91 protein-coding genes and 2 pseudogenes (1 of these 93 running past the window's edge) are annotated in these 115,343 nt (G+C 70.7%); 43 read left to right on the top strand and 50 right to left on the bottom strand.

Annotated features, from left to right (window positions below; translation table 11 throughout):
• A protein-coding gene (locus tag ACFWBN_RS16875) for a gluconolaconase (protein WP_385177173.1) crosses the window boundary here: on the top strand, positions 1 to 266 show its end. It extends 784 nt beyond the left edge of the window; the window shows 266 of its 1,050 coding nt (coding positions 785-1,050); the start codon falls outside the window, past its left edge; it ends in the stop codon at positions 264 to 266.
• A gap of 18 nt (positions 267 to 284) precedes the next feature.
• On the top strand, positions 285 to 1,442 hold the full coding sequence (locus ACFWBN_RS16870; protein ID WP_385177171.1) for a hypothetical protein: 1,158 nt from the start codon (positions 285 to 287) through the stop codon (positions 1,440 to 1,442).
• Between the two features lie 12 nt (positions 1,443 to 1,454).
• Here the strand turns inward: ACFWBN_RS16870 and ACFWBN_RS16865 are convergent, their stop codons facing one another.
• Genes ACFWBN_RS16865 through ACFWBN_RS16855 form a run of 3 tightly spaced genes read right to left on the bottom strand, consistent with a single transcriptional unit; the run spans position 1,455 to position 4,185 of the window.
• On the bottom strand, positions 1,455 to 2,345 hold the full coding sequence (locus ACFWBN_RS16865) for an arginase family protein (protein WP_385177169.1): 891 nt from the start codon (positions 2,343 to 2,345) through the stop codon (positions 1,455 to 1,457).
• A gap of 35 nt (positions 2,346 to 2,380) precedes the next feature.
• The gene (locus ACFWBN_RS16860) at positions 2,381 to 3,193 is read right to left on the bottom strand and encodes an ABC transporter permease (RefSeq protein ID WP_385177167.1); all 813 of its coding nucleotides are present in this window, start codon (positions 3,191 to 3,193) and stop codon (positions 2,381 to 2,383) included.
• Positions 3,190 to 4,185, bottom strand: coding sequence for an ATP-binding cassette domain-containing protein (locus ACFWBN_RS16855; RefSeq protein ID WP_385177165.1), 996 nt, complete (start codon positions 4,183 to 4,185; stop codon positions 3,190 to 3,192). Before ACFWBN_RS16855 ends, ACFWBN_RS16860 begins: the two co-directional genes overlap by 4 nt.
• 210 nt (positions 4,186 to 4,395) lie before the next feature.
• On the opposite strand from ACFWBN_RS16855, the gene ACFWBN_RS16850 reads away from it, so the two are divergent.
• The 3 genes from ACFWBN_RS16850 (at position 4,396) to ACFWBN_RS16840 (ending at position 7,704) form a co-directional block, all read left to right on the top strand.
• Positions 4,396 to 5,871 (top strand): CehA/McbA family metallohydrolase, encoded by a 1,476-nt coding sequence (locus ACFWBN_RS16850; protein WP_385177162.1) that lies wholly within the window; start codon positions 4,396 to 4,398, stop codon positions 5,869 to 5,871.
• Between the two features lie 137 nt (positions 5,872 to 6,008).
• Positions 6,009 to 6,653, top strand: coding sequence for a PE-PGRS family protein (locus ACFWBN_RS16845; protein ID WP_385177160.1), 645 nt, complete (start codon positions 6,009 to 6,011; stop codon positions 6,651 to 6,653).
• 145 nt (positions 6,654 to 6,798) lie between these two features.
• Positions 6,799 to 7,704 carry a hypothetical protein gene (locus ACFWBN_RS16840; protein WP_385177158.1) on the top strand — a complete coding sequence of 302 codons (906 nt, stop codon included), beginning with the start codon at positions 6,799 to 6,801 and terminating at the stop codon, positions 7,702 to 7,704.
• 64 nt (positions 7,705 to 7,768) lie between these two features.
• Here the strand turns inward: ACFWBN_RS16840 and ACFWBN_RS16835 are convergent, their stop codons facing one another.
• A complete protein-coding gene (locus tag ACFWBN_RS16835) occupies positions 7,769 to 8,644 on the bottom strand; it encodes a class I SAM-dependent methyltransferase (RefSeq protein WP_385177156.1) in 876 nt (291 codons plus the stop codon).
• Positions 8,645 to 9,126: 482 nt separating this feature from the next.
• Here ACFWBN_RS16835 and ACFWBN_RS16830 point away from each other — a divergent pair, with 482 nt between their 5' ends.
• The gene (locus tag ACFWBN_RS16830; protein WP_385177154.1) at positions 9,127 to 9,285 is read left to right on the top strand and encodes a hypothetical protein; all 159 of its coding nucleotides are present in this window, start codon (positions 9,127 to 9,129) and stop codon (positions 9,283 to 9,285) included.
• A gap of 85 nt (positions 9,286 to 9,370) precedes the next feature.
• On the opposite strand, the gene ACFWBN_RS16825 is transcribed toward ACFWBN_RS16830, so the two are convergent.
• A complete protein-coding gene (locus ACFWBN_RS16825) occupies positions 9,371 to 9,928 on the bottom strand; it encodes a pyridoxamine 5'-phosphate oxidase family protein (RefSeq protein WP_385177152.1) in 558 nt (185 codons plus the stop codon).
• Positions 9,929 to 10,171: 243 nt separating this feature from the next.
• On the opposite strand from ACFWBN_RS16825, the gene ACFWBN_RS16820 reads away from it, so the two are divergent.
• The 3 genes from ACFWBN_RS16820 (at position 10,172) to ACFWBN_RS16810 (ending at position 12,134) form a co-directional block, all read left to right on the top strand.
• Positions 10,172 to 10,999 carry a helix-turn-helix domain-containing protein gene (locus tag ACFWBN_RS16820; protein ID WP_385177150.1) on the top strand — a complete coding sequence of 276 codons (828 nt, stop codon included), beginning with the start codon at positions 10,172 to 10,174 and terminating at the stop codon, positions 10,997 to 10,999.
• Positions 11,000 to 11,102: 103 nt separating this feature from the next.
• Positions 11,103 to 11,393 carry a hypothetical protein gene (locus tag ACFWBN_RS16815; protein ID WP_385177148.1) on the top strand — a complete coding sequence of 97 codons (291 nt, stop codon included), beginning with the start codon at positions 11,103 to 11,105 and terminating at the stop codon, positions 11,391 to 11,393.
• A gap of 324 nt (positions 11,394 to 11,717) precedes the next feature.
• Positions 11,718 to 12,134 carry a hypothetical protein gene (locus ACFWBN_RS16810; RefSeq protein WP_385177146.1) on the top strand — a complete coding sequence of 139 codons (417 nt, stop codon included), beginning with the start codon at positions 11,718 to 11,720 and terminating at the stop codon, positions 12,132 to 12,134.
• 42 nt (positions 12,135 to 12,176) lie between these two features.
• Here ACFWBN_RS16810 and ACFWBN_RS16805 read toward each other — a convergent pair whose 3' ends face one another.
• The gene (locus ACFWBN_RS16805; RefSeq protein WP_385177144.1) at positions 12,177 to 13,283 is read right to left on the bottom strand and encodes a substrate-binding domain-containing protein; all 1,107 of its coding nucleotides are present in this window, start codon (positions 13,281 to 13,283) and stop codon (positions 12,177 to 12,179) included.
• A 289-nt stretch (positions 13,284 to 13,572) separates the two neighbouring features.
• Here ACFWBN_RS16805 and ACFWBN_RS16800 point away from each other — a divergent pair, with 289 nt between their 5' ends.
• The 6 genes from ACFWBN_RS16800 to ACFWBN_RS16775 all read left to right on the top strand — a co-directional run bounded on the left by ACFWBN_RS16800 (position 13,573) and on the right by ACFWBN_RS16775 (position 22,265).
• Positions 13,573 to 14,853 (top strand): ClC family H(+)/Cl(-) exchange transporter, encoded by a 1,281-nt coding sequence (locus tag ACFWBN_RS16800; RefSeq protein ID WP_385177142.1) that lies wholly within the window; start codon positions 13,573 to 13,575, stop codon positions 14,851 to 14,853.
• A 149-nt stretch (positions 14,854 to 15,002) separates the two neighbouring features.
• Positions 15,003 to 16,487: an aldehyde dehydrogenase family protein gene (locus tag ACFWBN_RS16795; RefSeq protein ID WP_385177140.1), complete on the top strand. Its 1,485-nt coding sequence runs from the start codon at positions 15,003 to 15,005 to the stop codon at positions 16,485 to 16,487.
• A 14-nt stretch (positions 16,488 to 16,501) separates the two neighbouring features.
• Positions 16,502 to 18,058, top strand: a complete 1,557-nt coding sequence (locus ACFWBN_RS16790; protein WP_385177137.1) for a GMC family oxidoreductase — start codon at positions 16,502 to 16,504, stop codon at positions 18,056 to 18,058.
• Positions 18,055 to 19,149, top strand: coding sequence for a glycine betaine/L-proline ABC transporter ATP-binding protein (locus tag ACFWBN_RS16785; protein WP_385177135.1), 1,095 nt, complete (start codon positions 18,055 to 18,057; stop codon positions 19,147 to 19,149). Before ACFWBN_RS16790 ends, ACFWBN_RS16785 begins: the two co-directional genes overlap by 4 nt.
• A gap of 52 nt (positions 19,150 to 19,201) precedes the next feature.
• Positions 19,202 to 21,268, top strand: a complete 2,067-nt coding sequence (locus ACFWBN_RS16780) for an ABC transporter permease subunit (protein WP_385177133.1) — start codon at positions 19,202 to 19,204, stop codon at positions 21,266 to 21,268.
• 1 nt (position 21,269) lies between these two features.
• Positions 21,270 to 22,265, top strand: a complete 996-nt coding sequence (locus tag ACFWBN_RS16775) for an ABC transporter substrate-binding protein (RefSeq protein WP_385177131.1) — start codon at positions 21,270 to 21,272, stop codon at positions 22,263 to 22,265.
• A 98-nt stretch (positions 22,266 to 22,363) separates the two neighbouring features.
• Here ACFWBN_RS16775 and ACFWBN_RS16770 read toward each other — a convergent pair whose 3' ends face one another.
• Positions 22,364 to 23,578: a S8 family serine peptidase gene (locus ACFWBN_RS16770; protein WP_385177128.1), complete on the bottom strand. Its 1,215-nt coding sequence runs from the start codon at positions 23,576 to 23,578 to the stop codon at positions 22,364 to 22,366.
• Positions 23,579 to 23,909: 331 nt separating this feature from the next.
• Between ACFWBN_RS16770 and ACFWBN_RS16765 the strand changes: the two genes are divergently transcribed.
• On the top strand, positions 23,910 to 24,233 hold the full coding sequence (locus ACFWBN_RS16765) for a putative quinol monooxygenase (protein ID WP_385177126.1): 324 nt from the start codon (positions 23,910 to 23,912) through the stop codon (positions 24,231 to 24,233).
• A gap of 68 nt (positions 24,234 to 24,301) precedes the next feature.
• Here the strand turns inward: ACFWBN_RS16765 and ACFWBN_RS16760 are convergent, their stop codons facing one another.
• From ACFWBN_RS16760 to ACFWBN_RS16745, 4 genes are all read right to left on the bottom strand, one after another.
• Positions 24,302 to 25,612 carry a tachylectin-related carbohydrate-binding protein gene (locus ACFWBN_RS16760; RefSeq protein WP_385177124.1) on the bottom strand — a complete coding sequence of 437 codons (1,311 nt, stop codon included), beginning with the start codon at positions 25,610 to 25,612 and terminating at the stop codon, positions 24,302 to 24,304.
• Positions 25,613 to 25,723: 111 nt separating this feature from the next.
• Positions 25,724 to 26,929: a peptidase S1 and S6 gene (locus ACFWBN_RS16755; RefSeq protein WP_385177122.1), complete on the bottom strand. Its 1,206-nt coding sequence runs from the start codon at positions 26,927 to 26,929 to the stop codon at positions 25,724 to 25,726.
• A 56-nt stretch (positions 26,930 to 26,985) separates the two neighbouring features.
• The gene (locus tag ACFWBN_RS16750) at positions 26,986 to 27,204 is read right to left on the bottom strand and encodes a hypothetical protein (RefSeq protein ID WP_385177120.1); all 219 of its coding nucleotides are present in this window, start codon (positions 27,202 to 27,204) and stop codon (positions 26,986 to 26,988) included.
• 62 nt (positions 27,205 to 27,266) lie between these two features.
• Positions 27,267 to 27,452 (bottom strand): hypothetical protein, encoded by a 186-nt coding sequence (locus ACFWBN_RS16745; RefSeq protein ID WP_385177117.1) that lies wholly within the window; start codon positions 27,450 to 27,452, stop codon positions 27,267 to 27,269.
• A gap of 267 nt (positions 27,453 to 27,719) precedes the next feature.
• Between ACFWBN_RS16745 and ACFWBN_RS16740 the strand changes: the two genes are divergently transcribed.
• Positions 27,720 to 28,706 (top strand): LuxR C-terminal-related transcriptional regulator, encoded by a 987-nt coding sequence (locus tag ACFWBN_RS16740; RefSeq protein ID WP_385177115.1) that lies wholly within the window; start codon positions 27,720 to 27,722, stop codon positions 28,704 to 28,706.
• 85 nt (positions 28,707 to 28,791) lie between these two features.
• Here ACFWBN_RS16740 and ACFWBN_RS16735 read toward each other — a convergent pair whose 3' ends face one another.
• The 4 genes from ACFWBN_RS16735 to ACFWBN_RS16720 all read right to left on the bottom strand — a co-directional run bounded on the left by ACFWBN_RS16735 (position 28,792) and on the right by ACFWBN_RS16720 (position 33,086).
• Entirely contained in the window at positions 28,792 to 30,582 is a 1,791-nt protein-coding gene (locus ACFWBN_RS16735) for a DNRLRE domain-containing protein (protein ID WP_385177113.1), read from the bottom strand.
• Between the two features lie 126 nt (positions 30,583 to 30,708).
• A complete protein-coding gene (locus tag ACFWBN_RS16730; protein WP_385177110.1) occupies positions 30,709 to 31,170 on the bottom strand; it encodes a flavodoxin family protein in 462 nt (153 codons plus the stop codon).
• A 123-nt stretch (positions 31,171 to 31,293) separates the two neighbouring features.
• Positions 31,294 to 32,373: an RICIN domain-containing protein gene (locus ACFWBN_RS16725; protein WP_385177107.1), complete on the bottom strand. Its 1,080-nt coding sequence runs from the start codon at positions 32,371 to 32,373 to the stop codon at positions 31,294 to 31,296.
• An 86-nt stretch (positions 32,374 to 32,459) separates the two neighbouring features.
• The gene (locus ACFWBN_RS16720) at positions 32,460 to 33,086 is read right to left on the bottom strand and encodes a TetR/AcrR family transcriptional regulator (RefSeq protein ID WP_385177105.1); all 627 of its coding nucleotides are present in this window, start codon (positions 33,084 to 33,086) and stop codon (positions 32,460 to 32,462) included.
• A gap of 125 nt (positions 33,087 to 33,211) precedes the next feature.
• On the opposite strand from ACFWBN_RS16720, the gene ACFWBN_RS16715 reads away from it, so the two are divergent.
• Complete coding sequence (locus ACFWBN_RS16715) at positions 33,212 to 34,675, top strand: amidase (RefSeq protein WP_385177103.1); 1,464 nt, start codon at positions 33,212 to 33,214, stop codon at positions 34,673 to 34,675.
• A gap of 191 nt (positions 34,676 to 34,866) precedes the next feature.
• Positions 34,867 to 35,121, top strand: a complete 255-nt coding sequence (locus ACFWBN_RS16710; protein WP_385177101.1) for a hypothetical protein — start codon at positions 34,867 to 34,869, stop codon at positions 35,119 to 35,121.
• 55 nt (positions 35,122 to 35,176) lie between these two features.
• Here ACFWBN_RS16710 and araD read toward each other — a convergent pair whose 3' ends face one another.
• The gene (araD, locus tag ACFWBN_RS16705) at positions 35,177 to 35,896 is read right to left on the bottom strand and encodes an L-ribulose-5-phosphate 4-epimerase AraD (RefSeq protein ID WP_385177098.1); all 720 of its coding nucleotides are present in this window, start codon (positions 35,894 to 35,896) and stop codon (positions 35,177 to 35,179) included.
• 329 nt (positions 35,897 to 36,225) lie between these two features.
• Here araD and ACFWBN_RS16700 point away from each other — a divergent pair, with 329 nt between their 5' ends.
• Positions 36,226 to 37,248, top strand: coding sequence for a LacI family DNA-binding transcriptional regulator (locus tag ACFWBN_RS16700; RefSeq protein ID WP_385177322.1), 1,023 nt, complete (start codon positions 36,226 to 36,228; stop codon positions 37,246 to 37,248).
• 83 nt (positions 37,249 to 37,331) lie between these two features.
• On the opposite strand, the gene yjfF is transcribed toward ACFWBN_RS16700, so the two are convergent.
• The 4 genes from yjfF to ACFWBN_RS16680 form a co-directional block, all read right to left on the bottom strand.
• Positions 37,332 to 38,354: a galactofuranose ABC transporter, permease protein YjfF gene (gene yjfF, locus ACFWBN_RS16695; RefSeq protein WP_385177096.1), complete on the bottom strand. Its 1,023-nt coding sequence runs from the start codon at positions 38,352 to 38,354 to the stop codon at positions 37,332 to 37,334.
• Positions 38,351 to 39,451, bottom strand: coding sequence for an ABC transporter permease (locus ACFWBN_RS16690; RefSeq protein WP_385177094.1), 1,101 nt, complete (start codon positions 39,449 to 39,451; stop codon positions 38,351 to 38,353). Before ACFWBN_RS16690 ends, yjfF begins: the two co-directional genes overlap by 4 nt.
• Complete coding sequence (locus ACFWBN_RS16685; protein WP_385177092.1) at positions 39,448 to 41,007, bottom strand: sugar ABC transporter ATP-binding protein; 1,560 nt, start codon at positions 41,005 to 41,007, stop codon at positions 39,448 to 39,450. The genes ACFWBN_RS16690 and ACFWBN_RS16685 overlap by 4 nt, the downstream gene beginning before the upstream one ends.
• Positions 41,008 to 41,110: 103 nt before the next feature.
• Positions 41,111 to 42,109 carry an ABC transporter substrate-binding protein gene (locus ACFWBN_RS16680; RefSeq protein WP_385177090.1) on the bottom strand — a complete coding sequence of 333 codons (999 nt, stop codon included), beginning with the start codon at positions 42,107 to 42,109 and terminating at the stop codon, positions 41,111 to 41,113.
• A gap of 235 nt (positions 42,110 to 42,344) precedes the next feature.
• Here ACFWBN_RS16680 and ACFWBN_RS16675 point away from each other — a divergent pair, with 235 nt between their 5' ends.
• From ACFWBN_RS16675 to ACFWBN_RS16665, 3 genes are all read left to right on the top strand, one after another.
• Positions 42,345 to 44,039: a ribulokinase gene (locus ACFWBN_RS16675; protein WP_385177088.1), complete on the top strand. Its 1,695-nt coding sequence runs from the start codon at positions 42,345 to 42,347 to the stop codon at positions 44,037 to 44,039.
• Between the two features lie 80 nt (positions 44,040 to 44,119).
• Positions 44,120 to 45,631 carry an L-arabinose isomerase gene (gene araA / locus ACFWBN_RS16670; protein WP_385177086.1) on the top strand — a complete coding sequence of 504 codons (1,512 nt, stop codon included), beginning with the start codon at positions 44,120 to 44,122 and terminating at the stop codon, positions 45,629 to 45,631.
• Between the two features lie 179 nt (positions 45,632 to 45,810).
• Positions 45,811 to 48,246: a SpoIIE family protein phosphatase gene (locus ACFWBN_RS16665; protein WP_385177320.1), complete on the top strand. Its 2,436-nt coding sequence runs from the start codon at positions 45,811 to 45,813 to the stop codon at positions 48,244 to 48,246.
• A gap of 28 nt (positions 48,247 to 48,274) precedes the next feature.
• Here ACFWBN_RS16665 and ACFWBN_RS16660 read toward each other — a convergent pair whose 3' ends face one another.
• Positions 48,275 to 49,759: an RICIN domain-containing protein gene (locus ACFWBN_RS16660; protein ID WP_385177318.1), complete on the bottom strand. Its 1,485-nt coding sequence runs from the start codon at positions 49,757 to 49,759 to the stop codon at positions 48,275 to 48,277.
• Between the two features lie 130 nt (positions 49,760 to 49,889).
• Positions 49,890 to 52,121 (bottom strand): alpha-L-fucosidase, encoded by a 2,232-nt coding sequence (locus ACFWBN_RS16655; RefSeq protein ID WP_385177084.1) that lies wholly within the window; start codon positions 52,119 to 52,121, stop codon positions 49,890 to 49,892.
• 281 nt (positions 52,122 to 52,402) lie between these two features.
• On the opposite strand from ACFWBN_RS16655, the gene ACFWBN_RS16650 reads away from it, so the two are divergent.
• Entirely contained in the window at positions 52,403 to 53,125 is a 723-nt protein-coding gene (locus tag ACFWBN_RS16650) for a FadR/GntR family transcriptional regulator (RefSeq protein WP_385177082.1), read from the top strand.
• A 33-nt stretch (positions 53,126 to 53,158) separates the two neighbouring features.
• Here ACFWBN_RS16650 and ACFWBN_RS16645 read toward each other — a convergent pair whose 3' ends face one another.
• Entirely contained in the window at positions 53,159 to 55,024 is a 1,866-nt protein-coding gene (locus ACFWBN_RS16645; protein ID WP_385177080.1) for an alpha-L-fucosidase, read from the bottom strand.
• A gap of 598 nt (positions 55,025 to 55,622) precedes the next feature.
• Between ACFWBN_RS16645 and ACFWBN_RS16640 the strand changes: the two genes are divergently transcribed.
• From ACFWBN_RS16640 to ACFWBN_RS16615, 6 genes are all read left to right on the top strand, one after another.
• Complete coding sequence (locus ACFWBN_RS16640; protein ID WP_385177316.1) at positions 55,623 to 57,080, top strand: non-reducing end alpha-L-arabinofuranosidase family hydrolase; 1,458 nt, start codon at positions 55,623 to 55,625, stop codon at positions 57,078 to 57,080.
• Between the two features lie 247 nt (positions 57,081 to 57,327).
• Positions 57,328 to 59,313 carry a beta-galactosidase gene (locus ACFWBN_RS16635; RefSeq protein WP_385177078.1) on the top strand — a complete coding sequence of 662 codons (1,986 nt, stop codon included), beginning with the start codon at positions 57,328 to 57,330 and terminating at the stop codon, positions 59,311 to 59,313.
• Positions 59,314 to 59,329: 16 nt separating this feature from the next.
• The gene (locus ACFWBN_RS16630; protein ID WP_385177076.1) at positions 59,330 to 61,465 is read left to right on the top strand and encodes an alpha-galactosidase; all 2,136 of its coding nucleotides are present in this window, start codon (positions 59,330 to 59,332) and stop codon (positions 61,463 to 61,465) included.
• Between the two features lie 44 nt (positions 61,466 to 61,509).
• Positions 61,510 to 63,024, top strand: coding sequence for a glycoside hydrolase family 43 protein (locus tag ACFWBN_RS16625; RefSeq protein ID WP_385177074.1), 1,515 nt, complete (start codon positions 61,510 to 61,512; stop codon positions 63,022 to 63,024).
• Between the two features lie 46 nt (positions 63,025 to 63,070).
• The gene (locus ACFWBN_RS16620) at positions 63,071 to 64,825 is read left to right on the top strand and encodes a cellulase family glycosylhydrolase (RefSeq protein WP_385177072.1); all 1,755 of its coding nucleotides are present in this window, start codon (positions 63,071 to 63,073) and stop codon (positions 64,823 to 64,825) included.
• 182 nt (positions 64,826 to 65,007) lie between these two features.
• A complete protein-coding gene (locus ACFWBN_RS16615; protein ID WP_385177069.1) occupies positions 65,008 to 66,024 on the top strand; it encodes a LacI family DNA-binding transcriptional regulator in 1,017 nt (338 codons plus the stop codon).
• 87 nt (positions 66,025 to 66,111) lie between these two features.
• On the opposite strand, the gene ACFWBN_RS16610 is transcribed toward ACFWBN_RS16615, so the two are convergent.
• From ACFWBN_RS16610 to ACFWBN_RS16590, 5 genes are all read right to left on the bottom strand, one after another.
• On the bottom strand, positions 66,112 to 66,828 hold the full coding sequence (locus tag ACFWBN_RS16610; protein WP_385177067.1) for a hypothetical protein: 717 nt from the start codon (positions 66,826 to 66,828) through the stop codon (positions 66,112 to 66,114).
• Between the two features lie 126 nt (positions 66,829 to 66,954).
• Positions 66,955 to 68,940, bottom strand: a complete 1,986-nt coding sequence (locus tag ACFWBN_RS16605) for a beta-galactosidase (protein WP_385177065.1) — start codon at positions 68,938 to 68,940, stop codon at positions 66,955 to 66,957.
• 42 nt (positions 68,941 to 68,982) lie between these two features.
• Positions 68,983 to 69,909, bottom strand: a complete 927-nt coding sequence (locus ACFWBN_RS16600; RefSeq protein ID WP_385177063.1) for a carbohydrate ABC transporter permease — start codon at positions 69,907 to 69,909, stop codon at positions 68,983 to 68,985.
• Complete coding sequence (locus ACFWBN_RS16595) at positions 69,906 to 70,964, bottom strand: ABC transporter permease (protein WP_385177061.1); 1,059 nt, start codon at positions 70,962 to 70,964, stop codon at positions 69,906 to 69,908. The genes ACFWBN_RS16600 and ACFWBN_RS16595 overlap by 4 nt, the downstream gene beginning before the upstream one ends.
• Entirely contained in the window at positions 70,964 to 72,646 is a 1,683-nt protein-coding gene (locus ACFWBN_RS16590; protein ID WP_385177059.1) for an extracellular solute-binding protein, read from the bottom strand. Before ACFWBN_RS16590 ends, ACFWBN_RS16595 begins: the two co-directional genes overlap by 1 nt.
• Positions 72,647 to 72,978: 332 nt before the next feature.
• On the opposite strand from ACFWBN_RS16590, the gene ACFWBN_RS16585 reads away from it, so the two are divergent.
• Positions 72,979 to 75,801, top strand: coding sequence for a glycoside hydrolase family 3 C-terminal domain-containing protein (locus tag ACFWBN_RS16585; RefSeq protein ID WP_385177057.1), 2,823 nt, complete (start codon positions 72,979 to 72,981; stop codon positions 75,799 to 75,801).
• Between the two features lie 73 nt (positions 75,802 to 75,874).
• On the opposite strand, the gene ACFWBN_RS16580 is transcribed toward ACFWBN_RS16585, so the two are convergent.
• The 10 genes from ACFWBN_RS16580 to ACFWBN_RS16535 all read right to left on the bottom strand — a co-directional run bounded on the left by ACFWBN_RS16580 (position 75,875) and on the right by ACFWBN_RS16535 (position 85,867).
• On the bottom strand, positions 75,875 to 77,671 hold the full coding sequence (locus tag ACFWBN_RS16580; protein ID WP_385177055.1) for an alpha-L-fucosidase: 1,797 nt from the start codon (positions 77,669 to 77,671) through the stop codon (positions 75,875 to 75,877).
• 104 nt (positions 77,672 to 77,775) lie between these two features.
• Positions 77,776 to 78,411 carry a lactate utilization protein C gene (locus tag ACFWBN_RS16575; RefSeq protein ID WP_385177053.1) on the bottom strand — a complete coding sequence of 212 codons (636 nt, stop codon included), beginning with the start codon at positions 78,409 to 78,411 and terminating at the stop codon, positions 77,776 to 77,778.
• Positions 78,408 to 79,922, bottom strand: a complete 1,515-nt coding sequence (locus tag ACFWBN_RS16570) for a LutB/LldF family L-lactate oxidation iron-sulfur protein (protein ID WP_385177050.1) — start codon at positions 79,920 to 79,922, stop codon at positions 78,408 to 78,410. The genes ACFWBN_RS16575 and ACFWBN_RS16570 overlap by 4 nt, the downstream gene beginning before the upstream one ends.
• Positions 79,919 to 80,659, bottom strand: a complete 741-nt coding sequence (locus ACFWBN_RS16565; protein WP_385177048.1) for a (Fe-S)-binding protein — start codon at positions 80,657 to 80,659, stop codon at positions 79,919 to 79,921. Before ACFWBN_RS16565 ends, ACFWBN_RS16570 begins: the two co-directional genes overlap by 4 nt.
• Positions 80,650 to 81,558 (bottom strand): amidohydrolase family protein, encoded by a 909-nt coding sequence (locus ACFWBN_RS16560; protein ID WP_385177314.1) that lies wholly within the window; start codon positions 81,556 to 81,558, stop codon positions 80,650 to 80,652. Before ACFWBN_RS16560 ends, ACFWBN_RS16565 begins: the two co-directional genes overlap by 10 nt.
• Positions 81,555 to 81,866 (bottom strand): L-rhamnose mutarotase, encoded by a 312-nt coding sequence (locus ACFWBN_RS16555; protein ID WP_385177046.1) that lies wholly within the window; start codon positions 81,864 to 81,866, stop codon positions 81,555 to 81,557. Before ACFWBN_RS16555 ends, ACFWBN_RS16560 begins: the two co-directional genes overlap by 4 nt.
• Positions 81,863 to 82,897 carry an aldo/keto reductase gene (locus ACFWBN_RS16550; protein ID WP_385177044.1) on the bottom strand — a complete coding sequence of 345 codons (1,035 nt, stop codon included), beginning with the start codon at positions 82,895 to 82,897 and terminating at the stop codon, positions 81,863 to 81,865. The genes ACFWBN_RS16555 and ACFWBN_RS16550 overlap by 4 nt, the downstream gene beginning before the upstream one ends.
• The gene (locus ACFWBN_RS16545) at positions 82,894 to 83,667 is read right to left on the bottom strand and encodes an SDR family NAD(P)-dependent oxidoreductase (RefSeq protein ID WP_385177041.1); all 774 of its coding nucleotides are present in this window, start codon (positions 83,665 to 83,667) and stop codon (positions 82,894 to 82,896) included. The genes ACFWBN_RS16550 and ACFWBN_RS16545 overlap by 4 nt, the downstream gene beginning before the upstream one ends.
• Entirely contained in the window at positions 83,664 to 85,001 is a 1,338-nt protein-coding gene (locus ACFWBN_RS16540; RefSeq protein ID WP_385177039.1) for an L-fuconate dehydratase, read from the bottom strand. The genes ACFWBN_RS16545 and ACFWBN_RS16540 overlap by 4 nt, the downstream gene beginning before the upstream one ends.
• A 14-nt stretch (positions 85,002 to 85,015) precedes the next feature.
• Positions 85,016 to 85,867 (bottom strand): fumarylacetoacetate hydrolase family protein, encoded by an 852-nt coding sequence (locus ACFWBN_RS16535; protein WP_385177037.1) that lies wholly within the window; start codon positions 85,865 to 85,867, stop codon positions 85,016 to 85,018.
• Positions 85,868 to 86,394: 527 nt separating this feature from the next.
• Between ACFWBN_RS16535 and ACFWBN_RS16530 the strand changes: the two genes are divergently transcribed.
• The 4 genes from ACFWBN_RS16530 to ACFWBN_RS16515 all read left to right on the top strand — a co-directional run bounded on the left by ACFWBN_RS16530 (position 86,395) and on the right by ACFWBN_RS16515 (position 91,043).
• Positions 86,395 to 87,444: a sugar ABC transporter substrate-binding protein gene (locus ACFWBN_RS16530; RefSeq protein WP_385177035.1), complete on the top strand. Its 1,050-nt coding sequence runs from the start codon at positions 86,395 to 86,397 to the stop codon at positions 87,442 to 87,444.
• Positions 87,445 to 87,582: 138 nt separating this feature from the next.
• Complete coding sequence (locus ACFWBN_RS16525) at positions 87,583 to 89,208, top strand: sugar ABC transporter ATP-binding protein (protein ID WP_385177033.1); 1,626 nt, start codon at positions 87,583 to 87,585, stop codon at positions 89,206 to 89,208.
• A 2-nt stretch (positions 89,209 to 89,210) separates the two neighbouring features.
• Positions 89,211 to 90,254 carry an ABC transporter permease gene (locus ACFWBN_RS16520; RefSeq protein ID WP_385177031.1) on the top strand — a complete coding sequence of 348 codons (1,044 nt, stop codon included), beginning with the start codon at positions 89,211 to 89,213 and terminating at the stop codon, positions 90,252 to 90,254.
• Positions 90,255 to 90,341: 87 nt separating this feature from the next.
• Positions 90,342 to 91,043: a FadR/GntR family transcriptional regulator gene (locus tag ACFWBN_RS16515; protein WP_385177028.1), complete on the top strand. Its 702-nt coding sequence runs from the start codon at positions 90,342 to 90,344 to the stop codon at positions 91,041 to 91,043.
• Between the two features lie 21 nt (positions 91,044 to 91,064).
• Here the strand turns inward: ACFWBN_RS16515 and ACFWBN_RS16510 are convergent, their stop codons facing one another.
• Entirely contained in the window at positions 91,065 to 92,276 is a 1,212-nt protein-coding gene (locus ACFWBN_RS16510) for an ROK family protein (RefSeq protein ID WP_385177026.1), read from the bottom strand.
• A gap of 13 nt (positions 92,277 to 92,289) precedes the next feature.
• Positions 92,290 to 93,720, bottom strand: a complete 1,431-nt coding sequence (xylB, locus tag ACFWBN_RS16505) for a xylulokinase (RefSeq protein ID WP_385177023.1) — start codon at positions 93,718 to 93,720, stop codon at positions 92,290 to 92,292.
• A gap of 93 nt (positions 93,721 to 93,813) precedes the next feature.
• Between xylB and xylA the strand changes: the two genes are divergently transcribed.
• The gene (xylA, locus tag ACFWBN_RS16500) at positions 93,814 to 94,986 is read left to right on the top strand and encodes a xylose isomerase (protein WP_385177021.1); all 1,173 of its coding nucleotides are present in this window, start codon (positions 93,814 to 93,816) and stop codon (positions 94,984 to 94,986) included.
• A 78-nt stretch (positions 94,987 to 95,064) separates the two neighbouring features.
• Here xylA and yicI read toward each other — a convergent pair whose 3' ends face one another.
• The 7 genes and pseudogenes from yicI to ACFWBN_RS16465 all read right to left on the bottom strand — a co-directional run bounded on the left by yicI (position 95,065) and on the right by ACFWBN_RS16465 (position 105,983).
• Positions 95,065 to 97,347, bottom strand: coding sequence for an alpha-xylosidase (gene yicI, locus ACFWBN_RS16495; RefSeq protein ID WP_385177019.1), 2,283 nt, complete (start codon positions 97,345 to 97,347; stop codon positions 95,065 to 95,067).
• Positions 97,344 to 98,744, bottom strand: a complete 1,401-nt coding sequence (locus ACFWBN_RS16490; protein WP_385177016.1) for a GH1 family beta-glucosidase — start codon at positions 98,742 to 98,744, stop codon at positions 97,344 to 97,346. The genes yicI and ACFWBN_RS16490 overlap by 4 nt, the downstream gene beginning before the upstream one ends.
• A gap of 113 nt (positions 98,745 to 98,857) precedes the next feature.
• A complete protein-coding gene (locus ACFWBN_RS16485) occupies positions 98,858 to 99,841 on the bottom strand; it encodes an acetylxylan esterase (RefSeq protein WP_385177014.1) in 984 nt (327 codons plus the stop codon).
• A gap of 136 nt (positions 99,842 to 99,977) precedes the next feature.
• Positions 99,978 to 102,828, bottom strand: a pseudogene (locus ACFWBN_RS16480) (glycoside hydrolase family 3 C-terminal domain-containing protein).
• A 230-nt stretch (positions 102,829 to 103,058) separates the two neighbouring features.
• On the bottom strand, positions 103,059 to 104,108 hold the full coding sequence (locus ACFWBN_RS16475) for an aldose epimerase family protein (protein ID WP_385177012.1): 1,050 nt from the start codon (positions 104,106 to 104,108) through the stop codon (positions 103,059 to 103,061).
• 112 nt (positions 104,109 to 104,220) lie between these two features.
• Positions 104,221 to 104,693 (bottom strand): annotated as a pseudogene (locus ACFWBN_RS16470) (FGGY-family carbohydrate kinase); the annotation flags it as partial.
• Between the two features lie 300 nt (positions 104,694 to 104,993).
• Positions 104,994 to 105,983: a LacI family DNA-binding transcriptional regulator gene (locus tag ACFWBN_RS16465; RefSeq protein ID WP_385177312.1), complete on the bottom strand. Its 990-nt coding sequence runs from the start codon at positions 105,981 to 105,983 to the stop codon at positions 104,994 to 104,996.
• Between the two features lie 441 nt (positions 105,984 to 106,424).
• Here ACFWBN_RS16465 and chvE point away from each other — a divergent pair, with 441 nt between their 5' ends.
• The 3 genes from chvE (at position 106,425) to mmsB (ending at position 110,408) form a co-directional block, all read left to right on the top strand.
• The gene (gene chvE, locus ACFWBN_RS16460; RefSeq protein ID WP_385177010.1) at positions 106,425 to 107,519 is read left to right on the top strand and encodes a multiple monosaccharide ABC transporter substrate-binding protein; all 1,095 of its coding nucleotides are present in this window, start codon (positions 106,425 to 106,427) and stop codon (positions 107,517 to 107,519) included.
• Between the two features lie 102 nt (positions 107,520 to 107,621).
• Positions 107,622 to 109,169 (top strand): multiple monosaccharide ABC transporter ATP-binding protein, encoded by a 1,548-nt coding sequence (gene mmsA / locus ACFWBN_RS16455; RefSeq protein ID WP_385177008.1) that lies wholly within the window; start codon positions 107,622 to 107,624, stop codon positions 109,167 to 109,169.
• A gap of 3 nt (positions 109,170 to 109,172) precedes the next feature.
• Positions 109,173 to 110,408, top strand: a complete 1,236-nt coding sequence (mmsB, locus tag ACFWBN_RS16450; protein ID WP_385177006.1) for a multiple monosaccharide ABC transporter permease — start codon at positions 109,173 to 109,175, stop codon at positions 110,406 to 110,408.
• A gap of 72 nt (positions 110,409 to 110,480) precedes the next feature.
• Here mmsB and ACFWBN_RS16445 read toward each other — a convergent pair whose 3' ends face one another.
• On the bottom strand, positions 110,481 to 110,828 hold the full coding sequence (locus tag ACFWBN_RS16445; protein WP_385177004.1) for a hypothetical protein: 348 nt from the start codon (positions 110,826 to 110,828) through the stop codon (positions 110,481 to 110,483).
• On the bottom strand, positions 110,825 to 111,640 hold the full coding sequence (locus tag ACFWBN_RS16440) for a phytanoyl-CoA dioxygenase family protein (RefSeq protein ID WP_385177002.1): 816 nt from the start codon (positions 111,638 to 111,640) through the stop codon (positions 110,825 to 110,827). Before ACFWBN_RS16440 ends, ACFWBN_RS16445 begins: the two co-directional genes overlap by 4 nt.
• A gap of 152 nt (positions 111,641 to 111,792) precedes the next feature.
• Between ACFWBN_RS16440 and ACFWBN_RS16435 the strand changes: the two genes are divergently transcribed.
• The 4 genes from ACFWBN_RS16435 to ACFWBN_RS16420 all read left to right on the top strand — a co-directional run bounded on the left by ACFWBN_RS16435 (position 111,793) and on the right by ACFWBN_RS16420 (position 115,068).
• Positions 111,793 to 112,698 carry a helix-turn-helix transcriptional regulator gene (locus ACFWBN_RS16435; RefSeq protein ID WP_385177310.1) on the top strand — a complete coding sequence of 302 codons (906 nt, stop codon included), beginning with the start codon at positions 111,793 to 111,795 and terminating at the stop codon, positions 112,696 to 112,698.
• Between the two features lie 10 nt (positions 112,699 to 112,708).
• Entirely contained in the window at positions 112,709 to 113,602 is an 894-nt protein-coding gene (locus ACFWBN_RS16430; protein ID WP_385177000.1) for an expansin EXLX1 family cellulose-binding protein, read from the top strand.
• Between the two features lie 87 nt (positions 113,603 to 113,689).
• Entirely contained in the window at positions 113,690 to 114,265 is a 576-nt protein-coding gene (locus ACFWBN_RS16425) for a SigE family RNA polymerase sigma factor (protein ID WP_385176998.1), read from the top strand.
• Positions 114,262 to 115,068, top strand: coding sequence for a hypothetical protein (locus tag ACFWBN_RS16420; RefSeq protein ID WP_385176996.1), 807 nt, complete (start codon positions 114,262 to 114,264; stop codon positions 115,066 to 115,068). Before ACFWBN_RS16425 ends, ACFWBN_RS16420 begins: the two co-directional genes overlap by 4 nt.
• 51 nt (positions 115,069 to 115,119) lie before the next feature.
• Here the strand turns inward: ACFWBN_RS16420 and ACFWBN_RS16415 are convergent.
• Positions 115,120 to 115,343: hypothetical protein (locus ACFWBN_RS16415; RefSeq protein ID WP_385176994.1), on the bottom strand; the 224-nt coding region annotated here is incomplete at its 5' end.

The raw sequence follows: 115,343 nt of genomic DNA, 5'->3' as shown, positions 1-115,343 counted from the left end.
CCTTCGGCGGCTGGGTCGCCTTGTACTATCCCGAGCCGGTGCCGGTCAAGGAGACTCCCCCGCAGGCCGCCGACCCGAAGTACTCCCGGGTCATCGTGTGGAAACTCGGCGAGGCGTCCTTTAATTCCGGCCATTTCGACCTGGCCGACGAAGGAAAGCGGTCCTTGCAGAAGGGGACGGCCGAAATCGTTGCTGTCCGTACCGGAGAACACCGGGTTTTCCAGCCGGAAGTACTCGACTACCAGAACCAGAAGCAGCCCCTCTAGGGGTCGGGAGGGAAACCCATGTCCTTCAAGAACATATTCGACAACGGCGGAGACGAAGCCGGTTCCGCCGACAAGTCCGCTCAGGCACTCAACGAAGACACTCCGGGAGCCGGTGACGTCTCGGAGGCCGTGCGCAAGCTGGAGAGCGAGCGCGACCCGTGGCTCGTGCGCCAGACCGCGCACGGGGCGTTCGACGTCATGGGCTTCCTGGGTCCGCTCTTCCAGAACGCCCAGGGCGCGGCCGCCGCCCAGCGCCAGGTCTCCGAGGACCCCGGTGCGGCGTCCGACATGGCCTCGGCGACCACGAAGGCGTTCGGACCGCCGAAGGTGAGCATCAGCAGCGACGACATGCCGAAGCTCGAAGACCTGTCGAAGCTCATCGGCAACAGGAGGGGCCACACCCTCATCGCGACGGGTCTGGGATCGTCCGAAGGCCTGGCCGTCGACCCGTCGCTGAACACGGCGTACGTCGCCGACCGGGGCGGCCAGAAGCTGACCGCGGTGAAGCTCGACACCGGCGCCCAGCGCGTGGCCGCGAGCACCCTGGGCGACATCGGCGATGTGCGGGTGGACGGCCAGGGCACGGCCTACACCACCGACTACAGCGGCGGGCGCCTGCTCGCGGTGGACCTCTCCGCCGGCTCCTCCCGCAAGATCGCCGACGTACCGGGCGCGTACGGCGTCGCGCTCGACGCGGCGGGCAAGGCCTACGTCGCCAGCTGGCACGACGGGCAGTTGACCGCCGTGGACCTGCAGGGCGGACAGAAGCACACGACCGCCACCGGTCTGGGGGCGGGCATCGCCGGCGTGGCGCTGGACGGGCGGGGCAAGGCGTACATCGGCCAGAAGGACGGCAGCGGCAAGCTCTACGAGGTCGACCTCGCCGACGGCACCCACCGCGTCGTGACCAGCCTCCTCGGGGCGAGCACCCTCCGCGTGGCCCTCGACGGCGCCGGCCGGGCCTACGCCACCGACCACGTGAACGGGCGCCTGTACGAGATCACCCTCGCGGACGGCGCGCAGCGCGTGGTGGCCACCGGCCTGGGGACGTGCACGGGCCTCGCGCTGGACACCGTCAACGGCTGGATCTACGTCAGCAACACCGAAGGCCGGCTCTGGCAGATCGACCAACGTGCCGCCCAAGCCCTGGGCGGCGTCGGCAAGGTCGCACCCTAGGGGGTGTCGGGCTCAGTGGTCCGTCCGCGCTGACAGCCCTCGGCGCAGGCATGTGGTGAGTCGGGCCGCGATGCTTCCGCCGGGATCGAGGCGGGGGTTGAAGATGGTGACGTCGAGGCCGAGGGCACGTTCGTCGGCCAGTGCCGTCGACAGCACCGTCTCCAGTTCCGACCAGGTCAGCCCGCCGGGGATGCGGTAGTCCACGGCGGGCATGATCGCGTCGTCCAGGACGTCGACGTCGAGGTGGACCCAGTAACCGGCGCATTCGCCGTCCGTGAGCCGGCGGACCGCCTCGCGTGCGGCCGGGCCTGCGCCGGCCGCACGCACGCCGTCGAGGTCGACGGCATGGAGTCGTGGCGGCAGCGGTTGCATCCCCGCCTCGGCGGACTCGGCGGCGTCGCGGAAGCCGAAGGCGACGACGTCCTCGTCGCGGAGCAGTGGTCCGCGGCCTTCGAGGTCGGTGAGCAGCCGGGGGCCGCGGCCCGCGGCCAGGGCGAGTTCCATCGACGCCGCCTCGCCGGTCGGCTCCGCCGACGGCTGGTAGAAGTCGGTGTGGCCGTCGAGGAACAGCAGCCCGTGGCGTCCGCGGCGGCGCAGAGCGAGGAGGTTGCCGAGCAGGATGCTGCAGTCGCCCCCGAGGACCACGGGGAAGCGGCCGGCTTCTAGTGCGTCGCCGACCGCGTCGGCCAGCCGGACGGAGTACCGCGCGATGGCCACGGGGTTGAGGATCCCGGTTTCGGCGTCCCGGCGCGGGTCGTAGGCCGGCGGTTCGACCCGGCCGGCGCGCACCGCCCCGGGGTGGTCCAGCAGACCGGCCTCGAACAGGGCCGTCGGCAGGTCCTGTACGCCGGCCGGGCGCAGCCCGAGTACGGACGGTGCTTCGATGATCGCCGGGTCGCGCACGTGTCAGCCCCTTCGGCTCCGGGTCGGGTACGGGCTCAGCGGTCCTGGGACCGGTACGCGCGCATCGCCAGCGGCATGAAGACGGCCGCGATGCCCGCCGCCCAGACCAGGGACCAAAGGATCGGCCGGCCCGCGGGGGTGCCGAGCAGGAGTCCGCGGAACGCGTCCGACAGGTGCGTGACGGGGTTGACCTCCACCCATGCCTGGAGCCAGCCGGGCATGGTGTCGACCTCGGCGAAGGCACTGCTGGTGAAGGTGATCGGGAAGATGAACGTGAAGGCGTAGACCTGCACCTTCTCCACGTCCCCGGCCACCATCCCGATGAGTACCGCCGTCCACGAGACGGCGGCGGCGAAGGTCAGCAGCAGCACGGTGGCGCCGAGGAATCCCCCGATGCCTCCGGTGATCTCGAAGCCCAGCAGCATGCCCAGCGCGATCATGAGGATCATGGCCCAGAGCTGTTTGGCGAGGTCGGCGGTTATGCGTCCGAAGAGCGGCGCCGAGCGGGCGATGGGCAGGCTCCGCAGCCGGTCGAAGACCCCCTTCGTGAGGTCGGAGTTCAATGACATGGCGGTGTACATGCTCATGAAGAGGGTGTTCTGGACGATGATCCCCGCGAGCGCGTACTGGAGGTATTCACGGGGAGAACCCGCCATCTGCCCACCGAAGACATAGGTGAAGAGGAACACGAACATGATCGGCGTGATGCTGTAGTCGACGAGTTCCAGGGGGTTGTGTTTCACCGAGACCAGGCTGCGCCACGCCATGGTGGCGGTTTGCCGCATGGCCGCCAGGGGGCGCACACCGCCGCCGCGGCCCAGGCCTTCGATGAGCGTCGTGGACGTCATGACGGGCTCCCCGCCTTCACCTGCCGGTCGTCGGCCTCCGCGTCCGCCTCGGCGCTGTTCGGCGCCGCGCGGTGTCCGGTCAGCACCATGAACACCTCGTCGAGGGACGAGCGCCGCAGGGTGAGTTCACCGACTTCGATGCCCGCCTGGTCCAGTCGGCGCACCACGTTCGGCATGAGCGCCGGATCGTTGACGGGCGCGGTGATCCCGTCGCTTTCGATCTTGGTCTGTGGCCCGGCCGCCTCCGTGATCAGCGCGTGCGACGCGCCGAGATCGGCCGTGCGGGCGGGGCGCATTTCCAGTACCTGTCCGCCGACCTGCGACTTCAGCTCGTCGGGGGTGCCGTCGGCGATCACCGTGCCCTTGTCGATCACCACGATGTTGTCGGCGAGCCGGTCGGCCTCGTCCAGGTACTGCGTGGTCAGCAGGGTGGTCATGCCTTCCGCGACCAGGACGCGCAGCATGTCCCAGACCTCGCCGCGGCTGTGTGGATCGAGTCCGGTGGTCGGCTCGTCGAGGAAGAGGATCCGCGGTCGGCCGACCAGGCTGGCGGCGAGGTCGAGACGCCGCCTCATGCCCCCCGAGTACGCCTTGGCGGCCCGGCCCGCCGCGTCGGTCAGATGAAACCGGTCGAGCAGGTCGGCCGCGCGGGCCCGGGCGTCGCCGCGGGTCATGCCGAGCAGCCGGCCGATCATCAGCAGGTTCTCCGTACCGGTCAGGTTCTCGTCGACGGCGGCGTACTGTCCCGTGAGCCCGATCAGGGAACGGACGCGCCCCGCCTCCCGCACGACGTCATGGCCGCCGACCTCCGCCCGCCCGCCGTCCGGGAGCAGGAGAGTGGCGAAGATGCGGACCGCGGTGGTCTTCCCGGCGCCATTGGGACCCAGCAGGCCGCACACGGTCCCTGCCGGAACCTGAAGATCCACCCCGGCCAGCGCGCGCGTCTCCTTGAACCGCTTGGCCAGGCCTTCGGCTTGGATCGCGTGCTTCATGGGATCACCTCGTATCCACGCGGGGAGCGGCGTCGGTCCTCTCAACTGTGACCCATGCCACTGACAGCCCGCCTGCCGGAGGGAGGGAACTGCCCGCTCCCGTCGCCGAAGGGAGCGAGCGCACATGACTCACGGCTGCCCGGGGATGACAATGCGTGGCAGTGGGCGGGGTTCACGCCCGATTCACCTCACCCGGTCACCCTGGGCGCCATGGTCCTCAGTCGACGAGCACTGCTCGCACAGGCAACCGCGGCCACCACCGCCGCCACTTCCTCCGTCTCGGCCCCGGCCGCCGCCGCGGAGCCGACCACCACCACCACGACGTTGCGCGGCACCATCCCGCCGGGCGCCCCGGACTTCGTGTACGTCCCGCTGGAGGTCCCCCCGGGCATACGCGAGTTACGCGTCTCCTACCGCTACGAGAAGCCGCCCACGCCGCCCGGAACCCCGGGCAACGCCCTCGACATAGGGCTGTTCGACCAGCGGGGCACCGCGCTCGGCGGCCGGGGCTTCCGCGGCTGGTCGGGCGGCGCCCGCAGCGAGTTCTTCCTCCGCGGCGACGACGCCACCCCCGGCTATCTGCCCGGCCCGCTGGAACCCGGCCGCTGGAACCTCGCGCTCGGCCCGTACACCGTGGCCCCGCAGGGCCTGCCGTACGAGATCACCGCCACCTTCGTCCACGGCGAGGCTGCCCCGACCGCCCCCGCGGCCTATCCGCCCGAGCGGGTCCCGGGCCGCGGCCGCGCCTGGTACCGGGGGGACTGCCACATACACTCCGTGCACTCCGACGGCCGCCGCACCCCGGCCGAGATCACCGGCCTCGCCCGCGCCGCCGGCCTGGACTTCGTCAACACCTCCGAGCACAACACCCACAGCTCCCACACCGCCTGGGCGGCCGCCGCCGCCCAGGGCCTGCTCGTGCTCACCGGGGAGGAGGTCACCACCCGTACCGGCCACGTCCTCGCCGTCGGCACCGATCCGGGCACCTTCGTCGACTGGCGCTACCGGGCCCGCGACGACCGCTTCGGGCGCTTCGCCCGCGCCGTCCGGCAGGCGGGCGGCCTCGTCGTACCCGCCCACCCGCACGCCACCTGCATCGGCTGCGCCTGGAAGTTCGGCTTCGGCGAGGCCGACGCCGTGGAGGTGTGGAACGGCGCCTGGACCCCCGACGACGAGGTGTCCCTCGCCTCCTGGGACGCCACCCTGCGCGGCGCCGACGGCGACCGCTGGCTCCCGGCCCTGGCCCACAGCGACTACCACCGCGACCCCGACCGGATAGGCGGCCCGCAGACCGTGGTCCTCGCCGACGACCTGTCGCGCAGGGCGATCCTGGCCGGCCTGCGCGCCGGCCGCGCCTACGCCGCGGAGTCCTCCGCGGTCTCCCTGGAGTTCACCGCCGTCACCGGGCGCGGCGCACACGCGGGCATCGGAGAACGGCTGCGGGTCGCCGATCCGGCCGCGGAGGTCCTCGTACGGCTGTCGGTGACCGGCGCCGAGGGCTGCGACCTGCGGCTGGTCACCGACCAGGGCCTCGCCTTGACGGCTCCGGCGGCGACGTCCCTGGAGTGGCGTACGACGGCCGCCCGGACCGCGTACGTCCGCGCGGAGGTACGCCACCCGGCCCAGGCCGCGCCCCTGCCCGGCGCGCCGGCCGCCTTCACCAACCCCATCTGGCTGAGCACCTGACGGAGCGGACGGCGGACGGCTCGGCCTGTTGGAGCAGCTCCGGTGGGCGGGGTGCGGGCCCGCTCGTAGCGTGAGTGGGGCACCTTCTACGGAACCGGGAAGACCCCAGAAAGACACCTCAGGAAAGAGACCTCACCATGGCGGACACTGACGCGATTGCCGAGACGGCCTCCGAGGACGGCACCGGGGTGGTCGGTCTGGGGGTGACCGGGGTCGCCGGGTACGCCCGGCCGGCGACCCGGGACGTGGCCAAGGAGCAGGAGGTGCGCGCGGGCGTCCTCGGCATCGGGGACGAGACCACGCACTCCCCCGGAGTGGCCGGTGTCGGTGAGATCGGCGTGGACGGTTTCGGGTCCGAGTGCGGTGTGCGCGGCCGCAGCCAACAGACGGGGGTGCGGGGCGAGTCCCTCTTCAACGAAGCGGTCCTCGGGGTGTCGAAGGCGACCGGTGTGGGTGTCATGGGGATGAGCAAGGACGGCAACGGCGTGCGGGCGGAGAGCGAGACCGATGCCGGGCTCATGGCCACCTCCCACAAGGATGTGGGCGGGGTCTTCTTCTCCCTGGAGGCCGCGCAGGTCGAACTGACCCCCCGGCCCGCCGACACCCGCTTCGCGGACTCCCCGCCACGGCTGCCCGGGGCGGGCCGGCTCGGGCAGCTCATCGCCCTGAGCGATGCCGATGCGACCTGCCGCCTCTACCTGTGCGTGGAGGCCGGGGAGGGAACTCCGGCCAGGTGGGCGCCGGTCCAGCTGGGAGACCCGGTGGACGGGCAGGCCTCCTAGGGCTTGCGGGCGGGAGGTGCAGGGGGGCGTCCTTCGAACGGGCGGTTCACCGGGCGCGCGGGCGGCGTGGCGAGTGTCGGTCCACCCGGTGGCGGTGGGTCGTGGGGTTGAGTGGCCGGGCCGTCCCTACTTCCGAGGAGCTGCCATGGCCGTCCAGGAACTTCCTCCCGCCGGCACGATCCTGCTCTGCGACTCCCAAGCCTTCGGCTGTTCCGGTGCGGTGTTCCGCGTCGATCCGGTGACCGGTGAGTCGCGGATGTTCGCCATGGGCGGTGACCTCCAAGGGGCGACCGGGCTCGCCGTGGAGGCCGGCGGCAGCGTCCTGATCAGCAAGGACCGGCTCTTCCCGGGGACCGGCGCACTGCTGCGGCTGTCCGCGGGGACCGGGTCGCAGACCGAGGTGTCCTCCGGCCGGAAGTTCACCGCCCCGGTCGATGTCGCCGTCGAGGCCGACGGGCAGATCCTGATCGCCGACAGCTTCGCCGCCGGGTTCGGGGCCGTGATCCGGGTCCATCCCGCCACGGGTGACCAGACCGTGGTGTCCGTGGGCACGGGGGAAGGCGATACTCCGCCGAGGCCGGTGAAGCTGTGCACGGCTCCGGACGGCACGATTCTCGTCGTCGAGCAGGCCATGGCGGGCGGTATGGACCTCTCGGCCCGTGTGGTTCGCATCGACCCGGCCACCGGGGCCCGTACGACGGTCACCTCGGGCGGCGAGCTGCGCAGCCCGATCGGGGTGGCGGTCGACGGTGGGGGCGGCATCCTGGTGGCCGACGCCAATGCCTTCGCCGGCTTCGGTGGTGGGGTGATCAAGGTGGATCCGGTGAGCGGGGCGCAGACCACGGTGGCCTCCGGTGGCGGATTCGCCGCCCCTCAGGCGTTGGCGATCGAGGCCGACGGCAGCCTCCTGATCACCGACAACGAGGCCTTGAACGGCGTGGGCACCCTGTTTCGGGTGAACCCGGTGACCGGGGCGCAGCAGGTGGTCGCTTCGGGTGGGGACTTCAGGCGCCTGACCGGCGTGGCGGTCGTACCGGCGGCCTCGGGCTGAGTGCTCGGGCGGCGTTCACGGAGATCACCGCTCACCTACCGGAGCACCGGGCCGAAGGCGAGCGTCACGTGGCCGGCCGCTCCGCTGGGCGCTCCGCCGACTGACCCGCCTGCGACGCGCCCTTGCGGCCCCAGGCCGTGAGCATGCCGGGCGACAGCCCGGTGCACTGCGGGGAATCCAGGTAGCGAACGGCCTCGTCGATCTGCGCGTCGTCGACGAGGCCCGTTCCCACCATGGCCTCCCGGGCCCGGTCCCAGGTCTCGGCCCAGAACCCGCTGATCGCGCTGCCCGGTTCGAGCGGCGGTACGTGGATCTCGGCCGCTACGGATTCCAGCCCCGCCGCGCGCAGCATCTCGGGGTGGCGGGGAACCGCCGAGACGTCGGTCCCGATGGTGTCGCGCAGTCCCTGCCACATGGCTCGCATGGCGCGGGTGTACGGCGTGACGGGCGCGGAGTCCGTCGTCAGGTCGACCGCGTCGCTGATGACCAGCACTCCGCCGGGGGCCAGCAGCCCGCTCAGCCTGGCGATCATGCGCTCCGGGGACGGTAGGTGCATGAGGACGAAGCGGGCGTGGACCAGCTGGAAGAGCCCCGGGGCGAAGTCGTCGGAGGTGATGTCCGCCTGCCGCACCGTCAGTCCCGGCACCGGGTGCGCCGCGAGGAACCGTACGTCGCGGTCCACCGCGAGGACCGCCGCGACGCCGGCCTCGCCCAACAGCCTGCGCGCCACCGTGCCGGTTCCCGCGCCCACTTCCAGGCACGTCCAGCCGGGTCCCGCTCCGAGCAGCCGCAGTCGGGCCATGGTCGTTTCGTCGTAGGTGAGGGCTCCGAGGTCAATACGGTCGCCCTCGCCTCCCTCGTCGGGACGGAAGACCCGCTCGCCGTAGCGCCCCTCGCCCGGGGTACCTGCGCCGTCCGACGGCAGACCTACGCCAGCCATGGGCCCATTGTCCCCCGCCCGCCCGCGGGGCGCGCCCGCGCGGCCTGTGACGCCTCAGGCACCGCAGGCACGGCTTTACTCGCATGCCGGCGGACCGCCGAACCAGCGGATATGAGGTAGCGGGAGGTCAATGCCGTGCCGGAGGATCGGCATCGTGGAAACAGTGGTGCAGTGGGTGCGCACGTCATGGACCAAACAGTCCCGCGGCGGGCTCGAAGCCGCCCGCCGCAACGCGGCCCCGACCGCTTTCCCCGTGCCCTTCGCCTCGCCGCCGTTCGTGCACGAGGTCCTGATGCACGAAGTCGACGGATTCAGGCCGCGGTTCGTCACGCGCGCAGCCCTGCCCGACCCCGATGCGGACACCTCCGTACTCCTGCAGGAAGACGACGGTCTGCTGCGGATCGAACTGTCCGTGACACCGTTCGGCATGCCGCGCAGATGGCGGGCGTCCGCCGGCAGTCCGGCTCGCCCGCGGCGAATGGGTGCGTTGGCAGGTGAACTACCGCTTCGCGGGCTCACACGGCGACGCGTGGACCTACCGCCTCGACACCCTCAACCTTGCCTACGGGCCGGCGGCGCCGACCGACCTCTTCATGGGGGATCCCACCCACCACGTCTGCGAACTCGCCGCATTGCGCTGACGCACGCCGGCACGGGGCAGCCGCCTGCCATCCGGACCGCAACCGCCGACGAGCGGATCGGCTGCGGGCCGCGGTCGTGACCGGGTCAGAACGCCCAGCGCGTATGGGTGTACACGCCGTCGTCTCGGCCGAAGCCGTAGGCCGTGGCCGGGGTCACCGCGAACAGGACCACGTCCCCCTTGCGGAACGCGTCGCCGATCCCGTGGAAGGTGCCCTCGGCAGAGGTGATGTGCGGGCCGTACTTCGTCTCGTACGCCGTGATCACCTCCTCCAGCACCGCCGGATCGGCGACCGGCTCCGCCTTGCCCTCGACCACCAGATCGAGTCCTTCGGTGAGCGAGTTCCCGCCGGTGGTCAGCGCGCAGTGTCCGTCGTGAGCGAGGTTCTTCGCCTTCTGCTCCCCCACGCCGGTGGAGAAGTACAGCACCCCGTCGTGCCAGGCGGCGATCACGGGAGTGACGTGCAGCCGGCCGTCGGGCCGCACCGTGGACACCCAGAAGATCTCGGCGGTCTCCAGCTGTCGCTGGGCCTGCGCCCATTCGGTGGCGGTGACGTCCGCGGCACCCGGGCGGGGGTTGAGCGCGGAGCTGTAGCGGGCGTCGAGTTCGGTCGTGGGTTGCTGTGCGGATCCCTGTGTCGGCATCGAAGATCTCCTTCCCTCCCCCATAGTGACCGGCTGCCCCGCGCCGAAGTCAGCGCCGCGCTCGCGCGCGGCCGGATTCCGCGCAGACAGGGGCCTCGTCCGGCGCTGACGATGGCGGGGTCCGCTGCGGGGGTGGGGAGGGCGTGGTTCGGCATGTCGGCACACGGGGTGGGATGGGACCTGGTCAACGGTCGGCCCGACCGGCGCTTGCGTCCGGGGGTTCTGGGCTATCGCGGGTACCGGATGGCACTGGACCGGCCCAGACGGCGCCTGGAACTCCCCGACGGGGTGGTGACGTTGGTCCTCGGCTTCGAGGGGCGGCTGCGCCTCACCGACGTCGGTGAGGGGGACGGTGCGGCGGCGGGCGGGGCCGGGGTGCCGTTCACCTCGCTGGTCTCCGCCGTGCGTTCGCGCGCCACCATCGGGGAGCACAGCGGCGTCCTCCACGGCATGGAAGTCCTGCTCGCGCCATGGGCCGCGTACACCCTGCTCGGGGTGGAGATGCACGAGTGGGCCGACAGCATCCTCGATCCGGCTGAGCTGGTGGGCCGTCGCGTCGACGACCTGGCCGGGGCGCTCGCCGCGCTGCCGAGCTGGAGCCGGCGGTTCGAGCTGCTCGACGCCACCCTGGCCCAGTGGGCGGCGGCGGGTCCCCCGTGCTCGGCGCGGGTGGTGTGGGCCTGGGGGGAACTGTCCCGTACGGGCGGCACCGTACCCATACGGCACTTGGCCCAGCAGTCGGGATGGAGCTGGCGGCAGTTCGAGTGCCGGTTCCGGCAGCAGATCGGCATGCCCCCCAAGACCATCGCCCGCATCATGCGTCTGCATCGCGCGCTGAGGCTGCTCGGCAGTGGCCGGGCCGTGTCGCAGGCGGCCATGGACTGCGGCTACTCCGACCAGTCGCACCTGGCCCGCGAGGTGCGCAGGATGACGGGCCGTACGGCCACCCAGCTGCTGGCCGCGCCTACGGGGACGCCGGCGGGCCCTCCCACCGTCGACCGCGTCGACGGTCGGATGACCAGCCTGCTGCTCCCGGCCGGGACGCCGCCGGCCGGCGGTGGCCGAAAGTGAGCCGACGCCGTCCGCGCCGCGAATTTGTTCAAGACGCGGCCCTTCGGCGATGGCCAAGATGGCGGCGTCCTCGAACGATGATCCCTGGAAGGGGCAGCCACACATGCGCATGCGCATCGCCACAGCAGTCGGCGCCGTAGCCCTGTCCGGCGCACTCGCCGGACTTGGCCTCGCCGGAACCGCCCAGGCCGCCGAGAGCGGCGCCCTCGCCTGCTCCACTACGAAGATCAGCAGCAAGACGGCGCGAGGCTGGTGTTCCGCGGGCTCGGCCTGGCGCGTGGGAGTGAAGTGTACGGACGGCAACCACTACTACAGCGGCTGGGTGACGGACGCACGCAACCAGTACGCGACCTGCGGCAGCGGCACCATCACGCACTACTGGGTCGACCGCTGACCCCTCCGGACCGACCGGCGCAGCCCCGCGGTGAGCGGGGGCTCGTGAGCGGCTGCCCGTGACGGCGACGGCGGCCCCGGGGACCTTCTGGGTTCCCGGGGCCTGTTGTCGTGCCCGCGCCTCGCCCCGTGCCCCGTGCCCGGGCCGGCTCCGGCGCGGCGCGGCGCGGCGCGCCCAGCGGGTGCGCGGTTCACACGCATGGGGGAAGCTGGAGGTGGTGTCTGCGGCGCCGTCGGCGGGCAGAGTGCAGAGTGGCGAGGAAGGTCCTTCGTGAACGTTTCAGCAGCTGGCCGTCCCACACGCGCATTCCGTGGCAGGGTGCGGATGACCACCCTGCTGTGTGCGGCGGCGGCCCTGACGGCCGCCGCGATCCCGGCCTCCGCGCACCCGACGGATCCACAGGATCCGGTCGTGGTCGTCGACTGCTTCTCCCAGGCCCAGATGCGCCCGGAGGAATACCTCCTGGCCTGCGGCGACGGGAACAACCGCCTCGTCGAACTCCGCTGGGACACCTGGGGGCCGAGGACCGCCACGGCCACCGGCACCGACATGGTGAACGACTGCCGCCCCTACTGCGCGGCCGGCCGGTTCCGCGCGTACCCGGTCACGGTGACCCTGAGCCATCCGGAGGCCTGGCCCGAGCACCCCGACGTCCAGCGCTTCACGACCATCCGGCTCCTGTACACCGACACCGCACCGGCCCCGGTCGCCAAGGACGTGACCTACAAGCTCGTGTACTGACGGAACAGCCGGCGCGGCCGGCCCTCAGGGTGCTCGCGCCCGCTACCTCAAGCCGAGCTCCTCGCAGGCGGCCTTGAGCCTGTCGGTGCAGATCTCGGCGACCGTGTAGATGCCGTCATAGACCACGGTGGTCCTGACGTTGGCCTTGGTCAGCGAGATGCCCGGGACGAGCACCGACGGCACGTCCTTGGTGGTCGGGCTGTCGACGAGCTGGTTGATGATTCCGTCGATCTTCTCTCCCCTGGCGAGGGCGACGGCCATCTCCGCGGCGGCCTCGGCCTCGGGGGCGTACGGCTTGTAGACGCTCATGAACTGCTCGCCCGCCACGATCCGCTGCACACCGGCGAGTTCGGCGTCCTGGCCGGTGACCGGCGGCAGCGGGGAGACGCCGGCCGCCTTGAGGGCGGTGATGATGCCGCCGGCCATGCCGTCGTTGGCGGAGTAGACGCCGATGGTCTTGCCCTTGCCGAGCGCGGAGAGCGCGGCCGCCATGTTGGTGTTGGCGTTCTCCGGCTTCCACTCGATCGTGTCGTACTCCTTGCCGATGTTCACCTTGCCGTCGAGAACGGAGTGCGCACCGGACTTGAAGAGCTTGGCGTTCGGGTCGGTGACCGAACCGTTCATCATGACGACCTGGCCGTCCTTGGCCTTGTCGCCCAGCGCCTCCAGCAGCGCCTTGGCCTGGAGCTTGCCGACCTCTTCGTTGTCGAAGGAGGTGTAGGCGTCGATCGGGCCCTCCGCGAGACGGTCGTAGGCGACGACCGGGATGCCGGCCTCCTTGGCCTTCTTGACCGAGCCGGCGATGGCCTTGGAGTCCACGGCGTCCACGATCAGGACGTTCACCTTGTTGGTGATCATCGTGTCGACCTGCGAGTTCTGCGTGGCCGCGTCCTGCTTGGCGTTGGCGTAGATCACCTGGCCCTTGCCGCGCGTGAGTCCGGCGACCTCCTTCTCGATGAGCGGCTTGTCGAACTTCTCGTAACGCGCGGTCTGGTTCTCCGGCAGCAGGAGACCGACCTTGATCGCGTCCCCCTTGACAGAGCCCCCGGGTCTCTCGTCCGCCTCCTGAGTGCTGCCGCATGCGGCGAGCGAGACCGTGATCGCGGAAACAGCGACGGCAACGGCGGCACGGCCCAGATATGCGTTCACGATGTAAACCTCCCTGACGAGGCCGTGTGCGTCCGGCCGAGGTAGGGGCAGTCAACTCGGCGTCAACATCACCGTCAAGAAGTGAACAATTAACGAGATGGCAACGTTGCCATCACTGTCCGCAGCCATGCCTCTTCAACTTATGAAATAAACGGGGGCGTGCCCACCCAGCCGCCCATTGGCCCAGTCGGGGACGGTTTCGGCGCGGCCGCCGCAATGTCCGAAACGGCGTGTCGGCGGCGGGCCAGTCTCTTACGGAGCAAACCCACGGCTCGGCGGAGGTACGTGCATGCCCGGTGCTTCCCGTGACCGGCCGGTCGTGTACCTCGTCGCGGCCGTCGCGGGCTGCTTCGTCGGGCTGGTCGGGGGAAGCTTCCGCTGGTGCCTCGCACGGGCCGACGAGCTGTACGGCTCGCTGCTGAGCGCATCGGACCGGCTGGGCGGCCCCGGCCTGCTGCTCCCGGTGGTCGTCACGGCGGCGGGTGCCGCCGGCGCGTGTGCGATCGCCCGGCGGGTCCCCTCGGCCGCCGGGAGCGGCATCCAGGAGGTCGAGGCCGTGTGGCGCGCCGAAGCGACGCCGCGGCCGCTGTGGCTCGTGCCGGCCAAGTTCGCGGGCGGCGTGATCGCCATGGGCTCGGGCCTGCTGCTCGGGCGGGAGGGCCCGACGGTGCACATGGGTGCGGTGATCGGGGCGGAGGCCGGGCGCCGTACGCGGATGAGCGCACCGGACATCACGCTGCTGCACAGCTCCCTCGCCGGGGCCGGCCTCGCGGTGGCCTTCACCGCGCCCCTCGGGGGCGTGGTGTTCGTCCTCGAGGAAGTGGCCAAGGTGGTCAGGCCACGGCTGGTGCTCCTCACCCTGGTCGGCACGGCGACGGCCGTCGGATGCTCCTGGCTCATGCTCGGCGGCGGGCCCGTCTTCCCGGGCCCGGCCGTGGCCGCCCCGCCGATCGCGCTCCTGCCCGTCTTCCTCCTCTTCGGCGCCGTCACGGGCGCCCTGGGCGTGGGCTACAACCATCTCGTCGTCGGAATGCTGACCTTCTGCGATCACGTGAGACGGGTGGGGCCGGTCGCCCGGGCGGCGGTGATCGGGGCCGTCGTGGGCCTGCTGCTCGGCATCGATCCGCCGCTGGGCGGCGGCGGGGACCAGCTGAGCGGGCGCCTGCTGGGCGGCGACATCCCCGTGGTGACCGTTCTCGCGGGGTATCTCGTGGTGCGGTTCGTGGCGGGTCCGCTCAGTTACGCGGCCGGCACGCCGGGCGGGCTCTTCGCTCCCGTGCTGGCTCTGGGAGCCGTGTGGGGGGCTCTCGTGCACGGTCTCGCGGTGCCCCTCCTCCCGGACGGGGGCTCCGGCGCGGTGCCCTTCGCGATCATCGGCATGGCCGCGCTGCTCTCCGCGGTGGTCCGCGCGCCCGTCACCGGCATCGTGCTCACCGTCGAGATGACGGGGTCCACCTCGCTGGTCGTTCCGCTGCTCGCCGCCTGCTTCGCCGCGACGCTGACCGCCGACCGGATGGGGAGCGCGCCGATCTACGACAGCCTGCGCCTGCGCATGACGGGATCTTCCTGAGACCACGCCCTCGACGCGCATGGGGCCCACGTGACTCCAGTCACTTCAAGTGTCGGATGGGACATGACTTCCGGTGCAGGGGGCATGCGCGGAGATTGCCAGGTCACCGCGGGTCCGCCGCGCTGACGGAACCGGAGGTACGCAGCGTCGTGTCGGAGCAGAAGACCATCTACACAGCCGGAGCATGGCGCTCCGCGGCATCGGGAGCTTCCCGGGAGATCCTGGACCCGGTGGACGCCTCCGTGCTCGCCGTGGTCGCCGAGGGCGGCACCGAGGACACCGACGCTGCCGTGAGCGCCGCACGGGCCGCTTTCGACGGCGGACCGTGGCCGGGCACGCCGGTCGCCGAGCGTGCGGCGCTGCTGCGCCGCACGGCCGACCTCCTCCAGCGCGACCGCGAGCGCATCGGCCTGCTGGAGAGCCGGGACGCGGGCAAGACGCTCGAAGAGGGCCGCGTGGACGTGGACTGCGTCGTCGACGCCTTCCGCTATTTCGCCGATCTCGTCATCGGTGAGGGCGCGGGCCGGGTCGTGGACGCCGGATCCCCCGACATCCACAGTGTCGTCGTCCACGAGCCGGTCGGGGTGTGCGCCCTGATCACCCCGTGGAACTACCCGCTCCTCCAGGCCAGTTGGAAGATCGCCCCGGCCCTCGCGGCGGGCAACACCTTCGTGATCAAGCCCAGCGAGATCACCCCGCTGACCACCGTCGCCCTGGTCGAGTTGCTGGCGGAGGCGGGTCTGCCCGCCGGTGTCGCCAATCTGGTCACCGGAGCCGGTGACCCGGTCGGTGCCCGCCTCGCCGCCCATCCCGATGTCGACCTGGTGTCCTTCACCGGCGGACTCGCCAGCGGTACGAAGGTCATGCGCGCGGCCGCCGACACGGTCAAGAAGGTCGCCCTCGAACTGGGCGGCAAGAACCCGAACGTCGTCTTCGCCGACGCCTGCGCCACCGAGGACGGCTTCGACACCGCCGTCGACCAGGCCCTCAACGCCGCTTTCATCCACAGCGGCCAGGTGTGCTCGGCCGGTTCGCGCCTGATCATCGAGGAGTCGCTGCGCGAGCGGTTCGTCGCCGAACTCTCCCGCCGCGCCGAGAAGATCCGCATCGGCCGCGGCACCGACCCGGGTGTCGAATGCGGGCCCCTGGTCTCCGCCGCCCAGCGGGAGCGCACCGAGTCGTACGTCGCCTCCGCGCTCGCCGAGGGCGCCGTGCTGCGCGCCGGGGGCGAACGGCCCCAAGGCCCCGGGTTCTTCTACCGCCCCACCGTCCTGGACCGCTGCCACCGCCGCATGCGCGTCGTGCGCGAGGAGGTCTTCGGACCGGTCCTGACGGTCGAGACCTTCCGCACCGAGGACGAGGCCGTCTCGCTCGCCAACGACACCGAGTACGGGCTCGCCGGCGGCGTCTGGACCGCCGACCAGGGCCGCGCCCGCCGGGTGGCGGGGCGGCTGCGCCACGGCACCGTCTGGATCAACGACTTCCACCCGTACCTGCCGCAGGCCGAGTGGGGCGGCTTCGGGAAGTCCGGGATCGGACGCGAGCTCGGGCCGTCCGGCCTGGCCGAGTACCGCGAGACCAAGCACGTGTACCAGAACCTCGCTCCGCGCCCCGTGCGCTGGTTCGCGGGTTGAGGAGTAGGAGAGACATGACCAAGGACACGAAGCACAACGCGTACGAAGACGAGCACGAGTACGACTACGTCGTCGTCGGCGGCGGCACCGCCGGCTCGGTGATCGCTTCCCGCCTGACCGAGGACCCCAACGTCACCGTCGCGGTCATCGAGGGCGGACCGAGCGACGTCGACCGGCCCGACGTGCTCACCCTGCGCCGCTGGATGGGCCTGCTCGGCGGCGAACTCGACTACGACTACCCCACCACCCAGCAGCCGCGCGGCAACTCGTACATCCGGCACAGCCGGGCCCGCGTGCTGGGCGGCTGCTCCTCGCACAACACCCTCATCGCCTTCAGGCCGCTCCCGTCCGACTGGGACGAGTGGGCGGACGCCGGCGCCGAGGGGTGGCACGCGGCCGCCATGGACCCGTACTTCGACCGGCTCCTCAACAACATCGTGCCGGTCGGCGAGGCGGACCGTAACGCCATCGCACGCGACTTCGTGGACGCCGCCCAGACCGCGCTGGGAGTTCCGCACGTCGAGGGCTTCAACCGGAAGCCGTTCCACGAGGGCGCCGGCTTCTTCGACCTCGCCTACCACCCGGAGACCAACAAGCGCTCGTCGGCCTCGGTGGCGTACCTCCACCCGGTGATGGACGACCGGCCCAACCTGCGGATCCTGCTGGAGACCTGGGCGTACCGCCTGGAGCTGGACGGCACCCGGGTGCGCGGCGTCCACGTCCGCGCCGCGGACGGCACGAAGTCGCTGGTCACCGCCCGCCGCGAGGTGGTGGTGTGCGCGGGCGCCGTGGACACACCGCGCCTGCTGCTGCACTCCGGCATAGGCCCCCGCAAGGACCTGGAGGCCCTCGGCATACCGCCGGTCCACGATCTGCCCGGCGTCGGCGAGAACCTCCTCGACCATCCGGAGTCCGTGATCGTCTGGGAGACGAACGGCCCGATCCCCGAGAACTCGGCGATGGACAGCGACGCGGGACTCTTCGTCCGGCGCGATCCGGACTCCCCGGGGCCCGACCTGATGTTCCACTTCTACCAGATCCCCTTCACCGACAACCCCGAGCGCATCGGCTACGAACGCCCCGCGCACGGCGTCTCGTTGACCCCCAACATCCCCAAGCCGCGCAGCCGCGGCCGCCTTTACCTCACCAGCGCGGACCCCGAGGTCAAACCCGCCCTCGACTTCCGCTACTTCACGGACGAGGACGACTACGACGGCCGGACGCTGGTGGACGGCATCAAGCTGGCCCGCGAGATCGCCGCGGCCGAGCCGCTGGCCGGATGGCTGAAGCGCGAGGTGTGCCCGGGCCCGGAGATCACCGACGACGAGGCGCTGAGCGCGTACGCCCGCTCCGTCGCGCACACCGTCTACCACCCGGCAGGCACCTGCAAGATGGGCGCCGCCGACGACGAAAGGGCCGTTGTGGGACCGGACTTGAAGGTGCGGGGTCTCGACGGCATTCGCATCGCGGACGCCTCGGTCTTCCCGACCATGCCCGCGGTCAACCCGATGATCGGAGTACTCATGGTCGGCGAGAAGGCCGCCGAGCTGCTGGGCGGTGAGGTCCTGTGACCGCGGCCCATACCGGGACCGCGGCGCCCGAGGCAGGCGCCGCGCCCGTGTTCTCCGTACAGGGCCTGTGGAAGGTCTTCGGCTCCCCGCGCAAGGCCGCCCTGGTGCCCGGCTCCGAGCTCGCCGAGCTGCCCGCCGCCGAACTGCGCGAGCGCACGGGCTGCACCGCCGCCGTCCGCGACGTCAGCTTCGACGTCCGCAAGGGCGAGGTCTTCGTCGTCATGGGCCTGTCCGGTTCGGGCAAGTCCACCCTGGTGCGCTGCCTGACCCGGCTGATCGAGCCCACGGCCGGGTCCCTCGCCATCGACGGCGAGGACGTCCTCGCCATGGACCAGGCCCGGCTGCGCGAACTGCGCCGCCACCGGGCCTCCATGGTCTTCCAGCATTTCGGCCTGCTGCCGCACCGCACCGTCCTGGACAACGTTGCCTACGGCCTGGAGATCCAGGGCATGAGCCGCAGCGACCGGCGCGCCAAGGCGACCGAGGTGATCGGCAAGGTCGGCCTCGAAGGTCTTGAGGACCGCAGGCCCGGTCAGCTGTCCGGCGGCCAGCAGCAGCGGGTCGGCCTCGCGCGCGCCCTGGCCGCCGACCCCGAAGTGCTGTTGTTCGACGAGCCGTTCAGCGCGCTCGACCCGCTGATCCGCCGGGAGATGCAGGGCGAGGTGGCCCGGCTCCACCACGAGGAGGGCCGCACGATGGTCTTCATCACCCACGACCTGTCCGAGGCGCTGCGCCTGGGCGACCGGATCGCGCTGATGCGCGACGGCCGGATCGTGCAACTCGGCACCCCGGAGGAGATCGTGGGCTCGCCCGCCGACGACTACGTACGGGACTTCGTCCGCGACGTGCCGCGCGAGCAGGTGCTCACCGTACGCAGCGCGATGCGCCCCGCCACGGACGGCGAGGCCGGTCAGGGCCCTGTGCTGACCCTCGCGACCACGGTGGTGGAAGCCATCGAGGCCGTCGCCCGCAGCGGCGGCCCGGCTCGGGTCGTCGACGACGGCCGGTGCCTCGGCGTCGTCGACGACGCGGGGCTGCTCGCGGTGGTGGCCGGTCTGCCGGCCGCGGCCGGGCGGGGGGTGGCGGCATGACGCGCCGTGCCCGCTGCGCCGCCCCCGTCCCCTGCACGGGGAGGTGGTGCGGATGAGTACGACCAGCACCCCCGTACGCGATCCCGGACACCGGGGCCGATCCGAACCGCCGGAGCGGCCCCCCGCGGGCGGACGGCTCGACCGCCCGCGCTCCGCGGTCGCCGTCAGAACGCCGGGCCGACGCCTGAAGGCGCTGCTGCTCGACCACCGCGCCGGCCGCCGGGTCCTGCCCCTCGCCGTCGCCGCGCTGGTGCTGCTCCCGCTCGCGATGGCCTTCCCGGGTGCCGGGAGCTGGCCCGCCGCCCTCACCGTCGACCTGTCCGGGCCGCTCGGCCGGGCCGGTGACTGGATCATCGACAACCGCGACGGCCACCCGCTGTTCCTCTACTTCTTCGGGCACGTCAGCAACGCCGTGGTGGTCTCCGTCCGCGCGGTGTACGTCGTCCTGCTCGCCGCGGGCTGGACCGGCGTCACCGCCCTGGCCGGCCTCATCGCCCTGCGCCTGGCGGGCCTGCGGCTCGCCGTCACGTGCGTGGCCGCCTTCGCCGCGTGCGGGCTGCTGGGCATGTGGGTGCCGACGATGCAGACCCTCGCCCTGATGGTCGTGGCCGTCGCCGCCTCCGTCGTGGTCGGCGGCCTCCTCGGCCTCGCCGCCGGGCTGTCGCCGCGCGCCGGCCGCGCGCTGCGCCCCGTACTCGACACCATGCAGGTGCTGCCCGCCTTCGCGTATCTGCTGCCGATGGTGCTGGTCTTCGGGATCGGCGTACCCGCCGCCGTCCTCGCCACCGTGGTGTACGCGGCGCCGCCGATGGCCCGGCTCACGGCGCTCGGTCTGCGCGGGGCCGACGCCGGGGTGCTCGAGGCCTCGGCCTCGCTCGGGGCGACCGGGCGGCAGCGCCTGCTGACCGCGCGGCTCCCGCTGGCGCGCCGGCAGATCCTGCTCGGCGTCAACCAGGCCATCATGATGGCGCTGTCGATGGCCGTCATCGCCTCCGTGATCGGTGCGGGCGGCCTCGGCGACCGGGTCTACCAGGCCCTCGCCTCCGTCGACGTCGGTGCGGCGCTCGCCGCCGGCATCCCCATCGTGCTGCTCGCGGTGGTCCTCGACCGCACCGCCGACGCGGCGGGCGCCCGGCTGGGCATCGGCCCGGCGCCCTCGTCCCGGCAGCACCTGCTGCGGCGGGTGTTCGCGGGCTGGTACGGGCGGCTGCTCACCGTCCTCACGGCCGTCGCCGCAGCCGTCGCGGGCCGGATGGCGGGCACCTCCCTGTGGCCGGAGTCCTGGTCCGTGCCGATCGCGGAGCCGGTCAACCGGGCGGTCGGCTGGATGACCGACCACCTCTATTCCGGAGTCCCCGTGGTCGGCGGCACCGCCGACTGGGCGGCCCGCTTCACCGGCTGGATCCTGGACCCGCTGCGCTCCGGGCTGCAGGCCACCCCCTGGTGGCTGCTCCTGCTCGCGGTCGGCGCGCTCGGCCTCCTCGTCGGTACCTGGCGCACCGCACTGACCGCCGTCCTCGCCCTGGCGGCGATCGGTGTGCTCGGGGTGTGGGAGCCCTCCCTCGACACCCTCTCGCAGGTGCTGGCCGCGGTCGCCGTCACCCTCGTCCTCGGTTTCGCGATCGGCGTCGCGGCGGCCCGCAGCGCCCGCGCGCAGCGTCTGCTGCGTCCGGTGCTCGACGTGTGCCAGACCATGCCGCAGTTCGTCTACCTCATCCCGGTGGTCGCCCTGTTCGGCGTCGGCCGGGCTCCTGCCGCGGCCGCCGCCGTCGTGTACGCGCTGCCCGCCGTCGTACGCATCACCGCCGAGGGCCTGCGCGGGGTGAACCCGGCGGCCCTGGAATCGGCCCGTTCGCTCGGCGCCACCGGGTCGCAGCAGCTGCGCCAGGTCCAACTGCCGCTGGCCCGCCCCGCGTTGCTGCTGGCCCTGAACCAGGCGGTGGTGCTGGTGCTCGCCGTCGTCATCATCGGCGGCCTGGTCGGAGGTGGCGCGCTCGGTTACGACGTCGTGCTCGGCCTCGCCCAGGGCGACCTGGCCACCGGCCTGGTGGCCGGTGCCGCGATCGTCTGCCTCGGTCTGATGCTGGACCGGGTCACCCAGCCTGCGAAGGAGGCCTGACATGCCTGAGATCCCCGACATGAACGGGCACCGTCGGCGGCGCGGGCGTCGCCGTCTCGGCGCGTTCGCCGCCGTGACCGCTCTCGCCGTGCTCACCGGCTGCGGCGCGGCCGACATGACCCGACAGGCCTCCCCGTACGCCGCCGCGGAGGGCGCGAAGACCGTCACCCTCTCCATCCAGTCCTGGGTCGGCGCCCAGGCGAACACCGCCGTCGCCGGCTACCTGCTCGAACACGAGCTGGGCTACCGGGTCGACACCGTCCAGGTGGACGAGGTCCCCGCGTGGGACGCGCTCAGCCAGGGCCGGGTCGACGCGATCCTGGAGGACTGGGGCCATCCGGAGCAGGAGAAGCGGTACGTCCAGGACAAGAAGACCATCACCGCGGGCGGCGACCTGGGCGTGACCGGCCACATCGGCTGGTACGTCCCGACGTACTTCGCCGAGGCCCATCCGGACGTCACCGACTGGAAGAACCTCGACAAGTACGCCGACCAGCTGGGCACCGCCGAGAGCCGCGGCAAGGGCCAGCTCATGGACGGCTCCCCCTCGTACGTCACGAACGACAAGGCGCTGGTGAAGAACCTGGGCCTGGACTTCGAGGTCGTCTTCGCCGGCTCCGAGGCGGCGCAGATCACCCAGATCAGGCAGTTCGCGAAGGAGCGCAAGCCGTTCCTCACGTACTGGTACAAGCCGCAGTGGCTCTTCGAGCGGGTCCCGATGACGGAGGTGAAGCTGCCCGAGTACCAGGAGGGCTGCGACGCCGATCCGGAGCGGGTGGCCTGCGCCTATCCGCATACGCCGCTGCAGAAGTACCTGAACACGCGGTTCGCGGAGGGGGGCGGGAAGGCGGCCGAGTTCCTGAAGAGGTTCCGCTGGGGCGTCGAGGAGCAGAACGAGGTGGCCTTGATGATCGCCGAGGAGAAGCTGTCTCCGGAGCAGGCGGCCAAGAAGTGGGTGGAGCGCAACGAGCAGGTGTGGAAGCCGTGGGTGCGCTGATCCCCCGCGCTTGTCGCCGCTGACCCGAAAGCCGGACGCCGAGGCCGTCGCACCCCCCTCAGGTGCGACGGCTTCGGCGTGTTCGCCGGTGGCTCCGCCTACTGGGCGGACACCTTCAGCAGCTTGTTCGGGGTTCCGCTGCTCGGGTTGGTGATCTTCCCCGGGGTCGCCCCCGTGGTCAGGGCCTGCGCGACCTGCGCGGGCGAGGCGTCCTTGTGCCCCGCCAGGTAGAGGGCGGCCGCTCCGACGACGTGCGGGGTCGCCATCGAGGTGCCGGAGATGGTCTTCGTACCGCTGTCGCTGTCGTTCCAGTCGGAGGTGATGTCCGAGCCCGGCGCGTAGAGGTCCACGACCGAGCCGAAGTTGGAGAACGAGGACTGGGAGTCGTTGGCCGTGCTCGACGCCACCGTGATGGCCTCGGGGACCCGCGAGGGAGAGCCCTGCCCGGCGTCGGAGGACTCGTTGCCCGCCGCGACACCGAAGGTGACACCGGCGGCTATCGACCGGCGCACGGCCTCGTCGAGCGCCTCGTCGGCGCCGCCGCCGAGGCTCATGTTGGCCACCGAGGGGCCGCTGTGATGCTGCGTCACCCAGTCGATGCCCGCCACGACCTGCTCGGTGGTGCCCGACCCGTTGTCGTCGAGCACCCGGACGGCGACGACCTTGGCCTTCTTCGCCACGCCGTGGGAGGTGCCCGCGATGGTCCCGGCGACGTGCGTGCCGTGCCCGTTGCCGTCGTCGGCGGTCTGGTCGTTGTCGACGGCGTCGAAGCCGTGCTCGGCGCGGCCGCCGAAGTCCTTGTGGCTGATCCGTACGCCGGTGTCGATGACGTAGGCCGTCACGCCCTCGCCGCCCGCGTCGGGGTAGGTGTACTTCTTGTCCCCCGCGGTCGCCGTCTGGTCGATGCGGTCGAGGCCCCACGACGGGGGGTTGTCCTGGGTGCTGCTGATGGAGAACTTCTTGTTCTGGACGACCTTGCCCACGGCCGGGTCGGCGGCGAGCCGCTTGGCGTCGGTCTCCGAAAGCCCGGACGCGGAGAAGCCGTTGACCGCGGAGGAGTAGGTGCGCTTCAGCTCGCCGCCGTACTTCTTGGCGAGCGCCTGCCGGTCCGCGTCCTTGTCGAGGATGACGATGTAGCTGCCGCTGACGGCACCGGGTGCGCCGAGCCCGTACACCGTGCCCTCGGCAGGGGTGTTGGCGCCGGCGAGGGGGGACAGCAGCATGCAGACACCGGTTGCAGTGGCGACTCCGGTGGCCACTGCAAGAATCCGGAAGCCGCGTGAACGAGTGCGGGCGTGCTTGTGCGTTGACATGGAGAGAGTGCTCCTCGTGTTGACGTGTGGGGCGTCAAGGCGTGTTGCGTGACCCCGCCTGAGCCGGAAGATCTCCGGGGGTACGACTCGAAACCCTGACCGATTACGGGAGTTGATTCAAGGGCGCCCCGCGCGTCAGCGTTATTCAACAAGCTTTCTTAAAGAGACCTCCTCGCCGGCACCTCGAAATGACCACACTCTTCGAACCACCCACACATACGCGTCACTTGCCGATGCATTCGCGAACACACGCCTGTAACACAACGTGCCGGCTGTTACGGAACTCCACTCCGGTGAGGTCACCGGAGTGCCCCGCGCCTACAATGCTCGAATGATCTTCATTGTGGTGAAATTCCCCGTCAAAGCCGAATACGTCGACCAGTGGCCCGAGAAGGTCGCGGAGTTCACCCGCGCCACCCGCGCCGAGCCCGGAAACCTGTGGTTCGAGTGGTCCCGCAGCCTGGAGGAGCCGGACACCTACGTCCTGACCGAGGCGTTCCAGGACGACGCGGCGGAGGCTCATGTGACCTCCGAGCACTTCCGCGCCGCCCTGGAGGCCATGCGCCCGCTGATCACCCGTACGCCCGACATCGTCAGCACCACGATCGCGGGTGCCACCGGCTGGAGCCGGATGGGCGAGCTGCAGGTCGACTGACGGCGAGGCCCACAGCGGAAGGCCGGACCACCCGTCGGGTGGTCCGGCCTTCACCGGGGATCCGCGTCCTATCCGTTGACGACCTTGTCGTAGCGCAGGGCGACGTAGCCCGAGGCGGCGTGGCCGGCGATCCGTCCGTCGCTGCCGCCGTTGAGGTAGTCCTGACCGCGCATCATGTCGTCGTTGGTGTTGGCCTCGTGGATGTACGAGAACTTGCCGGCGGCCTTGTCGACCCACTTCTCGAAGAGCACCACGTGCCCGTCCAGGGTGTTCAGCGCGTCGCCGGGCTGGAGGTCGGACTTGGAGATGGTGGCGGCGATGCCCGGCAGGCTCTGGGTCGTGTAGCTGGTACTGGCGTGCCAGACCATGGAGACGAAGCCGGAGCAGTCGGTGCGGTAGGTGTGGTCGCCGTCCGGGTCGGTGGCGTAGGCGCCCTGGTTGTAGGGGATGTCACGGCTCAGCCAGTTCGCGGCGCGGCTCATGATCTCGCTGCGGGCGATCTGCCCGCCCTTGGTGGAGGGGGTGGGGGTGGGGGGCGCCGGCGGCTGGTAGGTGCAGTCGTTGGCGAAGGCGGAGAGCAGGCTCTGGGTCCAGCCGCTCGCGTCGACCGGGTCGGCGGGGTGGTAGGCGATGTCGTCGCCCTTGCCGTCGGTGGGGTCGGCGTCGTGGTACCAGTACATGCCGCCGTTCGTACGGCCGTAGTAGAGGCCGCCGCCGGGCGAGACCAGGTTGTCGACCGCCGACCAGCCGGAGCTCTTGAGGACCGAACTCTCCCAGTCCCCGACGCCGTTGATCTGGTACGAGAGCAGTCGGCCGTCGGCGGTGCTGGCGATGAGGACGTCGTCACCGGCGGCGGCGAGCGTCTTGAGGACGAAGCCCGTGTCGATCACCGCGTGCTTGGCGATGTGGGCGGGCCCGCTGGGCTTGGCCTGGGAGACGTTGTAGCGGTGGAGTTCGCCGGCGACGGTGCCGTAGAGGTGACCGGCGCCGTCGTAGGTCAGCTTGTCGAAGGTCCAGCCGCTGTCCCAGATCTTGGTGACTCCGGCCAGGGCGAGGGCGCTGTCGTTGGTCTGGATGTCGACGCGGTACAGCTCGCCGGCCGTCGACGTCACGAGGACGGTGTTGAAGTTGAGGGTGGCCATCGCCTTGGGCGTGAAGCCGAGGTCCGCGCCGATCAGGGTCTTGACGCGGTCGCCGGTGTTGGGGGCTATCGCCGTGTAGGTGAGGCGTCCGTCGGGGAGGATGCCGTACACCGACACGTTGCCCCCGCAGATCGCGGCGGCCTGGGCCGGCGCCGAGGTGAGGGTGACCATGCCGAGGGTGGTGGCAGAGACGGCCAGAGTGGCGGCGAAGCGGCGCTTGAGGGACGACGAGAACATGGGTGTCTCCGGATTCTGGGCAGCCCTGACGTACGCGCGTCGGGCCGGGGAGGTGAGGGGAGAGAGGACGGGAGAGCGAGAAGGGGAGAGCGGGCGTGGCTCGGGGGCCGCTCAGTACCAGTTGTTGCTCAGGAAGTGGTTCCAGGCGCCGCAGGGCGTGCCGTACCGGCCGTCGATGTAGGACAGGCCCCACTTGATCTGGGTGAGGGGGTTGGTGCGCCAGTCATCGCCGAAGGCGTCCATCTTGGAACCGGGCAGGGCCTGGGGGATGCCGTACGCCGTGGAGCCCGGGTTGTCGGCCCAGTAGCGCCAGCCGCTTTCCTTGTCCCACAGCTGCTCCAGGCAGTTCCACTGGGTGGTGCTGTTCCAGGCGCCGCCGTCGTGCTTGTTCATCAGATCGCGGCCGGCCGCCTTCACCGCGGGTATGTCCGTACCGTCGAGCGGGTCCGCGGTGGTGGTGCAGCTGAACGTCGCCGGCTGGGCGGAGAGCAGCTCCTGCGTCCAGCCGCCGGTGTTGACGGGTGTGTCGTTGTGGTAGGCGATGTCGGCGCCCGTGCCGTCGGCCGGGTTGGCGTCCTTGTACCAGTACATGGCCCCCGTGGTTTCGATGCGGCCGTAGTAGAGGCCCCCACCGGGCGATACGACCTGGTCGAAGCCGGACCAGCCGGAGGACTTGAGGTCGTCGCGGTCCCAGGTGCCGTCGCTGCCGATCTTGTAGGAGTAGAGCGCTCCGGCCGACGTGGTGGCGAGCAGCCGGTCGTCGCCGGCGGCCGTGAGGGTCTTGAGGACGAAGCCGGTGCCGATCTCCCTGCGTTGGCCGATGTGCGCGGAGCCGGTGGGCTTGGGCTGTGAGACCAGGTACTGGAGGAGGACGCCGCCCGCCGTGCCGTACAGGTGCCCGTGTCCGTCGTAGGTGAGCTTGTCGTGGGTCCAGCCGCTGTCGAAGATCTTGACGGGCGGGCGTTCCAGGACGAGGGACTCGTTGTTGGTCAGGACGTCGAGGCGGTAGAGCGCGCCGGTCGTCGATGTCACCAGCACCGTATTGAAGTTGAGGGTGGCCATCGCCTTGGGCTCGAACCCCAGGTCCGCTCCTATTCGCACCTTCTTCAACTCGCCGGTGGCCGGGGTGATGGTGCTGAAGGTGAGACGGCCGTCGGGAAGGATGCCGTAGATCGAGGCGGTCCCGCCGCAGGTGGTCGCGGCCTGTGCCGCGGGGGCGGTGGCGACGGACGCGGCGGTCAGCAGTCCGGCACCGATGACGCTGGAGAGGGCGGCGACCGCGCTCTTGCGGGCAGCCTGACGGAGGGTGGTGGTCACTGCGTTCTCCCTGGGGAACGTGCGCGGGGGGGGATGGCGGTGTCGTCGCGCCGCTGTCAGTTGTGCGGCCCGGTGGTGCGGTAGCCGTGCGCCCGCAGGGGGCCGCGGGCACCGTCGAGGATGGCGTGGGCCTGGTCGAGGGCCGCGGCTTCCGTTGCGGCTCGCAGGAAGAGGTAGACGTCCACGCCGTCTTCGGCGGCTTTGGCCCGCAAGTGCTCGAGTCCGTACACCGCCGGGGCGTGGGCCCAGATCAGATCGGAGACGAGCGCGAGCACGCCATTTCGGTCAGGCCCATGGCAAGGCCCCGAGAGTGAGGCTCGGATGACGCGCACGCCGACTAGTCCCAGTTGACGCTGTCCGCGAGGGACCTGGGCGCCGTGTCCCAGTTGATGCTGCCGCCCTCGTCAGAGGCGCTGATGCGGTGGCTGTCGGCGGAAGTCGTCACCGAGGTGGTGGTGACCGCGCCGGCACAGAGGGCGGCGAAGACGGCGGCGACAGCGGCGAAGCGGGCGGTGCGGAACATGGTTTCCCCCAAGGTCGAGAGCTGGGACGCGATGCGATCGGTGCGGGTGTGCTGCGCGCTGTTCCGGATCGTCCTTGCGGCTCTGGCCTGAGTCGGGGGCTCTCGCCCCCGCCGTCCCGGTGATCACCATGTTGCTGCCCGGGCGGCCCGCGCAGAAGAGGTTCCGGCTGTCACCAAGAGGTCTGGCACCTTGGTGACAGACTTCGCCTACGATCGCGGAGGCGGCGCCCGCTGGGGGCGGCCCAAGTTCAGCTGGGGGACTGGGACATGCTGCAAACACTGGGTCTCGGGGCCGAAGTGGAAGCCGTGTACCGGGGGATGCTGGCCGATCCTTCGGGAGGGATCGCCGAGCTGAGCGCACGCCTCGGCCTCACCCAGGCGCAGGTGCGCGAGGGCCTGGACCGTCTCGTCGACCTCGACCTGCTCAGACCCTCCCGGGACAGTCCGGGCGCGCTGCGCGCGGTGAGACCCGAACTGGGCCTGGAGCTGCTGCTGCGCCGCCAGGAGTCGGAACTGGCGCGACAGCAGCAGGAATTGGCCCGCAGCAAGGCGGCCGCGGCGCAGGTGGTCTCCGAATTCGCGGAGCTCCGCCCGAACACCGAGGTCGACGGCGCGGAACGGCTCGTGGGGATGGACGCCATCCAGAGCCGACTCGAGGAGCTCGCCCACGGGCTGGTCCGGGAATGCCTGGCGATCCTGCCGGGCGGCGCGCTGTCCGAGGCCAGCCTGGAGGCCTCCCGGCCGCTGGACCAGCGTGCGCTGGACCGTGGCATCGAGATGCGCTCGGTGTACCAGGACAGCGCCCGCAACGATCCCACGACGCTGGCCTACGCCCGGTGGCTGACCGAGCAGGGCGGCCAGGTGCGCACCAGCCCGCTCCTTCCGCCGCGTCTGCTGATATTCGACCGCGCGGTGGCGGTCGTTCCGATCGACCCCGGAAATTCCCGTCTTGGCGCTCTGTGCACGAGCGCGCCCGGAATCGTCGCCTCGCTCGCCACCCTGTTCGAGCAGACGTGGGACTCCGCCGTACCCCTCGGAGCCGACCGGCCCCGCCCCAGCGACACGCGTCCCACCGCGACCGAACTCGAACTGCTGAAGCTGCTGGCCTCGGGGATGACCGACGAGGCGGCCGGCAAACGCCTCGGGGTGTCCCTGCGTACCGTCAGGCGCCAGATGTCCGCCCTCATGGAACGCCTGCACGCCACGAGCCGCTTCGAAGCCGGCCTCAAGGCGGCGCAGCAGGGCTGGCTCTGAACACCTGCGGTCCCGCGGGCTCGGACGCACGGAGCCCCCGGCGGCGCGTGGCCGTCGGGGGCTCCGTGCTCGGTGTGCGCCGGAATCAGCCGACGGGCACCGGGGTGGCGTCGATTCCGGTGGCGGTGCCCCGGAAGTGGACGACCTTCCCGTCGGTGCCGGCGGCGGCCAGGTCCGCCCGGCCGTCGCGGTTGAAGTCACCCGCCGAGACGAGGGTCGGGTAGGCCGACCGGGCGAGGCCCGAACCGATCTTCACCCGCTCCCCCGTGCCCCAGCTCTTGGGGTCGAGGTGCCCGTCCGTGCCCTTGGCGCCCTTCACGAGGAACAGGTCGCCCGAGGCGTCGTCGCGCACCCACAGGTCGGCGGCGCCGTCGCCGTCGGTGTCACCCGGGACGATGACCGAGACGGTGTCCCAGCCGCCGTCGCCGACGAGGACCGGGCTGCCGCCCATGTCCAGGTAGCCGGAGCGGCTGCCCGGGTACGCCCAGAGCTTCGTGCCCTGCTTGACCAGCAGGTCGGGGTCGCCGTCGCCGTTGAAGTCACCGGCGTCGGCGATGTCCTCGGCGTTGGACCAGTGGTCGTCGCCGGTCCATGCCTCGTCGTCCTTGACGCAGCCCGCGTCCGGGTTCTTGACGGGGCAGAAGACGTCCAGTGACATGCTGTCGTGCGGGAGGACGGCGCCGAGGCCGTTGTTCGGGACGACGCGGAGCTGCTTCGCGTTGAGGGCGTCGCTGTGCTCCAGCACCAGGAGGTCGTTGTAGCCGTCCTGGCCCCAGTCCCCGCCGGCGGCGATCCGGGTGCCCGGGGCGAAGGTCGCCCCGCCGTCGACGGGCGCCGCGAAGGTGCCGTCGGACCGGCCGGCCGAGAAGCGCAGCCGCCCGTCCGCGTCCAGGCTCCAGAGGTCGCGCAGTCCGTCGCCGTTCAGGTCGCCCGCGGTGTCGCGGACCCCGCCGTTGCCGAGGGCCCAGATGAGGTAGGTGGCCTGGTCGGAGCGGTTTCCGGCCTTGTCGACGCTGTAGGCGTAGATGGTGTGCGGGCCGGAGGTGGTGGGCGTGATCACGGCACTGGCGCCGGGCGCCAGGGTGATCTGCCGGGCATCGAAGTCCGACCAGTAGACGATCTTCTCGATGTTGGTGGCACCGCCGGTTCCGAACGTGAAGGTACCCGGAGTGCGGGCCTTGCCGGTGTTGGCGGGGGCGCCGTTCGAGGCGTCGGGGAACTCGACCGAGCCGATCACCGGCGGCGCGGGACGGGCCACGGTGGTGTCCAGCTTCGCGCTCGCGGGGGCGAAGCGCTTCCAGGCCGAGGAGTCGGACTCGTCGGAGGCGAATAGGCCCACGGTGACGGAGGTGAGGTTCTTCGCCGCCGCGTCCTTGACCAGCGCGGTCGCGTCGAATTCGAGCTCGCCCGCCGCGCAGCCGTCGAGGCCCTTGGCGGCGTTCACCGTGGCCAGTCTGACGCCCTTGGCGGGCTGGCTCTTCCAGGTGGTCCTGGCCGAGACCGCGCCGACGCTCCACAGCTCGACCGGCTTGGCCGAGCAGGAAGCCGCGCCCGTGTTGCCGATCCGGAAGGTCGCCTTGGAGACCGTGGCGCCCTTGAGCGCCGTGGTGTCCAGCCGGACGTACGAGCGGAACAGCCCCTGGGCGGCGCCCTCGTTGCCGACGCGCAGGTCGTCGGCGGCGTTCCAGTAGGAGCGGTTCGGGTACTTCTTGGACACGCGCGCCCAGGCCTGCGCGCCGACGGAGGTCTCCCCCGCTCCCGCGGCGCTCGCGGCCGGCGCGGCGGCGACGGCCGTTGCCGCTCCTGCCACCACGCCGGTCACGGCCAGTCCGCCGGCCAGGGCCAGCGAGACGGCGCCCGAAACTGTTCTCAGCATGCACACTCCAGATGTCGATCAGTACGTCCAGACCTTAACCGCGTGATCAGCATCCGGAAGAACGATTATCCAAGGGTGCCGACAGCTGTGACCAGCCAGGATGCCGCTCCGGAGAGGAACCTCGACCTACCCCCTCCCCTCCCTCAGCCGCTCGGCGAACGCCCGGGCGGCGGCCAGGTCCCCGTCGTTCGGCCGCTGTTTGTTGATGCCGCCGACGAGCTTGAAGGGCGCCCAGGTGTCGAGGGCCCTGCACAAGAAACTCCCCTCCACTTCAAAGCCCTTGGCTTCGAGGAGCTTGGCCAGGGGGCGGGTGAAGGGCGCCCGCGGCAGCTCGGGGAGCCCGCTGGTGGCGAACACGAACGCCCGGCCCCGCCCGGCGGGAAGGGCCTTGACGAAGTCGGTCAGGCGGGGGTGGAGCCTGCTGTAGAAGACGCCCGAGCCGAACCCGACGAGGTCGGCGCCGGCCAGTTCCCCCGGGTCCACCTCCTCGGGGGCGACGACCTTCGCGCCCAGCACCTGGGCCATGGCGTCGGCGACACGACGCGTATTGCCGTGCGACACGGAGGCGCACACGATGACGGTGTTCATCCTGACGGATCCCTTCTCTCGCTGCCGTAGTGAGGACAGCGCGGCGGCGCCGGATGTGACACCACGTCGATGTGACGGCCGTCACGCCCCCGTGGCACGCGGGTGATGTGTGGTGCGCGCTCCTCAGCGGGCGATGGTCCACTGCTGGCCCGGGGAGCCGTCGCAGGTCCACACACCGAGCTTCTTGTAGTCCTCGTGGTAGGTCAGGCAGTCCTGATCGCTGATCCTGATCTGGTAGGTGTCGCCCTTGATGTTGACGACCTCCCACTTCTGGGTGGAACTGCCCTTCCAGGTGCCGATGTTCGCGAAGTAGGTGCTCGTGTTCTCGGTGAGGACCGGCCCGAGGCCGTTGGCGATCTCGTAGCGTCCGGCGCCCGCCTCCTTGAACGTCCATGTCGAGTCGGCGGCACCCAGCTTCCCGGCGACCACGGTCGATCCGGAGGCGGCGTTCGTCGCGACGGCCCCGAGATTGTTGAGGGTCTTCAGCCGCACGGGCACTCCGACCGGCGGGCGGCCCGTTCCTGAAGTCGTTGTCGCTGCGCTGTCGGCACGGAAGCCGGGGCGGGGGCCCGGCTGGGCAGGGATCCCCGGCGTCATGGGCGTGTCGCCGGGGCCCGGCGTCTCGCCCTTGGGCACGCCGGGGACCGTGACCGGCTCCATCGTGGGGCGGAATGTGACCGTGGAGCCGGTGCGGTCCCACAGGCCGTAGAAGCCCCAGTTGATCCAGCCGCCGTCGCCGTGGTTGGTGAAACTGCCGCCGCCGGAGAATATCCAGACGCGGTAGGTCTGGTCCTCGCGCGAGGTCGCGTCGTGGTAGTCGACGTCGCCCTGGAACGCCACGTCCTTTAGGTTCTCCGTGTAGTGGTGGACGAACCACGGGTCCCCGAAGGCGTTCTTGCCCTTCACGTCGAAAATCATGATGTTGTAGTTGCCACCGGTGTGGTTCGTCAGCATCTCGAGCAGGCCCTTGACGAAGCCCTCGCGGGCCAACTTCTTCCTCTCGCCGCTCTGCTGGGCCGCCACGATGCACCACGACAACGCGCCGGTGCCGAACGACCCCGGCGACACGGCGGCGGCGGCATTGCAGTTCTCCACGGGCCCGTCGACCGAGCCGTCCGCCTGTGCGGGCTGTGCCAGACCTCCGACGGCCAGGGCACTCACGCACACAGCGGCCAGAACCGACAGTTTGCTTCTCGAACGCACAGCTTCTCCTCCAGTGATCGCGAGCACGGCTACGTGGGCAAAGAGCCGCGAACGGGCCGTCTCGGTACACCGGGTTCCGGACAACCTCAATCAGCCACCCGGACCGGCTTCTCCCAGAGGCCGCTCAGGTGGGCATGGAGGACGTCCTGGGCCTCCCGCGAGGTGAGGTGACCGATGAGGACGTGCGCGGTGAGGCCGTCCGCGAGGGCGAGGAGGGTACGGGCCTCGCGTTGCGCGTCGAGGGGCACGGAGGCGGGGCCGGCGTCCTCGGAGGCCTCGGAGGCCTCGGAGATGAGGCGGGTGAACGTCTCCTGCAGGGCCGCGTAGTTCGCCTTCACCGTCTTGGCGAGTACCTCGCTGACCGCCGCCTGCGCGACGAAGGCGAGCCAGACCCTGGCCTCGGCGCGGTGCTCTTCCCGGAGCAGTGAGACCTCCGTGGCCGCGTGCCCCAGGGCGGAAGCGGCCGATTGGGCCGGGCTCCTGACGAGGCGGGCCCTCACCCGCTCGCCGATCCGCTCTCCGATGTGGCCGAGAGCGAAGACGAGCATCTCTTCCTTGGTGTGAAAGCACCGCTGGACGGCGCCCATCGAGACCTGCGCGCGGGCGGCGACGTCTCGAAGGGTCACGCCCTCCAGTCCTCGCTCGTCGGCGAGGTGGCAGACGGCGTCGGCGATGAGACGGCGCCGTCCCTCGTGGTCCACCTGCTTGGGCATGCCCGGTCGCTCCCCGTCTCGGCGTCTTTCGCTGCACCGCCCACTCTATTCGATGCGAGCGCATCGCTTCCCGGGCTATTGTTTCGATGCAAGCGCATCGAAACAACGATGGGGAGAGACCAGTCATGCAAGAGGACCTGTGGCAGAGGCCGGCCGCCGCGCAGGCGGAAGCCGTTCGCAGGGGCGAGGTGTCGGCCGTCGAACTGGTCGACAGCCACCTGGAGCGCATCGCCGCCGTCAACCCGCGGGTGAACGCGGTCACGCAGCTCCTGGCGGAGGATGCCCGCGCGGCCGCGGCGGAGACCGACCGCAGGCGGGCCGCCGGGGAGGTACTGGGGCCGCTCGCGGGCGTGCCGTTCACCGTGAAGGAGACCACCCCGATCGAAGGCGTGCCGACCACCTTCGGCGTGAAGCGCTTCCGCGACCTGGTCGCGGCGGCCGACGCGCCCCCGGTCGCCCGGCTGCGCGCCGCGGGGGCGATTCCGATCGGGCACTCCAACATGCCCACTCTGATCCTGGCCGGCATGCACACCCGCAGCGAGCTGTTCGGCGACACGGCCAACCCGTGGGACCGCGGCCGGACGCCGGGTGGCACCAGCGGGGGCGACGCGGTGGCCGTCGCCACGGGCATGGCGGCGCTCGGCCTCGGCAACGACTCCGGCGGCTCGATCCGCGTCCCGGCCCAGTTCTGTGGAGTGGCGGGGCTGAAGCCGACCACCGGGCGCTTCCCCGCCGACCACCGGGTGCTCGGACCGGACGACCCCGGCCCGGCATCCCAGATGCTGGTCACCGACGGCCCGTTGGCCCGGACGGTGGGCGATCTGCGGCTGGCGTACGAGGTGCTGGCGGGCACCGATCCGCGCGATCCACGGGCCGTGCCGGTGCCCGCGTACGGCGAACCGCTCCCCGGGCCGGTGAAGGTCGCGGTGGTGGCGGACCCGGGTGGGCACGGCGTCCACCCCGCCGTTCGCGCGGCGATGGAGACCGCGGCCGAGGCACTGCGTGACGCCGGATACGACGTGCGCGAGGTGGCGGACGTACCGCGGATGGACGAGGCCCTCGACGCCTACGGCCGGATCACGGCGACGGAGTTCGCCCCGACCTGGCCGGCCGTACGCCGGCTCCTCGGCGACGGCGGGGACCGCTACATGGAGATGGCCATGGAGCGGAACCCGCCCGCGAGCGCGGAGGAGCTCGTGCGGCTGATGGGCACCTGGATGAACATCCGCCGCTCGTGGGCCGAATTCCTGCACGAGTACCCGCTCCTGCTCGGCCCGTCCTTCACCGAGCCGCCGGTCGAGCCGGGGCTGGAGTCCCGCGACAGGGCGGGCCGGGACCGCGTCGCCTCGGGAATGCGCCTGTGCACGGTGACCAGCTTCGTGGGCGTGCCCGCCGTGGCCGTACCGACCGGGCGGGCCGACGGGCTCCCCTGCGGGGTGCAGATCGTCGGTCGCGCCTTCCGCGAAGACCTGTGCCTGGACGCGGCGCAGGCGGTCGAGGACCGGCTCGGAGTCCTCACCCCGATCGATCCGCGCGGCGCCGGTCCCCACTCGTCGGCGACTGCGCCCACAGCACGTCTCACAGCATGACGTGCTTGGCCTGGGTGTAGTCCAGCAGACCGGACAGGGAAAGGTCGCGGCGGGCCGGGCCGCCGGGCCCTTCCACCCGTGTTCTTCCTTCCACCCACTCACCCGACCCAACGGGCGCCGACACGGGGAGCAGCCAACGTGACCAAGGCCGAGCGCGCACTCGAATCGCGTGAGCGAATCCTCACGGCCGCGTGCGAAGTGATCGCCGACATCGGTTTCGAGCACGTCAGCATGCGCAAGGTCGCCGGGTCGTCGAGCCGGGCAGCGTCGACACCGAACTGCGCACGCACAACTCGGAAGTCGTCCAGCAGCTGATCGTCTCCGGCCTGGGCGACATCGAGCGGCTGCAGAGCCGGGACATCGCCGACGCCATCGGCTACATCGCGACCCGCCCCCGGCACGTGGCCGTCAACGAGATGCTCGTACGCCCCACGGAGCAGGTTTGAACGCCATCCCCGAGGCCGAACGCGAGGGATTGCTCGGCAGAGGCGAATGAGGCGGCTAGGCATTGCCGTAATAGGCGTCCGGGCCGTGCTTACGGGTGAAGTGCCGCTCCAGCAGATGCCTCGGTGGTTCGGAGGCGTCCCCGAGGCGGGACCCGAGCGCCAGCGTGTGCAGCGCCATCTCCGCCACGGCCTCGCAGACGATGGCGTTCTCCAGCGCAGCCTTCGCTGTGGCGCCCCAGGTGAAGGGGCCGTGTCGTGACACGAGCGCTCCGGGGACCTCCTCGGCCCGACGGGGGTCGCCGTCGAGCCGGGCGACGATCACCTGTCCGGTGTTGTACTCGTAGTCCTTCGCGCACTGCTCGGCGGTGAGGTCCGCCGTCACGGGGACGGGGCCGTTGAAGGTGTCGGCGTGTGTCGTGCCGAGCACGGGGATCGGGCGGCGTGCCTGGGCGAAGGCGACGGCGTGCGTCGAGTGCGTGTGGGTGACGCCGCCGATGGAGGGGAACGCCCGGTAGAGGCACCGATGGGTTTCGGTGTCGGTGGAAGGCCTGAGGTGCCCGTCGACGATCCGCCCGTCCTCCAGTGCCACCGCGACCAGGTCCTCCTCGGTGAGATCGGCGTACGAGACCCCGGACGGCTTGATGACGAAGACGCCGGCGTCTCGGTCCACTCCGCTGACGTTTCCCCAGGTGAGGGTGGCCAGACCGGCCTCCGGGATGCGCAGGTTGGCCGCGAGGACCTCGCGACGGAGGTCCTTGAGGATGGTCTCGCTCACTACGCTCTCACCGTTTCTCCGACATGCGCGGCGGTTTCCCGGGACCGGAGTCCGGCAGGCCCGCAATCGCGCATGAGTGGGCTGGACCGATCGGGGGCCGCGCCGGACGTCGCGGCTGCGCTACCGCAGCTACCCCCACCAGATTGTGAACGCTAACAAGCATAGATCTCAAGATGCACGAGAAGATCCCTGCCCACAACATGCGGCCATCGCTGCATAATGTGAACGCCAACATCGGGCCGCGGTTGGTTCGATACCTTGAGAAAGGCCGCTCGACGAGGAGAGGAAGAGCGTTGACCCAGCTACCGGACGTCTCGCGAGCGCCCACGATGACGGACGTCGCGCGCGTTGCCGGCGTGTCCCACCAGACCGTTTCACGGGTGCTCAGCGGCCACCCGAACGTCAGCGCCAAGACCCGGGCCGCCGTGACACGGGTCATCGAGCAGCTGGGGTACCGCCGCAACTCCGCAGCCCGGGCCCTGGCCACTCGCCGGACCCACACGCTGGGCGTCATCGCGGTGAACACCACTCTGCACGGGCCCGCCAGCACCGTGGCGGGAGTTCAAGAGGCGGCTCGGGACCGTGGCTATCTGACGTCAGCCGTCACGCTCCGGACCGCCACGCAGACGGCCCTCGCCGAAGCCATGCAGCACCTCGCCGGGTGGGGCGTGGAGGGGATCGTCGCCGTCACTCCCCAACGCGACGCGGTGAGGGCCTTGGCGGCAGTGGAAGCACCCTGCCCGGTGGTCACCGTGGAAGGCGGCCACACCCTGGACCTGCCAGGCGTGTCGCTGGACCAGAACCTCGGCGCTCGCCTGATCACGGAACATCTGCTCGCGTCGGGCCACGCCACCGCGTGGCATGTCGCAGGCCCTCCCGACTGGCTCGAGAGCGAGGCCCGCACCCAGGGGTGGGAGGACGCGCTGCGAGAGGCCGGCGCCGAGGTGCCGCCCCTCCTGCGCGGCGACTGGAGTCCACTGTCGGGATACCAGGCCGGCCAGCAGCTCGCGGGACGGGTCCGGGCGTCACGAGGGCGGGGAGCGGGCCTCACCGCGGTGTTCGTCGCCAACGACCAGATGGCCCTCGGCGTGCTACGGGCCCTGCGGGAAGCGGGCCTGCGCACGCCGGAGGACGTGGCGGTCGCCGGCTTCGACGACATCCCCGAGGCGGAGTTCTTCCCGCCCCCGCTGACGACGATCCGTCAGGACTTCGCCTCGATCGGCCGCGACAGCATCGGGCTGCTCCTGGACCACATCGAAGGCCGGGCCGGCGCGTCGACGCACCTGGTGGTGGCGCCCGAGCTCATCGTGCGCGCCAGTACGGCCCGCAGGACCTCTCCCCTCGGGGAATGACCCCCACCGCCCGGGGATTGCCCCTTCCCCGGGGAAGGCTCTCGAACGCGGTGGCACGGGCCGATGGACAGAGGAGCCGGGAGTCAGTCGACGTCAGGGCGGCGTCCGCTCATCAGGCGTTGCAGCACGATGAACACGAGCAGCAGGGCACCGATGACGATCCGGGTCCACCAGGAGCTGAGCGTGCCCTGGAAGTTGACGACCGTCTGGATCATGCCGAGGACGAGCACGCCGAGGGCGGTGCCCAGGACGAAGCCGGAACCTCCGGTCAGCAGCGTGCCGCCGATCACGGTGGCCGCGATCGCGTCGAGTTCCATGCCCATGGCGTGGAGGGCGTAGCCGGAGAGCATGTAGAAGGTCAGCAGCAGGCCGCCGAGTGCGGAGCACAGACCGCTGACGGCGTATACGGCGATCTTGGTGGAGCCCACCGGAAGGCCCATCAGGCGTGCGGAGGTCTCATTGCCGCCCAGCGCGTACACGTTGCGGCCGAAGCGCGTGTGGTGCAGTACGACGAAGGCGATCACCAGCACGGCGAGGGCGATGACCACCGGGATCGAGACGAACAGTCCCCCCGGGCCGTACAGCCGGGTCTGCGCGATTCCCGCCGTGGTGGGGTCGCTGATCCTGATGGATTCGGTGCTGATCGTGTAGCAGAGCCCGCGGGCGAGGAACATGCCGGCCAGGGTGACGATGAACGGCTGGATCTCGAAGGTGTGGATGATCCAGCCCATGAGCGCCCCGCTCGCGGCGCCGACCAGCAGGACCAGTGGGATGACGGTGGCCAGCGGCCAGCCGTGCGACTCGACCAGCCAGGCGGTGAGCATGGTCGACAGGGCCACCATGGAGCCGACGGACAGGTCGATGCCGCCGGTGAGGATGACGAAGGTCGCCCCGACCGCGACGACCAGGAGGAATCCGTTGTCGATGAGCAGGTTCAGCACGACTTGCGCGGAGAGGAAGCCTTCGTAGCGCACCGATCCGACGCTGAACATGACGATCAGCAGGACGGCCGTGACGATCAGTGGGATACGGGTGCGGGTGCGCGGGGACACGGTCGCGAAGGGGCGGGTGAGTCGCGCGGCGGCGCTCGCGGTGCCGGTACTCATGCGCGTACCTCCTGCTGCTGCGGGGCGTTGCCCGCCGCGGTGTGTGATCGGGGAGTGGTCGTCCTGCGGCGGCGCAGGACCTTGGCCCGGAAGACCGGGGACTGCACGAGGCAGACGACGATGACGACGACGGCCTTGAAGACGAGGGTGGTCTCGGGTGGGACGCCGAGGGTGTAGACGGTGGTGGAGAGGGTCTGGATGATCAGGGCGCCCAGGACGGTGCCGCCGAGGGAGAAGCGTCCTCCGGTCAGGGCGGTGCCGCCGACGACGACGGCGAGGATCGCGTCGAGTTCGATCCACAGGCCGGCGTTGTTGCCGTCGGCGCTGGAGACGTTGGAACTGATCATCAGCCCGGCGACGGCGGCGCACAGCGCGCTGAACACGTAGACCAGGGCGAGCAGACCGCCGGCGCGGATGCCGACCAGCCGGCTGGCGGCGGGGTTGCCTCCCACGGACTCGATCAGCATGCCGAGTGCGCTGCGACGGGTGAGGAAGGCGGTGAGCGCGACGAGGGCGGCCGCCAGGAGGACGGCGAACGGCATGGTCAGCCAGTAGCCGCCTCCGATCATCTTGTAGGGGGCGCTGGTCACCGTGATGATCTGGCCGTCGGTGATCAGCTGGGCGACGCCGCGGCCCGCGACCATGAGGATCAAGGTGGCCACGATGGGCTGCACCCCCAGCCCGGACACCAGGAAGCCGTTGGCGAGGCCCAGCACGAGGGCGACGCCGAGCGCGAGGGCGACGGCCGTGAGCATGGTGGCGACGCCGCCGGGTTGTGCGGCGGTGGAGATGTGCCCGCAGGCGAGGGCGCCGGCGATGGCGACGGTGGAACCCACCGAGAGGTCGATGCCGCGGGTGGCGATGACGAGGGTCATGCCGAGTGCCACCAGGGTGAGGGGCGCGCCGAACTGGAGGATGTCGATGAGGCTGCCGTAGAGGTGGCCGTCGCGTACGCGGACGGAGAAGAAGTCGTGGTGGAACGCGAGGTTGCCGAGGAGCAGGGCGAGCAGGATGAGCGTCGGCCACAGCAGGCGGTGTCCGGCCAGCCGTCTCCCGATTCCGCCGACCGCCTCGGACTTGGCGGGCTGGGGGGTCATGAGTCCGCTCCGGTGGCGATGGTGGTGAGGATGCGTTCGGGCGTGACGCCGTCGTCGTTCGTGAGGGTGGCCACCATGCGGTGGTCGCGGAGCACGGCGATGTGGTGGCTCAGGCGCAGGACCTCTTCGAGTTCCGCCGAGATGAACAGCACGGCGGTGCCTTCGCGCGCCAGGCGGGCCACGAGTTTCTGGATCTCCGCCTTGGCGCCGATGTCGATGCCCCGGGTGGGTTCGTCGAGGATCAGGAGCCGGGGTTCGGTCAGCAGCCAGCGCGCGAGGAGGACCTTCTGCTGGTTGCCGCCGCTGAGGTGGCGTACCTGCGCTTCGGGGTCGGCGGGGCGGATGTCCAGGGCTTCGATCCAGTGCCGTGCCAGTTCGTCCTGTTTCGCACGGGCCAGCGGTCTGCTCCAGCCGCGGGCGGCCTGCAGAGCGAGGACGATGTTCTCGCGGACCGTGAGCTCGCCCACCAGTCCCTCGGACTTGCGGTTCTCGGAGCAGAAGGCGATGCCCCGGGCGATGGCGTGGCGGGGGGTGCGCAGGAGTACCCTCTCGCCCTCGATGCTCACTTCACCGCCGTCCGCGCTGTCCGCGCCGAACAGGAGGCGCGCCACCTCGGTGCGGCCCGAGCCCAGGAGGCCGGCCAGTCCGATGACCTCGCCGGCGTGGATGTCGAGGTCGTACGGTTCGATCGAGCCCGTGCGGGTCAGTTGTCGGGCCCGGAGGAACGGCTCGCCGGCCTCCCGTTCGGCCGCCTCCTCGTGGGCGCGTTCGGACAGCTGGTCGAGGGTGGCCAGTTCTCCGCCGATCATGCGCTGGACCAGCGTCACCGGAGTGAGTTCGCCGATGGGGTACTCGCCTTCCAGGCGGCCGTTGCGCAGGACGGTGACGCGGTCGCAGAGATCGAATACCTGGTCGAGGAAGTGCGTGACGAACAGGATGGCCGCACCGCGGTCCCGCAGGCGCCGCACCAGGGTGAAGAGCTGGGCGACCTCCTCGCGGTCCAGGCTGGAGGTGGGTTCGTCCAGCACGAGCACCTTCGCCGAGACGTCCACCGCCCGGACGATGGCGACCAGTTGCTGCACCGCCAGGGAGTGCGAACCGAGCAGACTGGTGACGTCGAGGTCGAGGTCCAGTTCCGTCAGCAGCTCTGCCGCCCGCTGCCGCATCGCGGACCAGTGGACGAGACCGAACCGGCGCGGTTCACGCCCGATGAGGATGTTCTCGGCGACCGAGATGTTCGGGCAGAGGTTGACCTCCTGGTAGACGGTGCTGATTCCGGCCCGCTGCGCCTGGAGGGGGTCCGCGAAGGTGTGGGGCCGGCCGTCGACGAGGAGGGTGCCGCCTTCGACGGGGTGGACCCCGGTGAGCACCTTGATCAAGGTGGACTTCCCGGCGCCGTTCTCGCCCATCAGGGCGTGCACCTCACCCGGGAAGAGCCGCAGGGCGACTCCGTCGAGGGCGAGCACCCCCGGGAACTGCTTGCGGATGTCCAGGGCTTCCAGGACCGGCCGCGGGCCGGCGTCGTCCGTGGGCCGTGGGGTGGACGGGAGTGCCATCCGCCCTCCTCTCATGGGTGGGGTGGTGGAGCCGGCTCGGGACCCTGGAGGAGGCACGGGTCCTTGAGCCGCGTAGCCTCCCCCGGAACCGGAACGTGTGGTTTCAGTAGTTCCGGGACGGCAGTGCGGCCGCGGCCTTGTCCTGCGGGAAGACACCCTCCACGGTCTCGACACGAGCCGGCACGCTCTCCCCGGCCGCGACCTTCTTGGTCAGCTCCATCAGCTGGTCGCCGAGCATCGGGTTGCACTCCACCACGACGTTGATCTTGCCTTCGGTCATCGCGACGAAGGCGTCCTTGATCCCGTCCACCGAGATCACCTTGATGTCCGTCCCGGGCTTCTTGCCGGACTCCTCGATGGCCTGGATGGCTCCGAGGGCCATGTCGTCGTTGTGGGCGTAGAGGACGTCGATGTCCTTCTGGGACTTCAGGAACGCCTGCATGACCTCCTTGCCCTTGGCGCGGGTGAAGTCGCCCGACTGCGAGGCGACGATCTTGAACTTGCCGTCGGCGCGGATGACGTCGGCGAAGCCGGCCTTGCGGTCGTTGGCGGGTGCGGAGCCCGTGGTGCCCTGGAGCTCGACGATGTTGACCGGGCCCGGCTCGTTCGCGTATGCGCCGGCCAGCCACTCGCCCGCGGACTTGCCCTCCTTGACGAAATCGGAGCCCAGGAAGGTCTTGTAGAGGGCGGCGTCCTTGGTGTCCACGGCGCGGTCGGTGAGGATGACCGGGATGCCTGCGTCCTTGGCCTCCTTCAGCACCGTGTCCCAACCGGACTCCACGACCGGCGAGAAGGCGATGACGTCGACCTTCTGCTGAATGAAGTTGCGGATCGCCTTGATCTGGTTCTCCTGCTTCTGCTGACCGTCGGAGAACTTGAGGCTGATGCCGGCCTTCTTCGCCGCCTCCTGGACGGACTTGGTGTTGGCGGTACGCCAACCGCTCTCGGCGCCTACCTGGGCGAAGCCGAGGGTGATCGTGCCGCCGGAGCCTCCCTTGGCTGCCGAGGAGGAGCCGGGGGTGGGGCTCTCGGTCGAGCAGGCGGTCACCGCCGAGGAGGCGAGAAGGGCGGCGGTGAGGACGAGAGCGGCTCTGCGGGCCATGTCGAATGTCCTTTCGGGATGTACGGAAGAGGCACCCCACGGCCGGGGCCGGGCTTTGTCCAAGCGGACGCTGACGCATTGTGAGCGTTAACAAGCCACGTTCTCAACCCCCGTGCGCACCTTTCCTGTCCGTTACCGCGTCGGGTGCGGCAACTGGATCACACTCTTGCCTCTCGGCATTGTTAGCGCTCACACTACGAGGGGACCACCCGCCCGACCGTCGAAAGGCACTCTGTTGACGTCACCCCCTCTCCTCGCGCCCACCCCGTATTCCGAGGAATCGGAGCAGTACACGGTCGGCGTCGACTTCGGCACTCTGTCGGGCCGCGCCGTGGTGGTGCGGGTGCGCGACGGTCAGGAGCTGGCCGCGGCGGTCCACCCCTACGAGCACGGCGTCATCGACCGGCACCTGCCGCACGGCGGTGCGCAACTGCCGCCGGACTGGGCCCTGCAACACCCCCAGGACTGGCGGAACGTACTGCGTCACGCCGTCCCGGAGGCCGTGGCGGCTGCCGGGGTCGATCCGGCCGCGGTGATCGGCATCGCCACCGACTTCACCGCGTGCACCGTCCTGCCCACGCTGGCCGACGGGACCCCCCTCGCCGAGACGGAGCTCGCCGGACGGCCGCACGCGTGGCCCAAACTGTGGAAGCACCACGCGGCCCAGTCGCATGCCGACCGCATCAACGAACTCGCCCACGCCCGCGGAGAGAAGTGGATCGCCCGCTACGGCGGCCGGATCTCCGCCGAGTGGCAGTTCGCGAAGGCCCTCCAGGTCTTGGAGGAGGATCCGCTCGTCTACGAAACCTGCGCGCGGTGGATCGAGGCCGCCGACTGGATCGTGTGGCAGCTCACCGGCACCGAGTCCCGCAACGCCTGCACGGCCGGATACAAGGGCATCCACCAGGACGGCGCCTACCCGAGCGAGGAGTACCTGGCCGCGCTGAACCCCCGGTTCGCCGACTTCGCCCGCACCCGCCTCGAATTCCCCCTCTCCGCGCTGGGCTCACGAGTGGGCTCGCTCAGCACCGAGGCAGCGGCTTGGACAGGGCTGCGCCCCGGCATCGCCGTGGCCGCGGGCAACGTCGACGCCCACGTCACCGCGGCGGCGGCCCAGGCGGTGGAGGACGGTCAACTGCTCGCCATCATGGGCACCTCCACCTGTCACGTCGTGAACGCTCCCGTCCTCGCCGACGTCCCCGGCATCTGCGGTGTCGTCCAGGGTGGGATCGTCGAGGGGACGTACGGCTACGAGGCCGGCCAGAGCGCGGTCGGCGACATTTTCGCCTGGGTACTGGCCCAAGGCGTCCCGTCGGACTACCTCGCCGAGGCAGCCGAACGCGGCGAGGACCTGCACACCCTTCTGACCCGGAAGGCCGCCCGGCAGCCGGTCGGCGGCCACGGACTGGTGGCCCTCGACTGGCTGAACGGCAACCGTTCGGTCCTCGTCGACCACCACCTCTCCGGAGTCATCGTGGGTCTCACCCTCGCGACCCGCCCCGAGGACGTCTACCGCGCGCTGCTCGAAGCCACCGCGTTCGGCACCCGCGTCATCGTGCAGGCCCTGGAAGCGGGCGGCGTACCGGTGGACGAGTTCATCGTCGCCGGCGGACTGGCCAAGAACGAGCTGCTGATGCAGATCTACTCCGATGTGCTGCGCCGCCCCGTCTCCCTCGCCGCGTCCGACCAGGGCCCCGCCCTCGGCTCGGCCATCCACGCCGCCGTAGCCGCCGGCGCGCACACCGACGTGCGAGCGGCCACCGCCGCCATGGGCCGCCGACGGCCCGCCGTCTACACGCCCGACGCCTCCCGGGCCGACGCCTACGACGCCCTTTTCGCCGAGTACCGGCTCCTGCACGACCACTTCGGCACCGGCGGCCTGCTGCACCGTCTGAGGAGCATGCGCGACACGGCCCACACCGCGGGCTGACCCCGCCCCGCAGTTCGCTCCCGCTTCCCACCGCCCGCCGCCCTCGCCACCGTTGCGGGACGTCACCTTCAGGAGTCCATGTGCCCAGCCAAGCATCCCCCGCCCAGGAAGTCTGGTTCCTCACCGGCAGCCAAGGCCTGTACGGAGAGGAGACGTTGAAGCAGGTCGCCGAGCAGTCGCGGGAGATCGCCGGCGCGCTGACCGACACCTCCGGCATTCCCGCGCGTGTGGTGTGGAAGCCGGTACTGACCGACGCCGACGCCATCCGCCGGGTGTGCCTCGACGCAAACGCCGACGACCGGTGCATCGGGCTCATCGCCTGGATGCACACCTTCTCGCCGGCCAAGATGTGGATCGCCGGACTGGACGCGCTGCGCAAGCCCTTGCTGCATCTGCACACCCAGTCGAATGTGGCCCTGCCCTGGGACACCATCGACATGGACTTCATGAACCTCAACCAAGCCGCGCACGGAGACCGCGAGTTCGGGCACATCCAGGCCCGTCTCGGCGTACCCCGCAAGACCGTGGCCGGCCACGTCACCGACCCGTTGACGACCGACCGCATCGCGGTCTGGGCGCGGGCGGCCGCCGCACGATCCGAGCTTGCCACCCTCAAGGTCGCCCGCTTCGGCGACAACATGCGCGACGTGGCCGTCACCGAGGGCGACAAGGTCGAGGCCCAGCTGCGCTTCGGTGTCTCCGTCAACACGTACGGCGTCAACGACCTGGTGGAGGTCGTCGACGGCGCGGACGAGACCGAGGTGACTTCCCTCGTCAAGGAGTACGGGGACCTGTACCACCTGGCGCCGGAGCTGCGACCCGGAGGCGAACGCCACGACTCGCTGCGCTACGCGGCCCGCATCGAAGCCGGCCTGCGCACCTTCCTGGACACGGGCGGCTTCGGGGCCTTCACCACCAACTTCGAGGACCTGGGCGGACTGCGCCAGCTGCCCGGCCTCGCGGTCCAGCGGCTCATGGCCCAGGGGCACGGCTTCGGAGGAGAGGGCGACTGGAAGACCGCCGTCCTGCTGCGCGCCCTGAAGGTGGCCGCCACCGGCCTCCCGGGCGGCACCTCCTTCATGGAGGACTACACCTACGACCTGACTGCGGGCAACCAGCTCATCCTCGGCGCACACATGCTGGAAGTCTGCCCCACCATCGCGGCCGCCAGGCCCAGTTGCGAGATCCACCCCCTCGGCATCGGCGGGCGGGAGGACCCGGTGCGCCTGGTGTTCGACGCCGCCCCCGGCCCGGCCGTGGTGGTCGGCCTCGCCGATCTCGGCGACCGCTTCCGCCTGATCGCCAACGACATCGACGTGGTGGCGCCCCCTCACCCGCTGCCCGCACTGCCCGTTGCCCGCGCGGTCTGGCGGCCCCGACCCGACCTGCGGACCTCCACCGAATCCTGGCTGACGGCCGGAGGACCGCACCACACCGTCCTCAGCACCGCCCTCACCTCCGACCACCTCGACGACCTGGCGGAAATGCTCCGCCTGGAGCTCGTCCTCATCGACGAGACCACCACCCCGAAGCAGTTCCGGCGCGATCTCCGCTGGAGCCAGGCGTACTACCGGCTGGCACAGGGACTGTGAACCAGTTGAAGCCCAGTCCGGTCCAGGCAGCCGAGCGGGCCCCGATCGCTCGGTATGCACGATCCCATACGGAACGTGACCGGGGCGCGCACCGGACAGAGCGGATCTAGGCTGGAAACAGCCGCCGGAAACCGGTCCTGGCGAGCACCGCTGTCCGGACGGAGGCGTGGCGCGTGGAGATGGCTGCCGAGCAGGATGCCCCGACCGCCGCTGTCGTGGTCGACCCGGACGGCATGGTGAGCGGCTGGAGCGAGGGCGGGCGGCTGCTGCTGCTGGGATGGACAGCGGAGGAGACCGTGGGGCGGCCCGTGACCGACCTGTTGGTCGATCGCCCACCACCCGGCTTCCCCGAGGACTACGGCGCCGGCCCCACGGGGTTCATCCCCCTGCGCCATCGGGACGGTTCCACGGTGGACGCCGTGGTGGCGGCCAACCCGCTGCTCGGCCCCGACGGGCGGGCGCTGGGCCACGTGGTGACCGTCCAGCGTTGGGCAAGCCGCCCGGTGATCGCCGACCGGGCTTTCGAGCAGTCCCCCTTCGCTCTGGGCGTTTACGACCCTGAGCTGCGGTTCCTGTGGATCAACGCCTCCTCGGGCCGGGTGATAGCGCACTCCGAGGAGCAGGTGCTCGGCAAGAAGTACCGCGAGGTGCTTCCCGAATTCGACCGCTCGCTGTTTCCCGAAAGGGACGACAAACCCTACACCGACCGGCTCTCCGAAGTGGCGAGGTCGGGAAAGCCGGCGCGTCTCATCACCGTCTTCCGCCCGCTCGGCAGTAACTACGCCAACGCCTGGGCCACCAGCATATGGCCCGTCCGGGATGCCGAGGGCAGGGTCCGCGCGGTCGCCAACTGGGGATTCGACATGAGCGCCGAGTACTGGGCTCGGCAGCGCCTGCTCATCCTCAACAAGGCCAGCGGCGGCATCGGCCGGACACTCGACGTGATCGGCACCGCCCTGGAACTGGCCACGACCCCGGTCCCTGGATTCGCCGACCTCGTCACCGTGGATCTCTTCGACGAGGTGCTGCGCGGAGACGAACCGCCCTCCGTGTCCGCGTTCACCCCCGGCGAGACCATCGTGCTCAGCCGTGCCGCCCGGCACAGCGCGAAGGACGACACCGACCGGGCTCCCGGGCCCACGACACCGGTCAGCCACACTCCCGGTTCCGTCGCCGCCCGCTGCATGGCCACCGGCAGGTCCACGGTTGAGCTCGCCGCTGAGCCCGGCCAGGGCGGGGAGTGGGCCTTCGGGCCCGGGCTCGCCGCGGACCCGGCCCACTGGCCACCGGGCAACCCTGTGATCGACGGGGCCATCGCCGCGGACGGTCTGACCGGCCGGATCACCGTTCCGCTCCGGGCGCGCGGCGCGCTGCTGGGCGTCGTCGCCTTCTCCCGCCGCGACCGGCCCGAGGCCTTCACCGCCGACGACCTGATCCTCGCCGAAGAGCTGACCGCAAAGGCAGCCGTCGCCATCGACAACGCCCGCCGGTACTCGCGCGAACGCACGACCGCGCTGACCCTGCAACGCAGCCTGCTGCCGCGGGGGCTGCCCACCCAGGAGGCGGTCGAGGTGGCATCCCGCTACCTGCCCGGCGGGACCGGCGCGGAAGTGGGTGGCGACTGGTTCGACGTCGTTCCGCTGTCCGGCGCCCGGGTCGCCCTGGTCGTCGGCGATGTCGTCGGCCACGGCCTGCACGCCTCGGCCAGCATGGGCCGGCTGCGCACGGCGGTCCGCACCCTCGCCGACATCGACCTGCCGCCGGACGAGCTGCTGACCCACCTCGACGACCTGGTCCTCCACCTGTCCAGCGATCTCCAGCCCGCCGGCCACTTCGAGCCGACCGGCGAGTTCGGGGCGACCTGCCTCTACGCGGTCTACGACCCGGTCTCCCGCCGCTTCACGCTGGCGAGCGCCGGCCATCCGCTGCCGCTGGTCATCTCCCCGGACGGCACCACGACCCCGGTAGCCGCACAGCCGGGCCCGCCGCTCGGCATCGGTGGGCTGCCTTTCGAGTCCACCGAGCTCGAACTGCCGGAGGGCAGCCTGCTCGCCCTCTACACCGACGGACTGGTGCAAAGCCGCGAGCGCGACGCCGACCAGGGGGTCGCCGAACTGCAGCGGGTCCTGGACCGCTCGGCCGCCTCACTGGAGGCCCTGTGCGACACGGTGATGGGCGCCATGCTCCCCGAACGCCGCACCGACGACGCCGCCCTGCTGCTCGCTCGCACCCACGCGCTGGATCCCCACCACGTCGCCGACTGGGACGTCGAGCCCGACCCCGCGCAGGTGCCGCGCGCCAGGAAGTTCGCCGTCGACCAGGTCGAGGCCTGGGGCCTGGAGGAGGCGTCGTTCGTCACCGAACTGGTCGTCAGCGAGCTGGTCACCAACGCCATCAGGTACGGCGAGCCGCCGATCAGGCTGCGGCTGATTCGCGATGCTTCCCTGATCTGCGAGGTTTCCGACGCGAGCAACACCGCTCCGCACCTGCGCCGGGCCCGAGACTTCGACGAGGGCGGCCGGGGCCTGTTGCTGGTCGCCCAGCTCACCCAGGGGTGGGGCACCCGGCACACCACCAACGGCAAGACGATCTGGTGCGCGCAGGCCCTCTCGTAGGCGCGCTCGGACCGAGCCCCGCGGGCCGTCACCAGCCCGTCGGCAGACCGGCGATGAACGAGGTGAGCCGGTCGGCGATGAGCCGGTCGTCATGGGCCGAGTAGTGCCAATCACAGCCGGTGAAGTCCAGGCCCGAGTCGTCGAGGAACCAGTAGCGGACCCCGCTGTCGCCGACGTCGTTGCGTGCCTTGACCACCTGCTGGACATGGCCGGCGTACGGGCCGGCGCCGACTGCCACGATGGTCGTCCCGGCCCCGTAGCGCGTGCGCAGCTTCTGGAGGAAGTCGCCGTAGGCGCTGCGGTAGCCGGCCGCGAGACTGTCGGGCGTCCACGGCTCCCCCGGGTTGACGGCGGTCGAAAAGTCGTTGGTGCCGAGGTTGACCACCACGAGCTGAGGGCGCCAGGTGCCCGGGTTCTGCCAGACGTCGCCGGACACGTTCAGCAGGGCACGGTCGTAGAAGGTTCGGTACGTGACGTCGCGCGAGCCTCCGTTGTAGTTGCGCACCATGCCGAGGCCCGAATAGCCATTGATCTGGTAGTCGGCGTTCAGTTGCCGGGCGGTGAGGGCTCCGTAGCTCACATCGGAGTTGGTGCTCCGCTTGACCTGGTCCCAGGTGCAGGTACGGGAGGTCGAGAGGTTGCCGTAGCCCACCGTGAGGGAGTCACCGATGAACTCGATCTGACGGCTGCGGGCCGTCGGTTTGCCCAGTACGGCCCCGCCGGGAGCGGCCAGGAAGCCCCCGAACGCGCTGGTGTCCCCTGGGCTGTCGTTGCGCTTGACGAGCCGGACGGCGTGCTCACGGTCCTGCAGCCCGTCGATCCAGTGCGTGGTGTCGCCGGGCGTGACCAGCGTGGCGACAGTGGCTCCGTCGACCTGGACGTCGTAATCGGCGGCCGAGTCGCCCAGCACGATGCCCACGCCGGTGCCCCTGACGCGGCCCTCGAAGTACACGCCGGGCCAGCTGTACTGCACCGTGTTCCCGGTGTCCTTGACCCGCCCCGCGGTGTGCACCTGCGCCGGCACTCCTGACGCGCGGACGAGTTGCCATTGCTGGTTGGCTCCGCCCCAGTCGGTGTACTGCACGACCTTGCCGCCGTCCGCGGTGGAGGCGTTCTGGACCTCGACGGCCTTGCCGCTGTTGCGGTTGACCAACCGCACGTAACCGTCCGGCGAGTCCGCCAACCGGAACTGCTGATTGACACCGCCCCCATCACTCCACTGCACGATGTCCGCATGATCTGCGGTGGAAAAGTTGTAGACGTCCAGCACCTTGCCCGAATGCTGCGCCTTCAACCGGTAGAAACCATCACCCGAGTCGACGAACTGGAACCGCTGATTGGCCCCGTCATGACGCGCCCACTGCGACACGGCCGCCCCGTCAGCCGTACCCGCTCCCGACACATCGAGCGCCTTGCCACTGCCACGATTGACCAGCACGTACCACGCACCCGTATCCACCGTGGCGGCCCGCGCCGCCCCCACAGCGCCAAGCCCACTCAACAGCGTCGCCATCAACACGGTCACCACGACGAGCACCCCCGAACGCCACCCCCGCCCCCACCACCACGCGCCGTATGTCATAGGCATGCCATCTCCTTGCATTCGCGTCCCTTTCACTGAGTGTGGCAACGGGCTGCACCGGCTACAGCGCGGTGAACGCCCACAGCAGGTTGGTGCTGCTGCCGTAGGTCCACTGCTTGGCGCTGGAGCCCGAGTCGACGTTGCCCCCGCCGTCGAGGACCAGGCCGGTGGTGCGGTTGGCGATCGAGTGGCGGTCGCCGCCCCGGTGGGTGATGGTCCACTGCTGGTTGGTGCCGCCGTTCCAGACGGCCTGCCTGACGGCGGAGCCGTTGGCGGTGGCTCCCCAGCCGTCGGCGACCATGCCGTTCGTTCGGTTGACCAGCCTGTAGTAGCCGCCTCCGACCGCCTCCGCATGCCACTGGAGGTTCGAACTGCCGTCCCATGTCCACTGCTTGAGGTCCGAGCCGGAGGCGACGTTGCCGCCGCCGTCCAGGGCGAGGCCGTTGGTGGCGTTGGTGATCCGGAAGTACGCCGCCGGGTTGAACTGGATCCTCAGCGAGGTGATCCGGTCGTTGTTGCCGGTGGCCCTGAGGTCGGGGTTCTCGGCGGTGAAGGTCCAGGACGTGCCGGCGAAGTCGTCTCCCGAGTAGCCGATCACCTGGTAGCCGGGGGCCGGCCGGAGGGAGGACAGGGTGCCCGGGCCCAGTCCGGCCGCGGCCAGGCCGGCCGCGGTGTAGTCGCCGACGGGGAGGACGGCGGCGTTTCCCGTGTAGTTGACGTCCGTGAAGGCGATGGCGCCGGCGACCGGCCGCAGGCCGGGGATCCTGCCGGAAAAGTCGAGCTTCAGGACGTAGGCGTTGGCGCTGTACGGCGCCGAGAACGGCAGGGCGATGGTGAGGCCGGAGCCGTTCTGGGTCGGCGTGGGCAGGTCGATGGAGGTGCCGGCGGTGGAGCCGAGGAGTTTCACCGAGGTCAGCGACGAGAGGTTGATCCGGTCCGAGCTGAGCGTCTTGATCGTCAGTGAGCCGCCGGGCCAGCCCAGGACGGTGGCGTACAGGACGTCGTCGGCCTTGTTGCGGGTGAAGCGGATGTCCTGCGCGGTGCCGGCGTGCGGGGTGGTGAACGAACCGCCGCCCATCTTCGTCGGGCCCTCGCCGTACGCCGTCCAGGCGCGGGTCGCGTACACCGACTCTCCGAAGCGCTTCAGGTGGTCTCCGATGCCGAGCAGGACGTCCCTCTGTGCCTGGGGAATGGTGCCGTCGGCCATCGGCGCGATGTTCAGCAGCACGTTGCCGTTCTTGCTGACCCGGTCGATGAACGAGTGCAGCATCTGCGGGACGCTGTAGTAGCCGATGCCTTGCGTGTAGCACCAGCTGCTGCTGGAGATGCTGTCGTCGGTCAGCCAGTACGGGGTGGTGGGTTCGGCCGGGCCGCCGCGTTCGTAGTCGAAGACCTCGCCCTTGCCGTTCATGCCGTCCTTGTAGGTGGCGACGACCTCGCGGCCCCAGCTTTCGGCCTGGTTGTAGTAGTACGCCAGGAAGTTCAGGCGCTGTTGCTCGTCGACGGTGTCCAGCTTGAAGTCCTGCCACAGGATGTCGGGCCGGGCACGGTCGATGACCTCTTTGAGCTTGTCGTACCAGAGCTGGTTCTGCGCGGCGGGGCCCAGCTGCCCGTAGAGCTTCTTGAGGCTGGCGTCCGTCTGCGCGGGGACGAATTCGTAGAAGCCGTTGTAGTGGTACGCGTGGTGCATGGCCACCAGCAGCTTCAGGCTCCTGGCGCGGACGGCCGTGGAGAACAGCCCCAGCAGGTCGAGACCAGGGCCCTCCTTCACCGAGTTCCACTCGTTGACCCGGCTGTCCCACATGGAGAAGCCGTCGTGGTGCTCGGCGACCGGGCCGGCGAACCTGGCGCCGGCGTCGACGAATAATTGCACCCACTCGTCGGGGTCGAACTTCCCGCCGGCCGACTTCAACTTCGGGGCGAACTCCACGGTGTTGCCCGTCAGGTCCCGCGCCCCCTTGATGAAGTTGTGGTACGGCCATGCCGATGGCCTGCCGTAGGTCGCGATGTGATGCTGGTTCGCGTTGCTCCCGTCCTGGTACATGCTGCGCGGGTACCACTCGTTGTCGAAGGCGGGGACACTGAAGGCACCCCAGTGGAAGTAGATCCCGAACTTCGCGTCCTGGAACCACTCCGGAGCAGGCGGGTGCTGGTCGACCGAGTTCCAGTCGGGCGTATACGAGCTGGGCGCCGCCCCGGCGACGCCGGCGCTTAACACATCTCCGGCAACGGCCGCCGTGGCCACGCAGGTTGCGGAGGCAAGGAACTGGCGTCTGTTGAACGAGCTCGACATGGACACATCCCTGGTGCGGAAGGGGAAAGGGCGAATGCAGGGCCACGATGAAGGTCGACCATGTCGCCATGGGATGTCAACCACAGTGCAGGGATGAATATGACCTCGACCGCAGATGATTGGCCCTATTTATCTAGATTTAGGGCTCATTACGACCGCGTAAACATAGAATGTCTTACCGTGCTGCATGACGGGCGCGAGCCATCAAATGCGCGCATCCCCGTATGATCAGCGTCACCCGCGGCATGCGGCTCGGGGCGCGGTGGGCGGAGGGATGAGCGGTGTCTCTGACGGACAAGGCCATCGAGCAGATCCGTGAGCTGATCCGGACCGGTGCGCTGCCGCCGGGCTCGAAGCTCCCGCCGGAGCAGGACCTGGCCGCGCAGCTGGGACTCTCCCGCAACCTCGCCCGGGAAGCGGTCAAGGCGCTGGCCGTCGCGCGGGTCCTGGAGGTCCGGCGGGGCGACGGCACGTACGTGACCAGCCTCCAGCCGAGCCTGCTGCTGGAGGGGCTCGGCGGCGCGGTGGAACTGCTGCAGGGCAACTCGGTCGCCCTGCAGGACCTCATGGAGGTACGGCGGCTCCTGGAACCGGTCGCCACGGCGCTGGCCGCGACCCGCATCACGGACGCCCAACTGGCCGAAGTCGAGCACCACTTGGATGCCATGCGCGAGGCCCGCGACGACATCGAACAGCTCAACGCCCACGACGCCGCCTTCCACCGCGCCGTCGTCTCGGCCACGGGCAACGAGACCCTCCTCACCCTCCTGGAGGGGATCTCCGGCCGCACCCTGCGCGCCCGCATCTGGCGCGGTCTGGTCGACGACAAGGCCGCGGACCGCACCCTCGCCGAGCACGAGACGATCTTCAACGCACTGTCCAGCCGTGACGCCGCCCTCAGCCAGGCCGCCGCACTGCTGCACGTGAGCAGCACCGAGCAGTGGCTGAGGGAACACCTGCATTCGGGCGAACCGCTCCCCTTCAGGACGACACCGCGGCACTGACGGGCGGGCGCCGCCCGCCCGGATCGACGCGCCCTAGACGGGCCGGTCGTAGACCTCCAGGCTGCGGATCGAAGCCCAGGCGCCGCTGGAAAGACCGGTGACGGTCACCCGCACATAGCGCGCCTGAGCGCGGAAGACGGACATGTGCACCTGACCGGTGTCGGTGGTGGCGGTCAGGTCCGCCAGGGTGGTCCAGCCGGCGTTGTCGGTGGAGCCCTCGATCCGGTACCGGTAGTTCGTGGCCGCGGACTCCCAGGCGATACGGGTGCCGGTGAGCGACCTCTCCGCCCCCAGGTCCACCTTCAGCCACTGTCCCGTGTTGCCGTTGTCCGCGCACCAGCGGGTGGCGGTGGAGCCGTCGACGGCCTTGGCCGCGGTATTGCCCTTGGAGGTCTCCTCGCTGCCGGCCGTGGCCGTCTTGCCGGCGGCGATGTCGGCCGGCTGCACGGAGCGGTCCAGCGTGACGCCTACGAGGCTGTCCTCGGGGATGCGGGTGCGGTTGATGCCCGTGACCGTCACCCCGCCGTCCGCGCCGACGGTGTACGGCAGGCCGGCACCCGTGGCGACGTCGAAGACGCGGGTGACCTGCGCGTCCCCGATGGACGGAGTGGTGAAGCCGGTGCCGCTGTAGCCGGGCAGCAGATGGACGTAGAAGGTGCTGTCCTTGTACGTGAAGCCGTACTGCCCGTCCACCGGTTGCCACGGTCCGCCGCGCGTGCCGTAGACGGCCTGGCCGCAGGTGGAGAGGAAGGAGCCGACCCTGCGCACCGCCGCCGCCTGATCGGCAGGTACCGCGCCCGTACGGTCCGGGCCGACGTTGAGCAGGCAGGTCATGTTTCGCACCCAGGCGTTGACCAGGACGTTCATGATCTCGCCGAAGCTCATCACGGACGCACCGGACGTGTGGCCCCAGGCGCCGCCGATGGTGAAGCACTTCTCCGCCAGCTTGCCGGTGCGGATCGCTCCGCTCGGCACGGAGCCGCCTTCCTCGCTGGTGAAATCGCCGATCCAGCCGGAGCGCAGGGTGGTGACGATGTCGGGCTGATGCTTGCGCACCATGCCGGTCAGCCCCAACGGCCTGCCGGTGACGGAGTCGGTATCGCCGTAAGCCGAGTCCACCGGCCACTCGTTGGAGGAGGAACGGAACTTGCCGGGCTCCCAGAAGAAGGCGGCGTCCGCGTCGGTACCCGTCTGGCCGAGCCAGCCGCCGTCCCACCACAGGTCGTCGATCTTGCCGTACTGGGTGACCAGCTCCTTGACCTGCTGGTACACCTCGTTCTTCATGATCCGCGCATTCTCCTTGTGCGCGGGATCGGTGACGTAACCCCAATTGTTCGGCAGGCAGTTGGTGCCGCGGACGTCGTAGTAGCCGGGGTAGCGCCAGCTCAGCGGCGAGTAGTACAGGCCCACCCTCAGCCCGGCGTCGCGCACGGCGGTGACGTACTGGCCGACGAAGTCGCGCTGCAGGGGCGCCTGCCCGGCATGCCAGGCGTTCGGGTGCGTGGACGGCCACAGCGCGAACCCGTCGTGGTGACGGGCCGTGAGCACCGCGTACTTGGCACCCATGTCCTTGGCCAACTGCGCCCAGTCGGCAGGGTTGTACGCAGTCGCGGTGAACTGCTCGCCGTTGGCCTCGGTGACGTACTTCCTGTAGCTCTCCGGCGTGATGGCGGCGTTCTCCATGTACCACTCGCCCTTGGCCGGGCCGGAGTAGACGCCCCAGTGGATGAACATGCCGAGCCTGGCGTCCTGCAGCCACTGGATCTTCTCGTCGGACTGCTGCTCGATGTCCAGGTCCGACTTGGGAATCCGTAGCGGGAGAAGGGGCACCGGCTGGGAGGAAGAGGCAGCGTGCGCCGGCGTCGCCGGCGTCGGCGAGACGGCTGCGGCAACCGTCATGGCAGCCATGCCAGTCAGCACTTTGCGGCGACCGATCGGTGGGGACAAGGCTCTCTCCTGACTGTTCGCGGAGCGGCACGGGCGGGCCGCACAGCCCAAGACATGGGATGTATTAGTGGGTACAGAGGAGGATTCTGTCCATAGGTGGGACATGAATCCTTAATCTCACGGGAGTTGAGGGTCGCCCTCCCGGTCGCCGCGCCACTCATCATGGGATGTATTTATCCTCGGGCACCTATTGACGAGTGCATTCCGCTTGCCTACTGTCCTGCGACGGAACCCGGTCCCGACGGCGTCACGCCGACCCGGACCAGCGATCCCGAGCTGCCGGCCGCCGACCCTGGCGCGGCACCTACCGCGAGGCACCCGCACTGTTCAGGCGCGACGGCGCCCTGTGAGAGGGGCGTGCCCGGCGGACGTTCGGTGTCCGCCCGACATTCACTTCAGCGCGGCCACATCCGTCTCGGGGCACACCCCAGCGGACGGGCGGCCGCACCCCGCAAAGGAGAGACAGATGAACGGCATGCCGAGGGCAGGCAGGGTCCCCTGGTGGGGGCGGGGGTGGCGTTCGGGGGTGCTCGTCGTGGTGACCGTGTTGATGGCGACGCTGTTGAGTGGGCTTGGCGCTGTGGGGGCGGCGCGGGCCGCCACGGTGGATACGGGTGCGTGGTACGTGCTGGTCAATCGTGGCAGTGGCAAGGCGCTCGATGTGTCGGGAGCAGGTACGGCTGACGGGGCGGCCGTGTCGCAGTGGGCGCGTCATGACGGGGCCAATCAGCGGTTCCAGTTCGTCGACTCGGGTGATGGTTTCTACCGGTTGAAGGCGCAGCATTCGGGCAAGGTGCTGGACGTCTACAACTTTTCCACCGCAGATCATGCGGACATCGTGCAGTGGAGCGATGGGGGCGGTGTCAATCAGCAGTTCCGGTTGGCGGACTCGCCGGACGGTTACGTGCGGTTGGTCAACCGCAACAGCGGCAAGGCCGTCGAGGTCCAGAACGCCTCCACCGCGGACGGCGGCAAGGTCGTGCAGTACACCGACTGGGGCGGAGCCAACCAGCAATGGCAACTCGTCCGCGTCGACAACGGCAGCGGCACGCTGCCGTCGACGTTCCGGTGGTCCTCCAGCGGCGTCCTGGCCGGTCCGAAGCCGGACGCCCAGCACTCGGACGTGACGGCGATCAAGGACTTCTCGATCGTGCGGTACAACGACCAGTGGCTGACCTTCGCGACCACCGCCGGCCCGTCCGGCTGGGGTCTGGCGCAGTTCAACTTCGGCGACTGGTCCCAGGCCGCCTCCGCGCCGCACACCTACCTCGACACGTCACCCATGGGCCCCGGCTACCGGGCCGCACCCCAGGTGTTCCACTTCGCGCCGCAGAACCTCTGGTACATGATCTACCAGACCGGTCCGCCCACCTACTCCACCAGCACCAACCCCGCCGACCCGCGCTCGTGGTCCGCACCCCGCCTCCTCATGTCCGAGGAGCCGCAGATCGTCAAGGACAACAAGGGCCAAGGCACGTGGATCGACTTCTGGGTCATCTGCGACAGCAGCAACTGCCACCTGTTCTTCAGTGACGACAACGGGCACGTCTACCGCGCCCAGACCGGCCTGGCGAACTTCCCGAACGGCTTGGGGAACACGCAGATGGTGATGTCGGACACGAAGAACAACCTGTTCGAGGCGACCAACGTGTACAAGGTCTCCGGCAGCAACCAGTACCTGCTGCTCCAGGAGGCCATCAGCAACACCTCGGGCCGGCGCTACTTCCGCTCCTTCACCTCGACCAGCCTCACCGGCAGCTGGACCCCCCTGGCCGCCACGGAGAACGAGCCCTTCGCCGGCCGTAACAACGTCACCTTCCCCGGCGGTGCCTGGAGCGAGGACATCAGCCACGGCGAGATGGTCCGCGCCGGCAACGACCAGACCCTGATCATCGATCCGTGCCGACTGCAGTACGTCTACCAGGGCATGGACCCCAAGGCCCAGGGCGACTACATCCGCCTGCCCTGGCGGATGGGCCTGCTCACGCAGACCAACTCCCGCTGCTGACGGCTCGGGCCAGCATGGCTGTCGAAGCGCTTCGATATTCCGTTCTCCCTGGTGAGATACCCATTGACCAGTAGAGAGAACCGCCTCGTGGCAGGCGGCCCTTGTTTCACACGAAACTTGTCCGTTACCTTGCCTCGGGAAGTGAAGCGCTTCGATAGCCTTCCTTCGAGGGCGAACGAGTACTGCCACAACCGGCCCTGACGGGCCGCCAGAGCACGACTCCACTCTCCGCACCCAAGGAACCGTCATGACGACTCGTAGCATCACCGACCGCCTGGGCGGCCTGGCCTTCGGCGGGGACTACAACCCCGAGCAGTGGGACGAGCCGGTCTGGAAGGAGGACGACGAGCTCATGCGCAGGGCCAGGGTCAACCTGGCCACGGTGGGCGTCTTCTCGTGGGCCCTGCTCGAACCGGAGGAAGGACGCTACGACTTCGCCTGGCTCGACGCCCACATCGACCGCCTGCACGCGAACGGCGTGGCCGTCGACCTGGCCACCCCGACCGCTTCCCCGCCGCCGTGGTTCACCCTGGCCCACCCCGACGCGCTGGCGGTCCGGGCCGACGGCACCCGCCTCGTCCACGGCAGCCGCGACACGTACTGCCTCGCCTCCCCCGCCTACCGCCGCGCTGCCCGCCGGATCGCCTCCGCGCTCGCCGAGCGATACGCCGACCACCCCGCCCTCGCGCTGTGGCACGTGCACAACGAGTACGGCACGCTCTGCTGGTGCGACCACACGGCCGCTGCGTTCCGGGTATGGCTGCGTGCCCGTCACGGCTCACTGAACGCGCTCAACGAGGCCTGGGGAACGGCCTTTTGGGGCCAGCGCTACACCTCCTGGGAGCAGGTGCTGCCGCCGCGCGCGACGCAGTACCACAAGAACCCCGGCCAGACGGTCGACTTCCACCGCTTCTGGGGCGACGAGATCATCGCCGCGTACTGCGAACAGCGCGACGCGATCCGCGCGCACAGCGACCGCCCGGTGACGACGAACCTGATGCTGCCCTACTACCTGAGGCTCAACCTGTGGGCCTTCGCACGCGAACTCGACGTCGTCACCTCCGACCAGTATCCGTCCGAACCCGGCCTGGACTCCTCCGCCCACGTCGCCTTCTACGCCGATCGCTCCCGCTCCCTGGCCGCCGGCCGCCCGTGGCTGCTGATGGAACAGGGCACCAGCACCCTCTACGACGGAGACCAGGTGCTCGGCAAGGAACCCGGCGAGATCCTGCGCCACAGCCTCGGCCACATCGCGCGCGGTTCGGAGGGTGCCCTCTTCTTCCAGTGGCGCCAGTCCCGGGCCGGTGCCGAGACCTGGCACTCGGCGATGCTGCCGCACGCGGGGCCCGACAGCCGTATCTTCCGCGAGGTCACGCAGACCGGCGAGGCGGTCGCCCGGCTCGCCGAGTTGGCGGGATCCACGGTCACCGCGCCGGTCGCCGTACTCGACGACCCGGACGCCATGTGGGCGCTGGAGGTGGACGGCCTGCCCTCCGCCCGGCTCGATTACCACGCGCCGCTCGCCGGGGCACACCGGGCGCTGTGGGACGCGGGCGTCACGGTCGACTTCGCCCACCCGGAGCACGAGTTGAGCGGCTACCGGCTGGTCATCGCCCCGTCCTTGTTCCTGATGTCGGACAAGGGCGCCGAGAACCTGCGCCGTTACGTCCAGGGCGGCGGCACGCTCCTGGTCCAGCACGCGAGCGGATTCGTCGACGACCGCGTGCACGCCCGGCTGGGCGGCCATCCCGCGGGCCCGCTGCGCGAGGCGCTGGGCATCCGCGTCGAGGAGCACCGGCCGCTGCGGACGTGCGAGCGCATCACCCTGTCGGACGGGTCGCACGGCACGGTCTGGAGCGAGTCCCTGCGCACCGAGGGCGCGGAACCGCTCGCCACCTACACCCACGGCATGCTGACGGACAGCCCCGCCCTCACCCGGCAGCGCTTCGGCACCGGACAGGGCTGGTACCTCTCCACCCGCCTGGACGACGCCGACTACGCCGCCCTGGTCGGCCGCCTGCTGAAGGAGGCCGGTGTCGAACCGGACGTGCCGGGCCTGCCGTCCGGTGTCGAAGCCGTCACCCGACGCGCGCCCGACGGCCGCCGCTGGCAGGTCCTGCTCAACCACACCCCCGAGGCCGTGCCCTTGCCGGCCCCCGCCCACGACCTGCTCACCAATGCCCTCGCGCACGAACTGCCGCCCGGCGGTTGCGCGGTTCTGCGCGGGCACTGACCTCGAAAGGGCCGCCATGACCAAGGAACGAGGGACCCTCCACTGGGGGCACGAGGCCCTGCATCTCACGATCGTCTTCGATGACGACGGCAGCGCCCGCCTCACGCACCTCGGATTACCGGGCGAAGCGCAGACCGTCTCCGGCGCATCCCTGCCCCTGGTGGAGGTGACGGCCGCGGGTCACGGGCGTCGCTGGTCGGGCGACCGCCTGATCGGGACCGATCTCGGCGGGCGGCTGCGCCACCGGAGCCACCGCGCGACCCACGACGACGAATGGCACACGCTGACCGTGCACCTCCACGATCCGGAAACCGGGCTGTCCGCCGAGGTGGTCTACCGGTCACCGCACGGCATCCCCGTGCTCCGCAGCGAGGTGACCCTGCGCAACGAAGGGCAGGCCACGCTGCACCTGGAGTCGGTCAGCTCCCTCTCCGTGGGCTGCCTCACCGCGCAGGACCCGGCGGCCATCGACGCCGCGGACCTGCTGTGGGCGGAGAACGACTGGCTCGCCGAATGCCGCTGGCGGCAACAGCCGATGCGCCTGACCACACCGGCCCACGGCGGACGGGTGAGCCGCGCGAACGGCAGAGCCGGCTTCGCCCTCAACGGACAGGGCGCCTGGTCGAGCTGCGGACGCCTCCCCATGGGCGGACTGACGGACCGGCGCACCGGCCGCACCTGGGTGTGGCAGATCGAGCACAACGGCGGGGGCTGGCGCTGGGAGTGCGCGGAGCACGACCGGGCGGTCTACGCGGCGCTGTTCGGTCCCACCGCCACCCACCACGGCTGGCGGCACTCCCTCGAACCCGGCGCCGCCTTCCGCACCGTACCCGCCGCCCTGTCCTTCAGCGCCGACGGCGGCCCCGACGCCGCGTTCGCCGCGCTGACCCGCTACCGGCGCGCCCAGCGACGCCCGCATGCCGACCACCGGCGCCTGCCCGTCATCTTCAACGACTACATGAACTGCCTGATGGGCGACCCCACGACCGAGAAGCTGATGCCGCTCATCGACGCGGCGGCCGACGCGGGCGCGGAGTGCTTCGTGATCGACGCCGGCTGGTACGACGGCGACAACGGCGGCTGGTGGGACAGCGTCGGCGCGTGGGAGCCCGCCGCCCTCCGGTTCCCCGGGACGCGCGGGATCCACGAGGTGCTGGACCGCATCCGGGAGCGCGGCATGGTTCCCGGCCTGTGGCTGGAGCCGGAAGTGATCGGCGTACGCAGCCCCATGGCCAAGTCCCTGCCCGACGAGGCGTTCTTCCGCCGCGCCGGCGTCCGCGTCACGGAGGCCGGCCGGCACCACCTGGACCTGCGCCACCCCGCCGCCCGCGCCCACCTGGACCAGGTCGTGGACCGCCTGGTCGGCGAGTGGGGCGTCGGCTACCTCAAACTCGACCACAACATCGACCCCGGCTCCGGCACCAGCGCCCACCCCGGCGAGACCCCGGGCGCCGGTCTGCTCGGCCACAACCGGGCGCACCTCGACTGGCTCGACGGCGTCCTCGACCGTTACCCGCACCTGGTGCTGGAGAACTGCGCCTCCGGCGGCATGCGCTGGGACGACGCCATGCTCTCCCGGATGCAGCTGCAGTCCACCAGCGACCAGCAGAACCTCCACCTCTACGCGCCCATCGCGGCCTCCGCGCCCACCGCCGTCACCCCCGAACAGGGTGCCGTGTGGGCGTACCCCCAACCGGAGGACTCCCTCGACGAGGTGGCCTTCACCATGGCGGGCGCGCTCCTCGGCCGGATCCATCTCTCCGGCCGCATTCCCGAACTCGAGCCGGAGGCCCGCGCCCTGGTCCACGAGGCGGTGGCGGTGTACAAGGCCATCCGCGCCGACCTGCCGCGAGCCGTGCCGTCCTGGCCACTGGGCCTTCCTGCCTGGGACGACCCCTGGATCGCCTTGGCCCTGCGCACTCCCGCCACCACCTACCTCACCGCCTGGCGCCGCCCCGGAACCGACGCCACGGCGACGCTCCGGCTGCCCCACCTGCGGGACACCGCCGCCCGTGTCGAGTTGCTCTACCCCTCGGCGAGCCGAGCCGTTTCCGACTGGATGCCCGACACCGCCGAAGTGTGGCTGACCCTGCCCACCGCGCCGTCCGCCGTCCTGCTGCGCATCACCCCCACGGACCGCGGCGCTTCCTGAACCACCCCCCGCCCGCATCACGCATCGACGAGAGGACCCATCGGGTGCCCCCACCGCACCGGCCGGACGGACGCTCCGCCAACCCCGTGATCCCCGGCTTCCACCCCGACCCCAGCGTCTGCCGGGTCGGCGACGACTACTACCTGGCCTGCTCCAGCTTCGAGTACTTCCCAGGCGTACCCCTCTTCCACAGCCGTGACCTGGTGCACTGGACGCAGATCGGCAACGCCCTGGACCGGCCGGAACAACTGCGTCTGCCCGCCTCCATGCCGTCCTCCGGCGGGATCTACGCCCCCACCCTGCGCCACCACGACGGCCGCTTCTGGTTGATCGTCACCAACTGCAGCGAGGGCGGCGGCAACCTGATCGTCACCGCCACCGATCCCGCCGGACCGTGGTCCGACCCCATCCGGGCGCCGGGTGTCCCCGGCATCGATCCCGACCTGGTCTGGGACGAGGACGGCACCTGCTGGTGCACGGTCGCCGGGGTTTCGCAGGTCCGCATCGACCCGTCCACCGGGCAGACGTACGGAACACCGCACCGGCTCTGGTCCGGCGGGCCCGGCGCCAAGGCCCCGGAGGCGCCGCACCTGTACCGGATCGGCGACTACTGGTACCTGCTCATCGCCGAGGGCGGCACCGAGCGCGGCCACGCCGTGTCGATCGCCCGCGGCCGTACGCCTGCCGGCCCGTTCGAGCCGTGCCCGGCCAACCCGATCCTCACCCACCGCGGCACCGACCACCCCGTCCAGAACACCGGGCACGCCGACCTGGTCCAAGGCCCCGACGCCTCCTGGTGGATGGTGCTGCTCGGCGTCCGACCGGGCGGCGGCACGCCGGGCTGGCACGTACTCGGCCGGGAGACCTTCCTGGCCCCCGTGACCTGGGTGGACGACTGGCCGGTCGTCGGCGAGGTCGCCCTGGACCTGCCCGAGCTCCCGTGGCCGCTCTCCCCCGGCCCCGTCGAGGAGCAGCGGGACGACTTCGAGCTCGCCGAACTGCGACCGTCCTGGATCTCCCTGCGCGACCGGCCCGCCGAACACTGCACCACCAAGGAGCGCCCCGGCTGGCTGACCCTGCGCGCGCGGGGCGGCTCCCTGGACGAACCCGACGTGGTGTTCACGGGCCGACGCCAGCAGCACCTCGCGTGCCGGGCACGGACCCTGACCGACCCGTCGGAAGGGCGCGGCGGCCTTGCCGTCCGGCTCGACGAGCAGCACCACTACGCGATCGAGGCGTCCGGCACGGAGGTACGGGTCATCGCACGCGTCGGCTCCCTGCGCACGGTCGTGGCCGCACGGTCCGTGCCCGCCGGGCCGGTGGTCCTGGCCGTCACGATCACGGAACCGCCGTCTGCGCACGGGCCGTGCACCGGACCCGACGTCGTCTCCCTCGGCGTCGAACAGACCGACGGCACGTTCACCGAGCTCGCGACCCTCGACGGCCGCTACCTGTCGACCGAGGTCGCCGGCGGCTTCACCGGCCGCGTCATCGGCATGTACGCCGCGGAGGGCGCCGTCCACTTCGACTGGTTCGACTACGAGCCCCTCGACGGCTGAACCAGGCGGATCGGATCACCCGCACGACCGACCGAAAGGCATGTATATGAAGGACATACGGCACCCCTCGCAGCACCGCAACCGGGGCCCGGGCCGCCTGGCCGCCCTGCTGCTGACGCTGGTCGTCATGTCGGGGCTGACCGGCGGCGCCGCGCTGGCCGCGCCCGACCCCCACCAGAAGCCGTCGCGGCCGGTGGTCCGGGTTCCGGACAACCCCATGGACGCCGTCGCGCGGATGCAGCCCAGCTGGAACCTGGGCAACACTCTGGACGCCATTCCCAACGAGGATTCGTGGGGCAACGGGCAGACCACCAAGGCGACGTTCGAGAAGGTCGCCGCGGACGGGTTCCGCAGCGTCCGTATCCCGGTGACCTGGAACGACCACCAGTCCGCCACCGCGCCGTACACCATCGACGCCACCTACACGGCCCGCGTCAAGCAGCTCGTCCACTGGGCACAGGACAGCGGCCTGTACGTCGTGCTCAATGTCCACCACGACTCGTGGCAGTGGGTCTCGAAGATCTCCACCGACCACGACAACGTGGTCGCCCGCTTCGACTCCACCTGGAAGCAGATCGCGGTGGCGTTCCGGGACGAGCCGCGCACGCTGGTCTTCGAGGGCATCAACGAGCCGCAGTTCGACAACACCACGGAAGAGCAGAAGACCCGGTACCTGAATGAGCTTCAGGTCTCCTTCCACTCGATCGTCCGCTCCTCGGGCGGCGCGAACTCGAACCGCCTGTTGTCGTTGACCACCCCGTTCGGCAGCGGCGACCAGGCCCACATGGACGAGCTGTACAAGACGATCACTTCGCTGAAGGACCGTCAGCTCATGGCCCAGGTGCACTACTACGGCTGGTACCCGTTCAGCGTGAACGTCGCGGGCGGCACCCACTACGACGACGTCGCGCAGAAGGGCCTGGAGGACTCCTTCGCCGCCATGCACCGCACCTTCGTCGCCAGGGGCATCCCGCTCTACATCGGCGAGTACGGTCTGCTCGAGTACCCCAATCACTTCCACCCCTCCCGCATCGAGCGCGGCGAGGTGCTGAAGTACTACGAGCACGTGGGCTACGGGGCCCGCAGGTACGGCATCACCACGGCCCTCTGGGATGCGTTCGGCTACCTCAACCGCGACACCCTCGAGTGGCGCGACCCCGCCCTGATGAACTCGATCAAGTCGGCCTGGAGCACCCGCTCGGGCACGGCCTCCTTCGACAAGGTCTTCGTGCCGAAGTCCAGCCCGGTCACCGCCAAGTCGCTCACCCTGAACCTCAACGGCACCGGCTTCCGAGGGGTGTGGCAGGGCGGCACGAAGCTGGCCGCGGGTCGCGACTACACCGTCTCCGGCAACCAGCTGACCTTCACCGCCAAGGCGTTGACCCGCCTGGTCGGCAACCGCGCCTACGGCGTCAACGCGACGCTCCAGGCACGGTTCACCCGTGGACTGCCCTGGAACATCGACATCGTCACCAACGACGTTCCTGCGATGTCGGACGCCACCGGAACCACCGACTCGTTCGCCGTTCCCACCCAGTACCGGGGTAACGACCTGGCGACCATGCACGCCACGTACGCCGACGGCAGCAACGCCGGCCAGACCAGCTGGACCCCGTACCAGGAGTTCAACCAGGCCTTCTCGCCGGACTACCCGAACGGCGCGATCATCCTGACCCCCGCGTTCCTGAACGCGCTCCGCGACGGCGACACGGCGACGCTGGTCTTCCACTTCTACAGCGGCTCCACCGTCACCTACCACGTCACCAAGTCCGGAAGCTCAGTCACCGGTACGCTCTCCTGACGTTCCGCGCCCTCGCTCTGGCCGCCCGCTCCCCGGGCGGCCAGAGCACGTCCCAGACTCGCGTCGAAGCGCTTCGACGAAGGGATGGACACGCGCCGAGGCTGACGATAAGGTCGGCGTACATTTGCGCGTAAATGTTATGCGCACGCTGTCGAAGCGTTTCACAGTATCGGGAGAGCTGGATGGCAACCCTCGCCGAGGTCGCCCGGCACGCCGGAGTATCGGCGAGCACGGTGAGCTATGTCCTCAGCGGCAAGCGGTCCATCTCCTCGACCACCCGGCTGCGGGTGGAGGAGAGCATCCGCGAGCTGGGATACCACCCGAACGCCGGCGCGCGGGCCCTGGCCAGCAGCAGGTCGAACATCATCGCGCTGATGGTTCCGCTGCGCACCGACATGTACGTGCCGGTGATGATGGAGATCGCCATCGCGGTCGCCACGACGGCACGGGCGCACGGGTACGACGTACTGCTGCTGACCGGCGAGGAGGGCCCCGACGCCGTCCGCCGCGTCACCGGCAGCGGGCTCGCCGACGCGATGATTCTGATGGACGTCGAACTCGACGACGAGCGGCTTCCGTTGCTGCGCGGCACCACCCAGCCGTCCGTGCTGATCGGACTGCCCGCCGACACCGCGGGACTGACCTGCGTCGACCTCGACTTCAAGGCGACCGGCGCCCTGTGCGTCGAGCATCTGGCGACGCTCGGCCACCGCGACATCGCCGTCATCGGCGAGGCCCCCTCGGTCTACGAACGGCACACCGGCTTCGCCGAGCGCACCCTCGACGGACTCCGCTCCCGGGCACGGGAGTTGGACATCAGGGTGTTGCACCGGCCGTGCGGGGGCGGCTACGACGCGATGGCCGTCACCCTCGCCCGCATCCTCGACGAGCGCCCGCACACCTCCGGGTTCGTCGTGCAGAACGAGCAGGCGGTCGAGCCGCTGCTCACCCTGCTGCGCCGGCAGGGCCGCGCCGTGCCCGAGGACGTGTCGGTGATCGCGATCTGTCCGGACCAGGTGGCCGTCCAGGCCTCGGTGCAACTGACGTCGGTCTCCATCCCCGCGCAGGAGATGGGCAGGCACGCGGTGGAACGTCTGGTCGCCAAGCTCGATAGCCGCGGCACCGACGAAGTCGTGCTCATCGCACCCGAGTTGACGGTGCGGACGAGTACGGGGCCGGCGCCTTCGGCCGCCTCCTGACCCCGACGGCTTTGCCCGGCACGCGCTGAGGGCCGAGGTCGACCGCGCCCGAGGAGGGCGCGGACCGACCTCGGCCCTGGTGTTTGTTCAGCCGCCGCTGATGGTCAGGTTGTTGGTGGTGAAGTCGAGGCCGCCGGCCGACGAGGTGATCTCATAGCCGAACTGGACGTCGCCGATGGTCTCGTTGCCGGGCATCCAGCCCTTGGTGTACGCGATCCAGTGGAGGATCGGCTTGACGTCCACGGTGCCGGAGTTGGAGTCGGAGGTCCGCAGGAACGAGAACACCTGGTTGGACCCGTTGGTGCCCTTGTAGACGTTCCAGTTGTGGCCGCCGAGCGTGACGTTGGCCTGCCAGCTGCCGATCGGGCCGACGGCTCCGTTGTAGTTGACCCAGAGCATGATCTCGTACTGGTGGTCGGTGTCCCAGATGTCGTACGACGTGTTGTACGCGCCGGACGACGGGACGCTGACGTTGTAGTTGCTGGTGAGCCAGCCCAGGGAGTCGATCGTCTTGTTGATCGTTTTCGTTGAGTTGGCGTAGGACTTGATGCCGCCGGTGTTGGGATGGTTGGCCCAGACACCCCAGCCGGTGCCGGAGTTGGCCCAGATGCACTGCCCGCCGGCGCCGGAGCCCCAGATGTTGTTGTAGAGCGTGTAGCCGTCCAGGCTGGTACTGCCCCATGGGTCGCAGGAGTTCCAGACTGCTGCCGAAGCGGGGGCGGAGGCCAGGCCGACGGTGGCACCGAGAGCCATCGCCGGCGCCAGCACCGCCATGGTGATCTTGCGTATCGCGCTTGTGACCATGGTGTCCCTTCCATGGGTGGGGGGAATCGTGAAGGTGGTGCTACCACACCCCCTGGCGGAGGGCGTGGTCCTCTCCGGCGACGAGATCGATCGGCTGCGCGTCGCCGGAAGAAGTTCTGATCGCGGTCACGGCCGGAGCACCGCCACGCCGTAGCGGCCGAGGGTCACCCGGTCGGTGACGGCGGTCCCCGTCAGGAGGTCGTGGTGGGTACCGGGCACCTCGACGGTCACCGGCTCGCGACCGTGGTTGAGTACGAAGAGTGCCTCGCCCCGGCGGACGGCCTCGACCTGCTCGGGGAGGCCGTCGAGCACCGGCCGGGCGCCCGCGTCGGAGGCGATCCGGGCCAGCAGGTCGCGCAGCGCCTCCGGCTCCGGGAGCGTGGAGACGTACCAGGCCCGGCCCTTGCGCAGGACGGCGGGTAGTCCGTCGAGTTCGCCGCCCTTGTACGACACGGTCTCTTCGGCGGTGCCGTCGCCCTCCAGCTCCTCGGACCACAGGGACGCCCTGAATCCTTCGCAGGTGACGGTCTCCCCCGCGTCCAGCGGCCACCACTCGTGCAGCGTGCGGATGCCGAACAGCTCGCGCAGCCGGGGATCCATGCCGCCGGCGCGGACCCGGTCGTCCTCGTCGGCGACACCGGTCTGGAAGCCGCAGACGAGGGTGCCGCCCCGGCGGACATGGGCGAGGAGGTTGTCGATCGCCGCGTCGGTGAGCACGTACAGCTGCGGCACGATGACCACGGAGTACGGCGTCAGGTCGTGCTCGGGGTGGGCGAAGTCGGTGGTGAGGTGCGCCTGCCAGAGGGCTCGGTGCCAGGCACTCAGGATGTCCGGGTAGTCCACCTGGTTCGACAGCCGGCCGTCCTGGGAGCCGGCCCACCAGGCGTGCCAGTCGTGCAGGACGGCGATGTCCGCGGTGATGTTCCGGCCGGTCACCTCGGAGGCGATCCGCTCCAGCTCCGAGCCGAGCTGCTTGACCTCCTGGTGGGTCCGGCCCTCCTCCCCGGCATGGCTGACCATGCCGGAGTGGAACTTCTCCGCGCCCTGCCGGGACTGCCGCCACTGGAAGTAGCAGACGGCGTCGGCGCCCCGGGCCACGGCCTGCAGGGACCAGAGCCGGTTGAGGCCCCGGGGCTTGGGGTGGTTCACGCCCCGCCAGTTGACGGGACCGGCGGCCTGCTCCATGAGCATCCACGGCCCGCGCGCCTGGGAGCGGGTCATGTCCTGGACGAGGGCGCCGCTCTGCGCGCCCAGCGGGTCGCGCGGATCCGGGTAGATGTCGACGGAGACGACGTCCTCCTCCTCGGCCCAGCGCCAGGCGTCCTGGCCGATCGCCAGCGACGTGAAGTTGCTGGTGACCGGCAGGTGCGGGGTGTGGCGGCGGACGATGTCCCGCTCGGCGACGTAGCACTCCAGGAGCATGTCGGAGGTGAAGCGCCGGAAGTCCAGCACGTGCGTGGGGTTGCGCAGGTAGTGGGGCAGGCGGGGCGGCAGGATGCCGGCCCACGTGTCGTAGCCCTGGCTCCAAAAGGCATTGCCCCACGCCTTGTTGAGGGCATCGAGGGTTCCGTACTTCTCGCGCAGCCAGCGGCGGAAGGCGGCCGCGGCTTCGTCGCCGTAGTCAAAGGTGCAGTACTCGTTGTTGATGTGCCACATCGTCAGGGCCGGGTGGCCGCCGTAGCGGGCGGCGAGGTCCTCTGTGATGGCGGCGGCGTAGCGCCGGTAGGTGGCGCTGGAGTGCGAGAAGTGCTGCCGGCCGCCCCACCACTCGGTGCGGCCGTCCTCGGTGACGGGCAGGGTGTCGGGGTGCAGCCGGCCCATCCAGGGCGGGGGCGAGGAGGTGGGGGTGGCGAGGACGACGCCGATGCCGTTGTCGTGCATCAGGTCCATCAACGTGTCCAGCCGGCCGAACTCCCGTGCACCGGGCTCCGGTTCCAGCATCGACCAGGAGAAGACGCCGAGGGTGACCGAGTTGACCCCGGCCGCCTTCATCAGCCGGACGTCCTCGTGCCAGGTCTCTTCGGGCCACTGCTCCGGGTTGTAGTCGCCGCCGAAGAGCAGACGGCCTCGTGTCGCGTCACTCAGGGCGGGCCTGAGGTGAGACGTGCTCATGACATACCTCGGTCTTTACGAAGGGGAAGGTCGAGCTGGGCATCAGCCCTTGACGGCTCCGGTGAGCATGCCCTTCTTGAAGTGCCGCTGGACGAAGGGGGAGGCCACCGCGACGGGGATCAGCGCGAGGACCATGACGGCCATCTGCAGCCCCAGCGCGGAGAGTTGCCCCGTGCGGACCGCCTGCTGGAGGCCGGTCGGCGCCTCGGTGTTCTTCTGGACCAGTTGGATGAGCACGTTCTGCAACGGCAGCATCTCCTGGTCGGTGAGGTAGATGGAGGCGTTGAACCAGGAACTCCAGTAGCCGACCGCGTAGAACAGTGAGATGACGGCCAGCACCGCGCGCGACAGCGGCATGATGATGGTCAGCAGGATGCGCAGGTCACTGGCCCCGTCGATGCGGGCGGACTCGATGAGTTCGGGCGAGATCCCCATGAAGAAGGCCCGCAGGACGAGGATGTTGAAGACGCTGACCGCGCTCGGCAGGACCAGCGACAGATAGCTGTCGGTGAGGCCCAGCGACTGCACCAGGAGGTACGTCGGAATGAGCCCGGCTCCGAAGAACATGGTCGCCAGCATGGTCATCAGGAAGAACCGATGGCCCAGGCTCCCCGGCCGGGACAGGCCGTAGGCCGCCAGCACCGACACCGTCATCGAGAACAGCGTGCCGAAGAGCGTGACCCCGACCGAGACCATGATCGCCCGGCTGACCTGGCCGCCGCCGAGCAGTTCGGTGTAGTTGACGAAGGTGATGCCCTGGGGGATCACGACGAGGCCGCCGGCCCGGTCGATCACGGGTTTGGGAGAGAGGCTGGTGACGATCACGATCCACAGCGGACCGAGCACGCCCAGGCAGCAGAGCAGGAGGAATCCGCTCTTGGCGGTGAGTCCCACCTTGCTCGGCGGCTCCTCCCACGTGGGGCGGGCGGGAGCCTTGAGACTGCGGACGAGCTGCGTGTTGAGGCTCATTTCTTGTACACCCCCTGCTCGCCCAGCAGGTGCGCGAACTTGTTCGCGCCCAGGACGAGACAGACTCCGATGAGTCCCTTGGCCAGGCCGACCGCGGCCGCGTAGCTGAAGTCGCCGTTCTGGATACCCATGTTCCACACGTACGTGTCGAGGACCTCGCTGGCTCCCGCGCCGACCGCGCCCCGCTGGAGCAGGAACTGCTCGAAGCCGACGCTCAGCGCGTCGCCCACCCTGAGGACCAGCAGCAGGGCGATCACCGGGCGCAGCGCGGGCAGCGTCACGTGCCACATGCGTCGCCAGCGCCCCGCGCCGTCCATGGCGGCGGCCTCGTACAGGTCGGTGCTGACGGCGGACAGGGCCGCGAGGAAGACGATGATCCCCCAGCCGGCGTCCTTCCACACGGCCTGCGCGGTGACCAGGTACTTGAAGAGGTCCGCGTTGGTCATCAGATCGAAGCCGCTCCACCCGTGCTCCTCCAGCGTCTGCGCGATGATGCCCGCGCCGCCGAAGATCTGCTGGAACACGGTGACCACGAGGACCCACGAGAAGAAGTGCGGCAGATACATGATCGCTTGCGCCACGGCCCGCACCCGGGGCCGGATCACGCTGTTGATGACCAGCGCGAGGGCGATGGGGACCGGGAAGAACAAGACCAGTTGGAGCACGAACAGGACGATGGTGTTCTTCGTGGCGCTCCAGAACAGCGGGTCGTCGAGCGCTCGCGCGAACTGCTCCACGCCGACCCAGGGGCTGTGGAAGATCGCCGTGATGCCGTTGCTCGAAACGTACGGATCGTAGTCCTGGAAGGCGATGACGTTGCCGAGCAGCGGGACGTAGTTGAAGAGCAGGAGCAGGACGATGACGGGCAAGGTCATCAGGATGAGCGCGCGGTCGCGGCGCAGCCGGATCCGCCAGGGAACCTTGGCGGCCCTGCTCGTCCCTCGCGGCGCCCGCGTCTTCGCCGCGGCGGTGGCGGTGGCGACCGCGGCCCTCGGCTCCTCGACGGCCGCGGGGGCACGGGTCCCGTCGGGCCGGCTCCCGGCCGTGATGGACATCAGTTGCCGCTGCCGTTCTTGTCGAGGAGCTTCTTGTACCAGTCGCGCAGTTCGTCGCCGCCGGAGGACCTCCAGGTGGAGATGGCGGCCTGCACGTCGGACAGCTTCTTGTTGCCCCGCACGTAGTCGATCTGCAGTTGCTCGTGCTGGCTGGCGAGGTTGGCGTAGCGGGCCGGCTCGACGATCTTCATGCCGTAGGTGGACGTCTTCTTCATGAAGGCCCCCATCCGCTGCTGCCACTCGACCTGCTTGCGGGCGACATCGGGGAGGTCGGGGTGGGCGAAGTAGGGAGCCGGCGTCGCCAGCATCGTCCAGGCGTTGATCACCTCGGAGTTGCCCTGGTCGTTCTTGACGGGGACACCGTCCTTGACCGTGTAGTGGGTGCCCTCGACGCCGTAGTCGACGAGCATCCGCTCCTTGGTGCCGTAGGGCGCCGCCGCGAAGTTGGCGGCGGCCAGCGCGTTCTCCACCGTCTCCTTCGAGGTGCCCTTGCGGATCATCGACCAGATGTTGGCGGCCGAGGACGCGTACAGCGTCGGGTTGCCGCCGTCGGCGCCGAAGATGTCCATGGCGTCGATCTGGAACTCCGGGTTGGCCTTGGCCTGTTCGGCGGCATTGTTGTACCAGCCGGACAAGTCGCTGGCGAAGACCAGGATCTCTCCGGCGGTGAAGCGCTGGCCCGCGTCGCCGGAGCGCGCCCTGTCGTCGGGATGGACCACGCCGGCGTCGAACAGCTTGCGGGTCCACTCCAGGGCTTCGAGGTATTCGGGCCGCTCGATGCCGTACCTCAGCTTGCCGTCGTCGTCGATGTTCCAGCCGGGGGCGGCACCGAAGATGCCCCCCGAGACCCAGGCGATGTCACCGCAGGCCCACACCTTGGCCTTGGCGCTGGTGGCGTCCTTGGCCCAGCTGAGGAACTCGTCGGCCGACTTGGGGACGGAGTAGCCCTTCTTGTCGAAGATGTCCTTGCGGTAGTAGGGCACGATGAAGTTCGCGGGGGCGACGGACATCGGAATGCCGCGCAGCGCGCCGCCGATGATGGCCATGCGCCAGGAGTCGGACGGTATCGCGGCCAGGTTCGGGTACTTCTTCACCTTGTCGCCCGCCAGGTAGGGGCCGAGGTCCATGAACTTCGCGCCGGCCGCGTTCGTCAACTTGTTGTTGAGCAGTTCCCAGTCGGGCACGACCACCATGTCGGGTATGGAGCTGGAGGCGAGGACCGCGCCGAGCTTCTGGCCGTACGTGGTGCCGTCCTGGTTCTGCCAGGTGACCTCGGTGCCCGCCGCCGCGTCCACCGCCTTGTAGTACGCGCACCCGGCCTTCGGCGGGGTGCCCCAGAGCGGGGACATGATCGTCAAGGGAGCGCCGGTGCCGAGCTTGTCCGGGACCGAGGTGGCGAGGGCCGCGAGGTCGACCTTGCCGGTGTAGCCGGCTGACGAACCGTTCTTCGGCGGAAGGTCCGGCTTGGCGTGCGTGCTGGGGACGTATGTCGGGATCAGCTTGTCGGCGGCCTTGCCCGTCGTGGCGCCCTCCGGCGACCCACTGTTGTCCGAACCGCTGTTGTCCGAACCGCCGCAGGCGGTGAGCAGCGGCATTCCTCCGGCCACCGCTGCGGTGGCGACCGCCGTCGAGGCGAGGAAGGTTCTCCGGCTCGGTCCGGAGGAGGCGGCATTCGGCGTCATTGCGTCAACCCTTCATGGCGCACCTGGCACCCGGCGGTGGGCCGTCGGCTGCGGTGTCGTGACTGGAACTGACTGAGCGGAAGCGGACATCCGACCACTGCGACGTGCCACTGAGACGTGGAAGACAGTCGAAGCGCTTCGATGTTGCAGTGAGGTTAAGTGAACACCCATAGGCGCACAAGGGTCGCTTCCAAGATTCCTCCGAGGTCTGGAGGGGAGTCTGCGCATGCCCTGGTTGGGCGAGGGTATAGATCTCTTGACACTCGACCTGCTGGCTGGTGAGCATCGAAGCGCTTCGAAAAAACTCGACGCTCCACCCAAGGGGATCCCACGTGTCCGCACCTTTCCGCGATCCGCAGCTGCCATTCGCGAAGCGCATCGACGACCTTCTGTCCCGGCTCGCCCTCGACGAGAAGATCGGGTTCCTGCACCAGTTCGCGCCCGCCGTGGAACGCCTTGGCATCGCCGCGTTCCGCACCGGCCAAGAGGCCCTGCACGGCGTGGCCTGGATGGGTCCGGCCACCGTCTTCCCGCAGGCAGTGGGCCTGGGCGCGACCTGGAACACGGATCTCGTACGACGGGTCGGCGAGGCGGTGTCCAAGGAGGCCCGGGCGATGCGCGCCCGCGACGACCGCGTGGGGCTGAACGTCTGGGCCCCGACCGTGAATCTGCTGCGCCACCCTCTGTGGGGCCGCAACGAGGAGGGCTACTCGGAGGACCCGAAGCTCACGTCGGCCATCGCCACCGCCTACACGCGCGGACTGCGCGGCGAGCACCCGACCTACTGGCGCACCGCTCCCGTCCTCAAGCACTGGCTGGCCCACAACCACGAGACGGGCCGCGACGTCACGTCCTCCTCGGTCCGCCCGCGCGTCCTGCACGAGTACGACCTGCGCGCCTTCCGCGAGACGGTCGGGGCAGGCGCCGTGGCCGGTGTGATGCCGGCGTACAACCTGGTCAACGGCCGGCCGAACCACGTCTCGCCGTATCTGCGCGAGCATCTGCGCACCTGGACCGACGAGGAGCTGCTGGTCTGCTCGGACGCGGGCGCCCCCTCGAACCTGGTCGACTCCGAGCACTATTTCGACACCCACGAGGAGGCGACGGCCGCCGCGCTGCTGGCCGGCGTCGACAGCTTCACCGACCACGGCACCGACAGCTCGAAGATCACCGCACGGATCCGCGGCGCCCTGGAGCAGGGCCTGCTGACCGAGTCGGACGTCGACGCCGCGGTCCGCCGCCAGCTCTCGGTCCGTTTCCGCCTCGGCGAGTTCGACCCGGAGCACGACCCGCACGCGCTCACCACGGACTTCGACACCCCCGCCCACCGGGCCCTCGCCCAGGAGGCGGCCGAGCAAGCGGTCGTGCTGCTCAAGAACAGCGGTGACCTGCTGCCGCTCTCGTCCGGCACCCGGATCGCGGTGGTCGGCCCGCTCGCCGACGAGTGCAAGCGCGACTGGTACAGCGGCACGCTCCTGCACCGCAGCACGCCGCTGGCCGGCCTGTACGAGCGGTTCGGCTCGGAGCACGTGCAGTTCGCGGAGGGCGTGGACCGGATCCTGCTGAAGACCTCGGCCGGAACCTTCCTGCACGTCCCCGAGGCGGACGCCCGCGACGAGGTGCGCGGCGCCGAAGGCGCCCTCGACCCGGCCCTGCTCGCGGGCCGGACGGACCTGCCCCCGCTCACCACCGACGCGACCGGCACCGAGCTCTCCCTCGTCGACTGGGGCGGGGGCGTGCTGACCTTGCGCGCCCCCGACGGCCGCTATCTCTCCGTCGCCGAGGACGGCCGTGTCCGAGCCTCCGCCGACCAGCCCGGAGGCTGGGTGGTCCAGGAGACGTTCCGACTGGAACCGCATGGGAACGGGCACCTCCTTCGGCACATCGGTACGGGTCACCCCCTCTCTGTCGCCGCCGACGGCCTCGAGGTTGCCGACGGAAAGGGGGAGGCCTTCGAGGTCGTCGTCGTCGAACGCGGCGAGGACGCGGTGAACAAGGTCGCCTCGCAGGCGGACGTGGTCGTGGTGGTCGCCGGCAACGATCCGCACATCAACGGACGCGAGACCGAGGACCGTACGACCCTGGCCCTCCCGCCCCACCAGGAGCGCCTCCTGCGCGCGGCCCGCGCGGCCAACCCGAACACGGTGCTGGCGCTGATGTCGGCGTACCCGTACGCGGTCGATCACGCGGAGGTGCCGGCGCTGCTGTGGACGGCGCACGGCGGCCAGGCGGCCGGCAGCGCCCTGGCCCGGATCCTGGCCGGCGACGTCTCCCCCGCCGGCCGCCTCCCGCAGACCTGGTACGCCGATGACTCCGACCTGCCCGACCTCCTCGACTACGACGTGATCGGCGGCCGCCAGACGTACCTCTACTTCGAGGGCACGCCCCTCTTCCCGTTCGGCCACGGCCTGTCGTACGCGTCCTTCTCCTACGAAGGCCTCACGACCCGCGTCGAGGACGGGACCCTGCACGTGTCCTTCACGGTCGTCAACACCGGTGGCGTCGCCGCGGACGAGGTCGCCCAGCTCTACACCCGGGCGGTGGAGCCGTCGGTGCCACGGCCCCGCAGGGAACTGGCCGCGCACCGGCGCGTGACGCTCGCGCCCGGCGAGGTCGCGGAGATCGCCTTCCGGGTGCCGATGTCGGCCTTCGCCTTCTGGGACGTGGCGCAGGGACGTCAGCGGGTGGCACCGGGCCCCTACGAGATCCTCGTCGGAGCCTCCAGCGAGGACATCCGCCTGGCCGAGACCGTCGACCTCGACGGCGAACCGTCCGTCCCCCGGCCGGTCATGGCGGTCGGCCTGGACGCGGTGGACTTCGACGACCAGAGCGACACGGAGATCGTGGACCGCGCGAAGACATCGGGTGACTCCGTCGCCCCAGTGGCCGGCCGGAGGGGCGAGCTGGTGATCCGCGACTGTGACTTCGGGAAGGGGGCTGCCAGGATCACGGTGGAGGCCGCGGGTGAGGGCACGGTCGAACTCTCGCTGGGTGAGGGTCCGGTACTGGCCGTGCTCACGCTTTCCCCGAGCACGGCCGGGCCCCACGACTACGCCACGGTGAGCGCGCCCGTCGTCGTAGCGGCGGGTGTGCACGACGTCCGCCTCGGACTGCGCGGCCCGGTGCGGCTCGCGCGCGTCGCCTTCTCCGTCTGAGGTCACACTCCCGTGCGGAGCACATGAGCGCGGGGTGGCGCGCCAGAGGCGCGCCACCCCGGGCGCGGCGCGCTCAACCGATCTTGGTCAGGTTCCAGTTCTGCGCGGGGCCGCCGTTGGCGGACCACTGGGTGACCGGGTTTCCGTCCCCGCTCGCGTAAGCGTTGTCCAACACCTTTCCGCTGTGCCGGTTGGCGAGCCGGAACGCGCCCCCGCCCAGCGCGGTGACCGCCCACTGCTGCCCCTGACCGCCGCCGTCGTTGCGTTGCACCATCACCGCGCCGTCGGAGGTGCTGCCGTTGTCGTCGAGGGCCTTGCCGCTGCGGACGCTGAGCAGCTTGTAGTAGCCGTGGCCCAGGTCGGTGACCGTCCATTGCTGCGCGGCGCCTCCGTTGGCGGTCCACTGGATGACCTGGCCGCCCTCGTTGGTGGTGTTGCCGTTGTCGAGGGCCTTGCCGCTCTGGGCGCTGACCAGCCGGTAGACGCCGCCTGCGAGGACCGCCGGCATGCCGCTGACCTCCACGCAGACCACGGAGTCGTTCGCGTCGGGCGCCGTGGACGGCACGCTGACGTTGATCTGGCCGCCGCTGACCGTGTAGGAGAGCGAAACGGAGGGGTTGTTCATCAAGTAGACGCGGCTGATCGTGTTGTGGACCGCCGGGATCTGCAGGGTGCCGCCCGTCGGCCACGTGAAGACGTGGGCGAAGAGCTTGCCGGTCTTCTTGGTGATCCTGCCCCAGGACGGCTCGACGGCGAAGGGGCTGCCGCTGGTGCCGTGGATGCTGTCGGCGTGGACGCCCATCCAGGCGGCGATCCCGCCCAGTACCGTCGCCGTTCCGGCGGTCACGGTGCCGTCGCCCTTGGGGCCGATGTTGAGGAGGTAGTTGCCGTCCCGGGAGACGACCGTGACCATCTCCTGGACCATGTCCTTCACGGGCTTGTAGCTGTTCTCGGCCCAGTCGGTGTAGCCCCACTGGCCGTTCATGGTGGCGCAGGTCTCCCACGGCCGGTCCAGCGGCGCGGCGGGCACGGTCTGCTCCGGGCAGGCGAAGTCACCCAGGCCGAGGTCCCGCTTGACGCGTTCGTTGACGACGAGTCCGGGCTTGCGGGCCATCAGCCAGCTGTAGAGGTCCTCGCCGTCGGCCTTCGTCCACCAGTCGGTGAGCGTGGGGCTGGACGGGTTGGCGCACCAGTCGCCGTCGAACCACAGGAGGGCCGGGTCGTAGCGGTCCAGCAGTTCCTGCAGCTGGGCCTTCATGTCGTTGATGTAGGCGGTGCGGGCGGTCTGCGACGACATGTCGGAGAAGAGGTTGTTCCGGTTGATGGTCTGGGAGGGGTGGCTCCAGTCCAGGATCGAGTAGTAGAGGCCGAACTTGACGCCCCGCTTCTCGCACTCGGTCTTCAGCTGGGCCAGCAGGTCGGGCTGGTAGCCGTTGTAGTCGTGCAGGTTGTACTGCTTGGTGCCGGTGGTGTCGGTGAAGCCCGCGACGTTGGAGTCCCACATCGCATAGCCCTCGTGGTGCTTGGCGGTGATCACGAGGTACTTCATGCCGGCGTTCTTGGCCAGTTCGGCGATGGTGGCGGCGTTGAAGCCGGCCGGGTTGAACGGGGTGGTCACCTGGGCCTGGTAGTCGGCCTTGTTCCAGTTCTCGCTGGAGAAGGCCCACTCGCCGTGGCCGCGGTAGGAGTAGGACCCGAAGTGGATGAACATGCCGAACCTGGCCTGGTACCACCAGTCCAGCTTCGAGGGGACGGTGTAGGCGTGGGCGGTGGCGGGCCACAGGACCTGCGGCAGACCGAACGCCGCGGCGCCGCCGGCGAGGGCGGCGGCCTTGATCAGGGAGCGTCGGCTGAGGGGGGACGAGGACATCGTTCGACTCCTGGAGAGTGAGGGGCAAGGGAGGGCGGAACGTTCTCGGACATCGGATGTGCGGCTCGGTCTGTTCAGTGGGTGACGGGGCTCGACACGGGGCGCTATGCGTCCATCACCAGGACGATGTCCAGCGTCCTGGGCCCGTGTACGCCCTCGACCCGGTCCAGCTCGATGTCGCTGGTGGCCGAGGGGCCGGAGATGAGCGTCAGCGGCCTGCGGGGGTCGAGCCGGCTCAGCGCCTCCGGCACGTCGGAGACGATCTGGTCCACCCGGACCACGCAGACGTGCTGGTCCGGCAGCAAGGTGAGGGCCCTGCGCCCCTGGCCGGGTCCGTGGTCGAGGATCACGGTGCCGGTGACGGCGATCGCGGTGGCTACGGTGGTGACCACGGCGTCCGCCCCGTCGAGTCGTCCCACCGTCAGCGGCGGAGCGTCTTCCAGCCGTGACCAGGGCCCCTGCGGGACCAGGTCCTCGGGAAGCCCGGCCGGCACCACCAGGGACCGGGCTCCGGTGCGGGCCAGCGCGCGCCCCACGGCCGCCGCCGCTTCGGCCGCCGTAACTCGGACCACCGTGGCGCGGTACTCGGCGGCACGCTCGGCAAACAGCCCGACGACGTCCGGTCCCGCGTGGTCGACGCGTCGAACGGCCGGGAGCGGTATGTCGTCGGGGTCCTCCGATCCGGGTACGCCGGCCAGGGCTCCCCGCACCGCGCGCAGGACGGTCTCGCGGTCGTTCATCGTCGTCCCTTCCCCTCCCCCGTCGCCGGGTCGTCCTCGTTCGCGGGTGTTCTCGTCCGGCGCCACCAGGCACGGAGCGTCTCCGGGGGCGGCACGGGCGTGTCACGGCTGTCGGACCAGCGGGCGAGCGGACCAGGCAGGGCGCCGATCCGGCCGTTGCGGGCCACCAGCCGGGCCCCGAGGGCGGCGAGCTTCTGGGCCGCGGCCAGTCGTCCCGGGGAGGACATGGCGGCGCCGGCGGCCTTCATGGCGAGCGCCTCGACGGTGGGCAGGACTCTGCTGCGCCGCTCCGCCTCCACGGCCTCCGCGCGCAGATGGACCAGCACCTCGGGAATGTCGATCTTCACGGGGCAGGCGTCGTAGCAGGCGCCGCACAGGGTCGAGGCGAAGGGCAGGGAGGCCGCCCCGCTTTTGATGTCACTGCCGATGCCCACGAGCTGCGGGGTCAGTACGGCGCCGATCGGGCCGGGGTAGACGGATCCGTAGGCGTGGCCGCCCGTGCGCTCGTACACCGGGCAGACGTTCAGGCACGCGGAGCAGCGGATGCAGGCGAGGGCCTGGCGGCCCACCTCGTCGGCCAGCGTGGCGGTACGGCCGTTGTCGAGGAGGACCAGGTGGAAGTTCTGCGGGCCGTCGCCCTCGGTGACGCCGGTCCACAGGGAGGTGTACGGGTTCATGCGCTCGCCCGTCGACGAGCGGGGCAGGAGCTGGAGGAAGACCTCCAGGTCGGCGAAGGACGGCAGGACCTTCTCGATGCCCATCACGGTGATCAGCGTCTCGGGCAGGGTCAGGCACATCCGCCCGTTGCCCTCCGACTCCACCACGACCACCGTTCCGGTGTCGGCGGCGGCGAAGTTGGCGCCCGAGACGGCCACCTTGGCCCGCAGGAACTTCTCCCGCAGGTGGAGCCGGGCCGCCTCGGCGAGGTCGCGGGGATCGTCGGAGAGCCCTTCGGGAGCCGGCCTTCCCCACTCCCCCATCTCCCGCCGGAAGATCTCCCGGATCTCGGAGCGGTTGCGGTGGATGGCCGGCACCAGGATGTGGGACGGGCGATCGCGTCCCAACTGCACGATGAGTTCGGCGAGATCGGTCTCGTAGGCGCGGATGCCGGCTTCGGCGAGCGCCTCGTTGAGGCCGATCTCCTGGGTCGCCATCGACTTGACCTTGACGACCTCGCTCGCTCCCGTCCCGCGCACCAGGTCGGTGACGATGCGGTTGGCCTCGGCGGCGTCCGCCGCCCAGTGGACCACTCCGCCCGCGGCGGTCACCGCCTTCTCCAGGCGGAGGAGGTGGTGGTCGAGGTGGCGCAGGGTGTGACGTTTGACGGCGGCGGCCGTCTCCCGCAGTTCCTCCCAGTCCTCCAGTTCGGCGGCGACCGCCAGCCGCTTGTCGCGGATGGTCCCGGTCGCCCGGCGCAGGTTCGCGCGCAGTTGGGTGTCCGCGAGCGCGGTACGCGCCGCCTGGGGGAAGGCCGGGGTGCCCAGCCATACGACGTTGTCGGCGCCGCTCACCGTGGGTCCCCTTCCGTGGAGGCCAGGATCTCGGCCAGGTGCATCGTGCCGACGCCGGTACGGAGGCGGGACAGGCCGCCGCCGATGTGCGTGAGGCAGGAGTTGTCGCCCGCGCACAGGATCTCGGCCCCGGTGCCGAGGACATGGCGCATCTTGTCGGCGAGCATGGCGTTGGACACGTCCGCGTTCTTCAGCGCGAAGGTGCCGCCGAAGCCGCAGCAGGACTCGGCGGCGGGCAGTTCGACGAGGTCGATGCCCTTCACGGCGCGCAGCAGCCTGAGCGGCCGGTCGCCGACGCGGAGCATGCGCAGCGAGTGGCAGGTGGGGTGGTAGGTGACGCGGTGCGGGAAGTACGCGCCGACGTCGGTGACGCCGAGGACGTCGACGAGGAGTTCGGACAGCTCGTACACCGCCGGTACCACTCGCTCGACCGCTTCGGTGAGGGCGGCGTCCCCGTACTGGGCGGCCACCACCCGGTGGTGGTCGCGCACCATGCCCGCGCAGGACCCGGAGGGGGCGACGACGGCGTCGTAGCCCGCGAAGACCTCGGTGAAGCGGCGCACCATGGGCAGGGTTTCGGGCCGGTAGCCGGTGTTGAAGTGCATCTGGCCGCAGCACGTCTGGCCCTGCGGGAACTCCACGGTGTGGCCGAGGCGTTCCAGCAGTGCGGTCACCGCCTGGCCGGTGCGGGGGAACATCGTGTCGTTGAAGCACGTGATGAAAAGGGCTATGCGCATGGGGTTTCCTGGGGCGGGTCCGGGGGTGCCGTGACGGTCAGGCCGTAGGTCCGCACAGCCGTGCCGGTGAAGACATCGCGCCGCTCGGCCGGGCTGAGTTCGGCCGTCATCTCGTCGGCGGCGGCGACGACTTCGGCGTAGGTGGCGGCGAGCCGGCAGACGGGCCAGTCGGAGCCGAACATCAGCCGCCCGGGACCGAAGGCGTCCAGGACGGTGTCGGCGTAGGGCCGCAGGTCATCGACCGTCCAGGAGCCCCAGTCGGCCTCGGTGACCATGCCCGAGAGTTTGCAGACGGTGTTGGGGAGGGCGGCGAGGCGCCTGATCCGCTCCGCCCAGGGAGTGAGTTCACCGGACGCGATGGGCGGCTTGCCGAGGTGGTCGAGGACGAAGGTGAGGCCGGGAAGGCGCTGCGCGGCGTCGACTGCGGCCGCGAGTTGGTGCGGCTTCACCACCAGGTCGTAGACGAGTCCCGCCTCCGCGATCGCGGCCAGGCCGCGCAGTGCCTCCGGCCGGACGAGCCAGCGGGGGTCCGGCTCGCCCTGCACCTGGTGGCGCATCCCCACCAGGTGCTCCCCACCGGGTCCGTCGCGCAGCCCGGCGAGGGTGTCGGCGACGTCGGGTGCGGTCAGGTCGGTCCAGCCGACGACCCCGGCGACCAGGTCGCTGCGCGCGGCCATGGCCAGGAACTCGGGGGTCTCTTCCGGCACGGTGATGGTCTGCACCAGCACGGTGGCGGTGACGCCGGCCGCGCGGGCCTGCGGTGTCAGGTCGGCGAGGGAGAAGTTCCGGCGCAGCGGGGCGAGTTCGGGCCCGGTGATCCAGTCCTGGTCGCGGACGGACAGGTCCCACACGTGGTGGTGGGTGTCCACGATTCCCGGCCCGTGGTCCGCCCCGGTCACAGCTCCCACACCACCGGCAGGGTGGTGTCCGCGCCCTGCGCGGAGTAGTCGTGGACGACGTCCAGCAGCTCGGCCATCCGCGCCTGCCAGGCGATGTTGACCGGCAGCTTCTCGAGTTCGGAGATCATCGCCTGGTAGTCCCGGACCTCCAGTACGTGGAACAGGTCGGTGCCGCTGCGCCAGATCGTCCACTCGCTCACCCCCGCGGCGCGGATGGCGGCGGTCAGCTCCTCGGGCACCTGCCGGTGCGCGGCGTCGTACTCCTCGATGCGGTCGGCGCGGACCTTGGTGTGCAGGGCGACCTTCATGACGGCTCCTTCGGCGACGGGGTTTCCCCGACGGGTGCGGTGACGGGGACGGGGGTGTCCGGGTCCAGCAGGCCCTCGGCGCGCAGGTCGTCCCACAGAGCGTCCGGGATCGGGCGCCGCAGCTGCTCCACGGTGTCGCGCACCTCCTCGGGGGACCGGGAACCGGTCAGTACGCTCGCCACGGACGGGTGGCCGAACGGGAAGCGCAGCGCGGCGGCCCGCAGCGGCACGCCGTGGCGCTCGGTGACCGCCAGCAGCCGCAGCGCCCGGTCGAGCACCGGCTGCGGAGCCGGCGCGTAGTCGTAGGTGGCACCCGGCCGGGGGGCAGTCAGGAGTCCGGAGTTGAAGACTCCGCCGATGATGACGCTGCGGCCGCGGGCGGCCGCCTCCGGGAGCAGTTCGGTGAGCCCGTCCTGTTCCAGGAGGGTGTAGCGGCCGGCCAGGAGCACCACGTCGATGTCGGTCTCGCGCAGGAAGCGGGCGGGCAGCGCGGACCGGTTCATGCCGATGCCGATCGCCCCGACCACTCCTTCGCCGCGCAGCCGCTCCAGGGCCGGGTACGCCTCGCGCAGCGCCTGCTCGGCGTGGTCGTCCGGGTCGTGCAGCAGGGCGATGTCGACGCGGTCGAGGCCGAGGCGTTCCAGGCTCGCTTCGAGGGAGCGCAGGACCCCGTCGGCGCTGAAGTCCCAGACCCGGCGGTGGGTGGCCGGGACGGCGAAGCCGTGGTCGAGGTCGTTTCCGGGGATGCCCCGCGGGTCCGGCACGAGGAGCCGGCCCACCTTCGTGGAGAGGGTGTAGGTGTCGCGGGGGCGGTCGCGCAGGGCGGCACCGAGCCGCCGTTCCGACAGGCCCAGTCCGTAGTGGGGGGCGGTGTCGAAGGTGCGGACCCCGGCGTCCCAGGCCGCGTCCACCGTGGCGTGGGCGGCCTCGTCGGTGACCGGGCGGTAGAGGTTGCCGAGGGCCGCGCAGCCCAGGGCGAGCTCCGAGACCGAGACCGTGGCCGCGCTGCCGCCCAGCCCGTTGGTCCTCACGACCGGGCCGCCGGGCGCAGCCTCAGTCCCTGCATGCCGCCGTCCACCGCGAGTGCGGTGCCGGTGACGGACGCCGCGCCCGGACCGGCCAGGTAGACGATGGCGGCCGCCACCTCGTCGGCGGTCACCAGACGTCCCATGGGCTGACGGGCATTGAGGGCGGCGCGTTCGGCCTCGGGGTCGTCGGCGGCGTCGAGCAGCCGGGCCACCCACGGGGTGTCGGCGGTGCCGGGGTTGACGCAGTTGACGCGGATGCCCTCGCCGACGTGATCGGCGGCCATGGCCAGGGTGAGGGACAGCACGGCGCCCTTGCTGGCGGAGTACAGGGCGCGCTGCGGCAGCCCGGCGGTGGCCGCGATGGAGCAGGTGTTGACCACGGACGCAGTGCCCGGACGGGCAGTGGCAGCGCGGCGCAGGTGGGGCAGGGCGGCCCGGGTGGTGCGGACCATGCCCAGGACATTGACGTCCAGGACGCGGTGCCACTGTTCGTCGGGGTTGTCCTCGACGGTACCGGCGGCACCGATGCCCGCGTTGTTGACGAGGATGTCGATCCCGCCGAGCCGCACGGCCGCCTCCTCCACGGCGGCGCGTACGGAGGCGTCGTCGCTGACGTCGGCCTTGAGGCCGAGCAGCGGTTCGCCGACGCCTTCCGGATCGAGGTCGAGGACGGCGACGGCCGCGCCCCGCGCCGCCAGCGCGCGGGCCGTGGCGAGCCCGATGCCGGACGCGCCGCCCGTGACGAGAGCCCTGAGGCCGGTCAGTTCGGTCATGCCACTTCCTCCTGCACGGCGCGGTCGGCCACCCAGAACGTGCCGTCCGGGTAGAGGTACTCGGCGATGGACTCCGCACGCATGGTGGCGGAGAAGCCGGGGGCGAGCGGCGCGGTGTAGTGGCCGTCCCGGATCACCACCGGATCGACGAAGTGCTGGTGGAGGTGGTCGACGTACTCGATGACGCGGTTCTCGGTGGTTCCGGAGAGGACCAGGTAGTCGAACATCGACAGGTGCTGCACCAGCTCGCACAGCCCCACCCCGCCGGCGTGCGGGCACACCGGCACCCCGTACTTCGCGGCGAGCAGCAGGATCGCGAGGTTCTCGTTGACCCCGCCGACCCGCGCCGCATCGATCTGGAGGACGTCGATCGCGCCGGCCTGGAGGAGCTGCTTGAAGACGATCCGGTTCTGCACGTGCTCGCCGGTGGCCACCTTCACGGGAGCGACGGCCTGCCGTACGGCCGCGTGGCCGAGTACGTCGTCGGGGCTGGTCGGCTCCTCGATCCAGTACGGGTCGAACTCGGCGAGTGCGTTGGTCCACGTGATCGCCTCGCCCACGTTCCACCGCTGATTGGCGTCGATGGCGATGCGGATGCCGTCACCCACGGCGCCGCGGGCGGTGCGCAGCCGCCGGATGTCGTCGCTCAGGTCGGCTCCGACCTTGAGCTTGATCTGCGTGAAGCCGTCGGCGACGGCCTGCTTGGCCAGCCGGGTGAGCTTTGCGTCGGTGTAGCCGAGCCAGCCCGGGGAGGTGGTGTAGCCGGGATATCCGCGCTCCAGCAGGGTCGCCTCACGTTCCGCGCGCCCTGTGCGGCCCTCGTGGAGGAGCGTGAGGGCGTCCTCGGGGGTGAGGGCGTCGGCGATGTAGCGGAAGTCGACCTGGGAGACCAGCCACTCGGGCGGGGCGTCGGCGAGCAGCCGCCACAGCGGCTTGCCCTCCCGCTTGGCCGCCAGGTCCCACACGGCGTTGACCACGGCGCCGATCGCCATGTGCATCACGCCCTTCTCGGGGCCGAGCCAGCGCAGCTGGCTGTCGCCGACCAGATCCCGGCTGACCGATCCGGGATCGGCGCACAGCTCCGCTACGGAGCGGCCCATGACATGGGGTCTCAGTGCGTCGATCGCGGCGACCTGGACGTCGTTGCCGCGTCCGATGGTGAAGGTGAAGCCGTGTCCTTCGTGCCCGTCGCCGGCGTCGGTGCGCAGGACGACGTAGGCGGCGGAGTAGTCGGGGTCCGGGTTCATCGCGTCGGAGCCGTCCAGTTCCCGCGAGGTGGGGAAGCGGACGTCGTAGGTGTCGACGGCGGTGATCCGAGCGGAGGTTGCAGTCAAGGTGGTGCTGCCTTTCACGCTTGGGCGAAGATCTGGCGCTGGCTGCCGAGGCCGTCGATGGAGGGCTCGACCGTGTCGCCGGGGCGGAGGTAGGGGGTGCCGGGAAGACCCAGGGCCACGCCCGCGGGCGTACCGGTGTTGATCACGTCACCCGGTTCCAGGACCATGTACTGGCTCAGGTACCACACGATGTGGTCGACCGCGAAGATCATGTTGCTGGTGTGACCGTCCTGTCGCTTCACACCGTTGACGTTCAGGTGAAGGCCGAGGTTCTGCGGGTCGCCGGCCTCGTCGGCGGTGACGAGCCACGGGCCTAGCGGGTTGAAGGTCTCGCAGGATTTGCCCAGGTCCCACTGCGACGAGTGCTCCAGCTGGAATTCCCGCTCCGATACGTCGTTGCTGATCGTGTACCCGGCGATCACGTCCCGCGCGGCATCCGGTCCGTCCAGGTAGCGCGCCCGGCGGCCGATGACGACCGCGAGTTCGACCTCCCAGTCGGTCTTCACCGATCCACGGGGGATCAGCACCTCGTCGTACGGGCCGACGACCGTGCCGGGGTCCTTCATGAACACCACCGGACGCGCGGGAATCGCGGCGCCGGTCTCGACGGCGTGATCGCGGTAGTTCAGGCCGATGCAGACGACCTTGCCGGGGCGGGTGACGGGCGCCCCGATGCGCAGCCCGTCCGGGTCCAGTTCGGGCAGCTCCGCCGCCGAGACCGCCGCGCGGGCCCGGTCGATCCCGCCGGAGGCGAGGAAGACACCGTCGATGTCCCGGGTCACGGAGGACAGGTCCAGCAGCCGGCCGTCGTCGACGCGTACCGCGGGCCGTTCCTCACCTGGGGATCCGACGCGTAGCAGTTTCACCGGGCAGCTCCCTTGCCGAGCGGGTTTCGGTTTCGTCTTCAGGGTCAGGGCCGGGCGACCTGAGGTGCGCCGGTACGGGCCGTTCGCCAGGGCTCCAGCCATCCGGACGGTCAGTCATCGGATGTATCGCGAGCCACAGCGAACATAGACGCGGAGATCGCAGCTGACAATGCATTCCTCGGATGTATTTCCTCGCCGTTGTCGGCAGACGCTCTCGTACAGCGACGCTTCCGAAGCCGTCCGGGTACGCCTCCAAGTGCACCATCACCCGCGATCCGTCGGACATAACGTGGGGTCAGATGGAGTTCGTCGATACCACGACGCCCCGCGACACGATGCCCCGGCACATCAAGTCAGGCGCACACTCTTGTCAACCTCGGCAACGTCGTCGTAACGTCCCGTCCGAGATACATCGGAGGAATGGCCGGATCATTCGGTGCGCCGTCCAGCGCCCCCCGCCGCCTTCGACACGGCGCGTACGTCCCCCGACCGTCGCCGCGCCCCCCGGCTAAGGAGAGAACACGGCCATGAAGCACACTCGCACCCGCTCCACCGCCGCAGCCGCCACCGCCGTCCTCGCGATGCTGGCCCTCGCCACCGCGTGCAACCGCGAGAGCCCCGGCTCGGCCGCCCCGGGCGGCGACAAGTCCGCCATCGGCATCGACCTGCCCCGCTCCGACTCCGACTTCTGGAACTCCTACGCGCAGTACCTGAAGAACGGCATCAAGACCGACGGCATCAACGCGCTGCCGCTGAGCAACTCGCAGAACGACGTCACCAAGCTGGTCGCCAACGTGCAGGTGTTCCAGAACACGGGCGCCAAGGCCGTCGTCATGGCACCTCAGGACACCGGTGCCATCGCCTCGACCCTGGAGACCCTCGCGTCGAAGAAGATCCCCGTGGTCAGCGTCGACACCAGACCCGACAAGGGCGAGGTGTACATGGTCGTCCGAGCCGACAACAGGGCGTACGGCACCCAGGCGTGCGAGTTCCTCGGCAAGCAGCTGGGCGGTCAGGGCAAGGTCGCCGAGCTCCAGGGCGCCCTTGACTCCATCAACGGTCGCGACCGCTCCGAGGCGTTCGCGGAGTGCATGAAGACGAAGTTCCCGGATATCAAGGTCTTCGAGCTGCCCACCGACTGGAAGGGCGACGTGGCCTCCGCCAAACTGCAGAGCCTGCTCGCGCAGCACCCGGACCTGAACGGCATCTACATGCAGGCGGGCGGTGTCTTCCTGCAGCCCACCCTCGCCCTGCTGGAGCAGAAGGGCCTGCTCCAGCCCGCAGGGCAGAAGGGCCACATCAGCATCGTCTCCAACGACGGCATCCCGCAGGAGTTCGACGCCATCCGCAAGGGCCGGATCGACGCCACCATCTCCCAGCCCGCCGACCTCTACGCCAAGTACGCGCTGTACTACGCCAAGGCCGCCGCCGAGGGCAAGACCTTCCAGCCGGGTGCGACCGACCACGGCTCCACCATCATCAAGCTGCCCAACGGCCTGGAGGACCAGCTCCCCGCTCCGCTGGTCACCAAGGACAACGTCGACGACAAGACCCTGTGGGGCAACAACGTCGGCTGATGGCCGGCCGGCCCCCGCCCCCGCGCGGTCGGGAACGGACGACCCCCGTCCCCCGATCGCGGCCTCCCCCCGCAGCCCCGGGCGCACACCCGCGCACCTCGGCGCCCCAGCCTCCTTACACGAAGGACGGTATCCACCATGGCGGACACCGCGACCGCCCCGGCGACCGGCCCCGGCACCCCGGCCCCGGTGGCCGAGGCGACCGGCATCAGCAAACGATTCGGCGCGACCGTCGCGCTGCGCGACGCCCGCATCACCATCGCCCCGGGCGAGTCGCACGCCCTGGTCGGACGCAACGGCGCCGGCAAGTCGACGCTCGTGTCCATCCTCACCGGCCTCTCGCAGCCCGACACCGGAGCGCTGCGCTTCTCGGGCGAGCCGGCCCCCGCCTTCGGCGACATCGACGCCTGGCGCTCCCGCGTCGCCTGCGTCTACCAGCGCTCCACGATCATCGGTGAGCTGACCGTCGCCGAGAACCTCTTCCTGAACCGGCAGAGCGGCGGCTCGCTGCGGCCCATCCGCTGGAAGCAGCTGCGCCACCGCGCCGCGGAGCTCCTCGGCGAGTACGGCGTCGACGTGGACCCCACCGCCCGGGCGAGGGACCTCACCGTCGAGCAGCGGCAGTTCGTGGAGATCGCCCGGGCCCTGTCGTTCGGCGCCCGCTTCATCATCCTCGACGAGCCGACCGCGAAGCTCGACGGCCGCGGCATCGGCCGCCTCTTCGACAAGCTCCGCGACCTCCAGCGCCAGGATGTCGCCTTCCTCTTCATCTCCCACCATCTGCAAGAGGTGTACGACCTCTGCACCACGGTCACGGTCTACCGCGACGCGGCCCACATCCTCACCGCACCCGTCACCGAGCTCGGACACACGGCCCTGGTGGAGGCCATGACCGGCGAATCCGCCTCCACGGTCACCGCCACCGCCGGCCGCCCCCCGGGCACGCGGGCCGACGCGACGGAACTGCTCGCGATCAACAGCCTGACGCTGCCCGGTGCCTGCGAGGACATCTCCCTCGCCGTACGCTCCGGCGAGGTCGTCGGGCTCGCCGGCGCCACCGCCAGCGGCAACGTGCAGGTGGGCGAGGCGGTCGCCGGTCTGCACCGCGCCAAGGGCGGCCGGATCTCGGTCGGCGGCAGGACCGTGCGCACCGGCAGCGTGCCGTCCGCGCTCACCGCCGGCGTCGGTCTGGTCCCCGAGGACCGCCACCACCAGGGGCTGGTCGGCAACCGCAGCGTGGCGGAAAACGCGACGCTCACCGTCACCGACCAGCTCGGCCCGTACGGCATCGTGCTGCCCGCCCGCACCAGGGCCTTCGCGCAGCGCGTGATCCGGGACCTCGACATCAAGACTCCCGGCGTCGCCACCCCGGTCTCCGCCCTCTCCGGCGGCAACCAGCAGAAGGTCGTCGTGGCCCGCGCCCTGGCCACCGATCCGCACGTGCTCGTGGCCATCCGCCCCACCAACGGTGTGGACGTCAAGTCCAAGGAGTTCCTGCTCGGCAGGATCCGGCAGGTCGCGGAGGGCGGCAAGGCCGCGCTGATCGTCTCCGACGAGCTGGACGACCTCAAGGTCTGCGACCGGGTCGTCGTCATGTTCCACGGGCGCGTGGTGGCCGAGTTCGACCACGGATGGAGGGACGAGGACATCGTCGCCGCCATCGAGGGCGTCGCGGGCGACCAGGCTCCTGCCACCACGACGTCTCCCACATCCGCCCTACCCGCTTCATCCGCCTCCTGCGGCGCAGACGAGCACGGAAGGTAGTCATGTCCGCCACCACAGATCTCACCGAGCCCGCACCGAGGACGGCGACGCCGACCGCGGCGGACACCGCCCACCGTCGGGTCGGTCTCGGGCGCTTCCGTGAACTGTCCCTGGTCCCGGCGATCCTCGTCCTGGGCCTGATCGGGTTCATCGTCTCGCCTGCCTTCCTCACCGCCGACAATCTGATCGGTGTGGCCCAGCAGTCCACCGAGCTGAGCCTGCTGGTGCTCGCCACGACCTTCGTCCTGATCGCCGGCCGGATGGACCTGTCCCTGGAGTCCACCATCGGCGTGGCCCCCGTCATCGCCGTGTGGCTGATCCTGCCCTCCAGTGGGGGCCGGTTCACCGGACTCGGCCTCTTCCCCGAGTGGACGGCCATCCCGCTCTGCCTGCTGGTCGGGGCGCTGATCGGTGCCGTCAACGGCTTCCTCATCCTCAAGCTGCGCCTCAACGGCTTCATCGTCACCCTCGGCGCGCTGACGATGCTCCGCGGACTGCAAGTCGCCCTCTCCGAAGGCCAGTCCATCGTCGAGCTGCCCTCGTCCTTCACCTACCTGGGCAGGGCGTCCTGGCTGGGCGTGCCCGCCGCGATCTGGGTGTGCGCGCTGCTCTTCGCGATCGGCGGCAGTGCGCTGGCCTGGCTCCGGCACGGCCGGGCCCTGTACGCGATCGGCGGCAATGCCGAGGCCGCCCGCACCGCGGGCATCCGCGTCGACCGCACCGTGTGGGTCGTCCTCATCCTCGGCAGCGTTCTCGCCGCGTTCGCCGGTACCCTCTACAGCGGGCACTACGGCTCCATCTCCGCCACGCAGGGCAGCGGCTGGATCTTCCAGGTCTTCGCCGCGACCGTCATCGGCGGAGTCAGCCTCAACGGCGGCAAGGGTTCCGTTTTCGGCGCCCTCACCGGCGTCCTCACCCTCCAGCTCGTCGTCAACGTCATGACGCTGGCGGGCGTACCGCCCCTGTGGAACCAGTTCCTCAATGGCGCCATCATCATTGTCGCCCTGGTCATCTCCCGGTTCGCGTCCGGCGAGAAGCAAGAATAGCCCCGTCCCACAAGCGGCTCCGCAGGCCCCGGTCCGGGTCCGGCGGAGCCACCGTCCCGAACACACCCCGCACGGAGAGGCACGTTAGTGGCACTGACGGACGAGGCGATCGACAAGATCAAGGCGATGATCCTCGACGGCGAACTCGCTCCCGGCTCCCGCCTGCCCAAGGAGGAGATCCTCGCCGCACAACTCGGCTTGTCCCGGAATTCGCTGCGCGAGGCAGTGCGTGCACTGACGGCCATGCGCATCCTGATCACCCGTCAGGGCGACGGGACGTACGTTTCCAGCCTGGAGCCCCATCTCCTGCTGGAGAGCCTCTCCTTCGCCGCCGACGTCTCCCAGGGCCACACGGCACTCCAGCTGATCCAGGTGCGCCGCCTGCTGGAACCGCAGGCGACCGGGCTGGCCGCCGCCCTGCTGACGCCGGAGGACCTCCAGGAACTGCGCGACATCCTCGACAGGTCCCGGGCCGCCACCACCGTGGAGGAGTTCGTCGCCCACGACATCGCCTTCCACCTCAGGATCGTCGAAGCCGTCGGCAACCCCGTGCTGTCGATGCTCCTGCAGGTGCTCTCCACCCGCACCCAGCGCGTCCGCATCGTCCGCGGCAGCCGGACCCGTCACGCATTGGAAAACGCCCACCAGGACCACGAGCAGATCCTCGGCGCGCTCCAAGCACGCGACGCCCTGCTGGCCACCGCCGCCACGACCGTCCACATCACGGCCGTGGAGCAGTGGCTGGCCGCCAGTCTGAACGACGACCCGCTGCGAGCGATCGACGACTGATCCGGTCGGTCCGCCCCGCACCTAGCGGGCAGGCAGGCGAGCGGGATCGGCGATGATCTGCCGGACGGTCGACCATGCCGCGCCCAGCACCGGTCCGCGGCGCCCCAGGGCGGAGGGGCGCACCGACTCCGGGGTCCAGGGCCGGACGGTGACCCGGGCGGCCAGTTCGGCGCGTAGCGACGGGAGGAGCCAGTCGGCGAGTTCGGCGTAGGCGCCGCCCAGAACGAGGCCGTCCGGGTCGATCAGGTTCACCGCCGAGGTCAGGGCGAGGCCCAGTGCCCGTCCCGCACGGTCCAGGGCGCGCAGGGTCGCCGCGTCCCCGGCGGCCGCCCGCTCGGCCAGCAGGGCCACCGGGTCGCCGACGTGTCCCAGCCCGGCCTCGCGCAGCACGGCCGCTTCGCCCGCGTACTGCTCCAGGCAGCCGCGTGCCCCGCAGGCGCAAGGGGCGCCCTCCGGGTGGACGGGCAGGTGGCCGAGTTCGCCCGCGAAGCCGCGGGCGCCCCGGAACAGCTGCCCGCCGATGACCAGTGCGGCACCGATTCCGGCCTCGGCGGAGACGTGTACGAAGGTCTCGGCGGGGTTTCCCCGGTGCCACTGCTCGGCCAGCGCCCCGAGGTTGGCCTCGTTCTCCGGCTCGGGCACGGTGTCGGGGTCGGGCCAGTGGTCGGCGGGGCGCACTGCCTGCCAGCCGAGGTTCGGCGCGTTCGCGACCAGCCCGCCCGGCGCGTTCGGCACCACCCCCGGCACGGCCAGGACGCGGCCCTCGACGCTCAGGCCGAGGGCGGCGGCCTCGGCCTCCGCCTCGGCGCCCAGCGCGGCCGCCTCCGCCAGCACCTCTCCTGCCGGCCGGCCCGCGTTGGCCCGCTCCACCCGACGCCACACCCGGGGTTCACCGCGCAGGTCCACGACGCAGGCGGCGAGATGGGTGACGCCGACCTCCAGGCCGAGGCCCGCGGGACCCCGGTCGTTCAGGGCCAGTGCCCGTCCGGGGCGGCCGACCCGTCCGCTGGGCGCGGTCTCCGTCTCGGTCAGCGCCCCGCGACCGATGAGCTCGTCGACCATGGAGGAGACTGCCGGCCTGGTCAGGCCCGTGTGCCCGGCCACGTCCGCCCGGGAGAGCGGTCCGTGCGCGGCGACCGCGCCGATCACCACCGCGAGGTTCTGCCGGCGCATCCCCTGCTGCGAGGCGGGCGCGGCCTCCGCGCCCCCGCTCGCCCTGCCGGTCCCCGTCATCGACCCGACCCTCCTATCGCTCTCCCTGCGGGGCCTCCTGCAGGGCCCGCGCCCGCCGCAGCGTACTGGTGATCCGTTCGAGCGTGTCGTCGTCACGGGTCACCGGGTCCAGCACCCGGCCCTCGGCGGTCCGCCAGCGCCGGGCGACGGCGTCGGCCGGCTCACCGGTGAGCAGTGCGGCGGCCTGGGCGGCGGCCCCGAGCGCGACCGGTTCCTGGGCCGCCGGCACCTGAACCGCCCGGCCGGACAGCCGCAGGACGGTCCGCTGCCAGGCCCGGCCGCGGGCTCCGCCGCCGATCAGCAGCAGGGGTTCGTCGGGGGCGGGGTTCTCGCCTCCGGCACGCAGTACGTCGTCCAGGGCGGCGAGCAGGGCGTGGGCGGCGCCGTCGTAGGCGGCCTGGAGCAGCTGTCCCGGCGTGGTGTCGTGGCGCAGGCCGTGGACGAGGCCGGAAGCATGCGGGAGGTTCGGTGTGCGCTCGCCGTCCAGATGCGGAAGCACCACCACCGTGCCGCCTTGCTCGACGTCCTCGCGGTCGCGGCCGACGAGGGCGGCGATGCGGTCGACGGCGAGGGTGCAGTTGAGCGTGCAGGCGAGCGGCAGCCAGCCGCCGAGGGCATCGGCGAAGCCGGCGACGGTTCCGCTCGGGTCGGCGGGCCGGGTCCGGCCGACGGCGTAGACGGTGCCGGAGGTACCGAGGCTCAGCACCGGACGCCCGGGGGTCAGGCCCAGCCCGAGGGCGGCGGCCATGTTGTCGCCGGTCCCGGTGGCCACCAGCGCCCCCTCGCGCAGCGGCATCCCGGCTCGGACGACGCCCGCCCGGGCGCCCGGCGGGAGGACCTGCGGCAGCAGCCCGGGGTCGAGGCCGATCCGGCCGAGGACGTCCCGGTCGTAGCCGTCCGGGCCCCACCAGCCGGTGCCCGACGCGTCACCGCGGTCCGTCACCGCCTCACCGGTCAGCCGCTCCGTCAGAAAATCGTGGGGCAGTCTGACGGCTGCGACGCGGTCGGCGGCGGCCCGCTCGTTCGCGCGCAGCCAGGCCCATTTGGCGGCCGTGAAGGCGGCCGTCGGGACGCTTCCGGTGCGGCGGGCGAGCTCTGCCGTACCGAACGCGGCCGCGAGCTCGGCGGCCTGCGGGGCGGAGCGGACGTCGTTCCAGAGCAGTGCCGGGCGCACCGGCCGGCCGGCCGCGTCGAGGGTGACCAGGCCGTGCTGCTGGCCGGCGATCGAGCAGGCGGCGGCGTGATCCGCCCAGCCGGTGCCGGCCACGGCCTCGCCGAGCGCCCGCCACCACTGTTCGGGGTCGCTCTCGCGTCCGGCGCCCGCGCTGACGGCGTGCGCGGCGCGGCCCTCGCCCAGGACGGCGCCGGTGTCCAGGTCGACGGCGAGGGCCTTGGTGGACTGGGTCGAGCTGTCGACACCGATCACGACACGCTGAGCAGACATGCGTTCCTCCGGTGGGGTTCCTTCTGGCGTCCCGGCATACTAATTTGTTTTTCGCCATTACAAATAGCCCTCGGCCCTGAACCGGAGATCCTCATGACCAGCGACCCGCTCGTCCCCACTCCCGCGCACAGGTTCACCTTCGGCCTGTGGACCGTCGGCTGGCAGGGCCGGGACCCCTTCGGCGACGCCACCCGGCCAGCCCTCGACCCGGTCGAGACCGTGGAGCGGCTGGCCGGGCTCGGCGCCTACGGCGTCACGTTCCACGACGACGACCTGATCCCCTTCGCGGCCGGCGACACGGCACGCGAGCAGGCGGTCAAGCGCTTCCGCACCGCACTCGACACGGTCGGGCTGAAGGTGCCGATGGCCACCACCAACCTCTTCACCCACCCGGTGTTCAAGGACGGCGCCTTCACCGCCAACGACCGGGACGTCCGCCGGTACGCGCTGCGCAAGACGATCCGCAACATCGACCTGGCCGTGGAACTCGGCGCCTCGGTCTACGTCGCCTGGGGCGGCCGCGAGGGCGCGGAGTCGGGCGCGGCCAAGGACGTGCGCACCGCCCTCGACCGGCTGAAGGAGGCCTTCGACCTGCTGGGCGAGTACGTCGAGAGCCAGGGATACGACCTGCGCTTCGCGATCGAACCCAAGCCCAACGAGCCGCGCGGCGACATCCTGCTGCCCACCATCGGCCACGCCCTGGCGTTCATCAACGAGCTGGACCGGCCCGAGCGGGTCGGCCTCAACCCGGAGGTCGGCCACGAGCAGATGGCCGGGCTGAACTTCCCGCACGGCATCGCCCAGGCCCTGTGGCACGGCAAGCTGTTCCACATCGACCTCAACGGCCAGTCCGGCATCAAGTACGACCAGGACCTGCGCTTCGGCGCGGGCGACCTGCGCCAGGCCTTCTGGCTGGTCGACCTGCTGGAGTCGGCCGGCTACGACGGCCCCCGCCACTTCGACTTCAAGCCGCCGCGCACCGAGGACTCCGCCGGTGTCTGGGCCTCGGCGGCCGCCTGCATGCGCAACTACCTGCTCCTGGCGGAGCGTTCCCGCGCCTTCCGGGCCGACCCGGAGGTCCGGGCCGCGCTCGCCGCCTCCCGACTGCCCGAACTCGCCCTCCCCACGGCCGAGGACGGCCTGGCCGGGCTGCTGGCCGACCGGTCCGCCTTCGAGGAGTTCGACGTCGATGCCGCCGCCCGACAGGGCATGGCCTTCGAGCACCTGGACCAGCTCGCCCTCGAACACCTCCTCGGCGCCCGCTGAGCCCGTACGCCCCATGAGCCGGGCCGTGGCATTCCACGGCCCGGCTCCACCACGAGGGGGCCGACGGCTTCGCCCGGCTCAGGCCGGGTAGGCGAGGCCGGCCTCCAGGGTGCCGGCGGGCCAGGCCTGGACGGTACCGGCCGGCCCGTCGAACCGGAGCTGCCAGGGATGCGGGCTGTCGGTGGTCACATGGAGGCGGTCACCCTCGCGGCGCAGTCTGAAGCGGGCCACCTCGCCGGGGCCGTCGGTGCACGGAATCACCACGGTGCGCTCGGCGCCGTCGGCGAAGGCGTGCACCCGCAGCTCCACGCCGTCCGCCCAGGCGGAGACGGGGTGCTGATCGTCGGCGCCGAGCGGGATGACGGAGTCGGGGCGGGCCAGCAGCGGCAGGGTGTGGAAGCCGTGCTGCTCACGGGCCCAGCGGGGACCGGTGATCTGAGCGCCCGTCAGGATGTTCGTCCACGTTCCTTCCGGCACGTAGTACTCGACCGTGCCGTCGTCTGTGAAGACCGGGGCGACGAGGAGGTCGTCGCCGAGCATGTACTGCCGGTCGAGCGCGGCGGCGGCGGGGTCGTCGGGGAATTCCAGCACCATGGCGCGCATGACGGGGATGCCGGTGGCGTGGGCCTGTTGGGCGGCGCGCTGGAGGTAGGGGGCGAGGCGGTGCTTGAGCAGGGTGAACTCCCGGGTGACGTCGACGGCCTCCTCGCCGTAGTCCCACGGGACGCGGTAGGACTTGCTGCCGTGCAGGCGGCTGTGCGAGGAGAGGAGGCCGAACTGCACCCAGCGCTTGAAGACGGTGGGGGTAGGGGTGCCCTCGAAGCCCCCGATGTCGTGGCTCCAGAAGCCGAAGCCGGACAGGCCCAGGGAGAGGCCGCCGCGCAGTGACTCGGCCATGGCGTTGAAGTGGGATTCGCAGTCGCCGCCCCAGTGCACGGGGTACTGCTGGTCGCCGGCGGTGGCGGAGCGGGCGAAGAGCAGCGCCTCGCCCTCGCCGCGCACCTCGCGCAGCAGCTCGAAGACGGCACGGTTGTAGAGGTGGGTGTAGTAGTTGTGCATCCGCTCCGGGTCGGAACCGTCGTGCCAGGCCACGTCGGTGGGGATGCGCTCGCCGAAGTCGGTCTTGAAGCAGTCCACGCCCATCTCCAGCAGGGTGCGCAGCTTCCCGGTGTACCAGTCGCGGGCGGCGGGGTTGGTGAAGTCCACCAGGGCCATGCCGGGCTGCCACAGGTCCCACTGCCACACGCTGCCGTCCGGGCGCCGCGCCAGGTGGCCGTCGCGCATGCCCTCCTCGAACATCGCCGACTTCTGCGCAATGTAGGGGTTGATCCAGGCGCTGATCCGCAGTCCCCGCTCCTTGAGGCGGGTCAGCATGCCGGCCGGGTCGGGGAAGGTGTCCGGGTGCCACTCGAAGTCGCACCACTGGTACTCGCGCATCCAGAAGCAGTCGAGGTGGAAGACGCTCAGCGGGATGCCGCGCCCGGCCATGCCGTCGACGAAGCGGTTGACGGTGGCCTCGTCGTAGTCGGTGGTGAAAGAAGTGGTCAACCACAGGCCGAGCGCCCAGGCCGGGGGCAGGGCGGGGCGGCCGGTGAGCGCGGTGTAGCGCTCCAGGATCTGCTTGGGGGTCGGGCCGTGGACGACGAAGTACTCCAGCGACTGGTCCTCGACGCTGAACTGCACCTGGCCGACCGACTCGGAGCCGACCTCGTAGCTGACCTTGCCGGGGTGGTTGACGAAGACCCCGTACCCCCGGTTGGTCAGGTGGAAGGGGATGTTCTTGTACGCCTGCTCGCTACTGGTGCCGCCGTCGGCCTGCCAGATGTCCACGACCTGCCCGTTCTTGACGAACGGAGTGAACCGCTCCCCCAGCCCGTACACCGACTCGCCGACACCGAGGGAGAGTTGCCCGAGCATGAAGTGCCGGCCGGAGGCGTCGGTGGCGAAGCCGGTGCCGCGCTCGCCCACGGAGGTCAGCGTCCGCCCGCCGGCGGTGAACTCCAGGCGCCACGGCCGGGAGGTGTCCACGCGCAGCGACAGGTCGCCCGCGCTGAGCTCGACCACCGCGCCGTCCCGGTACACCTTCCCCACATCCGGCCCGGCGCCGGGCAGCGCGTACTCCGGCCCCCTCCGCACCGAACCGGCGTGGTGGGTGACGCGGACCCCGATCACGCCCTCGGCCGGCGCCCAGCACTCCACGGTCAGCAACGGACTGTTGAGCGTGTCGCCACGGCCGCGCACGTGCTTCACCGGCGCGTAGAGGGTCATCCGGTGCTCGTCGGCCCGGACGTCCGCGACCTCGGTGGCGTAACGCGTGGTGACGCCCGGGCGCATCAGCCAGTAGCCGTCGGTGAACTTCATCGTGCGGGTTCCTCCGTCCGCGCGCGGTGCGCGGTGATCAGGCCCCGGTACCAGTGGTAGCTGTCCTTGGGCGTTCGGGTCAGGGTGTCGTAGTCGACGTGGACCAGGCCGAAGCGCTGGCTGTACCCCCGCGCCCACTCGAAGTTGTCCAGTAGCGACCAGACGTAGTAGCCGCGCACGTCCACCCCCGCGGAGATGGCGTCGGCGACGGCGGCGAGGTGGTCCGCGAGGTAGTCGATCCGCGCGGTGTCATGGACCCGGCCGTCGGGGCCGACGGTGTCGTCCTCCGCGGAGCCGTTCTCGGTGATCCAGACCGGCGGCAGCCGCGGGTGGCGGGCGTGGAGTTCGCGGAGCAACTCCGTGAGCGCGTCCGGGACGACGGGCCATCCCATGGTGGTGTGCCGGGTCCTGTACCGGTCCAGCTCGGTGACGCCGATGTCCACGGCGGTGCGCACTTCGGGGTCGGCCTCGCGGTGGGGGGCGGCGGCGAACGTCACCGGTCGGTAGAAGTTGACGCCGAGGAAGTCCAGCGGGGCGCCGATCAGCTCCAGATCGCCCGGCAGTCGCCAGGGACCGTCGGCGAGGCCTGCCCAGGTCTCGGCCTCGTGCGCGGGGTAGCGGCCGGCGAGGAGCGGCTCGGTCCAGACCTCGTTGTGGAGGACCTTGGCACGGCGCAGGGCGGCCCGGTCCTCGGGGAGGGCGGAGGCGAGGTGGATGCGGTCGAGGTTGAGGGTGATCCCGACCTCCTGGGCGCCCGCGGCGCGCAGCTCCCGTACCGCGAGGCCGTGGCCGACCAGCAGGTGGTGTGCGGCCGCCAGCGCGCCGCGGCCCTCCTCGGCACCGGGTGCGTGCCGCCCCTCGGCGTAGCCCACGAAGGCGGAGCAGTACGGCTCGTTGAGGGTGATCCAGCGCTCCACCCGGTCCCCGTAGCGCTCGGCCGCGAGGGCCGCGTACTGCGCGAACGCCTCGGCGGTCTCCCTGACGCGCCAGCCGCCGCGGTCCTCCAGGGCTTGGGGCAGATCCCAGTGGTAGAGCGTGACGGCGGGGGCCACTCCGGCGGCCAGCAGCTCGTCGATCAGGCGGTCGTAGAAGTCCAGGCCCTCGGGGTTGACCGGTCCGGTGCCCCGGGGCAGCAAGCGGGACCAGGCGATCGAGAAGCGGTAGCCGTCGACGCCGAGCCCGCGGAGCAGGGCGACGTCCTCGCCGTATAGGTGGTAGTGGTCGCAGGCGGTGTCGCCCGTGGCACCGGCGAGCGTACGGCCGGGGGTGTGGCTGAAGGTGTCCCAGATGGACGGGCCGCGGCCGTCCTCGTCGTGGGCGCCCTCGATCTGGTAGGCGGCGGTCGCGGCACCGAAACGGAACCCGGCGGGCAGTTCCGGGAAGGCCGGGGTGCTCATGGGCAGTACCTCATGGGTCTGTCGGGCTCCTGGCTCTCGTAGGGCAGTGCGTGGGGCGGCCGGGCGCGTGAGCCGCCCTCGCGCGGTCCGCCCGGTCCGGTGTACAGCGCCGGTCAGAGCTCCGGTCCCAGGCCGCGCTCGCGCAGCCAGGCCAGTTGGACGGGCGGGTTGGAGCCGCAGCCGCCGCCGTGGTCGCCGAACGGCCACACGGTCATGGTGCGGTCCTCGCCCGCGTACCGGTTGAAGGCGGCGTAGACCGTGGAAGGCGGGCAGACCGGGTCCATCAGGCCCACGCTGAACAGCGCCGGCGCGGTGGCCCGCCGGGCGAAGTGGACGCCGTCGAAGTGGTCGAGGGTGGCGAAGGCCGGCTCCACGCGGTGGCGGCTGTGCCAGCGCAGGTACTTGGCGATCTCCTGGTACGGACCGTCGCCGCAGATCGCGGCGGCGTGGCGGAAGTGGCACAGGAACGGGACGTCCGGCATCGCCGCCGCCACCCGGTCCCCGGCCAGACCGGCGACGGCGAGCGCCAGACCGCCGCCCTGGCTGGCTCCGGCCACCACGATCCGACGGCCGTCGAGTCCGGGCAGCTCCGCGACCGCGTCCACCGCCCGCACGCAGTCGGTGACCAACCGCCGGTAGTAGTAGGTGTCGGGAGAGTCGATGCCGCGGGTCATGAAGCCCTCGACCCACTGCGTGCCGTCACCCACGCCCCGGTCCGGGGTGTCGTGGCCCTGGCCCCGGCTGTCGACGACGAGTTGGGCGTAGCCCGCGGCGGACCAGAACAGGTGCTCGGTGGGCAGTCCTCGACCGCCGCCGTAGCCCATGTAGGTGACGACGACCGGCAGCGGTGCGGCCGCGTCGCGCGGGCGCAGCAGCCAGGCGGCCACCGGCTCGCCGTTCCAGCCTGGGAAGCGCACGTCGTCCACCTCGACGGTGCTCAGCAGGTGCTGGGCGGTGACCCGTTCCACCTTGATCGCCGCGTCGTGCGACCGGGCTTCGGCAAGGGTCCGCCGCCAGAAGGCGTCGAAATCGGCTGGGTCGGACAACTCTGGTCGGTAGCCGACGAGTTCGTCCGCGTCGAGGTCTGTGAGCGGCATGGGGATTCCTCCGGTCGGAGAGGTGACGAGGTGGCGGAGCTCGGCGGTGGGCCTTGCCCCGCAGGTACGGGCACTGGTGTGGGAGGGGTGGCGGCCCGGCCCCCCGGACGGGCCGCCGGTCTCACGGGTGCGGGCCTCAGTCGGTCCCGCCGGACGCGGTGAAGCTGAAGGCGGCCAGGCGGAAGCCGCCGTGCAGGGTCAGCCGCAGGTCGTGGACGCCGGCCGGCGGAGCGGCGAGCTCGGCCGCGACGGTCGTCCACGTGTAGCGGTTGCCGGTGGCCGGAACGCCGATCTCCGCCAGCAGCCGGTCACCGGCCCGGAGTTCCAGCCGCGCCTCCCCCGAACCCGCGTCCTCGAGGGCGGTCTCGACCTCCACCCGGACCGCCCCGGAGAGATCGACGTCGCGGAAGAGAAGGGTCGCGGGCCGCGCCGGATCGGACTGGGTCACTGCGTCGCCGCTGGTGCGGGTGGCGTCGACGACGGTGGTGGCCGCGTGGTCGTCGAAGTCGACGGTCAGGGTTCGACGTCCGACGACCACGCGGGGTGCGGGGGCCGTCCCGGTCACCGTGAGCCGCGCGGTGAGGACCGGGTGCTCGGCGGAGCGGCCGGCGGTGATCTCGTATCCGCCGGGGTCGACGGTGAAGGCGCCGGTCGATACGTCCCAGTGGGCGAGCCGGTCGGCCGGGAGCGAGAACGTCAGTTCCCGGCTCTCGCCCGGATCCAGGCGGACCTTGCGGAAGTCGGCGAGGCGCCGCCGGGGGGCCTCGTAGCGGGCGTCCGGCGCGCGGACGTAGAGCTGGACCACCTCGCTGCCGGACCGTCGGCCGGTGTTGGCCAGTGTCACCGTGATGTCGACCGAACCGTCCCGGCCGATCGACGGCTGCGACAGGCTCAGGTCGCGGTAGGCGAAGTCGGTGTAGGACAGCCCGTGGCCGAAGGGATAGAGGGGTGCGGTCCGGTGGTACTGGGAGGTCCAGCCGGCCCTTGATGACGTCGTAGTCGAGCGGGTCCGGCAGCGGGTCGTCGCCCCGGTACCAGGTCTGCGGGAGGCGGCCGGCGGGCTCGGCCTCCCCGAGCAGCACCGCGGCCAGCGCGTGGCCCGTCTCCTGCCCGCCGTGGGAGGTCCACACCACGGCGGGCAGGTGCTCGTCGGCCCAGTCGACGGCGTACGGGTAACTGCTCATCACCACCAGTGCCGTCTCGGGGCGGGCGGCCGCGACCGTGCGCAGCAGTGCCTCCTGGGTCTCGGGCAGGTCGAGGCCCGCGCGGTCCTCGGTCTCGCGGCCGTTGATCAGCGGGTGGTTGCCGAGGACGACGACCGCCGCGTCGGCGCTCTCCGCGGCCGCCCGCGCCTCGGCCGCGCCGTCGCGCAGCAGTTCCCGCTGCGAGCGCTCGGCGGCGTCCGGGGTCAGGGCGGTGACGGTCACCCGGCCGTCGGCCGGGTCCACGGCGGCGTAGCGTCCGGTGCGCACGGAGCGCAGCAGCACGGCGCCGTCCCCGGCCGGTTCGAGCCGGAAGGTCTCGTGGATCTCCCAGCTCTTGAGCACCTCCTGGTCGGCCGCCGGCGAGTCGTCGGTCTTGAGGCTCAGGTAGCGGCCGGTGTCGGCGTCGCGCAGCGTCAGTACGCCGCGACCCCAGTCGGCCACGTCGAAGGCGGTCTTGCCCAGCACTTCCCCGGTGGAGCCGGAGCGCAGCGCGATCCGGTCGGCGCCTTCCTCGCGGACCACCTCGCCGCCGTGGAGGCCGAGGGCCTCGGCGAGTCCGGCGGCGACGGTGACCTGGTAGGGCATGGTGCCGCTGTACCAGTCCTCGCACAGCGTGTCGGCGAGTGGGCCGATGACGGCGATCCGCGGTGTCCGCGCCGCGTCGAGCGGCAGCAGGCCGTCGTTCTTGAGCAGCACCACCGACTCGGTCGCGGCGTGCCGCGCCAGGTCGCGGTGCTCGTTGCAGTCGACGACCTCGGGCCCGATGCCGGCATAGGGGTCGAGTTCGGGGTCGAACTCGCCGAGCCGGAACCGGAGTTCCAGCTGCCGCCGGACGGCGCGGTCCACGTCGGCCCCGTCGATCAGGCCGCGCTCCAGAGCCTCGCGCAGTCGGCCGACCGGCGTCGCGCTGTCCTCGCCGTGGTCGGTGAAGCTGTCGATGCCGGCCTTGAGCGCCGCCGCGTGGGACTCGGCGTGGTCGTCGAAGTACTCCTGCAGGTCGACCAGATTGGACGGGGCTTCGGCGTCGCTGACCACGAACAGCTCGTGGCCGGTCGGCTCCGCCCAACGGCGCAGTTCCGCCTCGATGAGCGGGCTCACGTGGCAGGGACGGCCGTTGACGAGGTTGTAGGCGGCCATGGCGCCGGTAGCGGCGCCGGATGCGACGACGGGGCGGAAAGCGGCCAGGTCGTACTCGTGCAGCACACGCGGGCGCAGCCCGGAGGAGGTGGTGCAGCGGTCGTCCTCGTTGTTGTAGGCGAGGAAGTGCTTGAGCACCGGGGCCGCCCGCAGGTAGGTCGGGTGGTCGCCCGACAGGCCCCGGCAGTACGCCTCCCCGAGACGGCCGGTGTGCAGCGGGTCCTCGGAGTAGCCCTCCTCGTTGCGTCCCCAGCGCGGGTCGCGCAGCAGGTTCAGCACGGGCGCCCAGGCCTGGAGGCTGTGGGGGGCGCCGCCGCCGACGGGCGGGCGGTGGTGGTGGTGGAAGGCGCGCAGCTCGTCCGAGACGGCCTCGGCGACCCGGTGCACCAGGTCCTCGTCCCAGGTGGCGCCGAGGCCGACGGCCTGCGGGAAGACGGTCGCCACTCCCATCCAGGAGACCCCGTGCAGGGCCTCGCTCCCGGTACGGAAGGAGCCGACGCCGAGGCGCGGGACGGCCGGTACGCGCTGGTGCAGCATCGCGATCCGCTCGTCGAGCGTGAGCCGTTCGAGCAGGTCGTCGACACGCTTGCGCAGCGGTAGCGCCGGATCGCGGAAAGGAGGCGGACCGGCTGCGGACGCGGACAGGGAACTCACGTGGACGACCCCTCGGCAGGCTGGGCGTTGGCCATTTGTCGAAGCGCTTCGACGCTGACACGAACCGGTGTCACTGTCAACTATCCCTGGTACAACTCGATTTATATTTACTCAGACTCACGTCGAGCCCGAAACACACCGTAGGGCGGCGGGCCAGGAGTTTAAGCGCTTCGATAATCCCGGTGGGGCGATGGCTGCGAGGAGGACGAGGACAGCCGTCCCTACTCGGCCGAGAAGCGGTACACCGTCGTCGAGCGGTACTCCTTCCCCGGGCGCAGGAGGGTCGAGGGGTACTCGGGCCGGTTGGGCGAGTCCGGAAAGCGCTGGGTCTCCAGCGCGATGCCCGCGTACGCGAAGTACGGGCGACCGGAGCGGCCGGTCAGCGAGCCGTCGAAGTGGTTTCCGGTGTAGACCTGTAGCCCCGGCTCCGTCGTCAGGCATTCGACGCGCCGGCCGCTGTCGGGGTGGCTCAGGTCGGCGGCCCGCCTGAGCCCGGTGCCGTCGAGCACCCAGTTGTGGTCGAAGCCATCGCCGGCCCGGCGGATCTGCGGGTGTTCCTCGGTGATGCGGGCGCCGATCGTCCGGGCCTCGCGGAGGTCGAACGGTGTGCCGGTGACGGACTCGGCGGGACCGAGCGGTATCAGTTCCGCGTCGACGGGGGTGTAGCGGCCGGCTTCGACCCGCAGCAGGTGGCCGAGCACCGTCCCACAGCCCTCGCCGGCCAGGTTGAGGTACATGTGGTTGGTGAGGTTGACGACCGTCGGGGCATCCGTGGTCGCCCGGTAGGCAAGGGAGAGTTCGCCGTCGGGGCCGAGCAGGTAGGTGACCTCGGCCGTGAGGGCGCCCGGGAATCCCTGGTCGCCGTCGGGGCTGTCCATGCGCAGACGGACGCCGGCCCGCCTGCCCACGCGGACCGGCGCGCCGTCCCAGATGCGGGTGGCGAAGCCGTCCGGTCCGCCGTGCAGGGTGTGGCCGCCCTGCTGGGTCGCCAGCCGGTGCGTCGTGCCGTTGAGGGGCAGCGTTCCGCCGGCGATTCGATTGGCGTAGCGGCCGACCGTCGCGCCGAAGTAGGCGGCCTCCCCGAACAGATCCGCCGCGCTCTCGCAGCCCAGGACGACGTTGGCACACCGCCCGTCCCGGTCCGGCGTGTGCAGGGCCTGCACACGGGCTCCCAGACTGAGCACCTCCGCCGTCACTCCCTCCGGGGAGCCGAACGTCCAGCGGGTGATGCGCCGCCCGTCCGGGAGCTCTGCGGCAGTCTCCTGGGTCACCGTCACTTCACCATGGGATACGAGTGCGTCTCGCGACACGCAACCACTCCGTTCAACGCGGCAGGAAGGGGGCGACGCCCGCCGCACGGGCAGGCGTCATCATCTCGACGGCTCAGGCCGATGACCGCGTTCGCCGCACCTCGCTCGGGTCGGTGAGGGCCGCGGTCGGGGCGGTGGGCGTGGCCAGGGCGGCGTTGCGGATGCGGCGCAGCCGGTGGAGCGGATGGTCCGCACCGGTGCCGAAGTGTCGTGCAGGGCGCGGCACTCCGCGTACGCGCGTCGCAGGCGTCGGCCCGCCCGGGGTCGGGCTGGTACGCCCCCCGGAGCACCCCGCCCATGGCCGCCGCCGCGGACCGCACATCGGGGTACGCCCCAGCGGCGACGGCGTGGATCGCCGATCCGAGGGCCGGACCCTGCTCCGACTCGGCGAGTGAGCGGGGACGGCGCAGTACGTCGGCATGGATCTGCATCGGCAGGGCGCTTCTTCAGGCCCCTGGTGACGATGAACTCGGTGACGGGGACACCGCCCTGCTCCAGGGCCTCGACGATGACGCGGGTACCGAAGGCGGTGGCCTCCAGCAAGGCGGAGCCCCGTCGCGACGCACGCGGACCACCACGGCACGACCGGAGAGGGTGCCGAAGTCGACGCCGACGACGTACCCGTCCGAGCCCCGGACGGCAGGGATCAAGGTCACTTTCTCATCCTTCGCACCGGAAACCGGCATTGCTTCCAGCCGAGTTGAAGGGGGCGTCCTTCGTGATGCAAAATGTTAGCGTTAACAATCGGCCTGTCAAGGGATCCCCGGTGCCGTCGACCGAGTACGGCCGACGCATCGGAGAGCGTGGGCCGCCGGGGCCGTCAGCCCCGGGTCCGACGGTGCCGGCTCAACGGCGCGCGGCGGGACCCGCGCTGCGGCGCAGCACCATCTCGGGCGAGATCCGCACGTGGGTGCGGGTGTGTTCGCCGCCCTCCAGCTCCTCGACGAGCAGTTCCAGGGCCCGGCGGCCGAGCTCGCCGAAGTCCTGCCGCACCGTGGCCAGGGGCGGGGTGAAGTAGGCGGCCTCGGGAATGTCGTCGAAGCCGACCACACTGATGTCGCCCGGGATCGAGCGGCCGGCCTCGTGCAGGGCGCGCAGCAGGCCGAGCGCCATGTGGTCGTTGGCGCAGAAGACGGCGGTGACGTCGTCCAGCTCGGCGATACGCAAGCCCGCCTGGTAGCCGGCGCGCGCACTCCAGTCGCCGGGCTCCACACGCGGCACGGGTGCTCCGGCCGCCTCCAGCGCGTTGCGCCAGCCCTCCTGGCGGTCCTGGCTCTCCATCCAGCCGGCCGGGCCGGCCAGGTGGTGCACGGTACGGTGGCCCAGATCGAGCAGGTGCCTGGTGGCCGCTTCGGCGCCGGACCGGTTGTCCACCGAGACCATGGGAACCCGCGACTGGCTGCCCGGTCCGACCGCGACGACCGGCACGGAGCTGGAGAGCTTGGCCACCGCGCTGACGGCGGAGATCTGGGGCGCGATCACGACCACGCCTTCCACGCCCTGGTCGCGCAGTCGGTCGACAGCCTCCTGAACCGAGCGGCCGTCCAGCGAGTGCAGACTCGTCACGCTGACGAAGTACCCCGCACTGCGCGCGGCCTGCTCGATGCCGTGCAGCATCGAGGCGGGACCGTACAGGGTCGATTCGAAGCTGACCACGCCGAGGGTCTGCGAGCGGCGGGTGACCAGGGCGCGGGCAGCGGAGTTGGGCCGGTAGTCCAGCTCGCGGATGGCGGCGAGCACCCGTTCCCGGGTGCCTGGCCGCACATGCGGGGCGCCGTTGAGCACACGGGACACCGTCTGGTGGGACACGCCGGCCAATTTCGCCACGTCCGCCATCACGGGGTGGCGCCGGTCATTCCCGGCACTCTCGTTTCCCACTCGCACGTCCCTCCTCGACTCCGGGCTACGGTACGCCACTGACCGCCGACGAAGACCGGGTGAGCACTGACGGACGAGCGCATGCGGCGGGGTACCGCGATCCGGTGGGCAGGGACACCGCGGCCCGCAGCCGGCGGTTCCGAGAGCCGCCCACTGCCCGGCCCGGGGCCCAGAGCAAAGTGGCTGATCGCCTGCGCCGTTGTTAACCCAACGGTGATCCGAACAGACCCTTGACGACACACTTGTGAGCGTTAACACTCAGGTATCGCCAGGCCGGAGCCGCTGCAACCGCGACTTCGCGCAGCGCGAGAAAACGACTCCCGGCCGGCCCCGCTCGACCGCTTCCGGTCGCCCAGCCGGGTCGCACTGTGCCGGTCGCGGAACATCACTGGAGGAACTGTGCGGAAGCTTTCAGCGGGCCTCGTCACCCTGGGTCTCACGCTGTCGCTGGCAGCCTGCGGCCAGAGCGCCAACGGAGCGGGCGACAGCACGACCAAGGCCGATGCCAAGGGCGGCCTCGTCGGCATCGCGATGCCGACCAAGTCGTCGGAGCGCTGGATCAACGACGGCAACAACATGGTCAAGGAGTTCCAGGCCAAGGGTTACAAGACCGACCTGCAGTACGGCGACAACGTCGTGGAGAACCAGGTCGCCCAGGTGGAGAACATGATCACCAAGGGGGCCAAGCTGCTGGTGATCGCCGCCATCGACGGTTCCTCGCTCACCAACGTGCTGCAGAAGGCCGCCGACGCCCACGTTCCCGTCATCTCCTACGACCGGCTGATCCGCGGCACGAAGAACGTCGACTACTACGCGACCTTCGACAACTACAAGGTCGGCGTCCTCCAGGGCAGTTACATCGTCGACAAGCTGGGCCTCAAGGACGGCAAGGGCCCCTTCAACATCGAGCTGTTCGCCGGCTCACCGGACGACAACAACGCCACGTTCTTCTTCAACGGTGCGATGAGCGTCCTGAAGCCGTACGTCGACGAGAAGAAGCTGGTCGTGCAAAGTGGCCAGACCTCCTTCAACCAGGTCGCCACACTGCGCTGGGACGGCGGTCTCGCCCAGTCCCGGATGGACAACCTGCTGAGCAAGTCGTACACCGCCGCCCGCGTCGACGCCGTGCTCTCGCCGTACGACGGCATATCGATCGGCATCATCTCGTCGCTCAAGGGCGTCGGCTACGGCACCGGCCAGTCACTGCCGGTGGTCACGGGCCAGGACGCCGAGCTGGCCTCGGTGAAGTCGATCATCGCGGGCGAGCAGACCCAGACCGTCTACAAGGACACCCGCCAACTGGCCAAGGCCGCGGTCCAGATGGGCGACGCGCTGCTGACCGGCGGCAAGCCCGAGGTCAACGACACCGGCCAGTACGACAACGGTGTCAAGACCGTACCGGCGCAGCTGCTCCAGCCGGTCAGCGTCGACAAGGAGAACTACCAGAAGGCCCTGGTGGAGAGCGGCCAGTACACCGCGGACCAGCTCAAGTAGCCCGCGGGGCCCGACCGACGGGTCCGGCGACGCCGAACCGGCGGTGCGGCGCCCGGGAGACCGCCCGGCACCGCACCGCCCCGACGATACGGATGCACAACCATGGCCCGACCCGTTCTCGAGATGCGGTCGATCAGCAAGACGTTTCCCGGTGTCAAGGCCCTCTCCGAGGTCAACCTGACCGTCGCCGCGGGTGAGGTGCACGCCGTCTGCGGTGAGAACGGCGCCGGCAAGTCCACCCTGATGAAGGTACTCAGCGGGGTACACCCCCATGGGGGCTACCAGGGCGAGATCCACTTCGAAGGCGAGCCCTGCCGGTTCAAGGACATCCGGGCCAGCGAGCAGCGCGGCATCGTGATCATCCACCAGGAACTCGCACTGGTTCCCTACCTGTCCATCGCCGAGAACATCTTCCTCGGCAACGAGCACGCCACCCGTGGCGTCATCAGCTGGCACCGGACGCTGACCCACGCCGCCGCACTGATCCGGCAGGTCGGACTCGACGAGAGCCCGCACACCAGGATCGCCGATCTGGGCGTGGGCAAACAGCAGTTGGTCGAGATCGCCAAGGCGCTCGCCAAGAAGGTCAAACTGCTCATCCTCGACGAGCCGACGGCCGCGCTGAACGACGAGGACAGCCGCAAGCTGCTCGACCTGATCCTCGAACTCAAGGCTCAGGGCATCTCCTGCATCCTCATCTCGCACAAGCTGAACGAGATCGCCCGGGTCGCCGACGCCGTCACCATCCTGCGCGACGGGCGGACCATCGAGACCATCGCGATCGGTTCCGAGGGCATCTCCGAGGAGCGGATCATCCGCGGCATGGTCGGCCGCGACCTGGAACACCGCTACCCCGAGCGCACCCCGGAGATCGGCGAGGTCGCCTTCGAAATCGAGGACTGGAGCGTCCGGCACCCGATCGACCACCGGCGCAACGTGGTCGACGGCGCCTCGCTGCACGTCCGTCGAGGCGAGATCGTCGGCATAGCCGGCCTCATGGGCGCCGGCCGCACCGAACTGGCCATGAGCGTCTTCGGCCGCTCGTACGGACGCTGGACCGGGGGCCGGGTGCGGCTGCACGGCCGGGAGATCCGTACCCGGACGGTACCGGAGGCGATCGGGCACGGCATCGCCTACGTGACCGAGGACCGCAAGCAGCTCGGCCTCAACCTCAGCGACGACATCAGCCGGAACATCTCGCTGAGCGCCCTCGGCAAGGTCGCCCGGCGGGGCTGGGTCAACCGGCACGAGGAGGCTCGGATCGCCGAATCGTTCCGGCGGACCATGAACATCAAGGCCCCCTCGGTGTTCGCGGAGACCGGCAAGCTGAGCGGCGGCAACCAGCAGAAGGTCGTCCTCAGCAAGTGGATCTTCGCCGAGCCGGAGGTGCTGATCCTCGACGAACCCACCCGGGGCATCGACATCGGCGCCAAGGCGGAGATCTACACGGTCATCGCCGAACTCGCCGCCCAGGGCAAGACGGTACTCGTCATCTCCTCCGAACTCCCCGAACTCCTGGGCCTGTGCGACCGGATCTACACCATGGCCGAAGGCCGGATCACCGGTGAGGTCACCCGCGCGGACGCCACCCAGGAATCCCTCATGCGGCTCATGACCATGAGCACGGCATACCCCGACAAGCAGGTGTGAGGCATGGCCCAGACCCAGACCACCCCAGAAACCGCGCCCGGCACACCGGAGACCGGCAAACGTCCGTCGGCCGGTGCCGTACTGGCCCGAGCGCTGCGCGGCAACCTGCGCCAGTACGGGATGCTGGTCGCGCTGGCGCTGATCGTGCTGCTGTTCCAGTTCTGGACGGGCGGCATCCTGCTCCAGCCGCTCAACATCACCAACCTGATCCAGCAGAACGGCTACATCCTCATCCTGGCCATCGGCATGATGATCGTCATCATCGCCGGGCACATCGACCTGTCGGTCGGGTCGCTCGCCGCCTTCGTCGGGGCGGCCGCGGCGGTGATGATGGTCAAACACCATGTGCCGTGGCCCGTGGCGGTGGTGGCCGCGCTGCTGATCGGGGCTCTCGCCGGGGCCTGGCAGGGGTTCTGGATCGCCTATCTCGGGATCCCCTCGTTCATCGTCACGCTGGCCGGCATGCTGCTGTTCCGCGGTGGGACCCAGATCCTCCTGCAGGGCCAGACGGTGGCGCCCTTCCCCAAGGGCTTCCAGAACATCAGCAGCGGCTTCCTCCCCGCGGTCGGCCCCCGGACCGACTACCACAACCTCACCCTCCTGCTGGGCCTCGCTGTGCTGGCCGTCGCGATCCTGCAGGAGGTGCGCGGACGGCGGCGGGCCGCCTCGTACGGACTGGAACCTCTCCCGGCCGGGCTGTTCCTGGTGAAGCTCGGCGCGATCACCGCGGCCGTGGCGGCCTTCACGCTGCTGCTGGCCAGCTACCACGGGGTGCCGATCGTCCTGCTGATCCTCGGCGTCCTGCTGGTCGGCTTCGGATACGTGATGCGCAACTCGATCCTCGGCCGGCACACCTACGCCATCGGCGGCAACGAGGCGGCGGCGAGGCTGTCCGGGGTGAAGAGCAAGCGGGTCGTCTTCCTGGCCTTCGTGAACATGGGCGTCCTCGCGGCCCTGGCCGGGCTGGTCTTCGCCGCGCGGCTCAACGCCGGTACGCCGCAGGCCGGCATCAACTTCGAGTTGGAGGCGATCGCCGCCGCCTTCATCGGCGGCGCCTCCGCGAGCGGCGGTGTGGGCACCGTCCTCGGTGCGATCATCGGCGGTCTCGTGCTGGGCGTGCTGAACAACGGCATGTCGCTGGTCGGCGTGGGGACCGACTACCAGCAGGTGATCAAGGGCCTGGTACTGCTGGCGGCCGTCGGCTTCGACGTCTACAACAAGCGCAAGGTCGGAGCCTGACCCCACCCCACCCCACCCCTCCTCGGATCGGCGGCTTCTCCCCCGCGCCCGAGGAGGGGTGCCCCGCCCCGCCTATCGGGAGCCCTCCTCCTGCGGATCCGCTCGCGCGTCGACCATCCGCTCGAAGAAGAACTCGTGCTTGAGGAAGGAGACGTCGTACTCATGACCCGGGTACGGCGGGATCAGCTGAGCGGCCTGGATCAGCCGCCAGCCCGCCCGGAGCGCCGCCACCCCCGACTCGTACGGCGGCTCGTCGCTGTCGCCCGTGGTGGGCGAGGTGCGGCCCGTGCCGTCGTACAGGGACCAGCCCACCACATGGGAGTCCAGCGCCGAGGAGGCCGCATACAGCACCAGCACCTGCTGCCGCAGCACCGGCGCGGCACCTTGCGCCCGCTCGGCGAGGATCGCTTCGGTCGTCATGCCCGTGCCTCCTCGGGGCGATTGGAAACCCTGGTCACCCAGTGGTCGAGGTCGAAGTCGGCGTCGCCGGTCAGCACCCGCCACAGCAGGATGCGGTTGTACCGCTCCAGCCGGCCGGTCGCCATCTCGTACCACGGGAACATCACGTCCAGCTCCGCGGCCACCTGCGGGTCGTCGAGGTCCGAGGTGTTCCACAAGCGCTGTTGACGCACCCTGGGATTGAAGCGGATCTTGAACATGTAGCGCATCGCGTCGCTGTCGTTGCGCCGGCCCGCATGCCAGAGCCCGTGGTGCAGAAACACCACCGTTCCGGCCGGGCAGACCAGCCGGTCCTGGCCGCGCAGGTTCTGGTAGCGGCCGGTGTCGGACTCGTTGATCCGCCGGAGGTGGCTGCCCGGCACGCTGAGCGTTCCGCCCATCTCCAGCGTCACCGCCTGCGGAAAGTACATCAGCTGCACGTCGAAGGCGTCCGGCCGGACGTCGATGATGGCGTCCCCGTGCAGCGGCTGCGCGTCGCCGCCGTGCGGCTCGCGGGTGTGCACGAAGTGGTGGTCCACCCACGGCTCCGGGCCCACGAGGCTGTGCAGGGACCCCGCCACCTGCGGAAGCTCCAGCAGCCTGCGGACGAAGGACCCTTCCGCATAGGCCTCGGACAGCGGCGTCCCGTACCGCACCGGTGGCACCCCGCCGGCCAGTACCGCCAGGCCCTCGGCGTTCATCTCCGCCGGGACCACCCCGTCCAGCCGCAGCGAACCGCGCGCCACGAACCGCGCCATCTGCACAGAATCGAGCAGTTCTTGCCTGTTCTCCATGGCGGCCACGCTAAATCCGGGTGCCGCGCCCCGCGTGGGCCACGTTCACCCTCCACTGGTCGATTCTCACCACGGTGCCCGGCACGTGGTTCGGAGGTCGAGACGTGCGACCCCGGTGCCGGCTCGCGGACACCGTGGTAGAACACGTGACCATGCACACGGCCCTCGCCCATCTTGACGAGCCTCCGGATCTCGCCGCCGTCGGCATCGGCGTGCACGGGCCTGCCGGTCACGTGGACGTGTTCTCACTGCCGCACCTGTGGCAGCTCCATCTGTACGACTACGAGGCCGACTTGACGGTGGACGGCACGGAGCACGCGATCCGCCCCGGCTGGGTCAGCCTCGTACCGCCGGGCACCGAGGTCCGCTATCGCTACCGGGGCCGCTCCCCACACCTCTACGTCCACCTCCGCCTGGGCTCCGGCGGAACCCCCCGCAGCATTCCGATGGTCCAGCACGCCGGTCCCGATCTCGCCCTGCTCACCGTCCAGTTGCAGCAGGCACTGACCGCTTGGCCGAACACCCCGGCACGGGCCGCGGCCGAGGTGTGGGCCGCCCTGTGGCGGGTCTCCCAGCTCGCCCCTCCGAGGGAGCGGAATCCGAGGGAGCGGAACACGCAGGCCGTTCATCCGGCGGTCGCGGCCGCCGTGGCCCTCATCGAGGCGCGGCTGGGGCAACCTCTGACGGTGCCGGAGATCGCGGCGGCAGCCGGGGTCTCCCACAACCACCTGACGCGCCTCTTCCGCGCCGCTACGGGAGAGACGGTCGTCGGCTACATCCGTGCCCGGCGCATGGAACGGGCGCGCCACTTCCTGCAGGCCACCACGCTCTCCGTCCCCGCCGTCGCCGCATCGGTCGGCATTCCCGACCTGCAGGCGTTCAACAAGGCCTGTCGCCGCGCACTCGGAGCGTCTCCGCGCGGCATCCGTGCCGCCGGGGCGGGAACCGGCGGCAACCTTTTCGCATCCTGCGGCGACCAAGCAGTGCACCTCGACTCGAATCTTCGAACGGACGGACATGCACACTGCACGGCAGACCGCGCGGCAGCGCAGGCGTAGGCACAGGCTGATGAGGGGAACGGCGGTGATGCTGACCGCCGCGGGCGTCCTCGTCTGCCTGGTGACGGCCATGCTCCCCGGCTCCAAGGCCGAGGTCGGGGCGGACGTGGCGGCCCCCGCCGCCACCCGGGTGGGAACCACCTCCTCGGCTCCGGCGAGCCCCGCGCCCCCGACGGAGGGCTCGCATGCCGCGGAGACCCCGACCCCGGCCGCCAGTACGACCACCGCGGCGCCACAGCCCTCGGCGAAGACAACCCCTCGGGCGGCATCCACCACGACGGCACCGTCGCCGGGGCGCATCCAGCCCGGGACCACCTACAAGGGCGTCGCCACCGCCTACGCCGCCGGCGACGGCAACGGCGCCTGCCTGTTCGGCCCGAGCGACGACCTCATGGTCGCGGCGATGAACACCACCGACTACGAGTCGTCCAGGGCGTGCGGCGCGTACGTCCGCGTCCGCGCCGCGAACGGCGCCTCGATCACGGTCCGGATCACCAACGAATGCCCACTGCCCTGCGCGCCCGGACAACTGGACCTCAGCGAGCAGGCCTTCGCGAAACTGGCCGATCTCAAGGTCGGCCGCATCCCGATCACCTGGAATCTGCTGAGCCCCCAGACGCCCAGCACGATCTCCATCCGGTACAAGACCGGGTCCAGCCCCCACTGGTGCGGCATCCAGGTGATCGACCACCGGAATCCGGTCGCACGGCTGGAGGTACGCACCACCAAGGGCTGGCAGAGACTGCCCCGTACCGACTACAACCACTTCCTCTCCGCCGACGGCAGCGGGTGCGGCGGCGCGATGAGGATCACCGACATCTACGGAGAGCAGCTGACGGTCGACGGGACCGCGCTGCTGCCGAACGTCGCACAACCGGCCCGCGTCCAGTTCGCCCCGCACTGAAACCACACCGCGGCCGATGGCGGATCCGGGGGGCGGCCGCACTGGAGCGCCCTGGGTCGTACCGGGCGCTGATACGCTGCCGCCCGGATGTTAACGCACACATTTGCGGAAGGGGCGACCGACAGCGTGGTCCTCGATGACGCGTCCGCGGAGTTCCACGACTTCTTCGAACGCCACTACGCCGAACTCGCCCGGTTCGCCCATCTCATGACGGGCGAGGCGGACGGTGCCGACGATCTGGCCGCGGACGCCCTGATCGCACTGTGGCAGCGCTGGGACCGGCTGCGCCGGGCCGAGCACCCACTCGCCTACGCCCGAGGCGTGGTCGCCAACCTGGCGCGGTCACGGATCCGCAGCGCGGTTCGCGAGCGCCGCCGGATCGCCCTGTTCTGGTCCCGCGACGCTGCGGAGCCGTTGGACGGTCCGGACGTGGCCGCCGTGGTGGACGTGCGTACCGCTCTCGCCCGGTTGCCGTTCCGGAAGCGGGCGTGCGTGGTCCTGCGGCACGCCTTCGACCTGTCGGAGAAGGACACCGCTCTGGCGCTCGGAATATCGGTCGGTACGGTGAAGAGCCAGACCTCGAAGGGGATGGCCGAACTGGAACGGACGCTGGGTGGCACGGGAGCGGCCGGGGAACTGTTGGCGGGGAGGAGGAACCGTTGAACGAGGATCTCACCGGGCGGCTGCGCGCGGCCGCCGAAGCTCACCAGCCCGACCGCGCCCGGATCCTGGCACGCGTGGAACGCGGCATGTCCGGCGCACCCACCGGCCCACGCGAGTCGTCCGGCGCGAGGCCGTGGCCCAAGGTCGCGCTCGCAACCCTCGCCGCGACCGGCATTCTGGCGGTCGGTGGTTTCGCCGTCGCCGCCATCGTCCAGTCCCCGCCGGCCCGGCCGGACATCCCGGCCACGCCCGCAGCGCCGTCCGCACCGTCCGCGCCCGGGACTCCCCGCTCGACGCCGTCGGCGCCCACCACCGGCGGCCCGACCGCGCCGGACCGCTCGTCCTCGACGAGCCCCGGCCCTGCGGCGTCGGGCGGCGCGGGCTCGGCCCGGCCCGGCGGCGCGCGCGTCCAGGACGGGCCCCTGTCGTCGGCCGGCTCCTTGGACGCGGGCAGCAACACCTACTGGGCGCAGAGCAACATCACCCTCAAGACCACCCAGCCGCTCACCGCACTCACCATGGAACTGCGCATCACGCAGACCGGCGGAGTGCAGAGCACCGGCAGCTGGCGGACGCTGCCCGCCGACGACTTCACCGTCACCGTGCAGCAGGATGCCGGAGCGGTGGTCTACCGCTGGGTCCTCAAACCGGGCCGTACGGTCCCGGCCGGACAGCACGTCTTCGCCGGTCAGTACAACCACGCCGCCGGCGAACGCGAGGCCGGGCACGACGGCTACCGCGTCGACGCCAACGGTCCCCGCGGCGCCCTCTCGGTCTGGGGCGGCTTCACCCCGACACGATGAGGCCCGTGGGCGGAGCGGCGCGGACCGCCGCCCGCCCACGGGCCAGGACGATCAGGAAGGGTCGCCGTACTGCAGACCGCGTCCGTTGGTGCCGATGTAGACGCGACCGTAGGTGTCGGGGTCGCCGGTGACGATGCCCATGCTTGCGAAGTTGCCCCACTGGTGGGCGTCGTCGTTGATGCGGAGCCAGGTGGCGCCCTTGTCGGTGGACCGGAAGACTCCGGTGACGTCCTTGACGGTACCGATCAGGTAAAGGGCCTGGTAGGAGGCGCCGG

The organism is Streptomyces sp. NPDC059989 (assembly GCF_042736975.1).
In the GTDB taxonomy this organism is placed as follows: Bacteria; Actinomycetota; Actinomycetes; order Streptomycetales; family Streptomycetaceae; genus Streptomyces.
This window is presented reverse-complemented; position numbering and strand designations above follow the sequence as displayed.

Bases quoted from the DNA above. Each gene is read 5' to 3' on its own strand.
- ACFWBN_RS16870 (WP_385177171.1), top strand. From the start codon at position 285: ATGTCCTTCAAGAACATATTCGACAACGGCGGAGACGAAGCCGGTTCC.
- ACFWBN_RS16860 (WP_385177167.1), bottom strand. From the start codon at position 3,193: ATGACGTCCACGACGCTCATCGAAGGCCTGGGCCGCGGCGGCGGTGTG.
- ACFWBN_RS16855 (WP_385177165.1), bottom strand. From the start codon at position 4,185: ATGAAGCACGCGATCCAAGCCGAAGGCCTGGCCAAGCGGTTCAAGGAG.
- ACFWBN_RS16850 (WP_385177162.1), top strand. From the start codon at position 4,396: ATGGTCCTCAGTCGACGAGCACTGCTCGCACAGGCAACCGCGGCCACC.
- ACFWBN_RS16845 (WP_385177160.1), top strand. From the start codon at position 6,009: ATGGCGGACACTGACGCGATTGCCGAGACGGCCTCCGAGGACGGCACC.
- ACFWBN_RS16840 (WP_385177158.1), top strand. From the start codon at position 6,799: ATGGCCGTCCAGGAACTTCCTCCCGCCGGCACGATCCTGCTCTGCGAC.
- ACFWBN_RS16835 (WP_385177156.1), bottom strand. From the start codon at position 8,644: ATGGCTGGCGTAGGTCTGCCGTCGGACGGCGCAGGTACCCCGGGCGAG.
- ACFWBN_RS16825 (WP_385177152.1), bottom strand. From the start codon at position 9,928: ATGCCGACACAGGGATCCGCACAGCAACCCACGACCGAACTCGACGCC.
- ACFWBN_RS16820 (WP_385177150.1), top strand. From the start codon at position 10,172: ATGGCACTGGACCGGCCCAGACGGCGCCTGGAACTCCCCGACGGGGTG.
- ACFWBN_RS16815 (WP_385177148.1), top strand. From the start codon at position 11,103: ATGCGCATGCGCATCGCCACAGCAGTCGGCGCCGTAGCCCTGTCCGGC.
- ACFWBN_RS16810 (WP_385177146.1), top strand. From the start codon at position 11,718: ATGACCACCCTGCTGTGTGCGGCGGCGGCCCTGACGGCCGCCGCGATC.
- ACFWBN_RS16800 (WP_385177142.1), top strand. From the start codon at position 13,573: ATGCCCGGTGCTTCCCGTGACCGGCCGGTCGTGTACCTCGTCGCGGCC.
- ACFWBN_RS16790 (WP_385177137.1), top strand. From the start codon at position 16,502: ATGACCAAGGACACGAAGCACAACGCGTACGAAGACGAGCACGAGTAC.
- ACFWBN_RS16780 (WP_385177133.1), top strand. From the start codon at position 19,202: ATGAGTACGACCAGCACCCCCGTACGCGATCCCGGACACCGGGGCCGA.
- ACFWBN_RS16775 (WP_385177131.1), top strand. From the start codon at position 21,270: ATGCCTGAGATCCCCGACATGAACGGGCACCGTCGGCGGCGCGGGCGT.
- ACFWBN_RS16770 (WP_385177128.1), bottom strand. From the start codon at position 23,578: ATGTCAACGCACAAGCACGCCCGCACTCGTTCACGCGGCTTCCGGATT.
- ACFWBN_RS16765 (WP_385177126.1), top strand. From the start codon at position 23,910: ATGATCTTCATTGTGGTGAAATTCCCCGTCAAAGCCGAATACGTCGAC.
- ACFWBN_RS16760 (WP_385177124.1), bottom strand. From the start codon at position 25,612: ATGTTCTCGTCGTCCCTCAAGCGCCGCTTCGCCGCCACTCTGGCCGTC.
- ACFWBN_RS16745 (WP_385177117.1), bottom strand. From the start codon at position 27,452: ATGTTCCGCACCGCCCGCTTCGCCGCTGTCGCCGCCGTCTTCGCCGCC.
- ACFWBN_RS16740 (WP_385177115.1), top strand. From the start codon at position 27,720: ATGCTGCAAACACTGGGTCTCGGGGCCGAAGTGGAAGCCGTGTACCGG.
- ACFWBN_RS16735 (WP_385177113.1), bottom strand. From the start codon at position 30,582: ATGCTGAGAACAGTTTCGGGCGCCGTCTCGCTGGCCCTGGCCGGCGGA.
- ACFWBN_RS16730 (WP_385177110.1), bottom strand. From the start codon at position 31,170: ATGAACACCGTCATCGTGTGCGCCTCCGTGTCGCACGGCAATACGCGT.
- ACFWBN_RS16720 (WP_385177105.1), bottom strand. From the start codon at position 33,086: ATGCCCAAGCAGGTGGACCACGAGGGACGGCGCCGTCTCATCGCCGAC.
- ACFWBN_RS16715 (WP_385177103.1), top strand. From the start codon at position 33,212: ATGCAAGAGGACCTGTGGCAGAGGCCGGCCGCCGCGCAGGCGGAAGCC.
- ACFWBN_RS16700 (WP_385177322.1), top strand. From the start codon at position 36,226: ATGACGGACGTCGCGCGCGTTGCCGGCGTGTCCCACCAGACCGTTTCA.
- yjfF (WP_385177096.1), bottom strand. From the start codon at position 38,354: ATGAGTACCGGCACCGCGAGCGCCGCCGCGCGACTCACCCGCCCCTTC.
- ACFWBN_RS16690 (WP_385177094.1), bottom strand. From the start codon at position 39,451: ATGACCCCCCAGCCCGCCAAGTCCGAGGCGGTCGGCGGAATCGGGAGA.
- ACFWBN_RS16685 (WP_385177092.1), bottom strand. From the start codon at position 41,007: ATGGCACTCCCGTCCACCCCACGGCCCACGGACGACGCCGGCCCGCGG.
- ACFWBN_RS16680 (WP_385177090.1), bottom strand. From the start codon at position 42,109: ATGGCCCGCAGAGCCGCTCTCGTCCTCACCGCCGCCCTTCTCGCCTCC.
- ACFWBN_RS16665 (WP_385177320.1), top strand. From the start codon at position 45,811: ATGGCTGCCGAGCAGGATGCCCCGACCGCCGCTGTCGTGGTCGACCCG.
- ACFWBN_RS16660 (WP_385177318.1), bottom strand. From the start codon at position 49,759: ATGGCGACGCTGTTGAGTGGGCTTGGCGCTGTGGGGGCGGCGCGGGCC.
- ACFWBN_RS16655 (WP_385177084.1), bottom strand. From the start codon at position 52,121: ATGTCGAGCTCGTTCAACAGACGCCAGTTCCTTGCCTCCGCAACCTGC.
- ACFWBN_RS16645 (WP_385177080.1), bottom strand. From the start codon at position 55,024: ATGACGGTTGCCGCAGCCGTCTCGCCGACGCCGGCGACGCCGGCGCAC.
- ACFWBN_RS16640 (WP_385177316.1), top strand. From the start codon at position 55,623: ATGGCGACGCTGTTGAGTGGGCTTGGCGCTGTGGGGGCGGCGCGGGCC.
- ACFWBN_RS16635 (WP_385177078.1), top strand. From the start codon at position 57,328: ATGACGACTCGTAGCATCACCGACCGCCTGGGCGGCCTGGCCTTCGGC.
- ACFWBN_RS16630 (WP_385177076.1), top strand. From the start codon at position 59,330: ATGACCAAGGAACGAGGGACCCTCCACTGGGGGCACGAGGCCCTGCAT.
- ACFWBN_RS16620 (WP_385177072.1), top strand. From the start codon at position 63,071: ATGAAGGACATACGGCACCCCTCGCAGCACCGCAACCGGGGCCCGGGC.
- ACFWBN_RS16615 (WP_385177069.1), top strand. From the start codon at position 65,008: ATGGCAACCCTCGCCGAGGTCGCCCGGCACGCCGGAGTATCGGCGAGC.
- ACFWBN_RS16610 (WP_385177067.1), bottom strand. From the start codon at position 66,828: ATGGTCACAAGCGCGATACGCAAGATCACCATGGCGGTGCTGGCGCCG.
- ACFWBN_RS16605 (WP_385177065.1), bottom strand. From the start codon at position 68,940: ATGAGCACGTCTCACCTCAGGCCCGCCCTGAGTGACGCGACACGAGGC.
- ACFWBN_RS16600 (WP_385177063.1), bottom strand. From the start codon at position 69,909: ATGAGCCTCAACACGCAGCTCGTCCGCAGTCTCAAGGCTCCCGCCCGC.
- ACFWBN_RS16595 (WP_385177061.1), bottom strand. From the start codon at position 70,964: ATGTCCATCACGGCCGGGAGCCGGCCCGACGGGACCCGTGCCCCCGCG.
- ACFWBN_RS16590 (WP_385177059.1), bottom strand. From the start codon at position 72,646: ATGACGCCGAATGCCGCCTCCTCCGGACCGAGCCGGAGAACCTTCCTC.
- ACFWBN_RS16580 (WP_385177055.1), bottom strand. From the start codon at position 77,671: ATGTCCTCGTCCCCCCTCAGCCGACGCTCCCTGATCAAGGCCGCCGCC.
- ACFWBN_RS16575 (WP_385177053.1), bottom strand. From the start codon at position 78,411: ATGAACGACCGCGAGACCGTCCTGCGCGCGGTGCGGGGAGCCCTGGCC.
- ACFWBN_RS16565 (WP_385177048.1), bottom strand. From the start codon at position 80,659: ATGCGCATAGCCCTTTTCATCACGTGCTTCAACGACACGATGTTCCCC.
- ACFWBN_RS16555 (WP_385177046.1), bottom strand. From the start codon at position 81,866: ATGAAGGTCGCCCTGCACACCAAGGTCCGCGCCGACCGCATCGAGGAG.
- ACFWBN_RS16545 (WP_385177041.1), bottom strand. From the start codon at position 83,667: ATGACCGAACTGACCGGCCTCAGGGCTCTCGTCACGGGCGGCGCGTCC.
- ACFWBN_RS16530 (WP_385177035.1), top strand. From the start codon at position 86,395: ATGAAGCACACTCGCACCCGCTCCACCGCCGCAGCCGCCACCGCCGTC.
- ACFWBN_RS16525 (WP_385177033.1), top strand. From the start codon at position 87,583: ATGGCGGACACCGCGACCGCCCCGGCGACCGGCCCCGGCACCCCGGCC.
- ACFWBN_RS16520 (WP_385177031.1), top strand. From the start codon at position 89,211: ATGTCCGCCACCACAGATCTCACCGAGCCCGCACCGAGGACGGCGACG.
- ACFWBN_RS16510 (WP_385177026.1), bottom strand. From the start codon at position 92,276: ATGACGGGGACCGGCAGGGCGAGCGGGGGCGCGGAGGCCGCGCCCGCC.
- xylB (WP_385177023.1), bottom strand. From the start codon at position 93,720: ATGTCTGCTCAGCGTGTCGTGATCGGTGTCGACAGCTCGACCCAGTCC.
- xylA (WP_385177021.1), top strand. From the start codon at position 93,814: ATGACCAGCGACCCGCTCGTCCCCACTCCCGCGCACAGGTTCACCTTC.
- yicI (WP_385177019.1), bottom strand. From the start codon at position 97,347: ATGAAGTTCACCGACGGCTACTGGCTGATGCGCCCGGGCGTCACCACG.
- ACFWBN_RS16490 (WP_385177016.1), bottom strand. From the start codon at position 98,744: ATGAGCACCCCGGCCTTCCCGGAACTGCCCGCCGGGTTCCGTTTCGGT.
- ACFWBN_RS16485 (WP_385177014.1), bottom strand. From the start codon at position 99,841: ATGCCGCTCACAGACCTCGACGCGGACGAACTCGTCGGCTACCGACCA.
- ACFWBN_RS16465 (WP_385177312.1), bottom strand. From the start codon at position 105,983: ATGGCGGACGTGGCGAAATTGGCCGGCGTGTCCCACCAGACGGTGTCC.
- mmsA (WP_385177008.1), top strand. From the start codon at position 107,622: ATGGCCCGACCCGTTCTCGAGATGCGGTCGATCAGCAAGACGTTTCCC.
- mmsB (WP_385177006.1), top strand. From the start codon at position 109,173: ATGGCCCAGACCCAGACCACCCCAGAAACCGCGCCCGGCACACCGGAG.
- ACFWBN_RS16445 (WP_385177004.1), bottom strand. From the start codon at position 110,828: ATGACGACCGAAGCGATCCTCGCCGAGCGGGCGCAAGGTGCCGCGCCG.
- ACFWBN_RS16440 (WP_385177002.1), bottom strand. From the start codon at position 111,640: ATGGAGAACAGGCAAGAACTGCTCGATTCTGTGCAGATGGCGCGGTTC.
- ACFWBN_RS16435 (WP_385177310.1), top strand. From the start codon at position 111,793: ATGCACACGGCCCTCGCCCATCTTGACGAGCCTCCGGATCTCGCCGCC.
- ACFWBN_RS16430 (WP_385177000.1), top strand. From the start codon at position 112,709: ATGAGGGGAACGGCGGTGATGCTGACCGCCGCGGGCGTCCTCGTCTGC.
- ACFWBN_RS16425 (WP_385176998.1), top strand. From the start codon at position 113,690: ATGTTAACGCACACATTTGCGGAAGGGGCGACCGACAGCGTGGTCCTC.